Source organism: Brevundimonas sp. M20, from assembly GCF_006547065.1.
In the GTDB taxonomy this organism is placed as follows: domain Bacteria; phylum Pseudomonadota; class Alphaproteobacteria; order Caulobacterales; family Caulobacteraceae; genus Brevundimonas.
On the sequence record NZ_CP041243.1, the window covers coordinates 945001 to 1058170 of the forward strand.

Sequence of the window (113170 nt, forward strand, 5' to 3'; positions counted from 1 at the left end):
ACTGTCTCCAGCACAGGCTCAGTGAAATTGAATTCCCCGTGAAGATGCGGGGTTCCCGCGGTCAGACGGAAAGACCCTATGAACCTTTACTATAGCTTCGCCTTGGCGTTAGCGACCGTATGTGTAGGATAGGTGGGAGACTATGAAACCGGGGCGCCAGCACCGGTGGAGTCATCCTTGAAATACCACCCTTACTGTCGTTGACGTCTAACCGAGGGCCGTTATCCGGTCCCGGGACATGGCGTGGTGGGTAGTTTGACTGGGGCGGTCGCCTCCTAAAGTGTAACGGAGGCGCGCGATGGTGGGCTCAGACCGGTCGGAAATCGGTCGTCGAGTGCAATGGCATAAGCCCGCCTGACTGCGAGACTGACAAGTCGAGCAGAGACGAAAGTCGGCCATAGTGATCCGGTGGTCCCGCGTGGAAGGGCCATCGCTCAACGGATAAAAGGTACTCTAGGGATAACAGGCTGATTTTGCCCAAGAGTCCATATCGACGGCAAAGTTTGGCACCTCGATGTCGGCTCATCACATCCTGGGGCTGGAGCAGGTCCCAAGGGTATGGCTGTTCGCCATTTAAAGTGGTACGTGAGCTGGGTTCAGAACGTCGTGAGACAGTTTGGTCCCTATCTGCCGTGGGTGTTCGAAGCTTGAGAGGATCTGTCCCTAGTACGAGAGGACCGGGATGGACGTACCTCTGGTGGACCTGTCGTGGCGCCAGCTGCGCAGCAGGGTAGCTATGTACGGAATAGATAACCGCTGAAAGCATCTAAGCGGGAAACTAACCTCAAAACAAGGCTTCGCTGAGGATCGTGGAAGACTACCACGTTGATAGGCCAGGTGTGGAAGTGGGGCGACCCATGAAGCTTACTGGTACTAATAATCCGATCGGCTTGATCGTTTCTCAGCAAAACTCATTCGATTACCTTGCAACAACGCAAGGCTGACAATGTCTTCTTCGCAATCCTTCTATCCGCCTGGTTGACCTGGTGGCTATGTCGGAGGTTCCCCACCCGATCCCATTCCGAACTCGGTCGTTAAGCCCTCCAGAGCCGATGGTACTTCGTCTTAAGTCGCGGGAGAGTAGGTCGCCGCCGGGTCTACCAGTCGGATAGAAAGTATTGCACTCGATCCCAAAAGATCGCTCCTCGAACACCTTCCTTCACACACCACCCTGCCGCGGGATGGAGCAGCCCGGTAGCTCGTCAGGCTCATAACCTGAAGGTCGCAGGTTCAAATCCTGCTCCCGCACCCAAACTTGCAAAAAGCCCTGCATGCCAAACGCTGCGGGGCTTTTTGACGTTCAGATCCAGGCCGCCGCTAAGGGCGCCGATGCCGGCGCGGCCTCACGTCGTGCCTGATAGGCATGGCATTGCCGAAGTTGCCGGAGCAACCAGAGCGATGGCAAGGGCGCACAAGCCTCACGCCAGCGGCGCCGGCCTTCCGGAGCCATCTTTCCCGGAGTTCATCCGGCCGCCCTGATCCTGACGCAATTCGCTACAAATGTAGCGCTACAGATGTAGTGGACAGGGAATGCTGCAATGATCGAGACGCTGCCCAGGCGGGAGCGCGAAGTGTTCGAGACCCTGTGTCGCCTTGAACAGGGGACGACCGGCGCGGTCCGCGCCGCCCTGACCGATCCGCTCAGTGATTCCGCTGTTCGGACCCTGCTGGCCCGTCTGGAAGCCAAGGGGCTCGTCGGTCGGGAACCAGGCGAGGGCGGGGTGGTCTACCGCCCCGCGCCGGAGCCGGAGGCGCTGGCGACGGGGGCTCTGCGCCGAATGGTCGACACCTTCTTCGCGGGTTCGGCGGCCAGCGCGGCGACGGCATTGCTGGGCCTGACCCGTTCCCTGAAACCGGAAGAAATCCAGGCTCTTCGCCGGGCGATCGACGATGCCGGGGACCGGGACGCATGACCGTCACCCTGTTTATCGAACTCCTTCTCAAGTCCGGCCTGATCGCCGGTGTGGGGCTGCTGATCTCGGCGGCGTTGCGCGGGCGTCCCGCGACGGAGGCGGTGGATGTGCTGAGGGCTACCGTTTTGCTGCTGCTGGCCTTGCCGGTTCTGATGCTGGTGCTGCCCGCGCTGTCGGTGCCCCTGTTGCCCGCTTCGCTGTCGGTGCCCCTGTTGCCCGCTTCGGAGCCGGTGACGGCAATCGCCACGGCGCCGCTGTGGAGCGGGAACATCGGTCCGGTCGGCGGCGTCGCCTTTTCCGCCTCGGTGTTCGATCCGTCGCCGAGCCTTGTGGCGCCGGCTGTCTGGGCTGTGGGTGTGACGCTGGTGCTGGGCCGCTTTGCTCTGGGCCTTCTGACGCTTTTTCACTGGACCCGGGCCGGCAATCCCGTGACCGCATCCCGCTGGACGACCACTCTGGACGCCCTGTCCAGCGGACGGCGCCCCCGTTTGATCGCGTCGGCGTCCACGCCCGCACCTCTGAGCTGGGGGCTGCCGCCCGGGGTGGTGCTCATCAGCGAGGAACTCGCCGCCCGTCCGGAATGCGCTCAGGCTGTGCTGGCTCATGAGCTGGCTCACATCCGCCGCGGGGACTGGCTGTTCCTGCTGCTCTCCCGCGCGGCCGTGGCTCTCTTCTGGTTTAATCCGTTGGTCTGGTGGCTGCATTCCCGGCTGGCGGCCCGAACGGAAGACGCCGCAGACGCCGCGGCGCTCGAGCATCTCGAACCGGGCGCCTACGCCCGCACCCTCGTCGGTCTCGCCGCCGAGTTCGGCCAGCTCCCGGCCACCTCTTCCGCTCTGGGCATGACCGGCCCCGCCCGCTCTCTTTCCAAAAGGATCGCACGCATCATGAAAACGCCTCGCTCCCTGCCGTCCCGTCCGCTGTTCCTGGCCCTGACCGTTGGTGGTCTGGTGGCTGTGGCGACGCCTCTGGCCGCCGTTGAACTGACGGAGAACGTGCCGCCTGACAGCCCGGTATCCGCATCGTCGCAGGAGACCACGACCGTGATCGTGCGGGACGGGGAGACCCTGCGGCTGGTCGCGCCCCCGGCCCCGCCGGCTCCCCCGGCCCCGCCGGCTCCCCCTGCGCCGCTGGCGCGGACCGCTCCGCCAGAGCCACCGGCCCCTCCGGCTCCACCCGCCCTCCAAATGGGGGCCGCTGTCTTCGCGACACCGCCCGCGCCTCCGGCCCCTCCGGCGCCGGTCAGGGCCTATTGGCAGGACGGCCGTCAGGTGACACGAGAAGAAGCCACCCGTGAAGCGGCTCGTTCGGTGCGCGCCGACGCCGCTCGGGCGAGAGCTGAGGCTGACCGCGCTCGCGCCGAGGCCCGTGCACAACGCCCGGAAATCGCCGCTCAGGTCCGCCGGGCCGAGGAGGCCGCCAGCCGCGCCCGTGACGCCGCCGCCGTCGCCCGTGAACACGCCGCCGCCGCTCGCGTCGAGGCGGCCAACGCTCGAGCCGATGCGCGCGTGAACATGGCCCTGGGCGCGGATCAGATGGAACAGGGCGCTCGCGAGATGCGGCGGGAGGCCGAGCGTCTGCGCGATCCTGCCTATCGTCAGCGCGTCATTGCGCGTCAGCGGGCCGACGGAAACCCAGTGACGGACGCTGAACTGCAGGCCCTGTCGCCCACCCTGTTGCGGCGGGCGGACGAGATGACCGCCCGCGCCCGGGACCTGCGAGCCCGATCGCGCGAGGCCTGATCGGAAGGCCTGAAAGCAAGGCGGCCCCGCCCGGGTTCGGGCGGGGCCGTTTTGTTATGGGCGTTGTGCGTCCAGGAAGCGGACGGCGTCGGCGTCGCGGGCCGACAGATCCGGGTAGTCCGGATCGGAGCCGACGTCGGGCACCTTGCGCCAGGAGCGAGCGCACTTCGGATGGTCCGACTTCTTGAACTGGAACGAGATGCCGCCGTCGATCACAGAGTCGACGCGGATGGTCGCCATGCTGGTCCGGAAAACTTCTGCCGGATCAATCCCATCAAATGCTGCATAATCCTCGGCGGTCAGGCCGACTTCAGGCGCAGCATCCAACGCTGAACCAATGGTCTTGTCCCGGCGATACTCTTCAAGCGACCCGGTGACGAGGTCGAGCACCCGTACAACCTTGGCCCAGCGATCCGCTTCCGCCCCGTTCTCCCATTCCGCCGGAGTCTGCGGGATGACGCGGGCGCAGTTGGAGCCGGCGTCGGGGAAGCGGGTGGTCCAGGCTTCTTCCATCGTGAACGGCGTCAGCGGTGCCAGCCAGGCGGTGAGGCGGGCGAAGACCTCGTCCATCACCGTGCGGACGGCGCGACGGCGGATGCTGTCGGGGCGGTCGCAGTAGAGGCTGTCCTTGCGAACGTCGAAGTAGAGGGCGGACAGGTCGTTGGAGCAGAACTCCAGCACCGGCCGGACGACGTCCTGGAAGCGGTATTCGCCGTAGGCGGCGCGGACCTGACCATCCAGTTCGTGCAGACGATGCAGGACGAACTTCTCCAGGGGCGGCATCTGGTCGTAGGGCAGGCGCTCGGCCTCATGGAAACCGGCGAGGGCGCCCAGCAGGTAGCGGACGGTATTGCGCAGCTTGCGATAGGCGTCGACCGTGGTCTGCAGGATCTGTTTGCCGATCCGCTGGTCGTCCGAATAGTCGACCAGCGCCACCCACAGACGCAGGATGTCCGCGCCGGATTCCTTGATGACGGTCGCCGGGTCGACGGTGTTGCCCTTGGACTTCGACATCTTCTCCCCGTTCTCGTCGAGGGTGAAGCCGTGGGTCAGGACCGCCTTGAACGGGGCGCGACCACGGGTGCCGCAGCCTTCCAGCAGGGACGACTGGAACCAGCCGCGGTGCTGGTCCGAGCCTTCCAGATACAGGTCGGCGGGCCAGTGGGCCGGGCGGTCGCCGGTGTAGCCGTTCCCGGGCAGGCGCGGGTCGAGGGTGAAGGCATGGGTCGAGCCGGAGTCGAACCAGACGTCCAGAATGTCCTCGACCTTCTCGAAGCGCGAGGCGTCGTGGGCGCCCAGGAACTCGCTGTCCGGGGCGGTGAACCAGATGTCGGCGCCGTGCTCGGCGACGGCCGCGACGATGCGGGCGTCCACCTCGGGATCATGCAGCGGCTGGCCGGTCTGCTTGTCGATGAACATGGCCAGCGGGGTGCCCCAGGCGCGTTGACGGCTGACCAGCCAGTCCGGACGGCCTTCGACCATCGAGCGGATGCGGTTGCGCCCGGCAGCCGGGTGGAAGGCGGTGTCGTCAATGGCTTGCAGCGCGGTCTCGCGCAGGGTGTCGCCGGACTTCAGAGGCTGGTCCATGCGGATGAACCATTGCGGGGTGTTGCGGAAGATGACCGGCGCCTTGGAGCGCCAGCTGTGCGGGTAGGAGTGCTCCAGACGACCGCGCGCAAGCAGGTTGCCGGCCTCGATCAGCTTTTCCATCACCGCGCCGTTGGCGGGACCGAACTTGCCGGTCTTCTTGCCCTCGGTCTCCAGCACCTTCAGGCCCGCGAACAGCGGGACGGAGGGGTAGTAGGCGCCGTCCGGGTCGACGGTGTCCGGCACCTCGTGATGGCCGTGGGCCTTCCAGACCTCGAAGTCGTCCGCGCCGTGACCGGGGGCGGTGTGCACGAAGCCTGTACCCGCGTCGTCGGTGACGTGGTCGCCGGCGAGCAGGGGCACGGAGAAGCCGTAGCCGCTGTCCAGCGCGGCCAGCGGGTGGGCGCATTCCAGACCCGACGGGTTCAGGTCGTCCACACGCGTCCAGGCTGCGATCTTCGCGGCCTTGAAGACATCCTCGGCCAGCTTGTCGGCGACGATCAGGCGGTCACCCGGCTTGGCCCAGGGCTCGAACTCCAGCCCTTCTTCCATGGCCGTGACCTCGTAGAGGCCATAGGCGATCTCGGGGCCATAGCTGATGGCGCGGTTGGCCGGGATGGTCCACGGGGTCGTGGTCCAGATGACGATCGACGGCGTGCCGGCGCGGAAGCTCAGCAGGTCGTCTGGATGATCGTCCGAGGCGCCGGTGACCGGGAACTTCACCCAGATCGTGGGCGAGACGTGGTCGTGGTACTCGATCTCGGCGTCGGCCAGAGCCGTGCGCTCGACCGGCGACCACATCACCGGCTTGGAGCCGCGATAGAGCTGGCCAGAGTTCTTGAACTTGTGGAACTCGGCGACGATGGCGGCCTCGGAAGCGTAATCCATCGTGGCGTAGCGGTTCGCGAAGTCGCCGGTGATGCCCAGGCGTTTGAACTGGTCGCGCTGCAGGTCGATGTACTTGCCCGCATACTCGCGGCAGGCGGCGCGGAACTCGTCCTTGGAGACCTCGTCCTTGCGGCGGCCCTTGGCGCGGAACTGCTCCTCGATCTTCCACTCGATCGGCAGGCCGTGGCAGTCCCAGCCGGGGACGTAGTCGACATCGTAGCCCAGCAGGAAGCGGCTGCGGACCACGAAGTCCTTCAGCGTCTTGTTCAGCGCGTGGCCGATATGGATATCGCCGTTGGCGTAGGGCGGGCCGTCGTGCAGGACGTAGAGGGGTGCGCCCTCCGATTGCCGCTGCTTGCGCAGGGCGCCGTAGAGGTCGCCCCACTGTTCGAGGATCAGCGGTTCCTTCTGGGGCAGGCCGCCGCGCATGGGGAAGGGCGTCTCCGGCAGGAAGACGGTGTCGCGGTAGTCGCGGCCGGTGGGGGTGTCGTTGTCGGCGTCAGCCATGAAGTCGGTCTCGTCGTGTCGATCGTTCGCGTGGATTTCGATGGGATATCCCGACGTGCGCGGGGCCGACGGCCCTGCAGCGCTACGCCGGGCGGCTAATCGAAATCGGGAGACGGACGCGGACGGTCATGGTGCAGGCGGTCTAGCAGGGGCTTCGCCGCCGCGCCACTGATGAAGCGCCGCGCGGGCGTCGGCGGCGTCCTGATCGATCTGGACCTTGAGGGCGTCCAGGCCGTCGAACTTCAGCTCGCCGCGCAGGAAGGCGACCAGTTCGGTCTCGACCGTCTGGCCGTAGAGGTCCTCGTTGAAGTCGAACAGCCAGACCTCGAGCAGCGGGTCCTCGGTCGGATACATGGGACGGACACCGAGGTTGGCGACACCGTCGATCACACGGCCGTCCGGCAGGCGGGTGCGGGTCGCATAGACACCGTAGGCCGGGCGCATATAGCCGCCGAGGCTGACATTGGCGGTCGGCACGCCGATGGTGCGCCCGCGCTTGTCGCCGTGGATGACCTCGCCCTGCACCGCGAAGGGGCGGCCCAGAATGGCGGTGGCGCGGGTCATGTCCCCGGCCTTGAGCGCCTCGCGCACGGCGGAGGAAGAGAGCTTCAGCCCGTCGGCGTCGTCCAGCCGTTCAGCGACCGAGACGGTGAAGCCCGCGGTCTCGCCATAGCGACGCAGGGCTTCCGGAGACCCGGTCCGGCCCTTGCCGAAGGTGAAGTCGAAGCCGACGGCGGCGTGGGCGATGCCCAGACCATCGCCGAGCACATCGCGGGCGAACTGCTCGTCCGACATGGCGGCCATCTCGCCGTCGAACGGCAGGAGGTAGAGGCGGTCGACGCCGAGTGGCGCGAGGGCGCGGGCCATCTGGTCCGGTGTCATCAGGCGGAAGGGAGCGGCGTCGGGCTGGAACCAGCGGCGCGGGTGCGGGTCGAAGCTGACCACGGCGAGGGGCGCGCCCAGACGGGCCGCGGCCTCGCGCGCGCCGGCGATGACGGCCTGATGCCCGCGATGGACGCCGTCGAAGGCGCCGATGGCGACGGCCGCGCCCCGCTGTTCCGGGGGCAGGTCGCGCCAGCCTCGGACGATCCGGATCAACGGGCCGACGGTTTACGGCGACGCGGGACGCGGACGGTAGCTATGCCGTCCATGATCAGCTTGTCGTCGACGAAGCCTTCGCAGTTGAGCTCGACCCGGGCGCCTTCCTGATCGACCGACACGACCGTGATGCGGATGGTGACCACATCGTCGATCCGCACCGGCAGGTGGAAGGACAGGGTCTGCGAGATGTAGATCGAGCCGGCGCCCGGCAGGATGGTTCCGACCACGGCAGAGCCGAACGAGGCCGACAGCAGGCCGTGGGCGATGCGGCCGCGATAGGCGGTCCGGGAGGCGAAGGCTTCATCCAGATGGACCGGATTGAAGTCATCCGACGCCTCGGCGAACAGGCGGATTCGCTCCTCGGTCGCGTGGATCACCTTTTCGGCGATCATGCCGACGCGAAGCTCCTCGAGGATGTAGCCGCCCGAGGGATGTTTATGAACGAGATCAACCATGAATCGGTGTTAGCGCCCGTGCGACGGAATGACCATCCTCACCATGCGAGATCGAGCATGGCGTAGCGCGCATATGTCGTTTCAGCCTTCAAAAGCTCTGCCGCGCGGGCCGGATCGAGCTTTCCGTCGGCGCCGCGCGCCTTGTCGCCATGGATGCCCTGGGCGATGAAGAGGCAGTCCATCGCCTGTTTGTCCGCCCCCAGAACATCGGTGATGACCCCGTCGCCGATGCACAGGACGCGCGAACGGTTGACCGGTCCGCCGAGCAGGTCGGCGGCTTCCTTCAGCGCCCGGTCGTAGATGGGGCCGTAGGGCTTGCCCGCCATGGTGACGCGACCGCCGAGGTGTTCGTACAGGTCGGCCAGCGACCCGGCGCACCAGATCAGACGATCCCCGCGCTGAACGACGCGGTCCGGGTTGACGCAGATCATCTCCAGCCCGCGCGCGGCGGCGGCGGTGAGGCGTTCGCGGTAGTCTTCGGGGGTCTCGACCTCGTCGTCGTAGAGGCCGGTGACGGAGATGAAGGCGGCTTCGTCGCCGTTCGGAACGGTGGTCAGGCCCAGACCCTCGTACAGGGGGGCGTCGCGGTCGGGGCCGATCAGCCAGGCGGGGCCGGGCGCGCGTCTGGCCAGTTCGGCGCGGGTGGCGTCGCCGGAGGTGACCACGGCCTTCCAGCTTTCGCGCGGCACGCCCAGATCGTCCATCTGGGTGATGACGCCGGGGCCGGTGCGGGGGGAGTTGGAGATCAGGATGACGTGCCCGCCCTCGCGGTTGAAGCGCGCCAGCGCCTCGCACGCCTCGGGCCAGCTTTCGCGTCCGTTATGGATCACGCCCCAGACGTCGCAGAGCAGGATGTCATAGTCCCCGGCGACAGCGCCGAGACCGGTGAGGGCGTGGGGAGGGGTCATGTCGTCGGAGATAGCCGGTTGGGAGCCGCGGGTGAAGGGCGAGCGGCTACACGCGAAATTCCGGGTGTGAAGAGTGTAATCCGTGCAATCCGGAAACGCTGAAAAAGTGCACTCACAAAAAAAAGCAGTGCACATCGTGCACTTTTTCCCGCGGCGCGGGGGATGAGGCGAGGCGCTCAACCTGAGTGGTTTGATTGTCAAAGACCCGACTGCGCGCAGTGTAGCAGGGCCATGCGTCAAATTTGGTCGTAGGGTGCCGAAGAGGGCTCAGGCGCCGGGTCTTGCGCTCGTCTTTCTCACTCGGGGAGGGGGCTGGGCGCTCGGCTTCTCGCCGCCAGAAGACGGGCGGCGCGGTCCGGCTGGACTGCGCGAGGGAAGCGTCGGTCAGCCGAAGCGGCGGCGTTGTTCGGCGCTGCGGAGGGTGGAGCGCAGGAATTCGGCGGGCGGGTCGGTTTCGGCCAGCACCTGTTCCTTGATGGCGCGGGGTTCGCCGAAGAGGTGGCCCTGACCCATGGAGACGTCGAGCTCGAGGATGTCGACGATCTGACGCTCGCTCTCGCACTTCTCGGCGATGACCTCGATGCCGTAGCGGCGGGTCAACTGGGCGAAATCGGCGGCCTGGATATCGCGCAGCGACGGGATGGCCGGGCCGTTGTCGAGGTCGAGCAGTTGCTCGATCAGCAGGTCGGCAGAGACCTTGAGGAATTTGACGTCCGAGCGTTGCAGGTCGGCGAAATCGAGGTCGAGCGTCTGGACCTTGTCGATCGAGAAGCGGAAGCCGAGATCGGCCAGCTTGGCCATGTTGCGGGCCTCGACCGCGCCGCGCGCGTCGAAGACAGCCTGACCCAGTTCAAAGATCAGGGCCTGATTGAGGTCGCGGTTCTCGGACAGGAAGTCGAGGAACTGCGGGAAGAAGGTCTCGTCGCCCAGAGAGGACAGCGCCACGTTGCAGAACACGCCGACCTTGCGATCCTGACGGGCCAGACGGCGCACGATCTGGGCGCAGCGGAACAGCAGCAGGTTGTCGATGGCCGGAACCAGACCCTCGCCCTCGGCGACCGACAGATATTCGGCGGGCATCATCACCCGGTCGTCGGCGGCGCGCAGGCGGGTGAAGCTTTCGTAGAAGATGGTCCGGCGCTGGGGCAGGGAGACGACCGGCTGGAGGTAGAGGTCCACACGGTTCTCGGCGAGGGCCTCATGGATGGTGGCCAGCAGGACGTTCGATTGCTGCTGATGGCGGGCCTCGAAGGCGCTGGCGGGCGCAGGACGGCTCATCCGCTCGTCGAGAGAGAGGCTCATCTGCTGGATCAGGGTCTCCAGCATACGGACCTCGCCGGACAGCTGCTCGGTCGAGGTCAGGGCGCCGGCCTCGATGGCCTGGGCCAGTTCGGTCAGCGCGCCCTGGGTGGACTCCATCGCGTCGGCCAGCAGGCGGTGCGCCTCGCGGACCTGATCAATCTCTTTCTTGAGCGCGGCGCGCTGGGTCCGGCCGACCAGCATGACGTGGGCGGCCAGAAGCAGGCCCCCCGCGCCAAGGCCGCCGGCCACGCCCGCCCCGCCGCCGAGACCCGCGCGCCAAAGGAAGGCGCCGACGGTCATCGCCAGGAACAGGTAGCCGAAGAACAAAAAGCCGTTGGTAATGGCGCGCATGGGTTACGGAGTTTCCGCCTTCCCGGATGGAATCGCCCGAGTATCGGGGTATCACGACGATACGCATAGGGTCCGGACACGGATTCTCCCCACGCATTCGAGGTTAACGATGGAATTGTTCGATCTGACCGGCAAGGTCGCGGTGATTACCGGCTCCTCCAAGGGTATCGGCAAGGCGATCGCCGAGCGGATGGCCGAGCACGGCGCCAAGGTGGTGATCTCGTCGCGCAAGGCCGGGCCGTGCGATGAGGTCGCGCAGGCCCTGAACGCCAAGCACGGTGAGGGCACGGCGCTGGCGATCCCGGCCAACATCGCGTCCAAGGAAGAGCTGCAGCGTCTGGTCGATGAGACCAACGCCACCTTCGGCAAGATCGACATTCTGGTCTGCAACGCGGCGTCGAACCCCTATGCCGGGCCGATGGCGGGCATCTCGGACGACCAGTTCCAGAAGATCTTCCACAACAATGTGCTGGCCAATCACTGGCTGACCCAGATGGTCGCGCCGCAGATGCTGGAGCGTAGGGACGGCGCGATCCTGATCATTTCGTCGGTCGGTGGTCTGCGCGGCAACGCCCTGATCGGCGCCTATAACGTGTCCAAGGCGGCGGACATGCAGCTGGTCCGCAATCTGGCGGTCGAGTACGGCCCGTCGAATGTGCGGGTGAACTGTATCGCGCCGGGCCTGATCCAGACCGACTTCGCCCGCTATCTGTGGGAGAACGAGGAGGTGCTGAAGGTGACGGTCGAGCCGAACCCGATGAAGCGCATCGGTCAGCCGGACGAGATCGCGGGCACGGCGGTCTATCTGTGCTCGAAGGCCGCGGCCTATGTGACCGGCCAGACGCTGGTGGTGGACGGCGGGCTGACGATTGCCTGGTGAGGGCGACAAGGTCGGTTTCGGCCAGGATCTGATCTGGCGGCTGGAGGGGGCGGGCTTCGCCGCCTTCGTCGGCCTGATGCGGATGCTGGGCGTGGAGCGGGCGTCGAACGTCGGCGGCGCCCTGCTGCGCGCGCTGGGCCCGAAGGTCGGCACCCACAAGACGGTGACCCGCAACCTGCGCATCGCCTTCCCCGACATGTCGAAGACGGAGCGCGAGGCGCTGGCGCTGGAGGCATGGGAACGGATCGGCCGCAGCTTCGCGGAGACGGCGGTGATGGACCAACTGACCCCCGCGAGCGGTCGGCTGGAGATCGTCGGCAAGGAACGGCTGGAGGCGATCCGCGACAGCGGCAAGCCGGTGGTTTTCGTGTCGGGCCACCTGTCGAATTTCGAGGTGATGGCGGCCGTGCTGGTGGCGTCAGGGGCGCCGGTGCAGGTGACCTATCGCGCGGCCAACAACCCCTATGTGGACAGGCAGATCCGCGATGCGCGGGCCCGCTACGGCATCAAGCTGTTCGCGCCCAAGGGCGGGGACGGGGCGCGGGAGTTGCTGGCCGGGCTGGAGCGCGGCGAGTCCGTCGCCCTGCTGAACGACCAGAAATTCTCCGAAGGGCCGGAAGTGACCTTCTTCGGTCAGCCGGTGAACGCCGCGCCGGGACCGTCGCGGCTGGCGCTGCGGTTCGGGACGGTGATGCAGCCCATCTCGGTGGTCCGTCTGCCGGGCGTCCGTTTCCGTGTGACGGCGCATGAGCCGATCGAGGTGCCCTCGACCGGTGACAGACAGGCCGACATCGCGCGCGGCGTGCAGGCGATCACCACCTTCGTCGAGGATCGGGTTCGCGAAGTCCCCGAGGACTGGTTCTGGGTGCACAAGCGTTGGCCGCAGGCGGTTTATGACGCCCTGCCGCCGGAAGACTGAACCGGGTCAGATTTCGCGCGACTGATCCAGGGCGCGACGCCACGGACCGTTGAAGCCGGGAGACTGGACCCGGCGACGGTCGGGACCGAAATAGCCGTCGGTCTTCACGAACGGACGCGGGCGGAAAATGACGGCCTGAATACGGTCCAGAATGGCCTTGGCCGTGATCGGCTTGACCACGAACTCGGTGACGCCCGCGTCGCGGGCCTCATAGACGCGGCTCTTCTCCGAGTGGCCGGTCATCATGATGATCGGCATATAGGGATTGGCGCTGTCCGGGCTGTTGCGGACCAGACGGGTGAACTCGACCCCGTCCAGCGGGAACATGTTGAAGTCCACGATCACCAGATCGACAGGATGCTCGCGCAGGACGACGAGCGCGGCGGCGCCGTCGGTGGCCTCGCGCACCTTGCGGATGCCGGCAGACTGGAGAACGGCGGCGGTGATCGCCCGCATGTGCTGGTTGTCGTCAACCAGAAGAACCTGAAGGGCGGCGAGCGAAGACATCGGGACGGCAGCTTGGATCGGTGACGGTGAACGCGTCGGAGTCCGGCAGGTCTATGGACGGATTCGGCCCGCGTCCATCGACGAACGTCGTTTCAACTTCAGCGTAAATGGCCAAGCTTGTTCAGGTTTTCACCAGAAGCGACGGGTCGATGTTCCGGTCCCGCCATTTTCCGCGCCAGCAGAGATGGGGGCCGGTGGCGCGACCGGTCATCCCGACACGCCCGATCAGGTCGCCGCGCAGGACGTCCTGCCCCTGACGGACCTCGATGCGGGACTGGTGCAGATAGGCGGTGATCAGGCCCTGGCCGTGGTCGATCAGGACCAGCCCGCCCTCGAAATGCATGCCCGACCGGGCCAGGGTCACACGGCCGGGCGCCGGGGCGCGGATGGCCGAGCCCTGCGGCGCGGCCAGGTCGATGCCGTAGTGGGGCCGGGCCGGCGTGCCGTTCAGAACGCGCTGGGCGCCCCAGCGGCTGGTGACGCGGTAGGTCTCCAGCGGCCAGGCGAAGCCGTCCCGGAAGCCGTCGCCGTCAACACGGCTGGAGAAGGCCTCGGTCTTGACCAGCACCTCCTCCTGTATGCGGGCCAGAAGGGCGGGGTCGGACGGCGCGACCGTCGAGGGCGGCAGGCCGTTGACGGCGGTGGAGGGAAAGCGCCCGGGAGCGACGCTGAGGGTGCGTGAGGCGCTGCGCCCTTCGGAACGGGCCTCGATCTGGACGCTGCCGGGCGCGTCGCGGTCGAAGCCGACCAAGAACCAGCCGTCGGCGGAGGCGGCGGACAGGGCCTCGCCATCGACGAAGATCAGGGCGCGGGGCCAGGTGCGGCCGATGACGTGGCCGCCCTGAACGAAGCGGCCGTCGAGATCGAGGTCGGTGGTCGGGCCGCGGGTCTGGCTGCGGGCCTGTCCGGCGGCGAGCAGGGCCGCGCCTCCGGCGAGCAGACCGCGGCGGTCGAGCATCAGGGCTGCTGGCCCAGGCGCTGGAAGGCCTCGGCCGGACCGGCGTAGGCCTCCTGCAGGCTGGCGGACCAGTAGCGCAGGCTTTCCAGCGGGATCGCCTTGCCGGTGACGGCGCAGGTCACGAAGCGGCCCGGCTTGAGCACGACGAATTCGCCGTCGCCGTAGTGAAGCGTGGCCTGCGGATTGGCTGACTGGTCCATGGCCTTAACCTAGCTTGGCCGGTGGCGGGGCGCCAAGGGTTTCCCGTTTCAGAACAGGTCGCCCTGACCCGGCGCGGCGGGTTTCGGCTTCGGCGGAGGGGCAGGACGCGGCCTGGGAGCGGGCGGCGGCGTATCCTCGCCGCCGTCGATGCGGGCGCCCTTCGATCCATCCGAGAACACCAGCCGGACGGCCTGACCGTCGTGCAGCCCTGCGGCGGAGGCGATCATGGCTCCCGTCTCGTCCTCGATGCGGGCGAAGCCGGGCTTGGGCCGTTTGGGATCGAGGCTGGTCAGGGCGCGGGACAGGGCGGCGAGGCGGGTCTGGTCGCGATCCAGACGGCGGGGAATGACCGCGTCGAGCTTTTCACTCAAGGCTTCAAGACGAGCGGCGCGTTGATCCAGCCTGCGATGCAGGGGGGCCGGCGACAGGCGACCCGTGATCTGAAGCAATCGCCGCTCGCGTCCCGCGACAGTCGAGGACAGACCGCTGCCGAGACGAGCCGTCAGCGCGGCGATGCGATCAGACTCTCGCTGTACGCGCTGGCGTAGCAGGATTGGGCTGAGACGGCCCGACGCTCCGGCCAGCTGCCGCTCATGCACCGCGACGTTGCGGTGCAGGGCCGAGCCGAGACGGCTGCCGGCCAGGTCGAGCCGCTGCTGGGGCAGGGCCAGCAGGTCCTCGGGGCGGGCGGGAAGGCCGCGGGCGGCGGCGCGCAGGCGGGTGCGGCGATCCTCGAGCAGACGACCACCCGCGCGGGCCAGACGACGCTCGAAATCGGCGACCGCGTACTGAAGGTCGGCCAGCACGGGCGTGGCGATCTCGGCGGCGCCGGTGGGAGTGGGGGCGCGGCGGTCCGAGACGAAGTCGATCAGGGTGGTGTCCGTCTCGTGCCCCACGGCCGAGATGATCGGGATGGAGGCGGCGGCGACGGTGCGGGCCAGCGCCTCGTCATTGAAGGCCCAGAGATCCTCGACCGAACCGCCACCGCGCGCGACGATGACCACGTCGGGACGGGGGATGGGGCCGTCGGGAGCCATGCTGTCGAAGCCGCGCACGGCGTTGGCGACCTGACCGGCGGCGGCGTCGCCCTGGACCACGCAGGGCCAGACGATGACGCGGCAGGGCCAGCGCTCGGAAATGCGGTGCAGGATGTCGCGGATGACCGCGCCGGTGGGGCTGGTGACCACGCCGACGACGGCGGGGAAAGCGGGGATGGGCTTCTTGCGAGACCCCTCGAACAGGCCCTCGCCCGCCAGCCGGGCCTTCAGCCGCTCCAGCTGGGCCAGCAGGGCGCCGGCGCCGGCGGCCTCCATGCTTTCGATGACGATCTGGTACGACGAGCGGGCGGGGTAGGAGGTGATCTTGCCGGTGACGATGACTTCCAGCCCCGACTCGGGCCGGACGCCGAGGCCGCGCACCACGCCCTTCCAGACGACGCCGTCGATGGCCGACTTGTCGTCCTTGAGCGTCAGATAGACGTGGCCCGAGGCGTGGTGGTTCACCTTCGAGATTTCGCCGCGCAGGCGGACATGGCCGAAGCGATCCTCGAGCGTGCGCTTCAGGGCGAAGGACAGCTCGGAGATCGACAGCGGCGGATTGTTGTCGCGTGGCGCGGGCGGTTCGTCCGCCGGGGCCTCGAAGACGTAGTCGTCGGTCATGCGGTCAGGTTAGCGAGGTCGGATGCGCCGCGAAACTCAGAACCGCTTCCTGAGGCCGATGGTGAGGATGCGACCGCGCGGATCGGCGACGACCGGATCATAGCCGAGGGCGAACTGGGCCAGCGGCGGATCGGAGTCGGCGAGGTTCACCACCCCGAGCGACAGGTCCAGCGAGGGGGTGACGGCGCGGACGTAGTGAAGGTCCACGGTGGTCCAGCTGTCGATGGTGGTGTCGGTGACGCCGCTGCGGTCGTTACTGTAGCCGCCGGTGTAGTGGGCCAGCAGGGTGATGGTGTCGGTCGGACCGCTCCAGCCGACCGAGACCTCGCCCCGGTCCTGCGGCAGGGAGCGGGCGATGGTGTTCAGATTGGTCGAGCCGAGGCCCGAGGTCGCCGCCGCGCCGGGCGTCAGGCGGATGTCGTACCTGTCCACGTAGGTCCAGGTGGCGGCGGCGGAGAAGACGCCGCCGAACAGGTCACGGTCATAGCGGGCGGACAGGTCCAGCCCCTGCGTCTCGATGGACGAGGCGTTGATGAAGCGCAGGTCCACGAAGGTCAGGGCCCCGTTGCCCGCGCGGGTGACGCGTTGCTGCGCCGCCGTGTCGGTCAGTCCCGCCAGATCATCGGCGGCGGCCTGATTGATGATCGCCTGCGCCGACTCCTTCACGATCAGGTTGGTGTAGTCGATCCGCCAGGCGTCGAGGCCGAGGCGCAGGCCGGGCAGGGGCGTCCAGATCGCGCCGAGGGTAAGGGTTTCGGACTCCTCCGGCTTCAGGTCGGGATCGCCGGTGGTCAGGGTGTTGACGAAGACGAAGGCGCCCCGGTCCAGCACCGACGGCTGCGACGCCTGTGCGCCCGACAGGGTGAAGACCGATGGGGCGCGGAAGCCCTGACCCCACGAGGCGCGCAGGGCGAACGCATCAGTGGCGTCCCAGCGGACGGCGAGGCGCGGGCTGAGAGCGTCGGCGCCGCCGTCATAGATTTCCTCGCGCAGGGCCAGTTGGGCCTCGATGCGCTCGCCGAGATGCAGACGGGCTTCGGCGAAGGCGGCGAAGACCTCCTGGTCGCCGTCGAAGTCGGGCGAATAGCCGGCGGTCAGCAGGTCACCGGCATTGACCAGATCGCTCCAGTCATGACGCAGGGTGCTGAGGCGGTACTGGGCGCCGAAGGCGAGGTCCAGACGACCGCCTTCCCAGCTGAAGGCGCGCCCGTCGGTCTGGACATCAACGGTGGTCAGGGTCGAGGCGCCGCGCAGGCCCGTTGAGCCGATCAGGCTGGAGACCAGCGCCGGGCTGTTGGTCGTGCCGGTTCCCAGATAAGCGCTGCCGAAGGGATTGAACCACTGGCAGGGGCCGACGCCGGGCGTTCCCGTCGCCGGATCGCAGCCCGCCCCGCCCAGACCGTTCAGGGCGTTCTGCAGGGCCGTGCCGATGGTGTCCGGCTTGTCATAGGCGATGTGCTGGCGGCTGGAGGTCGCGGACAGGTCCCAGTCCCAGCCATTGGCGAACTGGCCGGACACGCCGCCCGCGATGCGCCAGGTTTCGTAGTCGAAGGTCGCCTCGGACGCGCCCGCCTCGGCGCCCAGAAGGCGGCCCCGGAACAGCACGGCCTCGCCGAACGGATTGTCCGGGTGGTTGGTCGGAACCGTCAGGGCGCGGGCGAGGATGGGCAGGGACGGGCTCTGGCGGGCGATGGTCCCGGTCGAGGACCATGCGGCCTGAAGCCGGACCTCGACAGAACCGACCGGTCGGCGCCAGTCGGCGAACAGCTGGGTCCGGGTCTCCTCCGGCGCGAGGTCGAAGAAGTCCGAGTAGTCCAGACGGCAGAAGGCGTCTGTCGGGCTGTTGCGGAAGGCATTGGGGAAGGCCGCGTTGGTGCAGTCGGGGTCGGGGGCGTAGCCGTTCGCGCTCGGGCGGAAGTAGGAACCCGGCTGGCCGTAGCTGGTCACGGCGGTCCAGCCCGCGCGCCCGTAGTTTTCGGCCTGGGTGAAGCCGCGCTCATTCGATCCCAGCGCCGAGCGGTGGGCCCAGGAGCCCGCCAGCGTCAGGTCGCCGCCCAGAACGGTGGCGCCGCCGATCGCCTCGATCAGGCTTTCCTCGGCGCCGTCCAAAAGGCCGTAGCGGGCGCGCAGCTCGGCGCCCTCGACCTCGGTGCGGGTGACGAAGTTGACCACCCCGGCCACGGCGTCGGAGCCATAGACGGCTGAGGCGCCGTCCTTGAACGCCTCGACCCGCTCCAGCGCGATCAGCGGGACCAGGCTGTTGATGTCGACATAGGCGGAGCCGTCGGTGGCGACCGCCGCGCTTGAGGTCCAGCGCAGACCGTCCACAAGAACGAGGGTCGAACCGAGCCCGAGATTGCGCAGGTTGAACTGGGCCGTGCCCGAACTCTGGGGCTGGTTCAGCTGGTCCACCTGGGCCTCGGAGCCCGAGTTGGCGGTCAGCAGCTGCAGCATCCGGGCCGGGTCCGTGACGGCGGCGGCTTCCAGATCGGTGCGGTCGATGACTTCGACCGGCGCCAGCCGATGGGCGCCGGACAGGCGCGAGCCGGTGACGACGACTTCATCGAGCGCGGTGGGCGACGGCGCTGTCTGGGCGTGCGCGGGACCGGCGAAGGCGCAAAGCGCGGCTCCGGCGAGGAGGGTGAAGCGGCGGTCGAGGGGGGAGAACTCAAACATGGTCGGGCGGTTTAAGCCGCCTTGCGTATGAGTGACAGAGTGAAGCTTGACCTTGCGCCAAGGGGAACATCGTTCAGGTGTGGGTCGTTTGCTCAGACATGGCCGCTGACCCGCCCAACACAGACCCTATTGATCAGGACCCCGGCGAGCGCGAACTGAGCCGCCGGACCGGCTCGCCGGAGGCCGGCCTGTGGCTGGTGATCGGCGGACTGCTGATGCTGGGCGGGGTGGCCTACATCGTCTTCGCCCTGATCTGACCAAGGAGTCCCTGATGATCCGGACCACTCTCGTCGCGGCCGCCGCCGCCAGCCTGTTCGCCGTCGGCGCCTGTTCCGACACCACTGACGATGTCGTGCAGGCCCCCGCGCCGGGCGCCGCCCCCGCCACCGTGACCGAACAAAGGGCGGAGGCCGTTCAGGACGCCGTCGCGCCGGCGTTCGGCATGACCCGCCAGCAACTCGAGGACGCTGATCTGGTGTCGTCCGCCTATACCGATCTCGGCGACGTCGAGAGCCTCGTTCTGGACGCCAACGGCATGCTGACCCACGTGATCATCGAACTGGAAGGGGCGGGCGACCGCAAGGTGTCGTTGCCTGTCAGCCAGGTCAGGGGCATTGCACATGATGACGGCAAGTTCACCGATCTGACCACGGATCTGGGCGCGGCGCAGCTGGCGGCCCTGCCGGAATGGACCCCGCCGCCCGCGCGTTGACGCGCTTTAACCGTCCTGACGACTTGACCGTCTTCGCAGGTGCGGTAGTTGCGCTGTCATGAACATCCTGCTGGTCGGATCGGGTGGGCGCGAGCACGCCCTGGCGTGGAAAATCGCCCAGTCGCCGCTCGTGAAGCGTCTCGTCATCGCGCCGGGCAATCCGGGAATGGAGACGCTGGGCGAGCTGGTGGCGGTCAAGGCGACGGACGCGGAACAACTGGCGGCGGTGGCGCGCGAGATTCGCGCCGATCTGGTGGTCGTCGGCCCCGAGACCGCTCTGGAGCAGGGACTGGCCGATCGGCTGGCCGCCGCGGGCATCCCCTGCTTCGGCCCGAGCGCCAAGGCGGCGCAGCTGGAAACCTCCAAGGCCTTTTCCAAGGCCTTCATGGAACGACACGAAATCCCGACCGCCGGTTTCGGCGTCTATGAGCGGCTGCACGAGGCGCGGCAGGCGCTGACCGTGTTCAAGCCGCCGTATGTGATCAAGGCGGACGGGCTGGCGGCGGGGAAGGGCGTGGCCATCTCGCCCACCAAGCGCGAGGCCGAGCGCGAGATCGAATGGATGCTGGGCGGCCGCTTCGGCCAGGCCGGCGCCCGTGTGGTGATCGAAGAGTTCATGGACGGTGAGGAAGGCTCGCTGTTCGCCCTCTCGGACGGCCGCAACTATGTCCTGCTGGGCGGGGCGCAGGATCACAAGCGCGCCTACGATGGCGATCTGGGCCCCAACACCGGCGGGATGGGTAGCTATTCGCCCGCGCCGGTGTTCACCCCCGAGTTGGTCGAGGCCGCCGAGCGCCAGGTGGTGAAGCCGGTGATCGACGGCATGGCCGCCGAGGGCATGCCCTATCGCGGCGTCCTGTACGCCGGGCTGATGTCGACCGCCGACGGCCCCAAGGTCGTGGAGTTCAACGCCCGCTTCGGTGATCCGGAGTGTCAGGTGCTGATGATGCGTCTGGGCGGCGACATCGTGCCGATGCTGCTGGCCTGTGCGCGGGGCGACCTGAGCCGGGCGACGCTGCCGGAGTTTCTGTCAGAGACCGTGATCTGCGTGGTCATGGCCGCGCAGGGCTATCCGGACAGCCCGGTCGAGGGCTCGATCATCCGCGGCGCCGAACAGGATTTCGGCCCGAACGTGCAGGTCTTCCACGCGGGCACCAAGCGCCGTGAGGACGGCCAGCTGGTCGCCGCCGGCGGTCGGGTGCTGAACATCTGCGCCCGTGGCGCGGACATCGCCGAGGCCCGCGAGCGGGCCTATTCCGCGATCAGGAAAATCGACTGGCCGGGCGGTTTCTACCGCACTGACATCGCCTGGCGGGCGCTGGAGCGGGAGTAGGCGCGAGCTGAGGCTTTGCGCGTCCAGATTGAGGGCAGGTGCGGCGGTCTGGCCGGTGTGTTAGCCTTTGGGCATGGACGAGGCCGACAAACAGTTCGCCGAAGAGCCGCCAGGCTTCGACGCCGAGGACGCGCTTGTTCAAGACGCGCGCGAGCGGCAAGCCATGGCGGATGTCGCGGCCGGGCGGTTCATCAGCAATGAGGCGATGATCCGGTGGCTTCTGACCTGGGGCGATGAAACGCCATCGCCGCCACCCGAATGCGGCGAGTAGTCTGGTCGCCGGGTGCTCGGTCAGAGCTGCTCGCCATTCGTGACTATGTGCGAGCCTTCAACGTGTCCGGGGCCCGGAAGCTGGCCGAGCGTTTGATTGAAGCTGCAGGAAACCTGACCGAACACGCCGATCGCGGACGCATTGTGCGAGGGAGCGTGCGAGAGTTGGTGACGGTTCGGCCTTATATCATCCGCTACGAGATCGCCGATGAAGAGGTTCGCATCCTCACGATCCGGCACTCCGCGCGGCACCCTGAACAAGAGCCGCCTCCCTCCACGCGAGCATCATAAGCAGCGTAGCTATACGGACTTATGCCTAACCGCTGATTAGTCAGGTTTTCAGAGAGCGATGGCATTTGGGATGTCTCCCCCTTTCTCTGCCCCGGATCGCCCCATGAAAGCCCTGACGATCGGCAAACGCATCAGCCTGCTGACCCTGCTCGCTGTGGCGGGGCTTTTGATCGTGCTGGGGCTGTCGTTGATGCAGCTGAACAGCACGCTGCGCGGCGAGGTCGCGGACCGAACCCGCAAGACGGTGGAGGTCGCCCACAGCGTGGTGGCTCACTATCATGCCCAGCAGACCGCCGGGTTGATGACCGAGGCCCAGGCCCAGGAGGCCGCCAAGGCCACCCTGAAGAGCCTTCGCTATGGCGGCGAGGACTATTTCTGGATCAACGACATGCATCCCAACATGGTGATGCACCCGACCAATCCGAAACTGGACGGCACGGACATCAGCGCCAACACCGACGCCGACGGCGTGCGGATGTTCCAGAAGATGGTCGAGGTGGTCCGCGCCGACGGCGAGGGCTTTGTCTCGTATCAGTGGAACAAGCCCGGCGAAGATCAGGCCTCGCCGAAGATTTCGTTCGTGAAGGGCTTCGCGCCGTGGGGCTGGGTGATCGGCTCGGGCGTCTATACCGACGAGATCATCGGTCTGGTGGCCAAGGCGGCGCTGGGACTGGGCGCTATGGCGCTGCTGGTGATCGCGGCCATGGGTGTGGGCGGCGTGCTGATCGGCCGTTCCGTCTCGCGCCCGGTCGTGGCCCTGTCGACGCGGATGCGGGCGTTGGCCGCCGGGGACAAGACCTCGGACATTCCGGGCCTGCAACGTCGTGATGAAGTGGGCCAGATGGCCGCGGCGCTGGAGGTCTTCCGCGAGGCCGCGATCACCGCGGATCGTCTGGAGGCCGAGGCCGTCGCCAACCGCAGCGCCACCGAGGCGGAGCGGGCGAAGAACCAGCAGATGACCGAAGCCGCCGCGCGCGAACAGGCGGTGGTCGTGGCGGCTCTGGGCGAAGGCCTGGACCACCTGATGCGGGGCGACCTGACCTACAGCCTGACCCAGACCTTCCCGCCGCACTACGCGAAGCTGCAGAACGACTTCAATGCCGCCATCGCCCAGTTGAAGACGGCCATGTCGGCGGTGGTGACCAATGTCTCGGCGATCCGTTCGGGCTCTGGCGAGATCAGCATCGCGGCGGACGACCTGTCGCGCCGTACTGAACAGCAGGCCGCCTCGCTGGAGGAGACCGCCGCCGCGCTGGACGAGATCACCGCCACGGTGAACCGCACCGCCGCCGGCGCCCGTCAGGCCTCGCAGACCGTGCAGGCGGCGAAGGATGACGCCGAGACCAGCGGCAATGTCGTGCGCGACGCGGTCGGCGCGATGGGCGCGATTGAAAAGTCCTCGCAGGAGATCAGCCAGATCATCGGCGTGATCGACGAAATCGCGTTCCAGACCAATCTGCTGGCCCTTAACGCAGGCGTTGAGGCGGCGCGGGCGGGCGACGCCGGGCGTGGTTTCGCGGTGGTGGCCTCGGAAGTCCGGGCTCTGGCCCAGCGGTCGGCGGACGCGGCCAAGGAGATCAAGACGCTGATCTCGGCCTCGACCCAGCAGGTGAATGCGGGCGTCAATCTGGTCGGCCAGACCGGCGAGGCCCTGCAAAGGATCGTCAGCCGAGTGGCCGAGATTGACGGACTGGTGTCCGAGATCGCCGCCTCGGCGCTGGAGCAGGCCACGGGTCTGCAACAGGTCAACACGGCCGTGAACCAGATGGATCAGGTGACTCAGCAAAATGCTGCGATGGTCGAGGAATCGACCGCCGCCAGCCATTCGTTGTCGCAGGAGGCCGAGGTGCTGGCCGGGTCCGTGTCACAGTTCAAGATCGGCGGACCGCAGGCCCCGTCACGCGCTCCGGCCGCTCGCCCGGCCCCCGCGCGTCACGCGCCGGTCCCGCAGATGCGGACCGTTGGACACGGCGGTGCGGCGCCGCAGTCTCACCCGGCCGAGGACGGCTGGGAGGAGTTTTGAAGTCCCACTACGGACTGAAGCGAAGTGAAGGGCCGGGTTGGACGATGTCCGACCCGGCCTTTTGCTGTCAGGCCCAGGCGAACAGCAGGCGGCCGTCGCCCATGCGCTCACGCAGGCGGGGCAGGTCGGTGTGGGCGACCGAGAAGCAGCCGTAGCTGCGGCCCAGCTTGCCCTCGCGGGCCAGGAAGTCCGGATCGGCGTAGTCGGCGCCGTGGACGATGATGGCGCGCTCGCGGGCGTTGTTGTTAGTGTACTCCAGCCCGTCCAGCAGGACGTTCGGGCCCTGCTGGGCGCCCCAGCCGGCGCCGGCGGTGGCGAAGGCGCCGACCGAGGACTTGTAGCTTTCCGGGGTGTTGGAGAAGGTCCGGGCGTAGCCGGAGTGGTCCGGGTCTGAGCCGCGGCCATGGCAGGTGCGCATCAGGGTGACGGCGCCGCCCTCGAGATCGACCTCATACAGGCGCTCGTCGCCCGAGAATTTGGTGAAGTCGACCAGATACATGCGGTCGCGCCTGGTGATCTTGTGGCCGTGGATGTCCATGGCGGCCAGGGCGCGTTCCATAAGTTCGGGGCGAACCTGACCGCGCGGATCGAGCAGACGGGTGGAGTTCAGCTGTGCCGTGATGGCCTCGGGCTCCGCGGCGCCGACGACGATCTGGGGCGCCGGGACCTGCGCGAGCTGCGCGGAGGTCTGGGGCAGGAGGGCAGCCGTCGGCCGGGTCGCCGCCGCCGAGGCGCAGCCCGAAAGGAGAGCAGCGCCGCCCAGAATGAATCCACGTCTTGCCAGCCGCATGCGACGCCCCTCGCACGTTTCACAGGAAGCGACAGTTTGTTTCAAAGCGGACAGGAATGGCAACCTCAGCCTTGGCGTCCGGTGGTGGACAGGTCGGGGGATCCGGGGACGGATCGGGAAATCGGGCGCCGGGGCGGTCGCGGACGGTCACACATGAGGCCTCAAGCCTTGCCGCTCAAAGCCCCACGACGAGGGTGGTTTCTCCTTGCGGGGGAACGACGTTCCCCTAACTGCGGCGGCTTTGCGCGATCAGATCACGCAAATTGTGCGCTGCGATAAAACTCTCGTGATCAGAGGGAACCGAGCAAGGACTGGAACCCCGTCTCGTCCTCGAAGGTCGCCTTGACCGGCCAACTGACCACGCGCGCGCGCCATTCGGGGGGCAGGCGGGACCAGTCCTTTTCGGTGGTGACGAGGGTGGCGCCGAAGGTTTCCGCCCGGTCGGCGAGGAAGCGCAGGTCTTCCTCCTTGAAGGCGGCGTGATCCGGGAAGGGGGCGAAGTCGGCCAGTTCGCCGCCCGCGGCCTTCAGCGAGCGTTCGACCTTCCACGGCTTGGCGATGCCGGCAAAACCGAGCAGCGGGCCGGAGGGAGGCGGACCGGCGGGCTCCAGCCGGGCGATGAAGACGGGCAGGGCGCCGAAGGTCTCCACCAGTTCCGGATCAGGCTCGGCCAGATCGGACGGCATCAGGATGACCACGGCGTCGGCGCGGGCCAGACCGGCCTTCAGCGGTTCGCGCATGGGGCCGGAGGGGAAGACGGAGCCGTCGCCGAAGGGCCATTCTTCATCGCGCGTCTCGCCGTCCACGACGATCAGGCTGAGGGTCTTCTTCAGGGCCGGATTCTGATGACCGTCGTCCAGCACCAGCGCCTGCGCGCCAGAGGCGGCGGCGGCCTTCGCTCCGGCCACACGGTCACGGGAAATCCACGCCGGGCTGTCCAGCGCCAGCATCAGGGGTTCGTCACCCACATCGGCGGCGGTGTGGGTGGTCAGGTCGACACGGACGGGGCCTTCCAGCTTGCCGCCGTAGCCGCGCGACAGGGCCTGGGCGTCGACGCCGGAGGCGCGCAGCAGACGCAGGACCTCGCGCGCGATGGGCGTCTTGCCCGATCCGCCCACGGTCAGATTGCCGATGGAGATGATCGGCACGCCGGGATCAACCGGCGTCGCCTTCGCGATCCGGTTGGCCGTGACGCCTGCCCAGATCCACGAGACGGGTTTGAGCAGCATCCGCGTCATGGCCGCGTGCTTGCGGTCGCGCAGGTACCACCATCTGGGGGTGCTGAGGCTCATCGGCGTTTCCGGGGCGCGGGCGGCAGCAGGGGATGCAGGCTGTCGATGAGCCGCTCCAGACCCGAGCCGGCCTCGGCGGCGGCCCGGCGGCCGCGTTCGCCCATGGCGCGGGCGGCCTTGTCATCGGCCAGCAGGGGCGTGAGAGCGCCCGGCAGGTCCCACGGGGCGGCGACGATCTGGAGACCGCCCGCCTCGACCAACGCCTCTGTGACAGCGGCCCAGTTGGTCATGTCCGGCCCGGTGATGGCGGGCTTGCCCAGACGCGCGGGCTCCAGCGGGTTGTGACCGCCGACCGGGGGCTTCTCCAGCGCCGCCGAGAAGCTGCCGCCCATGACGACGACGTCGGCCAGTCGCAGAAACAGACCCATCTCGCCAAGGGTGTCGGCGACGTAGAGGTCGGTGTCGTTGTCCGGCTGACGGCCCTGGGAGCGCAGGGCGAAGCGGTAGCCGTCCCGGGTCAGGGCGGCGGCGATGGCGGCGCTGCGTTCCGGGTGGCGGGGGATCAGGATCAGGCAGAGGCGGTCGGTCAGCTTGTCCAGCGCGCGGACGATGGCGATTTCCTCGCCGTCGTGGGTGCTGGCGGCCACGACCACGGGCCGGTCGCCGATGGCGGCGCTGAGCCTGGTGAAGGCCGCGCCGTCATGCGGCGGGGCCTCGCCCGCCAGCTTCAGGTTCACATGGCCGTCGATCCGGGCGCCGAGGCTTTCCAGCCGGTCGGCGGACACGCCGTCCTGCGGCAGGACCACGTCGAAGGCCGACAGGATTTCACGCGCCGCGCCGGGGAAGCGCCGCCAGCCGGCGACGGTCTTTTCGGTGATGCGGGCGCTGGCCAACACCAGCTTCACCCCGCGACGACGCGACTCCAGGATCAGGTTCGGCCACAGCTCGCTTTCGACGAAGATTCCGACGACAGGCTTCCATTTCGTCAGGAAGGCGTCGACGGCGCCGGGGGCGTCGACGGGAGCAAACTGGTGGATCACGCCCTCGGGCAGGCGGCGGGCCAGCAGGTTGGCGGACGTCAGCGTACCGGAGGTGACGAGGATGTTCAGGTCCGGGCGGACGGCGCGCAGCCGCTCGACCACGGGCAGCAGGGAGAGCGTCTCGCCGACGCTGACGCCGTGCAGCCAGACGACCTCTCCGTCCGGGCGCGGGACGCGGGTGATCCCCAGCCGTTCATCGACGCGAACGGGGTCTTCCTTGCCCTTCTTCGCCCGACCGTCGAGCAGGCGGGGGGCCAGAGGCTCCAGCATCCGGGTCAGGAGCCGGTAGAGGATCAGGGCGGGGCTCAAGGTCAGACCCGCTTCAGGCCGGTGATGGCGTCGGCCTCGGCCTCCACCGCATTGAGACGCTCGGTCCAGGCGGCGACGACGTCGGCCATTTCGGCGCCTTCGGGATAGTCAGCCGCGTCCCAGACAATGGCCCCCTTGCCGAAGGGCAGGGGCAGGACCGCCTTGTCCCAGCTGTTCAGACGGATGGCCGGATTGCAGCTCAGGCCGATGAACAGGGCGGGGGCGCCCGAAATCTTCGCCAGCATGGGCAGGCCCTCGGCCATCTGGCGGACGGGGCCGCGCGGGCCGTCAGGGGTGATGGCCAGACCGCCGACCTTCAGCTGCTTCAGCCCGTCGCGGAGGGCCTGTGTTCCGCCCTTGGCCGCCTTGGCCTTGTCCTTGTTGGTCGAGGAGCCGCGCACGGCGGGGAAGCCCTGACGGGCGACGGCCTTGGCGATGAACTCTCCATCCGCGCTGAGCGAGATCAGGGCCTTGGCCGGGGTGGCGCGATCCAGCGGCCAGCAGGCGGGGCTGAGGCCGATGCGCGAGTGCCAGAAGACGGCCAGCACGCCGCCGCCCTGTTTCCACACGGCTTCGGCCGCGCCCTCGTTCTGATGGGTCCAGCGGATGGTGGCGAAGCAGAAGCGCATCCATGCGGCGAGCACCCACGCCAAGGTGTTCTGGATGAAAGGAATGCGCAGGGGCCTCATGAAAGCCCTCCCCTCGAGCGGGAGGGTTGGGTGGGGTGGGGGCAGGTCATTGCAAGACGAGCCTTAAAGGCTCCGTCGCCTCGCGCGCCATACTCCGTGACAGTGTGCCGCCACCCCATCCCCCGGCCCCTTCCCCCTCGAGGGGAAGGGGAGATGTTCGACGGGACACTCACGACACCACCTCGACCGGATCACCGTCGAGGGACTGTTGTTTGGCCAGACGGGCGTAGAGGCCGCCTTTCTTCACGAGGGCCGAATGGGAGCCCTGTTCGACCACCTTGCCCGCCTCGATCACATAGATGCGGTCGGCGTTGCGGACCGTGGACAGCCGGTGGGCGATCATCAGGGTGGCGCGGCCCTCCATCAGACGCTCCAGCGCGGCCTGAACGAGGGTCTCGCTCTCGGTGTCGAGGGCGCTGGTGGCCTCGTCCAGCAGGAGGATCGGCGCGTCCTTCACGAAGGCGCGGGCGATGGCGATGCGCTGACGCTGGCCGCCGGACAGGCGCAGGCCCGCTTCGCCCGCGCGGGTCTGGTAGCCCTCGGGCAGGGCGGTGATGAAATCGTGGGCGGCGGCGCTGGCGGCGGCGGCCTCGATCTCGGCCTGGGTGGCGCCGGGGCGGCCATAGGCGATGTTGGCGGCGATGGTGTCGTCGAACAGGAAGGGCTCCTGCGTCACCAGCGCGATGCGGCTGCGCAGGTCGTGCAGCTTCAGCTCGCGGATGTCCCGACCGTTCAGGGTCACGGCGCCGGCGGTGACGTCGTAGAAGCGGGGCAGCAGGCTGAGGATGGTCGACTTGCCGCCGCCGGACGGTCCGACGAGGGCGATAGTCTCGCCCGGCTTCACGGTCAGGGAGACGTCCGACAGGGTCGGGGCGCCGCCCTCGGCCGCCGGGGCGTAGGCGAAGCTGACGTGGTCCAGCGCCACGGTGACCGGCCCGGCGGGCAGGTCGGCGGCGTCGGGCGCCTCGCGGATTTCCGGCTGGATGTCGAGCGAGCCGAACAGACGACGCGCGGCGGTCAGGCCCTCGGTCATCACGGTCTGGAGGTTGGTGACCTGACGCAGCGACTGGCCCGCCGACATCAGCAGGCCGATGTAGGCGGCGAAGGCGCCGACGCTCATCTGGCCCTGACGCGCCTGCCAGCCCGCATAGGCCATGACGGCGGCGACCACGATCATGGCGACCAGATTGGAGAAGGGACCGGCGAAGGCGCGGCTGTCGGCGGACTTGATGACGTGACGCTGGCGGCGGGCGACGACCTCGCCGACGCGGGCTTCCTCGGCCGCCTCCCGGTTCTCGATCTTGATCAGGCGGACGCCGTCGAGGTTCTCCATCAGGGCGGTCGACAGGTTGCCGGTCTCGACCATGGCGCCGGTGGTGGCCTTGCGCATCCGCTTGCCGAAGCGTTGAAGGACGTAAGCGATCAGGGGCGCGCCCAGCAGGACGATCAGGGTCAGCTTCCAGTCCGACCACGCCATGTAGGCGATGACCGCGATCAGGGTCAGGCTGTGCTGGGTGTAGTTGACCACGCCGTTGGTGAAGGCCTCGCGCACCAGATTGGCGTCGAACAGGACCGAGGCGACGAATCCGCCCGAATGCTGGCTGCGCAGGCGGGCCAGATCGGCGCGGATCATCGAGCCGAACAGCTTGACCTGAATGTCGCCGACGATGCCGTGGCCCAACCGGTTGACCAGCGCCGCCTGACCCAGCGCCGCGATGGTCCAGATCACCCCGGCCCCGACGATGATGGCGGGAATGCCGATCAGGGCATGCTCGGGCTGAATGGTGATGACGCGCCAGATGGTGACCGGCTTGCCCAGGAACAGGCCGTCGATGGCGGGTTGCAGCAGTTGCAGCACGGTCGCGGCCATGACGCCGACCACGGCGGCGCAGGCGATGGACAGGAACAGCGGCGTCCGGTGGTGCGAAAGATAGTCCCGCCAGATACGCCCCAGCAGCGGGCGCAGGGCTTCCTTCTCATCGTCGGCGGGGGCGGGCGTCGTCATCGCACCGAGGTCGGACGACGGGGGAAGGAAGTCAAGCCGCCTATGACTTGAGTGATGTCCGGGCGTCCTCGTCGGTGATCAGAATAACGCCTTCCGCGCCCTCGATGCGTTCGGCGGGCGCGACGGTGGGATTGGAAGGATAGCGTGAACCGTCGAACTTGAGCCGGGCTTCATAGCCGTTGATGAGTCCGCCGCCGCCGACACGCACACCGATGTCTGGCAAGCCGTTTGTTCGGGTTGAAAGCACCCGGACAGGGGCGCGAGTGACCGACGTGTCGCCCAGCACCGCATAGGTTCCGCCGGTCTTGCGCAGGATCAGCAGTTTGCAGCCTCCGCTGCCGCAGAATTCCGGTCCGACCAGATAGACCAGTGTCAGGGCCTGCTCGCCTTCGCCCACCTCGCGCGCGACGTACCCGAGCGGCGCCATCGCATCGGCCGTCCGCTCTTGCAGAAACGCCGTGAGAGCCGGGTCGGCGCCCGGTGCGGGCGTTGCGGCAGGCGCGGGGCGCTGCAGGTCAGCTGCGGAGCTTGCCTCGGTCGGCGTCCCCGTCCCGGCGCCGGGCCGGCAACCCACGATCAGAAGGGCCGTGGCGACAAGGGTGACAGCTTTCATGGCGGCTCTCCTGTGGTCGGTAGCGTAGACTCAAACCGCCAGATGACGATTGGCTCCAGACCCTCTATCTCCACACTCATGTCGTCCTACGATCTCTCCACCCGCGCCGGCCGCTTCAAGGCGCGCTGGGACTATGTCTGGAAGGACCACGCCTTCCTGCGGCGGTGGTTCATGAACGCCCACTGGCTGGGGCCGGATCTGGTGCGGACGAACCAGCCGTCACCGCGACAGCTGGCCTACTGGAAATCGCAGGGGATCAAGACGGTCATCAACCTGCGCGGGGCGCGGGATGAGGCCTATTATGCGCTGGAGAAGGATGCGTGCGAGCGGCTGGGCCTGACCCTGATCGACGCGCCGCTGGACAGCCGCGATCCGCCGCAGACGGATCGCATCCACCGGGCGAAGCGGCTGTTCGAGACGATCGAATATCCGGTGCTGATCCACTGCAAGTCGGGCGCGGACCGGGCGGGGATGATGGCGGTCTTCTATCGCCACTTCCATCTGGGCGAGCCGATCAGCGAGGCCATCGGCCAGCTGTCGAAGAAATACCTGCACCACCGCGAGGGGCTGACGGGGGTGCTGGACTATACGCTGGAGAAGTATCTGAAGGAGGTGGAGCCGACGGGCGTCAGCTTCCTCGATTGGGTCGACAGCCCGGCCTATGATCCGAAGGCGATACGAGCCGAGTTCAAGGGGCAGTGGTGGGGCACCCTGCTGACGGAAAAACTGCTGAAGCGGGAGTAGGGCTCAGCCCTCCGATCAGCCCCAAGGGCCGCGCGGGCCGTCCGGCGAGGTGGGATTGGATCCGCGCTCCTGCGCCAGTTCGGCCTCGCGGCGAGCCTTGCGCCGGGCTTCCCAGTTCCGGAACCAGCGGGTCCAGGCCATTTCATTGCGCAGGGCCATGACCCAGATCGCCAGAGACATCAGCAGGAAGACCAGCATGCTGATCTCCTCGACGCCGAGGGTGCGGCCAAACAGGGTCATGGCGCGGTCTCCGGTTCCTGAGGCAGGCACAATGCCTGCCCCGGCTTAGTGTTCCGCCGCGTCGCCGCGCGGGTCGATCAGGCGGTGGGCGTGCAGGATGAAGTAGCGCATGTGGGCATTGTCGACCGAAGCCTGGGCCTTGGCCTTCCAAGCCTTGCGCGCTTCCTCATAGTTGGGGAAGGCGCCGACGAACTCGATCTGGCTGACATCGCGGAAGACGGGCGCGTCCAGATGGCGCAGCTCGCCGCCGATGACGATGTGAAGAAGTTGGGCCGGATCGGCGTTCGTGGTCATGTTCTCGTTCCCGGGGGGAGGGCAGTCAGGGGTGTCACCGTCCCACGAGCAGGTTGAGATCACCTGAAGAGACGGATCAGCGGGGCGCGAGCGGAATAGGCCCTGTGCGCTTCAGGATCAACGGGTGGAGGCCCGGAGCGGCGCAGATCAGGCTGGTTTGTCGCGGATCGGGCTGGTTGAACCGCCACGGAAGACCGTGGTGGTCGCTGACCTTGGCGCCGGACTCCTCGGCGATCAGGGCGCCGGCGCAGACGTCCCAGTCCCATTTCGGCGTCAGAGCGATGGCGGCGTCGAAGGCGCCCGCGGCGACCAGGGCCATGCGGTAGGCGAGGGCGTTGCGCTTCTCATAGCGCATGGGCGGCCAGGGCTCGGGCCACAGCGGGCCCTCCATCAACCGGGCGTCGGCCAGCACCGAGGCGTCATCCAGATCGGTGGTGTCGGACGGGGTGATCGCGTGCTCATTCAGGCTGGCCCCGCCGCCGAGTGTGGCGACGAAGGTCTCGTTCAGCATCGGCGCATGAATGACGGCCGCGACCGGGCGGCCGTCCTCGACCACGGCGATAGGGATACACCACCACGGCTTGTCCTTCATGTAGGCAACGGTGCCGTCGATGGGGTCGACCACGAAGATGCGCCGCTTCGTCAGACGCTCGGCGGTGTCGGCGGTTTCCTCGGACAGCCAGCCGTAGTCGGGCCGGGCGGCCAGCAGCCGGTCGCGCAGCAAGGCGTCCACCGCCAGATCGGCGGAGGTGACGGGCGAGCCGCCGGACTTGGACCAGATCTTCAGACCGGCCTCGCGCTCGGACAGGGCCAGTTCGCCGGCGGCGAGGACCGCCTCGCGGATGAGTTCGAGATCGTCCGCGTAATCCGTCATTTGCCCGCGATGGCCACCGCGTCGAACAGCAGGGACGGGCTGTTGAAGCCGCCCCGGAACTCAAGGTCCGAGGCGGGGATCAGACGGGCCCACAAATCCTTCAGATTGCCCGCGACCGTGACTTCACTGACCGGATAGGCGCGCTCACCGTTCTCGAACCAGAAACCCGAGACCCCGGCGGACCAATCGCCCGTGTTGCCGTTCAGCGAGGGGCCGAACATGGAGGTGATCAGCAGGCCGGTCCCGGCGGCGCCCATCAGACCATTCAGGTCCTGCTCGCCGGCTTCGAGGTGCAGGTTGTGCGTTGAGACGCCGGGAGGACCGGCGAGGCCGCGCGAGGCGTGCCCGGTCGAGGCGAGACCCAACTGGGCCGCGCTGGAGCTGTTCATCAGCCAGGTGGTCAGAACGCCGTCCTCGACGATGGATTGCTTCCAGACCGCGACGCCTTCGTCATCGAACGGGGTGGAGCCGAGGCCGCGCGGACGGAAGGGATCGTCGATCAGGTTTACGCCCTTCGGCAGAACAGCCTGGCCGAGCCTGTCCTTCAGGAAGGAGGTGCCGCGGGCGATTGATGCGCCGGAGATGGCGCCCAGCAGGGGCGACAGGACCTGGGTGGCGATGCGGTTCTCGAAGATCACCGGTGCGGTGGTCGAGGCGATCTTGCGCGGGCCGGTGCGTTCGACGGCGCGCTTGCCCGCATAGGCGCCGATGGCTTCGGCGGAGGGCAGGTCGGAGAGGTGGCGCACGGCGCGGTGCTCGCCGCCGCGTTCCATGGCGCCGTCCTTCTCGGCGATGACGCCGACGCCCAGCGAGAAGGCCGAGCCCTGATAGGCGCCGTCGAAGCCGTGCGAGGTGACCAGACGCCAGCGGCTGGACGAGGTGGCGGCATGACCGCCCTCGGACTTGGCGACACCTTCCACGGACAGGGCGGCGGCCTCGGCGGCGGCGGCGGCGGCCTCCAGCTCGGCGGCGCTGCGCTCGGTCGGGTCATGAAGGTCGAGATCGGGGAAGGGGCCCTTGGCCAGACGATCCTGCGGCGCGAGACCGGCCCAGGGGTCTTCCGGGGCGAGGCGGGCCATGGCGACCGCGCGTTCGACCAGACGGGCGCGGGTCTTGTCCGACAGGTCCGAGGCCGAGACGGTGGCCTGACGCTTGCCGATGAAGACGCGCAGGCCGAGATCGCGGCTTTCCTCGCGTTCCACATCCTCCAGCGCGCCGTTGCGCACGCCGATGGAGAGGGAGGCGCGTTCGGAGGTCACCGCCTCGGCGGCGTCCGCGCCGGCCTTGAGGGCGGCGGCGATCAGATCGGGCAGGATGTCGGAGGCGGCGGCGTCACGCGGGGAGGTCATGCCCCGATATGGCCGGGCCTCCGTCCGCGCGCAACCGCCGTCAGAAGACGGCGGCGAAGATCAGCAGGCCCGCAGAGCCGATGAAGGTCAGATAGGTCAGGATCATGCCGAGCATCCGGCCGACGGCGGGCTGCTTCTCCTGACCCATGCCCCAGGCGTGCAGGACTCGGCCGATGAAAAAGGCGCCGCCCACGGCGTGAACGATGGCCGCGCTGTAGAAGACCGCGACCACGGCAAGGGCGACCAACGCCAGCGGGACATACTCAATGGCGTTGCCGAAGGCGCGGGTGGAGGCGGTCAGGGCAGGGTGGCCGCCGTCGCCGACCGAGACCTTCAACTTGCGCCGTCCGGCGCTGATCCGCATCGACAGCCACAGGATGAACAGCAGAGACAGGCCGGTCCAGAGGGCGACGGCGCGGAACGCCTCGGTATGAAAGGCCAGGGCCTGTTCGATGCTCATGGTGTCCCTCCCCGGGAATATGGTCAGTTTTCGCGCGCGACCGGATAGAGCCGGTAGTGATCATCATAGAACGGCGTGCGCTCGTAGAACCACTGCAGGCGGGCGTCGCCGTTGGCGGCGAAGTCGGGCTCGGCGGCCAGCTTGGCCTCGAACTCGGCCTTCAACGCCGGATCGGCGGCCATCATGCGCTCGGCCAGCGGGGCGATGGCGTAGCCTTCGATGTATTCCACACGGCTGAGGACCTCGGGGAACATGCCCCAGGCGAAGAAGCTTTCGGACGACTGCGGTTCCAGCAGCAGAACGACGATGTCGCCCAGCGGCTGGTCGGTCGGCACGCGGACCGAGCCGGCCGGGAAGGTCCAGTCGCGCTGGAGCGGCGTGACCTGCGTCACGGTCGTCTGGACGTGGCCCTCGTTGGCGCGCGTGGCGAGGCGCGGATCGTTCAGGCGCAGCATCTCGACGGGCACGGTGCGCGGAGCGGTCAGGGTCTCCATGGTCACGCCGTGGATGCGCAGGCGTTCGATGATGTCGGTGCGATAGGACGGCACCCAGTAGGCCTCGGGCCGGCGCAGGGTCAGCGTCGGGTGCGAGGCGTAGAAGGGCATCTGCCAGACCTGCGGGTCCGGTTGGCCCAGCCAGCGGATCTCCCGGCGGCCCGAGGCGGGGCTGTCGTAAGTCTCGTAGGTGATGCCCTTGAAGGCGCGCGTCGAGGACGGCTGTTCGTCAGACGCGAAGTTGGCCGGTATCTCGGCGGGACGCAGGGCGCTGTCGGCGGCGATGGCGGTGCGCAGGCCCGCCCCCTCGGTGGCCAGCAGTTTCAGGGTGCGCTCAAGGAAGACATAGGTTCCCAGAACGCGCTGTTCGTGCGGCTTGAGGCTGTGGTTCTCGATCAGGATGGTCGGGACGTGAGCCGCCGAGCCCCAGCCGTTGGAGAACCGCTCGCCCAGCCCGCCGTCGTTCAGGCCCGCGCGCGGGTTCTGGTCGTCGATGCCGAACACCAGTTCGCCGGGGATGTGGCCGCGGGCCTCGAGCGCCGCATTGATCGCGGGCTTGAAGGCGTCGTCCAGCCAGCGGGCCGTGGCGGGCGAGCGGGAATACAGGCCGTTCTCGCCATTGTAGCCGTAGGTGACGTCGTACTGGTAATCCATGCCGTCGGTGACGTGGATGTCGACGTAGAGGTCGGGCCGGTACTTCACGATCAGGCCGCGCACCGCCCGCATCTCGGGCTGGTCCAGCTTCAGGTAGTCGCGGTTGAGGTTCTGGTTGGTCGCCGTGTTGCGCCAGCCCTGAATACGGGGCCCGCGCTGGTTCGGGCGGCTGTAGGCGCTCGCGCGCTCGTGCCCGTCGACGGACAGGATCGGGATCAGGATCAGGTTGACCCGGTCCAGCAGGTCATCCTTGCCGTAGAAGGCGATGTCGCGCAGCAGCATCATGCCCGCGTCCTTGCCGTCGATCTCGCCGGGGTGGATGCCCGCCTGCGCCAGCAGCACCGACTTGGACGGATCGAAGGTCGCGCCGTCCTTCGAGGCGATGACGGCGTAGATCGGGCGGCCCTCGGGCGAGACGCCGAACTGTTCAATGCGGATCAGGTCCGAGGCGGCGTCCAGCCGGTCGAACCACGCGCGGGTGTCAGCATAATCGGGGCTGAAGTCGTGGTCGGGATCAGCCTCGAACGCGGTGACCCACGGGTCGGAGGCGTCGCGCAGCAGGTCGCGGCTGGCGCCGTTCCATTCCGGAGCCGGGGGCAGGAAGGGCTGATCCCACGGCGCTGTGTTGGAAACAGACTGGGCCATGGCGGGACTCGCGAACAGGAGGGCGGCTGCGATCAGAAGGGGCGTGCGCATGGCGCCCTTCCTCGACCAAATGACGGGTTGCCGCAAGCGGGTCAGGCTTAACCGGTGACCCCGAGCGCGGGCGACCAGGCGCCCGAGGCCATCAGGTGGATCGCGGCCTGAGACGCGCTCCACAGGCTGTAGGCGAGCACGATCAGAAGGGCGGCGATGACGACGGGGCGCCACGGCGCGAACGCCGCGACGGCGGTGGTGCTGAAGAATATGCCGAAGCCCACCCACAGGCGGACGGTGGACAGGGCGGCGAAGCCCGTGTTGACGCTCATCAGTCCGAGGAACAGCAGGCCGACGCAGAGGTTGGCTGTCATGATGCAGCCGAACACCAGCCTGCGGTGCTTCCAGAAATGCTGGTCGAGATCTATCCGGCCGTGTTGGCCCTCGGCCGTCAGGCGGGGGAAGGTCACGCTGGCGGCGACATAGAAGGTGGAGGCGATGATCAGCCCGACGATCAGCAAGGCCGAATTGAACGGCGCGCCGCGGAAGATCACCCAGGCCTGGTTCCAGAAAGTGACGACATCCAGCGCGACGAAGGCCGCCAGCACGGGGGTCAACCAGCCGAAGCGAACACGCTCCTTCTCATGCAGCACGCGGGCGAAACCGCCGACGAGTTCGGCGACGCACAGGCCCAGCAGAAGGCCGTAGAAGCTGAAGAAGAACTCGAACGCGCTCATGGCCCCACCCTTGTTCCGGGCAACCTATGCCTTGGGGCGCCGTCCGTCACCCTGTCCGCCCCCGCAAACGCAAACAGCCGGCGCCGCTCCCGGAGCAGGGGCGACGCCGGCTGTTGAAAGCCGGATGGGCCTTGCGGCGTCAGGCGCCGCGCTTGGCGACCAGGCGGTCGACGGTGGCCTGGGCCTCGTTGCGACGGGTGGTGTGCCCGGCGATCTCGGCGCGTTGGGCGGCGCTGAGACCACCGGCGGCGGCGCCCTGCTCCTGGATCGCTTCGATCTGGGCGTTCAGGTCGGCGACGGTGTCCTGGGCGTCCCAAAGCTGCTGTTGTTCAGCGGGGGTGAGGCGCGGCGGCTGCACGCGACGCGGACGCGAGGCGCCGCGGGCCGAATTGCGACCGGTCAGGACCTGCGCGTCGGAAATGGTCGGAATGCTGATCACCGGCATGGCGGTGGCGACGGCGAGAACGGCGATGAGTGCGCGCATGAGGGGCTCCGTGTCCAAGCGAAGCCCGGACGTTAGATTACAAGACTGTCATTTGGGAAGCGTTTTTCTGACACAGATGTTGCACTGCATCGTGAACAGCGGCGCCGGGAACACAACGGGCGCGACTACCTCCAGATCGGCGTCTTGTCGCCGGGCAGGCCGAGGCGGTCCCACATGTCTGAGACGCGGTCGATGACCTCGGTCTCCATGCGGATTTCCTCACCCCACTCGCGCTTGGTCTCCGGCTCCCACTTGTCGGTGGCGTCCAGACCGATCTTCGAGCCCAGCCCGCTCTCCGGGCTGGCGAAGTCGAGATAGTCGATCGGGGTGTTCTCGATCAGGGTGATGTCCCGCGCCGGGTCCATCTTGGTCGAGATGGCCCACATGACGTCCTTCCAGTCGCGGGCGTTGATGTCGTCGTCCACGACGATCACCCACTTGGTGTACATGAACTGGCGCAGGTAGCTCCACACGCCCAGCATCACGCGCTTGGCGTGGCCGGGATAGGCCTTCTTCATCGACACCACGGCGATGCGATAGCTGCAGCCCTCGGGCGGCAGCCAGAAGTCGGTGATCTCCGGGAACTGCTGACGCAGCAGGGGGATGAAGACCTCGTTCAGCGCTTCCCCCAGCACCGAGGGCTCATCCGGCGGGCGGCCGGTGAAGGTGGTGAGGTAGATCGGGTCCTTCCGCATGGTGATGGCGGTGACCTGGAAGACCGGGAAGGTCTCGACCGAGTTGTAGTAGCCGGTGTGGTCGCCGTAGGGTCCCTCGGCGTGGTGCTCGTCCAGCAGGACATGGCCTTCCAGCACGATCTCGGCCTGGGCCGGGACCATCAGCGGCACGGTTTTGCAGGGTACCAGCTCGGCCTTGGCGCCGCGCAGCAGGCCGGCGAACTGATACTCCGACAGGGTGTCCGGCACCGGGGTCACGGCGGCGAGGATGGTGCCCGGATCGGCGCCGAGCACGATGGCCGCGGGCAGGGGCTCGCGCGAGCCGGTCTTCTTGTGACGGGCGTAGTGCTGGGCGCCGCCGCGGTGGGCCAGCCAGCGCATGATCGCCTTGTCCTTGCCCAGCACCTGCATGCGGTAGATGCCGAGGTTGAAGTCGTCCTCGCGGGCGTCGGACGGCCCCTTGGTGACGACCAGACCCCAGGTGATCAGCGGCGCGGGCTCGCCGGGCCAGCAGCCCTGGATCGGCAGCGAGGTCAGGTCGATCTGGTCGCCCTTCAGCACCACCTGCTGCACGGGCGCGGTCTTCACCGTCCTGGGGCGCATGGCCATGACGGTCTGGGCCAGCGGCAGCATCTCCATCGCGTCGCCGAAACCGCGCGGCGGGGTCGGGTTGCGAAGGAAGGCCAGCAGTTCGCCGACCTCGCGCAGTTCGGCGGCGGTGGTGCGTTGCTTCTTCTCCAGCGTCACCCCCATGGCGACCCGCTTCACCGTCCCGAACAGATTGGCGAGGCAGGGGATGGGGCTGATCGTGCCGTCCGGCATGACCGGCTTTTCAAAGATCACCGCCGGGCCGCCGTTGCGCAGCAGCCGGGTCTGAATCTCGGTCATCTCGAGATGAGTGGAGACCGGCTCGCTTACCCGAACGAGCTCGCCCTCGGCTTCGAGGATTTCGATGAAGTCGCGCAGCGATTTGTAGGCCATGGGCGGAGGCTTAGGCGGACCGACTGGTTCTGTCACGCCGCCTTTGCCGTGTCGCGTCAGCGCAGACCCGACCTCAAGCCCATTCTTCGTCCCACTGGAAGGCCTTGTCGAGCCAGTCGCCGAGGCGGCCGTCGGGACGGGCGAGGGCGTGGATGCGGTCCATCTCTTCCGCCGACAGTTCGAAGTCGAAGATGTCGAAGCTTTCCTCGGCGCGGCTGACCTTGCTGGTGCGGGGGATGGCGATGATGTTCTGCTGGATCAGCCAGCGCAGGGTGACCTGACCGGCGGACTTGCCGTGCGCCTTGCCGATCTCGATCAGGGTCGGATCGGTGGCGATGTTGCCTTGGGCCAGCGGCGACCATGCGGTGATCGACGAGCCCAGTTCCTTCGCCGTGGCGATCAGCGACGTGAGTTTCAGGTAGGGGTGATACTCGACCTGGTTGGTGACCAGTTTCGCCTTCGACAGGGTCTGGGCGCGGGCGAAGTCGAACGACGGGAAGTTCGACAGGCCGATGCTCTTCGTGAAGCCCTGCTCCAGCGCCTCATTGAGGGCGCCCAGCGTCTCCTCGAACGACGGCTCGGGTTTGGGCCAGTGCAGCAGCAGCAGGTCGGGCGTGAAGCCCAGCGCCTCGGCGGACTCCTTCGCCTGCTTCAGCAGGTCGGCGCGGTGGAAGTGCGCGACCCAGATCTTGGTCGTCAGCCAGATGTCCTCGCGCTTCACATGGCCGGCGGCGATGGCGTCGCGGATGCCGTCGCCGACCGCCGCCTCGTTCTTGTAAATCCACGCCGTGTCGATGTGGCGGTAGCCGATACGCAGGGCCTCGGCGACCATCTTGCGGGCGTCGGCCGGCTCCAGATTCCAAGTCCCGAAGCCGAGCAGGGGGATGGTGTGGCCGTCGACGGTGATGGCGGGCTGGTCGGTCATGGGAAGGCTCCGGGCAGGGGAGGCGCTTACCTATGCTGTGACGCCGCCGGTTCAAGCAGCCAGTCCGCAATCTTGTCCCACAAAGGCTCCATCCCCTTCCGGAATGCGCCCTCGTGGCCGATGCGCTTCAGGCTGAAATCGGCGGGCGTGTGCACGGTAATGTCGCGCGGGGCGTTGGGATAGACCTGCATCAGGATCGGCCCGGTCGTGGGTGTGGCGATGGGATCGTCAGTGAATATCCACGAGTGGATCGGAGCGGTGACGGCGTCGAAGTGATGCGGCCTCAACTCATGCTTCAGCTCATCGAGGAAGTAGGGCTCCTTCAGGCACCAGCGTCGCCAGGTCTCGAAGACGCCGCGTGGCAGGTCGGTCCCGGCCCACAAGCCGCCGCCCTTGATATAGCCGTGCCGGACCAGGCTGAGCGGGCCGAAGCCGAGCCAGAAGAATAACTCCATGGGATTGTAGGACCGGTGGTGGCGGCCCCAGTAGCCGCTGCCAACCGAGACGAAGGCGTGCTTCGAAATCCGGTGCTGATTGGGCATGAAGCCGAGGAAATGGCCGCCGACGCTGTGGCCGACATGGACGACCGGCAGGTCCGGCGCGGCCTCGATCAGGGCGTCCAGCGCCGCGGGCATGTCGAGACGGCCCCAGTCGACATAGTCCATCTGCATCGCCGCCAGATCGTCTGGGCGCGAGCCCGCGATGCCGCGGAAGTCATAGGTCAGGACCGCCGCGCCCTTGCCCGCCAGATACCGGGCGAACCGGTCGTAGAACCCCTTGGGGAAGCCGGTGCCGGAACTGACCAGAACCGCCACGATCGGCTCGGAGGCGGAGACCAGCCGCATCGACAGCGGATAGCCGTCGGCGGCCGGGGCGGTGAAGTCGCGGATCGTCAGGTCGGTCACGATTGAGGTCCGTAGTGATTTGAAACGAACCTAGTGGATTGACCCGGCGTCAGGTCAAGAGCTTGGAGCCGGGCGACGGAACCGCTAAAGGCGGCGGCTGATTTGCCGAAGAGCCATTCCATGACCGACCTTCCTGACCGCCTGTCCGTCGATCCCGACAGCAAGTTCCACGATGCCGACCTGCTGGCGCAGGGCATCGGCGTCCGCTTCAAGGGCGAGGAAAAGACCAACGTCGAGGAATACTGCATCTCGGAAGGCTGGGTCCGTCTGGCCGTCGGCAACCGTGTCGACCGCCGCGGCAAGGCCCTGACCGTGAAGCTGCAGGGGCCTGTCGAGGTGTGGATCAAGGGCGACGCCTGAGCCCTGTGACGACCGTTGAGGGCGCTGCTGACACGCGGCGCCCCGACATGCTTCCCGGTGCGACAATGTGGGTCTAGGGTCCGGCTCCATCGTTGAGTCCCACCGGAGCCGCCATGCGTCTGTCCGTCCGTCTTCTCGCCGCCAGCGCCCTGGCGCTGGGCTTCGCCGCCCCGGCCTTCGCGCAGGACGCCGCGACCATCCAGCGGGCCGAGCGCATTCGGGACGCGGCGCTCGAGCAGAACATCGCGCTCGACTACGTCACCCGCCTGACCACCACCTTCGGCGCCCGTCCGGCGGGATCGCCCTCGGAGCAGGCCGCCGCCGAATGGGCGGCCGGCTACATGCGCCAGCACGGCTTCCAGAACGTCCGCATCGAAACCTTCCCGCTGATCGGCTGGGAGCGGGGCGAGGAGAGCGCCTCCATCGTCGGCGCGCATCCGCAGCGTCTGGTGGTCGCGGCGCTGGGCCATTCGCCCGGCACCAACGGCGTGATCGAGGCCGAGGTGGTGCGCTTTACCAGCCTTGAAGACCTGAACGCCGCCCCGGCCGGCTCGTTGACCGGCAAGATCGCCTATGTCGACGCGGGCCAGATGGTCCGCATGCAGGACGGCGCCGGCTATGGTCCGCTGACCCGCATCCGGGGCGCGGGGCCCGCCGCTGCGGCGTCCAAGGGGGCTGTGGCCTTCATCATGCGCTCGGTCGGCTCGGACGAGCACCGCATGCCGCACACCGGCACCACCCGCTATGTCGAGGGCCGCGTGCCCCTGCCGGGCTTCGCCCTGTCGGCGCCCGACGCCAGCCAGCTGTCGCGCCTGATCGCGAGCGGCGAGACGGTGCGTCTGCGTCTGTCCTCGACCGCCCATACCTATGAGACCGTGTCCCAGAACGTGGTCGGCGAGATCACCGGCGCCTCGCGTCCGAACGAGGTGATCGTGCTGGGCTCGCACATGGACAGCTGGGATCTGGGCACCGGCGCCATCGACGACGGCGCGGGCGGGGCGATCACCCTGGCCGCCGCCAAGGCCATCGCCGAAAGCGGTCGTCGTCCGGCCCGTACGGTGCGCGTGGTCCTGTACGGCTCGGAAGAAGTGGCCCAGCCGAACGACACCGGCAACGGTGGCGGCGCCTATCTGCGCGGCATCGGCGCGGCGGTGGAACAGCATATCATCGCGGGCGAAAGCGACTTCGGCGCCGACCGGGTCTATGCCCTGCAGCTGCCGCCCGGCGCCCAGAACAGCGCCTTCCAGCGCGCCGCGACGCAGGTGCTGTATCCCATCGGCGTGCTGGCCTCGGCCGAGCCGGAACTGCACGGCGGCGCCGACGTCGGGCCTCTGGCCGAGGCGGGGGTGCCGGTGTTCGGCCTGAGCCAGGACGGCACCCGCTATTTCGACCTGCACCACACCGCCGACGACACCCTGGACAAGATCGATCCGGAACAACTGAGCCAGAACGTGGCCGCGTGGGCCGGGCTGGTGTACCTGATCGCCGATTCCGACGTGGACTTCCGGGCCCTGCGCTCGGCGGCGAGTGCGCCTGCTCACTGACGGATCGCCGCGAGCGTGGCGAAATTGGTAGACGCAGGAGACTTAAAATCTCTCGGCTTCGGCTATGCGGGTTCGAGTCCCGCCGCTCGCACCATCTGTGGCCCATTGGCGTATGGCCCCGCATCGCTCTAGGTTCGGGCGAAGCAGTCAACGGGGCAGGGACGTGAACAAGGCCGTCAAGATCGACGACGTGGCGCGTCTTGCGGGCGTATCGCCCATGACCGTGTCGCGGGTGATGAACCGCGCGGCCGGTGTGCGGGAAAAGACCCGCGAGGTCGTACAGGCCGCGATCGAGGAGCTGGGCTATCGCCCCAACGCCGCCGCCCGCAATCTGGCGCGAGCCGGGGCCGGGCGACTGGGCATGCTCTATTCCAATCCCAGCGCCGGATACCTGACCCAATTCCTGCTGGGCGCGCTGGAAGGCGCGCATCAGGTCGGCGCACAGCTGGTGCTCGAGAAATGCGAAGCCGATCCTGACAGTGAAAGGGCGGCGGTGACGCGGCTGGCCGAAGGCGGGGTGACGGGCGTTGTCCTGCCGCCGCCACACGGCGAGAGCTGGGCGGCTCTGGCCGCGGTCAAGGCGAAGGGGCTGGCGGTGGTCGCCGTGGCGCCGGGCCGGTTCAAGTCGGCGGCTCCGGCGATCCGCATCGACGACCTCGCGGCCTCGGCCGAGATGACCCGCTATCTGCTGGAGCTGGGCCATCGCCGCATCGGCTTCATCAAGGGCGCCGCCAACCAGACGGCCAGCGCCGAGCGTCTGATCGGTTTCGAAACCGAGGTGGCGGCCTTCGCAGAGCCGGTGGAGGCGCTGATCGAGGCGGGCGAGTTCACCTATCGCTCGGGCTTCGACGCGGCGGAGCGACTTCTGGCGGCTGACCCGCCGCCGACAGCCATCTTCGCGTCGAACGACGATATGGCGGCTGCGGCCATCGCGGCGGCGCACCGGCGTGGGCTGGACGTGCCGCGTGACCTGACCGTGGTGGGCTTCGACGACATTCCGGTGGCGCAGGAAATCTGGCCCGCCCTGACCACCGTCCGTCAGCCGGTCGCCGAGATGGCGGAAACCGCCGTGCGCCTGTTGAGTGAGACGCAGGGCCCCGCCGACGAGGGTGAGAGCGGCGTCCAACATCTGATCCGGCACCAGCTCATTATTCGCGACTCCTCCGCGGCTCCGCGCGGCTAGAGCGCCGGCCGCCCGTCACGGGCCGCTTGACAGCTCATCTTTCTGGAAGAATGTTAGCGCTAACATCTGACGTCCCGCACGTATGGGGCGCGAGGGGGAAGCGTTGCGTATACAGGACTACCTTCCGGCCGATTGGCCCGAAGCCATACTGGCTGGGCGAGTGCAAACCGGGGATGGGCCGTCGCCCGTTCTGGTTCGCGAAGGTCGTCTGATCGACGTCAGCCTTACCGCCCCCACCATGGCCGACCTGCTGGCGCGTCCTGACGCGGCGACGGTCGAGGGCGTGGATATGGGGCCTATCGCGGATATGGACTTCCGCACGACCTGGAGCGGCGGCGACATCGAGCTGCTGTCACCGGTCGACCTGCAATGCATCAAGGCCTCGGGCGTGACCTTCGCGGTCTCTGCGATGGAGCGGGTGATCGAGGAGCGCGCGCGCGGTGATTCCACCGCCGCCGAAGGCATCCGCGCCGATCTGGGCCGTCGCATCGGCGGCGATCTGTCGGCGGTGAAGCCGGGCTCGGAGCAGGCGCAGGCCCTGAAGGCCGCCCTGATCGCAGACGGCATGTGGTCCCAGTATCTGGAAGTCGCCATCGGCCCAGACGCCGAGATTTTCACAAAGGCCCCGATCCTGTCGTCGGTCGGCTGGGGCGCCGAGGTCGGCGTCCATCCCGGCTCCGCCTGGAACAATCCTGAGCCTGAAGTGGTGCTGGTTTGCGACCCGTCGGGCCGGACGGTCGGCGCATCGCTGGGCAACGACGTCAACCTGCGCGACGTCGAGGGCCGTTCGGCTCTGCTGCTGGGCAAGGCCAAGGACAACAACGCCTCGGCCGCCATCGGCCCCTTCATCCGCCTGTTCGACGGTCGGTTCGGCATGGACGACGTCCGCAAGGCCGAGGTGCGCCTGGAGGTCATCGGACCGGACGGCTTCGTCATGGACGGGACCAGCAACATGGCCCTGATCAGCCGCGACCCGGAAGAGCTGGTGCGACAGGCGGCGGGCGCCAATCACCAGTATCCGGACGGCTTCGCCCTGTATCTCGGCACCATGTTCGCGCCGGTCGATGACCGTGGCCCGCCGGGGCTGGGCTTCACCCACAAGGTCGGGGACCGCGTGCGCGTGTCCTCGCCCAAGCTGGGCGTGCTGGAGAACATTGTGACCACGTCGGACAAGGCGCCGCCGTGGGTGTTTGGAGTGTCGGCCCTGATGCGCAACCTGGCGCAGCGCGGCCTGCTGGGGGCGAGCGTATGAGTGCCGCGATTTATCCGTCGCTGAAGGACAAGCTGGTCGTGGTGACCGGCGGCGGCTCGGGCATCGGCGCCGCCCTGACCGACGGGTTCGCCCGGCAGGGCGCCCGCGTGGTGTTTCTGGACATCGCGGTCGAGGACTCGAAGGCGCTGGAGGCGTCGCTGGCCGGCCTGTCGCCCGCGCCGGTCTTCCATCCCTGCAACCTGACCGACGTCGAGGCCCTGCAAGCCTGTCTGGCCGAGATCGCCGCAACGCACGGCCCGGTCGAGGTGCTGGTCAACAACGCCGCCAACGACGACCGCCACGCGCTGGCCGAGGTCACGCCCGCCTATTGGGAGGACCGGATCGCGGTGAACCTGCGCCATCTGTATTTCGCGACCCAGTCGGTGGCTCCGGCCATGCAGGCGGCGGGGCGGGGGGTGATCCTGAACCTCGGCTCGATCAGCTGGCATCTGGGGCTGCCCGAACTTTCGCTCTACGAAACCGCCAAGGCGGGGATCGAGGGGATGACGCGGGCGCTGGCGCGGGAACTGGGCGCCGACGGCGTGCGGGTCGCCTGCATCGTGCCGGGCAATGTGAAGACCCCGCGCCAGATGAAATGGTACACCCCGGAAGGGGAGGCGGAGATCGTCGCGGCGCAATGTCTCAAGGGCCGGATCGAGCCGCGCGACGTGGCCGCGCTGGCGATGTTCCTGGCGTCGGACGACGCCCGCTTCATCACGGGACATGAGTATTTCGTGGACGCCGGCTGGCGCTAGGCCGACGGTGATCTGAACGGGCCGATAGAGCCCTCTGGGAGGATTGAGAATGGCAGGACCGACGGGGGGCTCAGGCCCTGACATCGCGGGTGATGACAAGGTCAACATCGGCTTCATTATCGCCATCGTGGCCGTCGCCACGATCGGTGGTCTTCTTTTCGGCTATGACTCGGGTGCGGTGAACGGCACCCAGGCGGGGCTGCAGGCGCAGTTCAATCTGGACGCCAACGGGCTGGGCTTCACGGTCGGTTCGCTGCTGATCGGTTGCGCGTTCGGCGCCTTCTTCGCCGGTCGACTGGCGGATCTGGTCGGTCGTCGCACGGTGATGATCGTGTCGGCCGTGCTGTTCCTTGTCGGGGCCCTGATCCAGGGTGTCACCGACGTGCACGCCGTCTTCGTCGCCGCGCGGTTCGCGGGCGGCATGGCGGTCGGCGCGGCCAGCGTGCTGTCGCCGCTCTACATCTCCGAGGTCGCTCCGGCGAAAATCCGCGGACGGATGAGCACCGTGCAGCAGGTCATGATCATCAGCGGCCTGACCGCCGCCTTCCTGGTGAACTATTTCCTCGCCCAGAACGCCGGCAGCAGCTTGGGCGAGATCGCCGGGACGACGGCATGGCGCTGGATGTATCTGGCGCAGGCCGCGCCCGCCGCCGTCTTCCTGCTGGCCCTGTTCCTGATCCCGGAAAGCCCGCGCTATCTGGTCATGAAGGGCAAGGACCAGGCGGCCCGGGCCGTGCTGACCAAGTTGTTCGGCGCGGAGGCGGCTGCCCGCAAGATCGGCGAAATCCGCGCCAGCTTCACCGAAGGCCACCGCCCGAGCTTCAGGGACGTCACGGGCAAGTTCGGCTTCCGTCCGATCGTCTGGGCCGGTCTGGTTCTGGCGACCTTCCAGCAGTTCGTCGGCATCAACATCATCTTCTACTATGGCGAGACCCTGTGGCGGCTTGCCGGGGTGTCGGAGGAAGTCGCGCTGGAGCGCAACATCATCTCCGGCGCCGTCTCCATCGGCGCGGTGCTGCTGGCGCTGGCGGTGATCGACAAGATCGGCCGCAAGCCCCTGCTGCTGATCGGCTCGGTCGGCATGGCCCTGACGCTCGGCGCCATGACCTGGGCCTTCAGCGGCGCCGGCGCGGATGCGGCGGGGAACCTGACGCTGAGCGCCACCGCCGGCATGACCGCCCTGGTCGCCGCCAACCTGTACGTCATCTTCTTCAACTTCAGCTGGGGCCCGGTGATGTGGGTCATGCTGGGCGAGATGTTCCCGAACCAGATGCGCGGCTCGGCGCTGGCCATCTGCGGCCTGGCCCAGTGGGGCGCGAACTATCTGGTCGTCCAGAGCTTCCCGGGCATGGCCGAAGGTATCGGTCTGGTCGGCACCTACGCCCTGTACACGGCCGCCGCCGTGATCAGCGTCTTCCTGGTCCGCTCCTTCATCAAGGAGACCAAGGGCAAGGAACTGGAAGAAATGACCGGCTGACCATTCTCCCCGAACGGAGTACGGCGGGCGGCGCTTCGGATGCCTATCTGATGCGTCGCCCGTCGGGCTTCGACCTGTACGACTGACTTCTCCAAGGAATACCTCCCATGACCGACACCCTCGAGCTTTCGCACTGGATCAACGGCGAGCGCGTCGGGGGTGATCGCCCGGCCGAGAGCACCAACCCCTCTGACACGCGCGAGGTCGTGGCCCGCACGCCGGACGGCTCGGCGTCGGACGTCGATGATGCGGTGGCGGCGGCCAAGGCCGCCTTCCCATCGTGGTCGGAAGCCTCGCCGGAAGCGCGCTCGGATGTGCTGGACAAGGCCTCCAACCTGCTGATGGAGCGCAAGGAAGAGGTCGGCCGTCTGCTGTCGCGCGAGGAAGGCAAGACCCTGCCGGAAGGCATTGGCGAGACCGCTCGCGCCGCCCGCATCCTGAAATATTTCGCCGGTGAGGCCCTGCGCCTGCATGGCCAGAACCTGGCCTCGACCCGTCCGGGCGTGGAAGTCCAGACCTATCGCCAGCCGGTCGGCGTCTATGGCCTGATCACCCCTTGGAACTTCCCCATCGCCATCCCGGCCTGGAAAGCCGCGCCCGCGCTGGCGTTCGGCAATACGGTGGTGCTGAAGCCCGCCGGTCCGACCCCCGCGACGGCCGAGGCGCTGGTCGCCATCCTGCATGAGGCGGGCCTGCCCAAGGGCGTGCTGAACATGGTCATCGGTCGCGGCGGCGTCGGTCAGGCGATTGTCGATCACAAGGACGTCGCGGGTATCTCCTTCACGGGCTCACAGGGCGTCGGCGCCGGTGTGGCGGCGGGCGCGGTCAAGCGTCAGGCCCGCGTGCAGCTGGAGATGGGCGGCAAGAACCCGCTGATCGTGCTGGACGACGCCGATCTGGAGCGGGCGGTGAATATCGCGCTGGATGGCTCCTTCTTCGCCACGGGGCAGCGCTGCACCGCCTCCAGCCGCCTGATCATTCAGGACGGCATCCACGACAAATTCGTCGCCCTGCTGGCCGAGAAGGTCGCCGCGCTGCGCGTCGGCGATGCTCTGGACCCGAACACCCAGATGGGCCCGGCGGTCAGCGAGGCCCAGATGGAGACCTCCTACACCTACATCGACATCGCGCGCGGCGAGGGCGCCCGCATCGCCACCGGCGGCGATCGTCTGAAGCTGGACAAGCCCGGCTGGTACGTCCAGCCGACCCTGATCGCCGACACCGCCGCCGACATGCGGATCAACAACGAGGAAGTCTTCGGTCCCGTCGCCTCGACCATCCGCGTGAAGAGCTACGAAGAGGCTCTGGAGATCGCCAACGGCGTCGAGTTCGGCCTGTCGGCCGGTATCGTCACCAGCTCGCTGAAGCACGCGCGCGACTTCCAGCGCCGCGCCAAGGCGGGGATGACCATGGTCAACCTGCCGACCGCGGGCGTCGACTATCACGTGCCGTTCGGCGGGACGAAGTCGTCCAGCTATGGCGCGCGCGAGCAGGGCTTCGCCGCCGCGGAGTTCTTCACCACCATCAAGACCAGCTACAGCGCGGGCTGACCCCATGCAGATCGGAACCGAGCCCGTTCTGCTGTGGGACCTTCAGGCCGAGCTGGGCGAGGGGCCGGTCTGGGATGACCGCCGCCGCTGCGTCTGGTTCGTCGACATCAAGGGCCGTCGTCTGCACCGCTACGGCGTGGACGACGGCGCCCGGGACAGCTGGGATGCGCCGGAACAGATCGGCTTCGCGCTCCCTGCCGAGGACGGGTCGCTGATCTGCGGCGTGCGGGGCGGTCTGTACCGGTTCGATCCGGAAACGGGCGACTTCGCCCTGATCATCCGGGTGGAAGAGGATCGTCCGCAGAACCGCATCAACGACGGCTTTGTGGCTCCGGACGGGACACTGTGGTTCGGCACGATGGATGACAGCGAGGAGACCGTCTCGGGCGCTCTCTATCGCTGGCGGGACGGTGAGCTGACCCGCCACGACGACGACCATCGCGTCACCAACGGCCCGGCGCTGAGCCCCGATGGCCGGACCCTCTATCACCACGACACGACCGAGAAATGCATCTACGCCTTCGACCATGACGACGGCGAACTGAGCAACAAGCGCCTCTTCGCCGTGACCGAGGACGGCTATGCCGACGGGCCGAGCATGGACGAGGCGGGCGTGCTGCACGTCGGCCTGTTCAACGGCTGGGGCGTGGCGCGGTTCGCGCCCGACGGCACGCGGATCGGTAAGATCGAACTGCCGGTCCAGACGGTGACCAAGGCGGCCTTCGGCGGCGATGATCTGAAGAGCCTGTTCTGCACTACGGCCTGGCTGGGCAATGCCGACAAGCGCGCCGAGCAGCCGACGTTGGGCGGGCTGTATGCGCTGCGGGTCGAGACTCCGGGGCTTCCGCAGGCGCGGGTAAAACTGTGATTGAACTGCGTCACGGCAACTGGCGACTGGTCCTGCGGCCCGAGCTCGGGGGCTCCATCGGGGCGCTGAGCCGGGATGGCGTCGATATCCTGCGCAGGATGCCGGACGGCTCGACCGATGTGCTGGAGGCGGGCTGCTTTCCGCTGACGCCCTACGCCAACCGGATCGCCGGCGGGGTGTTTGCCTTCGAGGGACGGGAGATCGCCCTGCCGGTCCAGCCCGCGTTCGCGCCGCATGCCCTGCATGGGGACGGCTGGCTGAGCGCATGGGCGGTCGAGACGCGGGACGAGACTTCCGCGACACTGATCCATCGCCATGCGCCGGACGCCTGGCCTTGGGCCTATGAGGCGCGGCAGACGTTCGGGCTGACGGACGCGGGGCTATCGGTTGGCCTGTCGATGACCAATCTGTCGGATAGCCGGATGCCCGCCGGACTCGGCCTGCACCCCTATTTTCCGGTGACGGACAAGACCCGCCTGCGCTTCGATGCGGCGCGGGTCTGGGGCGGGGGCGTGGACGAGGTGCCGACGACCTTGCTGCCGGTGTCGGATGTCCATGACTGGTCGGGAGGAGCGCGCGTGATCGAGGCTCCGTTCGTGGACCACGCCTATGTCGGCGACGGCGCGGCGGTGTTGGCGGAGCCCGGTCGGACGACGACCGTCACGGCCTCCGCCAATGCGGGCTGGCGTCACATCTTCGTTCCCGGCGGCGACTTCTGCTGCATCGAGCCGGTGACGCACCGCCCGGACGCCGCCCACGCGCCCGACGGCGAGGCCAGCGGCTGGACCGTTCTGGCGCCGGGCGAAACCCTGACGATGCGGATGGACGTGACGGTTCAGGGCTGAGCCCCGTCCCGGATCGCGCTGCGCGCGTCCGGGATCACAAGAACTCAGGTCAGTGGTTGTCCCGGGCTTCGCCGAACTTGTCGATGATGCGGTGGTACTTCACCGCAGGCTCCAGCACCGCGCCGGTTTCCAGTTCGCCGACCATCCCGCGCTGGATCTCCTGCCAAGGGGTCTGGGACGCCGGATATTTGTAGCCCCCGGCGGCCTCGAAGGCGGCGCGGCGTTCGGCCAGTTCGGCGTCCGAAATCAGGATGTCGGCGCGCCCGGTGTTCAGGTCGATGCGCAGGCGGTCGCCGGTGCGCACCAGCGCGATATTGCCCCCCGTCGCCGCTTCCGGCGAGGCGTTCAGGATCGAGGGCGAGCCCGAGGTGCCGGACTGGCGCCCGTCACCGATGCAGGCCAGCGCCGAGACGCCCTTTTTGATCAGATAGGCGGGCGGTCGCATGTTCACGACCTCGGCCGCGCCCGGGTAGCCAACCGGACCCGCGCCGCGCATGACCAGCAGGGTCTGTTCGGTGATGCCCAGCGCCGGATCGTCGATGCGGTGGTGGTAGTCCTCGGGCCCGTCGAACACGACGACCGGGCCTTCGAAGGCGTTGAGGTCGTCCGGGTTGGACAGGTAGCGGTCGCGGAACTCGGGGCTGATGACGCTGAGCTTCATCACGGCGGTCGAGAACAGGCTGCCCGAGAGGACCATGAAGCCCGCGCGGGTCTTCATCGGGTTGTCGAACGGGCGGATGACGTCGGGCAGGTCCGAGACCTTGCCACGGCAGTTCTCGCCCATGGTCTTGCCGTTGGCGGTCATGGCGCCTTCGGCGATCAGGCCCTGTTCGATCAGCGCGCCGACCACGGCGGGCACGCCGCCTGCGTGGAAATAGTCCTCGCCCAGATACTCGCCGGCGGGCTGCAGGTTGACCAGCAGGGGGACGTCCAGCCCCTCGTCCTGCCAGGCCTTCAGAGGCACATCCACGCCCGCGTGGCGGGCCAGGGCGGTCAGGTGGATCGGGGCGTTGGTCGAGCCGCCGATGGCCGAGTTGACCACGATGGCGTTGTGGAAGGCCTCGCGCGTCAGGATGTCCGACGGCTTCAGGTCCTCGCGGACCATGTCCACGATCCGCTTGCCGGTCTCATAGGCGACCTGCGCCCGTTCGCGATAGGGCGCAGGGATGGCGGCCGAGCCGGGCAGGGACATGCCCAGGGCCTCGGCCAGCGAGTTCATCGTCGTGGCCGTGCCCATGGTGTTGCAGTAGCCGACCGACGGGGCCGACGAGGCCACCAGTTCGATGAAGCCGTCATAATCGATCTCGCCGGCGGCCATCATCTGGCGGGCCTTCCAGATGATCGTGCCGGAGCCGGTGCGCTCGCCCTTGTGCCAGCCGTTCAGCATCGGACCGACCGACAGGGCGATGGCCGGAATGTCGACGGTGGCCGCGGCCATCAGGCAGGCCGGGGTGGTCTTGTCGCAGCCGATGGTCAGGACCACGCCGTCCAGTGGATAGCCGTAAAGGCTCTCGACGAGACCGAGATAAGCCAGGTTGCGGTCCAGCCCCGCGGTCGGGCGCTTGCCGGTTTCCTGGATCGGGTGGACCGGGAACTCCATGGCGATGCCCCCGGCCTCGCGGATGCCTTCGCGCAGGCGCTCGGCCAGCACCAGGTGGTGGCGGTTGCAGGGGCTCAGGTCCGAGCCGGTCTGGGCGATGCCGATGATCGGCTTGTCCGACTGCAGCTCCTGACGGGTCAAGCCGTAGTTCAGGTAGCGCTCCAGATAGAGCGCGGTCATGTCGGGGTTGTCCGGGTTGTTGAACCAGGCGCGCGAGCGAAGCGGCTTTGTCATCTCAGTCAGTTCCAGCCGCCGTCGACGACGTAGTGTTGGTTGGTGATCGCCGAGGCATCATCCGAGGACAGGAAGACCACCACGCGGGCGATGTCGTCCGGGACCAGCGGGCGTTTGATGCACTGGTTGGCGTAGATTTCCTTCTCGGTCTCCGGGGTGACCCAGAGCTCGAGCTGGCGCTCCGTCATGATCCAGCCGGGAGCCACGGCGTTCACGCGCACGCCATGCTCGCCGAAGTCGCGGGCCAGCGAGCGGGTCAGGCCCAGCACGGCGGACTTTGAGGCGGTGTAGGCGGGCATGCCGCCCTGGCCGATGATCCACGAGCAGGAACCCAGGTTGACGATTGAGCCCTTCTTCGAGCCGATCATGTCGGGCAGCACGGCCTGGGAGGCGAAGAACTGGTGCTTCAGGTTCACGGCCACGCGGCCATCCCAGTACTCTTCCGTCACCTCGAGGGTGGCGTGGCGCTCGTCGTGGGCTGCGTTGTTGATCAGGATGCCGATGGGGCCGAAACGGGCGCGGACCTGTTCGATGGCGGCCCTGAGCGCCGGGATATCTGTCACGTCGCAGCGGACGAACTCGACCGAGGGAGACAGGGCCTTGGCCAACGACTCGCCGCGAGGGTTATCAAGGTCCAGAACGCCGACGCGCGCGCCCTGCGCCACGAAGGCGCGGGTGATCGCCTCGCCGATGCCGCCGGCGCCGCCGGTCACGATGACCGTCGCGCCTTCGAGGTCCGGATAGATCGCCATCTCGCTCCCGCCGCCCAAAGGGCCACATCCAAGGTTTTATTCTTGGCTTGATTTTTGTGCGTAAAAAATGACGCCGAGGGAGGCTTTCGTCAACGCCGGATCGGGCGTCAGCTCGCGGAATGTCCCATTTCACTCGAGATCGCCGCCGCCGCGCGTTGCAGTTGCTCGACCGAGTCGGTGATCGAGCCGACGGCGGGGGTCCGCTCGATGTAGGGCGTGATCAGGGTGGCCAGAATGCCTTCGGCGCCGATGATCGGGGCGACCAGATCGGTGACCCCCTTCACGAAGTCGCTCGGGCGCTCGGCGTGTCCCTCGGCTGCGGCGGCTTCGGCGGCGGCGATATAGTCGGCCACGCGTTTCTTGCCATACCGGGCGGACAGGGTCTCACGCATATGCGCCTGCATCCGCTCGCCGGCGAAGCCATAGAACAGCAGGCCTGAGGTGGCTTCCAGAATGCTGCGGCGATAGCCGATACGGACCGAGTAGCCGAGGTCGCCGGGCGCCTCGATGCGGGCGACGACGACGATCTGGTCATCCGAGCGGACCACGAGGTGGCAGGACTGCACGGTCGAATCGGCCAGCTCGCGCATGTGGGGCAGGGCGGCCTCGACCAGATCCTTGGCCGGGCCGTGGGCGATGCCGAGGGCAAACAGCCGGTTGGTCAGTCGATAACCGGACGTCGTCGGTTCGATATAGCCGCGGAACTCCAGCACCTGGATCATCCGGAACAGCTCGCTGACCGAACGGCCCAGCATGGCCGACATCTGCGACGGCGTCAGGGGCGCGCCGTGCTGGGACAGCAGCTCGAGAACGTCCAGCCCCTTTTCCAACGCCGGGGCGCGGTATTTGCGGCTTTCGTCGTCAACGCTGTCCAGCATGGAATCTCCCTCAGTCGCCAATGCCATATTGTTATCACCTGTAAAAGCGATTGCCGATTGTGAAAATTGAACCTAGCGTCGGACCTTCGAGCCGAAGACGGCCGGGGGAGACGATACCATGACGCTGGCGCCGATCGACCTGATCCTGCTCGCAATCTATGCGGTGTTCATTTTCGCTCTCGCCCAGTGGGTGTCCCGCGACAAGGGGGGCGCGCAGAAGAACTCGACCGACTACTTCCTGGCGTCCAAGGCTCTGCCCTGGTGGGCCATCGGCGCCTCGCTGATCGCCGCCAACATCTCGGCCGAGCAGATCATCGGCATGTCGGGTTCGGGCTACCTGATCGGTCTGGCTATCGCCTCCTATGAGTGGATGGCGGCCCTGACCCTGCTGATTGTCGGCAAGTGGTTCCTGCCGATCTTCCTCGCCAACAACATCTACACCATGCCGCAGTTCCTCGAGCAGCGGTACGGCACGACGATCCGCAACGTGATGGCCGGCTTCTGGCTGGTTCTCTACGTCTTCGTGAACGTGACCTCGATCCTGTGGCTGGGCTCGATCGCCGTGACCACGGTGACCGGCATGGACCAGATGTGGGCCATCGTCGCCATCGGCGTCTTCGCCCTGGCCTATCAACTGTGGGGCGGTCTGAAGGCCGTGGCCCTGACGGACATCGTGCAGGTGACCCTGTTGGTCGCCGGCGGCCTGATCATCGGCTTCATCGCACTGGGCCAGATCGGCGGCGACGCGGGCGTACTGGGCGGGTTCAGCCGTCTGACGACCGAGTTCCCCGAGAAGTTCGACATGATCCTCTCGCCTGACAGCCCCTACTTCAAGGACCTGCCGGGCCTCTCCGTCATCTTGGGCGGGATGTGGATCATGAATCTGAGCTACTGGGGCTTCAACCAATACATCATCCAGCGGGCGCTGGCGGCCAAGTCGGTGCAGGAGGCCCAGAAGGGCATCGCCTTCGCCGCCTATCTGAAGCTGCTGATGCCGGTGATCGTGGTGCTCCCGGGCATGGCGGCGCTGATCCTGGCGCCCGGCCTGCCCAAGCCGGATCAGGCCTATCCGACGATGATGAACCTGCTGCCCATCGGGCTGAAGGGCATCGTCTTCGCCGCCCTGATGGCCGCGGTGGTCGCCTCGCTGGCGTCCAAGATCAACTCCATCGCCACCATCTTCACGCTGGACCTCTACGCCAAGGCCAACAAGGGCGCGTCCGAGAAGCAACTGGTCACGGTCGGCCGGATCGCGGCGGTGGTGGCCATGGTCGTCGGCGTGATCGCCGCCCGTCCGCTGCTTGGCGGCTTCGAGCAGGGTTTCCAGTACATTCAGGAGTTCACCGGCTTCTTCACCCCGGGCATCGTGGTGATCTTCATGCTGGGCATGTTCTGGCCGAGGGCGTCGCAGGCCGGCGCCCTGACCGGGGCCATCCTGTCGGTGGTGCTGTCGGGCGTCTTCTGGTGGCTGCAATCGGCAGATATCTTCACCATGCCGTTCATGAACCGCGTGGGCGTGGTCTTCATCGCCTCGCTGCTGGCGGCGATCCTGGTGTCGTTCATCGCGCCGCAGAGGGAGACCACCCTGCCGATCAGCTTCGCGGGTGTCAGCTACAAGACGACCATGGGCTTCAACATCGCGGCGCTCGGCGTCATCGCGTTCCTGATCGCGGTCTATTCGATCTGGTGGTGACGAACCTCAGCGGGGCGCGGCCTGCACCGCGCCCCGAATGAAGTCATCATGGGTCGGCATGCGCTCGACACCGTCACGGATCAACGCCCGCATTCGGTGCAGGTGATCGCGGGTGGCCTCCAGCGGCATGACCTCGGTGATCGGGTCGTGACGCTCCGGCCTCACGCCCTGGCCCAGAAGCACCGCGATCCAGCTGGTGTCCTGGAACAGCTCATCCTCGAAACGGAAGACCCGCCCGCGGCTCCGGAACAGCTCCATCTTCCGGCGCAGACTGTCCGGTATCTCCATGGCGCCGACCTGACGCCACAGGGGCGTGTCGGTGCGCTCGGTGGCCTTGTAGTGAAGCACGACGAAATCACGGACCCGCTCGTACTCCAGCTGTGACAGGTGATTGTAGTTGTCGATGTCGGGCTGCGAAAACGCCGTGTCAGGGAAACTGAGCAACAGACGTGTGATGCCGGTCTGGATCAGGTGAATGCTGGTCGACTCCAGCGGCTCCAGGAAACCGGAGGACAGGCCGATCGCCAGACAGTTCCGGTTCCAGGCCTTCTTGCGTCGCCCGGTGTGGAAGCGCAGTAGGTTGGGATCGGCAAGACATTCGCCGTCGATGGACCCGCGAAGCCGGGCCAGCGCCTCGTCATCGCTGATGTGCTCGCTGCAATAGACATAGCCGTTGCCGGTGCGGTGCTGGAGGGGGATGCGCCAGCGCCAGCCGGCCTCCAGCGCTGTGGAGCGGGTGTAGGGCGTCGGCGGTTCGACCCGCGCGCAAGGCAGGGCGACGGCCCGGTCGCAGGGGAGCCAGTGAGTCCAGTCCTCGTAACCCGTCTTCAGCGCGCCTTCGATCAGAAGGCCGCGGAAGCCCGAACAGTCGATGAAGAAATCGGCGTCCAGAACACGCCCGTCCTCCAGCGCCACCGCGCCGATGTCGCCGTTGGGGGCCATCCGGACATCAGCGATACGGCCCTCATGCCTGACAACGCCGGCCCGCTCGGCGCGCCCCCGCAGAAAGCGCGCATACAGGGAGGCGTCAAAGTGGAAGGCGTAGGCCATCGCGGCGTTGATGGATCGCGGATCGCCCTGCGGGCGGGCGAAGCGGCCCAGACGGGCGGCCATCGCCGGCGCCGAGTAGGCGTCCAGATCGTCGTCCAGCCCGGCCGCTTGGAGACGGAGCCAGTACTGATGGAAGGACGCGGCCCCGACGCGGGAGCCATACTGGCCGAACGGATGGAAATAGGCGTGACCCTTTCGGAACCAGTCCTGGAACTGGATGCCAAGCTTGTAGGTCGCTTGGGTCTCGCGCAGGAATTCGTTCTCGTCGATTCCGAGCAAGGCGTTGAAAAGCAGGATCGGCGGAATGGTCGCCTCTCCGACGCCCACCGTGCCGATGGCTTCGGATTCGACCAGCTCGACCTGTACGGCTCCGCGCAGCACGTGAGACAGTGCGGCGGCGGTCATCCAGCCGGCGGTTCCCCCGCCGACAATCAGGACTTTCCGGATCGGCTCAGGAGGTGTGCTCATCTCGCCTCGGTCTTCATCTGGACGCCACGGAGAAATTCGAGCCGGTCAGGCAGGGTGGCGGTCGCCCGGGCGATAAGCTCGGAGATTTTCAAGGCCTGACGCTCCACGACGTCGAGGTCGAGCGCGGAGACCTGCGGCGCAACCTTGCGCGGCCAGACGTCCAGCCCGGTCAGGACCGAGGTCCAGCTGGCCTCGCGGAAGGAATCGTAGTGACTGGGGTCAATCTCGCCACGGGCCCGGAACAGCTCCAGCCGTTCCGCCAGACTGTCCGGAGGCGCGGTCTCGCGGCAGTGGGCCCAGAGCGCGCCTTCGGTTCGCCCCGCCAGATGGTAGTGCGCGATGATGAAGTCCCGCACCCCGATCCACTCCAGCTCGGTACGGCGGTTGTATTCGGCGATCAGCGCCGGATCGAACTCCCGATCAGGGAAGAGCTCCAGCAACCGCCCGATGCCGGTCTGGATCAGGTTGATGCTGGTCGACTCCAGCGGCTCGAGGAAGCCCGACGCCAGCCCCAGAGCGACCACATTGCCCTTCCACGCCGCGCGGCGGCGACCGGTTACGAAACGCAGCCGGTTCGGTTCAGCCTCGGCCGGGGCCTCAAGCCCGTTCACAAGTTCATCGAGCGCGTCGTCGTCATTGATGAAGGCGCTCGAATAGACGTAGCCGTTGCCCACCCGATGTTGCAGCGGAATGCGCCAGCACCAGCCCGCCGAGGCGGCGCGGGCGGTCGTGTAGAGGTCTGGCGGACGACTGGCGGAGGTCGGCAGGGCGATGGCCCGATCACACGGAAGCCAACGGCTCCAGTCCTCATAGCCTGCCTGCAACGCACCCTCGATCAGCAGGCCGCGGAAGCCAGAGCAGTCGATGAACAGATCGGCTTCTAGGCGCCGCCCGTCCTCCAGCCGGATCGCCTGCACCCGTCCGTCGGCGGCCTCGACATCGCTGATCCGTCCCTCCACCCGCGCGACACCAGCGGTCTGGGCCAAGGCGGACAGACGCTTGGCGAACAGTCCCGCGTCGAAATGATAGGCGTAGGAATAGGCGGACAGGATGGAGCGGGGATCGGAAACTGGCGGGCCGAATCGTCCGCTTTCGGCCATCACTGCGGGGACGGACCAGGGATCAAGACTGGACAGGCGGCCCTCCGCCTTCAGCCTGAACAGGTGCTGCCGGTAGGGCTGGCCCTGAACGTCCGGTCCATGGTCGCCGAAGCCGTGGAAATAGCGGGAGCCGCTCCCCATCCAATCGTGGAAGGCGATACCCAGTTTCGGCGTCGCCCCCGTGCTGGCCATGAAGTCGGCTTCGTCCAGACCAATGGAGCGGTTGAACTGCCGTATCGGGGGGATGGTGGCCTCGCCGACGCCGACGGTGCCGATCGCATCGGACTCGACCAGACGGATGACCGGCCTGCCCGGTTCAGGCAGGTCGCCGAAAGCGCGGGACAGGGCCGCCGCCGCCATCCAGCCTGCGGTGCCCCCACCGACGATGAGAACGCTCGTGATGCGGGGATCGGTATCGCCCATGTTTCCTCCGGCCAGTCTGACGCCAGCTTCGGGACACTGAACGCCATGGAGACCGCGTCACGCAAGCCGGAGAAATGGTAGCGCTAACAGAATTTACTTTTCAACGCGTGAAACTCCGTGCATCCTTGAAATGACGGCGGGGTGTTTCAGGCTCTGTTTCGTCTCGGGGAGGACCGCGCTCAAGACCGCTAAAGCGGCTGGCGCATGCAGGAAGGACGACAACCTTGTCCCATATCAAGCGTAACGGCCGCGCGGCCCTGCTGTGTGGCGCGTCACTGTTCAGTCTCGTGGCGCTGACGCCCATGAGCGCCCTGGCGCAAACCGCGCCCGCGGCCCAGGATCCGGATGAGGACGCGGCCCAGCTGGACGAGGTCGTGGTTACCGGCATTCGCGCGCAGCTGCAGAGCGCCCAGTCCATCAAGCAGGATTCCGAAGTGATCGTGGATTCGATCACCGCGGTGGACATCGGCGCGCTGCCGGACCGTTCCGTGTCCGAGGCGCTGCAACGCGTGTCCGGCGTGACCCTTCAGCGCACCAACGCCGCCCGTGACCCCGCCCGTCTGGCGGCCGAAGGCGGCGGCGTGTTCGTTCGCGGCCTGTCGTGGGTTCGGTCCGAAACCAACGGGCGCGACATCTTTTCGGCGTCCAACGGCCGTGGGCTGAGCTTCGAGGATGTCTCGGCCGACCTGCTCGCCGGCGTGGACGTCTACAAGAACGTGGCCGCCAACATGATTGAGGGCGGCATCGCCGGTACGATCAACCTGCGCACGCGGGTTCCGTTCGATAACCGCGGCCATCTGCTGGCGGTGAACACCGACTACAACTACGGCGACCTGTCGGAGCGCGGCTTCTGGTCGGGCAGCATGATCGGGTCGAACCGCTGGGACACCGGCATCGGCGAGATCGGCCTGCTGGCCAACATCAGTGTTTCGAACGTGGGCAACCGCACCGACTCGATCTCGGTGGACCGCTATGATCCGGTTGTGCTGGACGCCGGCAACGCTTCGGACGGACGGGTCGCGGGCGACACGGTCTATGTGCCCAAGTATCTGGGCTGGCGGACCATCGACTGGGAGCAGGAGCGCACCGCGGTCGCTCTGGCGGCGCAGTGGCGTCCGAATGCCGACCTGCTCTTCACCTTCCAGGCTCTCGGATCGCAGGCGGATGCCTACAATATCGAGCGCGCGCTCGGCACCGAGAGCATTCTCTCACCCAACTCCACCTACCGCTACAATGAAGACGACGTCTTCATTGGCGGTACTGTTCCCCAAGCCAACTACAACACCGATACGCGTGTCGGCGACGACACCAAGCGGACCGGCGAGGTCTCGGTCGGCTTCCAGTACACGCCGAACTCGCCATGGTCGGTCACCGGCGACCTGCAGTATGTGAAGTCGACGGCCGAAATCTACTCGATGACGGCCTTCACCCAGCTGGAGAACCGCCCCGATCTGACGATCACCATCGACGGCGACCTGCCGACGGTCACCTCCACGGGCGGCACGCCGACCGATCAGTCGACCTACTGGTGGGCGGCGGCGATGGATCACATCGAGGACAATGAGGCCGACGAACTCGCCGGTCGTCTGGACGCCACCTACACCTTCGAGAATCCGGATGGATTCTGGAAGTCGGTCGCGATGGGTGTGCGCGGCACCGAGAAGAACTACATCAACCGCCAGACCGGCTATAACTGGGGGCTTCTGTCCAACCAGTACTGGGGCAACGGTGGGGGAGCGGTCGTCTATCTGGACGACACCGGCTATCCGGGCGGCACGGTCGATCCGCGCCTGCCGGCTTCGTCCGAGCTGTTCTCGTTCACCAACTTCTTCCGTGGCGACGCGCCGGTTCCGGGCGTGGCCTGGTTCCCCACCGCGGCGCTGGTCAGCGGCGGCACGGCGAATGCCTATGATATCCTGCGCAACACCCAGAGCTCCGGCTGGGGCTGGACGCCGCTTTCGGACGACTATGAGAGCTATCGCCTGGGCGGCGGCAACGGCGGCATCACCGAGCTGACCGAGGAAACACAGGCCGGCTATATCTACGCCCGGTTCGGCGGAGACGAGTCGATGTTCGGTCGGCGCTTCGACGGTAACGTCGGCGTTCGTATCGTGCGGACCAATACGCAAACGAACACCATCACCACCCTGCCGGTGATCTCCGGGGCGTGCCCGCCCGTCGGTAACCCGACGGCCGATTGTACGGCCTTCAACCGCGCCGTCGCCTTCTCGACCGGCGGCTCGCTGGACGGCGCGAGCGTCGATCACAGCTATACGGACGTCCTTCCCAGCCTGAACCTGCGCGTCTTCCTGCGTGATGATCTGCAGGCGCGCTTCGCCGTGTCGCGCGCCATGGTGCGGCCTGAGATGTACCAGCTGCAGCCGTTCACCAACCTGTCGATCAATTTCGAGGCCGACGGCTACACCCTGGATGACGTCGCGCCCTTCACCGGCGTCGGCGGCAACCCGGCGCTCGATCCGATCAAGGCGACCAACTACGACCTCAGCCTTGAATGGTATTTCGCTCCGACCGGCAGTGTGACCCTGGCGGTGTTCCACAAGGACATCACCGACTACATCTTCACCGGGACCGAGACCCAGTCGTACACCAACGGCGGCGTCACCTACGACTTCCTGATGACGCGCTACGTCAACGGGGATGAAGGCACTGTCGACGGGTTCGAGCTGGCCTATCAGCAGTTCTTCGATTTCCTGCCGGGCTGGATGGGCGGCTTCGGGGTGCAGGGCAACTTCACCTTCATCGACAGCAATGGTGGTCGCAACACCAGCCAGAACGTGCTGGATCCCTTGCAGAACACGGCCTCCGCTGACGCCCTGCCGCTCGAAGGCATGTCGCGCACCAGCTACAACGCGGCCCTGTTGTACGAGCGGTACGGAATCTCCGCCCGACTGGCCTACAACTGGCGTGAAGAATATCTGCTGACCACCTCGGCCGCGAACGTGAACGCGCCGGTCTGGGCCAGCGACTATGGCCAGCTGGACGGCTCGATCTTCTACAACATCAATGATGATCTGAAGATCGGTCTGCAGTCGACCAATATCCTCAACGAACGGACCGTGCTGAAGGTGGGCAACGAGACCCGCAAGCCGCCCTACAACTGGGTGGATACGGATCGTCGCGTCGCGATCGTTCTGCGCGCCGCCTTCTAGGGCGACTGCGAGAGAGGGGGCTTCGCCCCCTCTCTCCTCCCTTCGATTGGTAGACCGGAGAGACTGGGGTGAGTTTTGTGAACGCCCGGCCGCGCGCGCTGGCCTTTCTCGCGGGATGCCTCGCACTGACGATCGGAGCCGCCGCCCAGGGGCAGACGTCGGCGCGGGGCGAGGCCGCGATCCCGCATGTGCTGAATCAGGACGGCCGCCATGCCCTGATCGTGGACGGCGCGCCGTTCACCATCCTGGGCGCGCAGGTCAACAACTCCTCCAACTATCCGGCTCCACTGGCCGAAGCCTGGCCCGCGGTGAATTTCATCGGAGCCAACACCGTTCAGGTGCCGATCGGCTGGGAGCAGATCGAACCGGTCGAGGGACAGTTTGACTTCAGCTTCGTCGATCACGTCGTGGCCGAGGCGCGCCGCAACAATGTGCGTCTGGTCCTGCTGTGGTTCGCCACCTGGAAGAACACCGCGCCGAAATACGCGCCGGCCTGGGTCAAGCTGAACCCCGAGCGCTTCCCGCTGCTGACCCGTCAGGACGGCACGGCGTCCTATGCGATGTCGCCGCACTCACGCACGACGCTTGAGGCCGACAAACGCGCTTTCGTCGCCCTGATGACCCACCTGCGTCGCATCGACGGCGACCGGCATACGGTGATCATGGTCCAGCCTGAGAACGAGACCGGCACCTATGGTTCGGTCCGCGACTACGGTCCCGAAGCGCAGGCGCTGTTCGACGGCCCTGTGCCGCAGGCCCTGCTGACGCGTCTTGGCAAGGCGCCCGGAACCTGGCGTCAGGTTTTCGGTGATGACGCCGACGAGTTCTTTCACGCCTGGGCTATCGGCTCCTACGTCGGCGAGATCGCCGCGGCCGGGAAGGCGGTCTATCCGCTGCCGATGTATGTCAACGCGGCACTGCGCAATCCCGTCGAGCATCAGGCCCCCGACAGCTATGCCTCCGGCGGGCCGACCTGGAATGTGATCGAGGTCTGGCAGGCCGCCGCGCCCGCCATCGACTTCCTGTCGCCCGATATCTACGACCGCCCCTCGCGGACCTACGAGGCTCACCTCGACCGCTATGGACGGGCCGACAATGCGCTGTTCGTGGCCGAGACCGGCAATGACGTGCAGTACGCCCGCTTCCTTTTTTCGGTGCTCGGACGTGGCGGCCTCGGCTACTCGCCGTTCGGCATCGACTACACCGGCTATGCCAACTATCCGCTCGGCGCTCAGGAAGTCACCGAGGAGACACTGACGCCGTTGCGCGACGTCTATCGGGTCATCGCCCCCTGGCAGCGGGTCTGGGCCCGCCTGTCGTGGGAAGGCAAGGTGCGCGGGGTGTCCGAGCCGGACGACCGCAGCTCGCAGACGGTCGATCTGGGTGCGTGGACCGCCACTGTCGGCTATCGCCGCTGGCAGTTCGGTCAGCCCGAATGGACCTGGCTCGGACCGCAGGACGTGGTGCCGGGCACCGAGACGCCCGGTGGCGGCGCCGTCTTCGCCGAAATCTCGCCCGGTGAGTTCATCGTCACCGGCTATCGCGTCCGCGTCGATTTCAACGCCAAGCCCTCGACCGACGGGAAGCGCCGAATGGTGCTGCGCATCGAGGAAGGCCATTTCGACGAGCGCCAGAACTGGGTGTTCGAACGCATCTGGAACGGCGACCAGACGGACTACGGCCTGAACTTCACCGACCGTCCGCGCCTGCTGCGCGTGGTCACCGCCACCTACTGACCGACGACGTTACGAGTGTTTGCCATGACCCACGCCCGTCTCCTGAAATCCGCCGCGATGGCGCTTGTTCTGGCCGCAGCGGCGCCGGTCTGGGCCGTCGCCTCGCCGATGGTGCAGTCGGTCTCGACCGAGCGCGTCCAGCGCCTGCCCGACGGCGTCATCGTCGTTCCGTCGAGCGGTGAGGCGAGAGCCGTGCGTCTTCAGGTCTATGGACCGCGCACCATCCGTGTCACCGCCTCGCCCGATGACAGCTTCGAGGCTCCGGCCAGCCTGATGGTCACGGCCACCCCGCAGACCACCGGCTTCACCGTCGAGCAGCGCGCGGACGTGGTGCTGGTGAAGGCCGCCGAAGTCACCGCCGAGGTGACGCTGACCACCGGCGCCGTGAGGTTCCTCGATCCTTCGGGGCAGGTGATCCTCGCCGAGCGCGTGAACGGCCGGGAAATCGCCCCGGTCACCATTGAGGATCAGACGGGTTCGCACCGCTACAACACCGTCCGTCAGGTGTTCGAACCGGGCGCCGATGACGCCTTCTACGGCCTGGGACAGCACCAGCAAGGCGTCGCCAACTATCGCGGCCATGACGTTGAACTGGCCCAGCACAACATCGACGTGGGCATTCCCTTCGTCGCCTCGACCGGCGGCTACGGCCTGCTGTGGGACAACAACTCGATCACCCGTTTCGGTGATCCCCGCGAGTACGGGATGCTGGATCAACGCCTGATCCTCCGCGACGCCACGGGCCGCTTCGGCGGTCTGACCGCCAGCTATTTCCAGAATGACGAACTGAAGGTTCAACGGCAGGAGCACGAGGTGAACTACGAGTTCATCCGTGACCAGCAGCGCTGGCCCGAAGGCTTCAAGGCCCAGCCTGCCCAGCCGGTGCAGGTCGGTGACATGGGGCGCTCGGGGCAGGAGGGCGTCCGCGTCACCTGGGAAGGCACCATCGAGACCCCGCATGCGGGGCTGCACAAATTCAAGCTCTACTCGTCCAACTACGCCCGCGTCTGGATCGACGGCGAGCTGCGTATTGACCGCTGGCGCCAGAACTGGAACCCGTGGTTCCACGATTTCGAGGTCGAGCTGCCGGCGAACCGTCAGGTGTCGATCAAGGTCGAATGGATCCCCGGCGACGGCTACATCGCCCTGCGCCACCTCGACCCGCAGGCCGAGCAGGACCAGCAGGCCCTGTCGCTGTGGTCGCAGGCCGGGACGGACCTGGACTACTATTTCATCCGTGGTGAGAACTTGGATCAGGTGCAGGCCGGCTATCGCGGCCTGACCGGCAAGGCCGTCATGCTGCCGCGCTGGGCCTATGGCTTCTGGCAGAGCCGCCAGCGCTACAACACCCAGGCCGAGGTTGTGGACACCGTCCGCCGCTATCGTGAACTGAACCTGCCGATCGATAACGTGGTGCAGGACTGGTTCTACTGGCCGGAGAACGCCTGGGGCTCGCACGAGTTCGACAGCGCCCGTTTCCCTGATCCGGCGCAGATGGTGCGCGACGTTCACGACATGAACGCCAACATCATCATCTCGGTCTGGCCGAAATTCTATCCGACGACCGAGCACTACAAGGAGCTTGAGGCCATCGGCGGCATGTACACGCGCAACGTGGACATGGGGGCGAGGGACTGGGTCGGGCCGGGCTATGCGAACAGCTTCTACGACCCCTATCTGCCTGCGGCGCGGGACCTGTACTGGCGTCAGATTTCCGACAGCTTCAAGGGTATGGGCTTCGACGGCTGGTGGCTGGATTCGGTCGAGCCGGACATGCACTCCAACCTCGATATCCCCGAGCGCACCCTGCGCATGGGACCGACCGCCGCCGGTCCGGGCGCGCTGGTCTTCAACTCCTATCCGCTGGTCAATGCCGAGGGCGTCTATCAGCGCTTCCGCGCCGAGCAGCCGGACACCCGCACCTACATCCTGACCCGCTCGGCCTGGGGCGGTCTGCAGCGCACCGGTTCGACCCTGTGGTCGGGCGACGTCGTGGCGCGCTGGGACGACCTGCGCGAGCAGGTGTCGGCGGGCGTCAACGCGGGTCTGTCGGGCCTGCCCAACTGGACCCACGACATCGGCGGCTTCGCGGTCGAGGCGCGCTACTCCAATCCGGCCGGGATGAAGCCCGAAGACAAGGCCGAATGGGAGGAGTTGAACCTGCGCTGGTTCCAGTTCGGCGCCTTCTCGCCGATCTTCCGTTCGCACGGCGAGTTCCCGCTGCGCGAGGTTTACAATCTGGCCGAGCCGGGCACCGATCTGTACGCCGCCTTCGGCGACCAGATGCGCCTGCGCTATCGCCTGATGCCCTACATCTACACCCTGGCGGGCGACAGCTGGCACCGCGACGGCACCATCATGCGCGGTCTGGCCATGGACTTCGCCGCTGACCACAAGGTGCTGGACATCAACGACCAGTACCTCCTTGGCCCGTCCCTGATGGTCGCGCCGGTGCACCAGTACCGGGCCCGCAGCCGCAGCGTCTATTTCCCGGCTGGGGCTGACTGGTATGACCTGTACACCGGCCGCAAGCAGACCGGCGGACGCGAGGTGACCGTCGAGGCGCCGCTGGACCGCATCCCGGTCTATGTCCGCGCCGGCTCGATCCTGCCAACCGGCCCGCAGGTGCAGCACACCGCCGAGAAGCTGGATGGCCCGATCACCCTGACCGTCTATCAGGGCGCCGACGGCAGCTTCGATCTGTATGACGACGCAGGCACGACCTACGGCTACGAGCGGGGCGAGTTCTCGCGAATCCCGCTGCGTTGGGACCAGCGTTCGGGCGTCCTGACCATCGGCGCGCGCGAGGGTTCGTACCCGGGCATGGCGGCGAACCGCACCTTCCGCGTTCGCTTCATCAACGGGACGAACCGTTCCGCTCTGGACTGGGACGCGGCCAATGCGCAGGTCGTCGAGTACACCGGCGCGGCCGTTCAGGTTCGCCGCCGCTAGTCCGAGGGAAGACAGGTCATGATGCTACGTTCGGGGTCGCTGGCTCTCGCTTTCATGCTGGCGGCGGGGGCGGCTCATGCCCAGACGCCGACGACCGCGCCCCTGATGGCTGATGTGTTTCAGGACCACGCCGTCCTGCAACGCGGCGGCCCGGTTCCGGTCTGGGGGCGTGCCCGGCCGGGGGCGACCGTCTCGGTCACGCTCGGACAGAACAGCACGCAGGCGACCGCTGGTGAAGACGGTCGCTGGCGCGCGAACGTCGCGCCCCCGGCGGCGGGCGGCCCCTACGTTCTGTCGGCGCAGTCCGGTGGACAGACCCAGACCCTGAACGACATCCTGATCGGCGATGTCTGGCTGTGCTCGGGTCAGTCGAACATGGAGTTCGGTCTGCGTCAGGTGACCAACGCCGAGACCGAGGTCGCCAACTCGACCGATCCCCAGATGCGCCTGCTGCTGGTCAACCGCCGTAGCGAGGCCCGCGTCGATGAAACCGGGCTGCCGGCGGGCAGTGTCTGGCAGGCCTCCGGCCCGGCCAGCACCCCGAACTTCGGCGCTGCCTGCTACTTCATGGGACAGGAACTTCGGCGCGCCCAACAGGTGCCGATCGGCCTGATCTCGGCCTCCTGGGGTGGCTCGATCATCGAGGATTGGTTGAGTGAAGCGTCCCTGCGTCAGGCGGGGGACTACGCCGAGACGCTGGACCTCCTGTCCGCCTATGCGACTTCGCCCGAGACCGGCACGGCGCACTGGAACCGGATTTCCGAACAGTGGTGGCGCGCCAACGATCCGGGGCTGAAGGAGACCGTCCCGTGGTCCGACGCCCGCTTTGACGACAGCGGCTGGAAACTGGCCAAGCCGGAAGGCTTCTGGGAGACCGACGGCCCGGCCCTCGGCAACTATGACGGCACCGGCTGGTATCGCACCTCGATCCAGCTGACCCGCGCGCAGGCGCGGGGCGAGGCGAAGATCAGCCTCGGGCCCGTTGACGACATGGACGTCGTCTTCGTCAACGGTCACCGCATCGGCGGCATGCAGGGCTGGGATACCCCGCGCGACTACGTCATTCCGGCGGGCGTCCTGCGTCCGGGCCGCAACGTCATCGCGGTCGGCGCGCTCGACCTCGGCGGCGGCGGCGGCATGTGGGGACCGGCGGAGACCAAGCGGATCGAGCTGGCCGACGGCTCGATCGTCTCGCTGGCGGCTCCGTGGCGCTTCCAGACCTCCGCGGCGCTGGGCAGCCTGCCCGGACCGCCGCGCGTGCCGTGGATCGGCGGCAGCGGCACGACCACCCTCTATAACGGCATGGTCGCCGGGATTGGTCCCTACGCCCTGACCGGCTTCGCCTGGTACCAAGGCGAGTCGAACGTCAACGATCCGGTCGGCTACAGCCGTCTGCTGACCGGTCTCATGGCGGACTGGCGCGCCCGGTTCGAGAATCCGGACGCCGCCTTCCTCGTCGTCCAGTTGGCCAATTTCGGCCCGGCGTGGAGTGAGCCGCACGCCTCGGCCTGGGCCGACCTGCGGGACGTCCAGCGTCAGGTGGTCGAGGCCGATCCACACGCGGGCCTCGCCGTCGCCATCGACATCGGCGACCGCTACGACATCCATCCGACCAACAAGCGCGAAGTCGGTCGCCGCCTCTCGCTCGAGGCCCGTCGCCTGGCGGGAGACATGACCGTCGCCCGCTCGCCTTCGCCGGTCAGCGCCGTGCGCGAGGGCGACCGCATCCGCATCGACTTCGCCCATGCGGGCACGGGGCTGGTGACGCTCAGTGCGACCGACGCGGTCGGTTTCGAGGTCTGTGATCAGGACAAGGCCTGCCGCTTCACGCCGGGGACGGTTCAGGGCTCAACGGTGTGGCTGAACGCGCCGCAAGCCAGCTTCGTGCGGTTCTGCTGGGCCGACAGCCCGGTCTGCAACCTGTACGGCCCGGACAATCTGCCGGCCGTCCCGTTCGAGCTGCCGGTTCGCTAAGCGGCGATCCCCATCAGACAGCGGGCCGGGCGGGAGAGATCCCGTCCGGCCCTTTTCGTTCAGACCAGCCCGGCCCCGCGAATGCGGAAGGCGGGGACGAAGGCCACGGGGCGGTCCGAGGGCAGGTCGATCACCAGTCCCTCCGCTGTCTGGCTGAAGGGCAGGGCGCCGCCGCCGACCAGCTCGACCCGTTCTACCGCACGGCCTTCCAGCGCCTGACGACCGAGAGCGCGGATGCGGACCTTGCCGTCCTCGGGCCAGTCCAGAGCGAGCGCGTAGAGGATGCCCGCGCGGGTGGTGAAGCGGATGTCCCCGGAGGTCCACGGCCGGGCGCCGCCCTCGCCGTGCATGCCCGCCGCCACCGCCGTGGGGCCTTCGCCGTACATGCGCCAGGGACGGCTTTCGAAGATAGCCTCGCCGTTGACCCGGACCCAGGCCGCCAGATCGCCGAGGATGGCGCGCTCATCGGCGTCTATTGAGCCGTCGCCGCGCATCGGGATGCTGAGCAGCAGGTTGCCGTTCTTGGACACCACGTCGCACAGCCGCTGCACCACGCTCTTCGCCGGAACATAGCTGTGATGCTCGAAGCGGCTGCGGTTGTAGTGCCAGTCACCGATGCAGGTGTCGGTCTGCCAGGGCTCGGGCATCAGGGCGTCGTTGAAACCGCGTTCGACGGTCTCGACGATGCCGCGCCGCTGTCGGGGTTCCAGCCGCTTGCCGTTCACGACCGGCAGTTCGCCACGCCACTCCAGCGAGGCGTTGTAGAGATAAGCGGTGGCGTCCAGCCCATGCTGACCCAGCGGCAGGCCGTAGTTGTCGAAATAGACGAGGTCCGGCTTGTACCGGTCGACGAGATCGCGCTGGCGGGCCACCCATGACCGGGTGAAGGCGGGGTTGTTCTCGGGCGGGGTCTCGATCCACTGGCCGTCCCGTTCGTCGTGCCAGGCGTTCATTTCGGCGATGGAGCTGATGCCGTTGGGCGGTGCGAACGTCGGGCCGGTGTAGAGCTCCTGCGGGTCCAGCCCGTACCACCATTTGCCGGCGCCGTCGGCGCGGGTCAGGGTGGCGGCGTCATAGCGGCGACCGGCGCGCGGCCCCTCGGCGTCGTAGCCGTAGGCCGTCTGCCACCAGTGCCAGGCATGGGCGCCGTGGTTGCTGACGCCGAAGCGCAGGCCGCGCTGACGCACCAGCCGCTCCCATGTTCCGACGATGTCCTTGCCCGGTCCGACCCGGGTGCTGTTCCAGGCGTGATGCTTCGAGTCGAAGAGATCGAGGTTATCGTGGTGCTGGGCCATCGCCACGACGTAGCGGGCGCCGGCGGCCTGGAAGAGATCCAGCAGTTCTTCCGGCTGCCAGGCGTCGGCCTTCCACTGGCCGATGATGTTCAGGAAGCCGGTCTCGCTGGGGTGGCCGTAGTGCCGAAGGTGATGTTCGTAGAAGGGATTGCCCTGGATATACATCTGGCGGCCGTACCAGTCGCCGAACTCGGGCACGCACTGCGGCCCCCAGTGCGCCCACAGGCCCAGCTTGGCGTCACGGAACCAGTCCGGCGTCGAATAGCCGGAGATCAGCGAGTCCCACGTCGGCCTGAACGGGCCGGAGCCCGCGGCGCCGCCGGTCGTCGCGCAGCCCGCCACCGGAAGGGCCGAGGCGGCGAGGCCGGCCTTCAGAAGATTGCGACGGGTGCTGCTCACGATTGCGCCTCCGGTTCCCCATAGACCACGCCGCGACCGTCCGTGGCGACATAGACCCGCCCGAAGACGCGTGGGTCGCCCGCGATGGCTCGGAAGCGGCGGGCGTACTCATGCCGGGCGTCATTGACCCGGATCCAGCTGACGCCCTCATCGTCCGAGCGCCACACGCCCCGGACGTCGCCGCGCGTGCCGATGGCGAACAGGGCCGGGTAGGTCTTTCCGGGGGGCGAGCGACCGAAGTCCATCATCTCGACCGACAGGTCCGTCGCGATCCGGTCGAAGGACTGTCCGGCGTTGCGGCTGCGGAACAGGCCACTTTGCGAAAGGAACCACAGATCCCCCTCGTGGCGTGGCGTGGCCTTCAGCGGCCAGGCCTGCTCCCGCCAGGTGGCGCGGTCGGGATTCAGATCAGCGGGCAGGCCCCGGCTGGCGATCTGCGCGAAGCTTCGCGCGCCGTCCGTGCTGACGAACCAGCCGCCGTTCGAGAAGTCGAGCGCATACAGCAGGCCCGGATCGACCCGGTCGGCGACCGGGCGCATCAGTGGGGGCAGCCCTTGCGATGGCCGCCAGCCGACGCCCCTGTCGGCGGACCACATCACCTGAGGCGTGGCCAGCACGAAGGTCGACCCGTCGGCCGTCACCGTGATCGGCGCATCCCGGTACAGGTCCATCCGGGGATGGCTGGAGACTTCTGCGGGCCCCGCCGGGCGGGGGCGCCCCAAAGGCTTCCAGCTGCGGCCGGCATCCTCCGACCAGGCGATGGTCGAGCCGTCATGCCCGTCCGATCCGACCCCCTCGTGTGGGGTGCCGCTGCGCACCACGATCTGCGGCGCGCGACCGGCGTAATCAATCTGGTTGGTGTTGGCGAAGACCGGGGTGGTGAATTGCAGGTCCGGTGATCGATCCAGATCTTCGTGAGCGAAGCCGGAGATGTCTCCGAACCCGGTCAGCAGGTGCGGTCCGGTCGGGGGGCTGACAAGGGTGATAACCGCCGTCTGCTCTATCCCCTCGACCCAGGGCGTCCAGTCGGTCGCGCGGCGATGGTCGGCCTCGGACAGATTGATGGTCGCGTAGACGGTGGCGCCGGTCGCATAGACGGCCCGGTCGCCGTTGAAGGGGTCTATGGCCAGGGCCGCCAGCCACCAGCCGAAATCCGGTTCGTCATTGCCCCAGTAGAGATAGGGGGTGGCGCTGACGTCGCGACGCGCCTGTTCGCGGAGGCTGTTCCAGCTGCGGCCGTCGTCGATCGAGCGCCACAGGGTGTCGCCGGGCTGCCAGCGGTTCATGGTCGAGACCATGACGACGCCCGGCTTGGTCCGATCAATCGCCACGCCCATGAAGCCGCCCAGTGGACGGGGCGGGGTGATGTCGCGCCATTGGTCGGTCTTCGTATCCAGCCGCCAGACCTGCCCGTCGCTGACGCCGTTGGGGCCGATGCCGAGGCAGCAGGTCAGGAACAGGACGCCACGATCATCGAGTTCCGCCTTGGCGGCGGACAGCTCGGGGCGAGGGCCGCCTTCGACCGCCGCCCAACTGGCGCCTGCGTCGGTTGATCGGAACAGTCGTGGCCCGCCGGGATCGGCTACCCCGACCAGAATGATGCGCGAGCCCGCGCCGGGGGTTCCGCTGGCAGGGTCGAAGATGACAAAGGACAGTCCGCCGTGCGTGGGGCCGTTCAGGTCCGGTCCAAGGCCGCGAACGGGAAAGCTGTTCACCCGTCGCCAGCTCAACCCGCCGTCGGTGCTGCGTTGCAAGCCGTCATGGCGCGAGCCGTAGTAGAGGATGCGGGTGTCGTTCGGGTCGATGGCCAGACGTTCGCCCAGGCCGCGTCCGTCTTCATTGCCGCCCATGCGGAAGTCGACAGGCGTGCGGCGCCAGGTCGTGCCGCGATCTTCCGAGCGCAGCATGGCCGCCGGGGCGTGGCGGCTGACGCCGACGGCGGCGTGAACCACATTCGCATCGACCGGATCGGGCGCGATGCTCTCGACGCCGTAGTCATTCGGGATCGGGGTGTCGTCCTGCAGCGGCAGCCAGCGCGACTGACCGGAGTCCCAGCGATAGGCGCCCCCCATGTCGGAGCGGGCATAGGCCAGATCGCGTTCGACGCGGCTGAAGACGATGCCGGGGATGAAGCCGCCCGCACCGACCTTCACGTTCCGCCAGCGATAGGCTGCGGGCGCCTCCGGCGGCGCCGCGCCCGCCAGCAGGGGTGTCGCCGCAGCGAACGCGGCCGCCTCTCTCCGTGTGAAACCGCGTTTCCCGTCCGTCATGTTCCCTCAAACCGCTTCTGTGTCGGAATGTTAGCGCTATCTAGAATGACCTTGACGGATTTGTCACCCATGAAGCATATTTGCATTGGTGAAAACGCGATCCCTGCTGAAAGGTCGACCGGCTGGAAAGCCTTCGGCCCTTCCCTCAGCGGCTTCGCGGCGGTCCGGCGGTCTCCCTATTGCTCCGGGCCGTGAACTTTAATCGGCGCGGCGGTCATCGCCGCGCCGTTCCTTTTCCGCTAGTCCGGATATCATGAGTACAGCGACAGCCCTGATCGGCGTGGACTGGGGGTCCAGCAATCTGCGGGTCTTCCGCATGGGCGCGGAGGGAACAGTTCTGGATCGCCGCGCGGACGGGCGAGGAGCCTCGACCTTGGCGTCCCATCAGTTCGCCGATGTCCTGACCGAAGTCGCCGCCGACTGGCTGGCGGAAGATTTGCCGGTCATCGTCTGCGGCATGGCGGGCGCGCGTGGCCGGTGGCTGGAGGCGCCCTATGCGCCCTGTCCCGCCGGTCTGGACGACATCGCCAGTTATGCGGTGACGCCCGCCGATGCACCCGAGGTCCGCATTCTGCCCGGGGTGGCGGTGTGGCGTGACGGCTGTCTGGACGACGTCATGCGCGGCGAAGAGACCCAGTTGTTCGGTCTGGACGCCGGGTTTGATCGCGTCATTGCACCGGGCACCCACAGCAAGTGGGCGCGGCTGGAAAGCGGACGCATCGTCGATTTCAGCACCCATATGACCGGCGAACTGTTCGCCGCGCTGAGCGTCAGTCCTTCGTTCGTCGGCGGGGTTGCCGGAACCGACGACGCGGCCTTCGAGGCAGGTGTTCTGGCAGGTCTGGAGGACGGTCCTCTGGGGCAAAGCCTGTTCGGGACCCGTGTCGGCATGCTGGCCGGGCGCGTTGCGCCGACGGGTTTGCAGGACTACCTGTCCGGCATGTTGATCGGCGCCGAGATCGCGGGCGAGGCGCGTGAGGGCCTGACCGGGCGGATCGCCCTGCTCGGCGCCCCGGCGCTGGTCACCCGGTATCGACAGGCGTTGGCGCTGGCCGGACTTGGGGATGTGGCGGTCGCGGACGTGGATGCGGCCACCGCCGCCGGTCTGTGGCGAACGTGGAAGGCGATGCGATGACTGCGAAAATTCTGGAGCGTCTCGACGCCCTGCCTCTGGTGGCCATCCTGCGCGGACTGACGCCGGAGGACGCTGTCGATGTCGGCGAGGCCCTGCTGGCGGCGGGCTTCACCTGCCTCGAGGTGCCGCTGAACTCGCCCCGTCCGCTGGAGAGCATCCGCCTGCTGCGCGAGGCGCTTGGCGATCGCGCGGTGGTCGGCGCGGGCACGGTCCTGACGCCCGGTGCGGTCCGGGATGTCGTCAAGGCGAGGGGCCAGATCATCATTTCCCCCAACGCCGACGCCGATGTGATCCGCGAGACCATCGCGGTCGACGCCCTGTCCATGCCCGGCGTCTTCACCGCCACCGAGGCGTTCGCCGCGCTGAAGGCCGGGGCGCAGGTGCTGAAGCTGTTTCCGTCCGAGATCGCCGGCCCGGCCGGGCTGAAGGCCTTGCGCGCGGTCTTGCCGGTGGATCAGCGACTCTATGCTGTCGGAGGTGTGACGCCGGACAATCTGGCGGGCTGGAAAGCGGCGGGCGCATCGGGCTTCGGCATCGGTGGGGCGCTGTTCAAACCGGGCATGACCGCATCGGATGTCGGAGAGCGGGCGCGCGCCTTCGTGAGCGCATGGAACGCGACGCAGGGCTAGCCTCGACCGTCCGGGGAGCGTAGCAGTCCGCGCCTGTCGCAGGGCTGTCGCGCTGAAGCGCTAGGCGGCTGCGACCGCAGGAGATGCTTCAGTGATCCGAGTCCCCACGACCTTTGTCGCCGCCGCCGCCCTGATGGCTCTGGGCGGGTGCGCCACAGTCCAGAGCTGGCTGCCGAAGGGAGAGGCGCAAGCGGCGTCCACCGTCGCCCCCGCACCGGCTGCTGTCACGGAATCGACCTCCCGCCCGACGGTGGTGGTGACTATCGTCATCGACCAGTTCAGCGCCAATCTTTTCAACCAGTATCGGGACAACTTCAGCGGCGGGCTGGCGACGCTGGCGCAGCAGGGGCGGGTCCATGCCAACGGCTTCCAGCAGCACGGCCTCACCGAGACCTGCCCCGGCCACTCCACGGTCCTGACCGGTATGAACCCGGCCCGCACCGGCATTCCGGCCAACGACTGGATAGATCCGGCGACGGGCAAGGAAGTCTACTGCCTGTTCGCGCCCCAGAACCATCTGGCCCATGGCGATGACACCACAGACAACGGCGTCGTCGGTCCGGAGCAACTTCAGGCCACGACCCTGGCGGACTGGCTGAAGACCGCCAGCCCGCAGAGCCGGGTCTATGCCGTGTCGGGCAAGGATCGCGGGGCGATCAATCTGAACGGCCATCTCGGCGACGGCGCCTTCTGGTATACGGACGGCTTTGGCTTCACGACCTATGTGGAGCCGGGCCAGATGGCGCAGGATCGCCTGCAGCCCGTCGCCGCCCTGAACAGCCGGATCGCCGAACGTCTGCGGGTCACGCCGCCGCACTGGACGATCCAGCACGACGCCTGCCGTGGCTTGGACGGTCAGTGGATGATCAACGGCCGGACCTTCAACTCGTCCCTGCCTCCGGAAAACCTGAAGCTGGACACCTCGCCCATGCTGGATGAGCTGACGCTGGAGGCCGCGACCGAGCTGCTGGAGACGAAGCAACTGGGCCGTCGCGGCGTGGTGGATATGCTGGGCGTCAGCCTGTCGGGCACGGACCGCATCGGACACACCTTCGGCACCCAGGGGCCGGAGATGTGTGAGCAGATGTATCGTCTGGACGCCGCTCTCGGGCAGTTCCTGCAGCGCCTGCCGCAGGGCGCGATCGTGGTGCTGACCGCCGATCATGGCGGCTCGGACTTCGTCGAGCGTCTGGCTGTGCGTGGCTATCCTCACGCCCACCGTTTCGACGTCCGCCGTCTGGCCGCGATCAATGAAACGCTGAAGGCGCAGTTCGGTCTGGCCGACAATCCGCTGGCGTCGGGCGGCAGTGGGCTGGTGGTCGGCGACAAGGATCTGAAGGGCCTGCCCGAGCCGCTGCGCACCCGCGTGGTCGAGGCCGCCCTGCCGCTGCTGCGCGCCAATCCGGATATCGCCTTCGCCGAAAGCCGTGAGGTCCTGCTGGCCGAGTCCACGCCGCCCGCCGACCTGACCCCGGACCTGATGACCGTGCGCCAGCGCATGCGTCTGTCGACCGTCGCGGGTCGTTCGCCGGACATCGTCATCGCTCTGAGCGAGAACGTCGTGACCGGCGGTCGTGTGGGCGCGACAATCGCCAACCACGGCACGCCCTGGGATTATGATCGCCGCGTGCCGATCATCTTCTGGTGGCCGGGCGCGGAGGGTCAGGAGCGGTTCCTGCCCATCCGCACCATCGACATCGCCCCGACCCTGGCGCCGATCATCGGCGTGCAGGCTCCGGCGGGGCTGGATGGCCGCTGCATCGACCTGCAGGCGCCCGGCGGCTCCACCTGTCCGACGGGCCGGTGAGGCGGGTTCATAAACTCGTGTTTCGAGGACACAGAGCGGCCTTACCCGCTTCGCCTTTCACAGGCACAAGGGGCTCGCACTCGTAAAAAGACCAGAGCCACACGATGAACAGAGCCCGGCGCGCCCGTATTGTCGCCACCCTTGGACCCGCCAGTCGGGCCCCCGGGACGGTGAAGGCGCTCGCCCAAGCGGGTGTGGACGTCTTTCGCCTGAACTTCAGCCACGGCTCGCATGAAGATCACGCCGCCGCCCTGAAGGCCGTGCGCGGTGCCGAGATGGCGCTGAAGCGTCCGCTGGGCGTTCTGGCTGACCTGCAGGGGCCCAAGCTGCGGCTGGGCCGCTTCGCTGACGTCGAGATCGACGTGGCGCCGGGGCACAAGATGCGCTTCGACCTCGACCCGACGCCGGGCGACGCGACGCGGGTGCAGATGCCGCACCCCGAAATCTTCCGGGCCCTGCGTACCGGCATGTTGCTGCTGCTGGATGACGGCCGGGTGCGGCTGCGCGTCGGCGAGCGCACGGATGAGTGGGCCGACGTCACGGTCGAGAGCGGCTCCAAGCTTTCGGACCGCAAGGGCGTGGCGGTGCCGGAGGCGGTGATCCCGGTCTCGGCCCTGACGCCCAAGGATCGCGAGGATCTGGCCTTCGCCCTGCGGATCGGGGTCGACTGGGTCGCCCTCAGCTTCGTTCAGAAGGCCGAGGACATGGCCGAGCTGAAGCAGCTGGTGAAGGGCAGGGCCGCCTGTCTGGCCAAGATCGAGAAGCCGCAGGCTCTGGAACAGCTGGAGAGCATTCTGGACTACTGCGACGGCGTCATGGTCGCCCGTGGCGATCTGGGCGTGGAGCTGGAGCCTGAAGAGGTGCCGGTCGCGCAGAAGCAGATCATCCGCGCCGCCCGCGACCGCGGCGTGCCGGTGATCGTCGCGACCCAGATGCTGGAATCGATGACCAGCGCCCCGGCGCCGACCCGGGCTGAAGCCTCCGACGTGGCCAACGCCGCCTATGAGGGCGCGGACGCCCTGATGCTTTCGGCCGAGACCGCCTCGGGCCAGTATCCGCTGGAGGCCGTCTCGGTGATGAGCCGGATCATCGAGCGGGTCGAGAGCGATCCCCTGTGGCCCAGCCTGATGGACGCTGAACATGCGGGCATGCACGACTTCGACGCCGACGCCCTCGTGGCCGCCGCGCGCAAGGCGGCGGAGGCCCAGTCGACGGCCTGTATCGTGGTCTTCACCACCCTTGGCGGGACGGCCCGGCGCATGGCCCGTGAGCGGCCGTTGCAGCCGGTGCTGGCTCTGACCCCGAACCCCGACACCGCCCGCCGTCTGGCTCTGGTCTGGGGGCTGGAGACGCGGCTGGGCAAGGAGCCGACCTCGCTGGAGGACGTCACCGAGGACGCCGTGAACAGCGCCATGACCTATGGTCTGGCCGAGCCCGGGCAGCGCATCCTGATCCTGGCGGGAACGCCCTTCGGCGCGCCGGGGGCTGCGAATCTGCTGCGTCTGGCCCATGCTCCGACGAAGAAGGGCGGCAAGGGGCGCGCCTGATCCCTCGCGAGGGGAGGCGACGTGATCAAGTACATCGGCTCCAAACGCGCCCTGCTGGGTCAGGTGTCGGCTGCGGTCGCCGCCCTGCTGCCGCAGGGGGGAGCTGTGTGCGACCTGTTCTCCGGCTCGGCCCGCGTGGGCCATGCGCTGAAGGGGCAGGGCTTCCGGGTCTGGTCCAATGACCACAATGCCTATGCGCATACCCTCGCCACCGCCTATGTGCAGGCGGATCGGCAGCGCTGGCTGGAACGGGCCGAGGCGGTTCTGACGGACCTGCGCGCGGTGAAGCCCGAGGCGGGCTGGTTCACCAAGGCCTTCTGCGAGGACGCCCGCTTCTTCCATCCCGACAACGGCGCCGTCATCGACGCCATGCGCGAGCGGATCGCGACGCTGGCGCTGGAGCCTGAGCTGGAGGCCATCGCGCTGGTGGCCCTGATGGAGGCGGCGGACCGGGTCGATTCCACGGCCGGTCTGCAGATGGCCTATATGAAGTCCTGGGCGCCGCGGGCGCTGAAGCCGCTGGAGCTGCGGATGCCCGACATCCTGCCGGGCGTGGCGGGCGGGCCGTGCAAGGCGACGCATGCGGATGCCGTCGCCATCGCGCCCGAGATCGAAGCCGATCTGGTCTATCTGGACCCGCCGTACAATCAGCATTCCTACCTCGGGAACTACCACTGCTGGGAAAGTCTGGTCCTGTGGGACAAGCCCGAGACCTATGGGGTGGCGAACAAGCGGATCGACGTGAAGACCCGCAAGAGCGCCTTCAACAGCCGCCCCGGTATCGGTCCGGCGCTGGAGAGCGTGATCGCCGATCTGAAGGCCCCCAATCTGGTCGTGTCCTTCAATGACGAGGGCTATCTGAGCCGGGAGCAACTGGTGGCCATGCTGTCCGCCCGGGGCGAGGTGCAGGTGATCGAGATCGCCCGGCCCCGCTACGTCGGCGCCCGCATCGGCATCCATAACCCCAAGGGGGAGAAGGTCGGGGCGGTCGGGCGACTGCGGAACGTCGAGTATCTGTTCGTGGTCGGCGAGCGCCGGATCGAGATCGCCGACGCCGCCTGAGGCGGGGGCGAAGGGAACGGCTTGAGTCCAGGACCGTTCAGTCGGGCATGGACACGCTGCACATGACCCCCTCGCGCCGCATGGAAGGCGTTCGCGCCTACGACCGGGCCGCCGATGCGTTCGGCGTCGTCAGCTGGAAGGCGCCTTCGGCCCCTCGCTTCGATCACCGTCCCGCCAACGATACGGCGCCGGTCCCCGAACCGACCCTCGGCGAGATGGCGCGGGCCATTCCCGGCTGGGCCGTCATCGTCGGCGGTGGCGTGGTCGCGGCCCTGATGGGCGCCATGCTGGGCGGGGCGCTTCATATCTAGCCCTCAAGCAGCGCCTTCACCGGTCCCCATGTCCGACGGTGTTCGGGGCAGGGGCCGTGCAGCCTGAGCGCCTCAGCGTGGATCGGGGCGTTGTAGCCCTTGTGCCGGGCGAAGCCGTAGGCGGGGTAGAGGGCGTCCATCTCGATCATCACTCGATCCCGCGCCGTCTTGGCCAAGATCGAGGCCGCGGCGATCGATAGGGACAGGCTGTCGCCCTTGACGACCGTCTGGATCGGGCAGGGCAGGGGGAACCGGTAGTTCCCGTCCACCAGCGCCGCGACCGGCTGGACCGCCATGGCCTCGATGGCCCGGCACATGGCGAGGCCCGTTGCGCCGATGATGTTCAGCTCCTCGATCTCGCGGGCCGAGGCGAAGCCGACGCCCCAGGCGATGGCGCGGGCCTTGATCTCGGGCTCCAGCGCGGCGCGGCGCTTCCCGGTCAGGGCCTTGGAGTCGTCGATGCCGGGCGGCAGGTCGTCGGGGTTCAGGATCACCGCACCGGCGGACACCGGCCCGGCCCAAGGCCCACGCCCGGCCTCGTCCACGCCACAGACCAGACCGCCGGCGGACTGGGCCAGCAGGGTCTCGAGGGCCAGGGTGGGGAAGGCGCGATCAGAACTCACGGGCGGGCCATATCGCGGACGGCCTTGTGACGGAAGCAGGTCGTCTGGTGGTCGTTGACCATGCCGACCGCCTGCATCGAGGTAACTACAGTTGGCATAACGAGTGACATCACATTTTGCCGAGAGCGGACCCGTTAGCGGTCAGAGATGGGTGGGAAGCGGACGGCACCTATCAACGGGGCGGCTGTGCAACGTCCATGCGCTGCCAAGATTCGAACGGCACGCCAAACTCCTCAAAGCACAGCTCTTTTGCCAGCTTCCATGTGTCTTGCAGGTAGTCGCGCGTCGATGAATGAGGCCGCTCTGCCTCATAAACAAGGACGTAAACGCCCTCTTGTTGCTCGAAGAGATCGATGCGTTGGAAGCCGGATGTGTTGACGACGGAGCGATATACGACAGGCATGGATCGAGCCTGACTGCTCGAAGCGATGTCCGCAACGGGTGGGAAGCGGACAGCTACAAAATACCGGAGGTCAGGCCTTGGCGGTGAACGTCCGCGAGGCTCCCATCGCACGGATTTCTTCATAGCGGAAGCATGAGCGCGGGTGATCGTTCACGAGACCTGTGGCCTGCATGAAGGCATAGACGATGACCGGGCCGCAGAAGTTGAAGCCGCGCTTCTTCAGCGCCCTGGCCATGGCCTCGCTCTCGGGCGTCTTCACCGGAGCCTCGCGGAAGTCGGACCAGTCGTTCTGGATCGGCGCGCCGCCGACGAAGGACCAGAGCCAGGCGGAGAAGTCCTCGCCGTTGTCGCGCATCTCCAGCCAGATTTGCGCCCCGCGGATGGCCGCGTTGATCTTGGCGCGTGAACGGATGATGCGCGGGTCGTTCAGCAGCCGCTCGATATCGGCCTCGCCATAGGCGGCGACCTTCTCCGGGTCGAAGTTGTCGAAGGCGTCGCGGATGCCCTCGCGCTTCCTCAGAATGGTGATCCACGCCAGCCCGGCCTGAAAGCCGTCGAGGATCAGCTTCTCCCACAGGGCGCGCGGATCGTACTCGGGCACGCCCCATTCCTCGTCGTGATAGGCGATGTAGAGGGCGTCGGTGGTCCCGCACCAGCCGCAGCGGCCGTCAGTCTGTGAGTCGGTCATGCGAGGAGGATAGCGTGATTGGCGGGGTGGGGGGCTCACCGGGGGGCGTTCGGAAGGCACGCAATTAAAAAATAGGTGCAGAAAAGTGTACTTTTTCCCGGGAGGCGGGGTGATTGAACGAGGGGTTCAACCTGCAGATTGTCAAAGACCCGAGCCGTCAAAGGTTAGCAGGCCGATGCGTCAAATTTGGACGTAGGGGGTGGCAGAGGGGCCGAGGCTTTGGACCGACTGCGTCGCTCCCTTCCCCCTCGAGGGGAGAAGGGTCGGGGATGGGGGTGAGGGCTGGAGATTGAAAGGCCGGGAGCGTTTGGAGAGGTCGACGCAGCCTTACGAGGTCGTTCTCAAAGCGCCTGCATCCACCCCCACCCAACCCTCCCCCCTCGAGGGGGAGGGCTTCTCAAGTGGGCGAATGGAGAGGTGAGGCTCAGGCCACCTCGTCCTTGGGCATGACCTCGCCCACGGTCAGGCGGGTGCGGTCGTGGATCAGCTGGATGTCACGCGGCTTCACGATCTCATTGCAATGGGCGCAGGCGATGCGGGGGTTCAGGTCGTGGCCGCAGTCCTTGTGCACCATCTTCAGCCCGGCGTTCTCCTCGCCATAGACATGCTTGGCGCCCCAGGCGTGCAGGGTCACCAGAACGCCGTACAGATCCTTGCCCTTGGCGGTCAGGACATACTCGTTGCGCGGCGGGCGCTCCGAATAAAGCCGGGGCTCAAGCACGCCGTGCTGGACAAGAGTTTTCAGCCGGGCGGCCAGCACGTTGCGGGCGACGCCCAGACGCTCCTGCCACTGCTCGAAGCGGCTGACGCCGTTGAAGGCGTCGCGAATGACCAGCATCGTCCACGGGTCGCCGATCACCTCAAGAGTGGCGGCCACCGTGCAGCTTTGGCGAGAGTAGTCGGCTGTGCGTCCCATGACCGTAAAAGTGACGCCACGTCAGGCTTTTTGCAAGAGGGTTGCCAATCTGAACCCACTAAGTCAGTCTTGTTTAGATACGGACGTGTCCGGGAGCTTCCCGGCACGGCGCCGATCCCTCGACTTCGGGCGGAGGACGCAGGTCTTCCGCCCGCTTCTTTCCGCCGATAGACCGACCCCATGACGCAACAGACCCTCGATGAAGCCCTGACCCTGACCCCGGACGGCGAGGGCGGTCTGATCGCCCCGATGAACGGCGCCTTCTCCAACGCCCCGCGCATGGCGCCGCCCGAGCGGGGCTCGCCCTTCGGCGGGCTGATGGCGGCGCTGGCGGCCAAGGCGGCGCGCGAGAGCCTGGGCATCACCACCCCGCTGCGGACGGTGGCGACCCAGTTCCTCATCGGCGCGAAGTTCGAGCCGATGAGCATCACCAGCGAGCTGCTGCGCGGGGGCCGTTCGGCCTCCTATGTCTCGATCCGCGCCGGTCAGCCCGAACGGCTGGCCATGACCGGACTGGTCACCTTCGGCGCGCCGGGAGACGGGCCGGAACTGCGCGCCGCCTCGATCATACCGCCGCCCTTGGGCGACCAGCCCCTGACCCCGCTGGACCCGCAGTTCGGCCCGCACTTCACGGACCATGTCGAGCATCGCTTCGTCGGCGGCATCCAGCTGTTCGGTCGTAATGAGACGGATCGGATGGGGGTGTGGATGCGCACTGTCGACGGCAAGCCGCTGGATGAGGCGCGGCTGGCCTTCCTGCTGGACGCCACCTTCCCGGTCTACTGGACCATGCTGCCCGCCCCGCCGGCGATCTCGGCCACGGCGGACCTGCGCTACGACTTCTTCGGGCCGATCCCCGAGGACGCCGCGCCGGACGGCTGGGCCTATTTCGAGTTCGTCTCACGCGACAGCCACGGCGGCTGGACGGTCGAGGACGCCACCGCCTGGGCCCCGGACGGCCGCCCGCTGGCGGTGGGACGCCAGCTCAGGAAGGTGCTGGCGCAACGCCCGCCGAAGGGATGATGCGAAACGACGAAAGCCGGCCGCGCTTGCGCACGACCGGCCTCCGTCATCCCTTTACGCACACCACCTGACGCAGGGTGTGCACGACCTCGATCAGCTCGGACTGGGCCGCGATGACCGCGTCGATGTCCTTGTAGGCCATCGGCGTTTCGTCGATCACGTCTGCGTCCTTCCGGCACTCGACGCCCTGGGTGGCGCGGACGTGGTCCTCCACCGTGAAGCGGCGCTTGGCCTCGGTCCGGCTCATGGCCCGACCGGCGCCGTGCGAGCAGGTGCAGAAGCTTTCCGCATTGCCCTTGCCGCGCACGATGAAGGATTTCGCCCCCATCGAGCCGGGGATGATGCCCAGTTCGTCCAGCTTGGCCGACACCGCGCCCTTCCGGGTCAGGAACACGTCCTTGCCGAAGTGGCGCTCCTTCGAGACGTAGTTGTGGTGACAGTTCACCGCCTCCTGCGTCGTCTCCAGATCCGGCCAGAACGCGCGCAGCACGTTCAGAACGCTGTCCATCATCACCTCGCGGTTGGCCCGGGCGTACTTCTGGGCCCAGGACACCGCGCGGACGTAGTCGATGAAGCCCTCCGATCCTTCCGGGAAGTAGGCCAGATCCTGATCCGGCAGGTTCAGGAACCAGCGACGCGCTTCATGCTTGGCCCGCTCGATGAAGTAGGAACCGAAACGGTTGCCCACGCCCCGCGAGCCGGAGTGCAGCATCACCCACACGTCGCCCGCCTCATCGAGGCACAGCTCGATGAAGTGGTTGCCCGTGCCCAGCGTGCCCAGATGGCCGAAGCCACGCGGGTGCGCCGCCTTGGGGTGCTTCTCCACCACGGCGTCATAGCCGGCCTTGAGGTCGGCCCAGCGGGTGACCGCCGAGGCCGGGGGCTCATCGGCCCAGGCGCCCTTGTCGTTGCGCCCGCCGTTGTCGGTCCGGCCGTGCGGAACGGCCGCCTCGATGGCGGAACGGATGCCCGACAGGTCGTCCGGCAGGTGCTCGGCGCGGATCGAGGTCCGCACCGCCATCATGCCGCAGCCGATGTCCACGCCCACGGCGGCCGGGATGATGGCCCCCACGGTCGGGATCACCGACCCCACCGTCGCGCCCATGCCCCAGTGCACGTCCGGCATGACCGCCACGTGCTTGTGGATGAACGGCAGCGAGGCCACGTTCTTCAGCTGCTTGAGCGCGGCGTCCTCGATCGGCACGCCACGGGTCCACGCCTTGATAGGCGCGCCCGGGCTGTCGATCACGTCATAGTCGCGCATGGGTCTCTCCTTTCTTTCGTCTGATCCTTCCGGACCGGCGGGAGAGATGTCTTGCGGATACAAGCAACCCCTCCGGCCGGTGGCGGGAGGGGTTGCTTGAAAACCGAAGCCGTTACGGCCCTGTCGTTCCCTTACACTCCCTCCGCGCACGCGCCATTGCCCTCGACCGCCTGGCGGTCGAGCTGCATGGGCAGCCGGGAGGTGGCGTAGGAGAAGGCGAACATGGGTCGTCTCGTTTTCGGGAGGGCGCTGATATCCGAAGCTTCAGCGGACGGCCAGCCCCGATTTTCGATCAGTGCTGGAAGCCGCGCAGCTGGATCAGGGGGATAACGATGTCTTCCTCGTCCTCCAGATGGCGCAGCAGGGGCTCGGCTCCGGCGTCGATGGCGTCGCCCAGCCGGGCGGCCCTGTCGGCGGCGTCCGGAGCGTTGGCCGAGATCGCCTGATGGAAGGCCATGCCGGACTGGAAGAGGGTCTCCAGCGTGTGGTGGATGGCGCCGTGGTCCCGGTCCAGCAGGTCGATGCCACGGGCGATCTTCGGCTCGATCTTGCGCATGGCCGGGAAATACTGGCCGCTCTCGATGCGGTGGTGACCGTCGAGGTGCTGGAGGAAGGACTGGAGCGCCGGGATCAGCTGACGGTGCAGGGCGCGGATGTCGCCGCCCGCGCGCCACTGGCTGACCAGTCCGTCCATATGCCCCTGATGCCCCCGGAAGGAGCCGTGCATCTGGAGCCAGAAGGCGGCGGTCTGGTCGAGGCCCGGCTCGGCCCAGCGCTCGCGCGGGTACGCGTCGCGCAGGTACAGCATCTCGACCGGCAGGCCGTGCCGGGCGGCGAGCGCCAGCGTCTCCGCTGAAACCTCAGGCAACAGCGGTCGTCGCGGTGATGAAACCGCCGCCCAGCAGGCGTTCGGTGTCGGCGGGGTCATAGAGGGCGCAGGCCTGACCGGGGGCCACGCCTTCCTCGCCCTTCTCGAACACCACGCTGACGTCGCCGTCCTCGATTTTAAGGCGGGCCGGGGAGGGCGGCCGGGTCGAGCGAACACGCGCCAGCACGGGCGCGCCTTCAGCGGCGGCCGCGGCGATGGTGGGCTGGTCGCCCAGCCAGTTGGTCTCGTCCAGCGTCAGGGACGCGGTCAGCAGGGCCTCGCGCGGGCCGACGATGACGTGGCGCTTCACCGGATCCAGCTTCGTCACGAACAGGGGCTCGCCCACGGCGACGTTAAGACCCCGGCGCTGACCGATGGTGTAGTCGGTGATGCCCGCGTGCCGGCCAAGGGTGCGGCCGTCCATGTGCACGATCTCGCCGGCCTCGCGGCCTTCCGGGCGCAGCTTGTCGATCAGCGAGCGGTAGTCGCCGCTGGGGACGAAGCAGATATCCTGGCTGTCCGGCTTGGCCGCGATGCGCAGGCCGAGTTCAAGCGCCACGCCGCGTACCTGCGGCTTCTCCAGATCGGCCAGCGGGAAGCGCAGGTAGTCCAGCTGCTCCGGCGTGGTGGCGAACAGGAAGTAGGACTGGTCGCGCGAGTGGTCGATGGCCTTGCGCATTTGCGCCCGACCGTCGGCGCCGACGGCGCGGCGGACGTAGTGGCCCGTGGCCATGGCCTCGGCGCCCAGATCGCGGGCGACGTCCAGCAGGTCGCGGAACTTCACAGTCTGGTTGCAGCGGATGCAGGGCACCGGCGTCTCGCCGCGCAGATAGCTGTCGGCGAACTGGTCGATGACCGCGTCACGGAAGCGGCTTTCGTAGTCCAGCACATAGTGCGGGATGCCGAGGGTCTCGGCCGCCAGCCGGGCGTCGTGAATGTCCTGACCGGCGCAGCAGGCGCCCTTCTTCTTGAGCGCCGCGCCGTGGTCGTAAAGCTGGAGGGTCACGCCGACGACGTCATAGCCCGCCTTGTGCAGCAGGCCGGCGACGACGGTGGAGTCCACGCCGCCCGACATGGCGGCGACCACGCGGCTGCCGACGGGCAGGCCGACGGCCCGGCGCGCGCTCTCGATCGCCGCGTCCATGTCCTGCGGCGAGGCCATGGGGGCGATATCGGGAACGGGGCAGATGTCCTCGGCGAAACTCATGGCGGCCATTTAGGATCAAAGGGGAGCGATTTCGAGGCCCCGCATCACATCAGGCTGAAACGACAACGGCCGCCCCGTTGCCGGGGCGGCCGCTGCAGGCGCTGCGCGGGGAGAGAAATCAGCCGCGATAGTGCTGGATACGCGTGGTCCGCAGACCCTGCATGCCCCATTTGTCGATCGCCTTCTGCCAGGCGATGAACTCTTCCGCCGTCAGGCGATACCGGGCCAGCGCGTCTTCAAGGCTGATCAAACCCCCGCGAACGGCAGCCACGACCTCGGCCTTGCGACGGATCACCCAGCGATCCGTATTGGCCGGCGGCAGGTCACGCAGCGTCAGCGGCGTGCCGGTCGGTCCGACCACATATTCTTCGCCTCGACTATTAAGGCGTCGCTCTTGCAACATGGGCTTATGCCTCATTCACCACCACCATTGAGCGTGCAAGGTAGCGCCCGGCCGCTAAGGGCCGTTTAAGCGTCGTGGTGAAGGAAAGGATAAAATCCCTTCCGTCCACACCCCCAATATCGAACGAAGTCTTCATCGAGACTAACCGTCAGTTACCTGAATATCAGCGTTTGATGTTGATCAGTTCAGCGAGCATTTCGTCGGCGGTGGTGATGATCTTGGACGAGGCGGAGTAGGCCCGCTGGGTGGTGATCAGACCGGTGAACTCCGCCGACAGGTCGACCGTCGAGGATTCCAGCTGCTGCGACGCCAGGGTGCCCGCACCGCCGGTTCCCGCCGCCTTCAGGTTGAAGGTGCCGGACTCCAGGCTGACGGAATATGCGTTGCCGCTGACTTCCTTGAGGCTGTCGGGGCTGGGGAAGGTGGCGACCGCGACCTGGGCGATGCGGCGCATGACGCCGTTGTCGAAGATGGCGGTGACGAAGCCGCCTTCATCAATGGTGATTTCGCTCAGATTGCCGAACGCCGTGCCGTTGGTGACGGTCGATTGCACCACCGAGGCGGTGTTCAGCTGGCTCAGACCGCCCGCCGAGGTGTTCAGGTCCAGCGTCACCGTCTGGGCGGCGATGCCCAGGCCGTCCGCCCATTTGACCTTGCCGTTGTCCAGCGGGTCAGCCGGGTCGATGGTGTTGCTCGGGTCGGATTCCAGGAAGGTCAGCGAAGCCTGGGTCGGGTCGTCGAACAGGCCCGTGCCCGCCGGCCAGCCCTGCATCGTCTCGATGTCCAGACGGCCCGAGGGGGTGAAGGCGATCAGGCCGGTCTTGATCTGGCCGTTCGAGTAGGGGGCGCCGGTCACGACGTCCTCAGCCGGAACGGCGACGATTTCGGCGTACCACTGGTTCGGCTCGGCGCTCTTCAGGAAGCGGATTTCCAGATTGCGCTGGCCGCCCTTGGAGTCCGAAACCGGGATGTTCATCTTGAAGTCGGGCTTCACGCCGACGGGGTTGTCGGCGTCGGCGTTGTACATGGCCATCGAGTTGACGGTCGGGTCGTACTTGGTCTCGGCGATGCCGTCCGTGCCCATGCCGATGTCGGCGAAGTTGATGGCGAAGGCGGTGCCGGCGACCGGCGGGGTGCCGCTGGTCGGGGTGATGGTCAGGGCCGTGGCCGTGGCGGTGGCCGAGCCGTTGGTCCCGCCCGACGGCACGAAGCCGGTCAGGGCGCCGGCGGCGTTGTAGGTCGCCGTACCGGTGATCGAGGTGATGCCGGTCTTGATCGTCACCTCATAGGTGCCCGTGCCCGTGCGCTTGTAGGCGACCGACATATTGTGGCCGACCGGCGGCACGGCGGCGTCCTGGACGTTGTTGTAGGTGTTCGGGGCGGCCGCCGACGACACGTCCTGGGTCGAGCGCAGGTTGGCGTTGATCTGGACGCGGGTGGTCGGTTCGGCGGTGCCGCCGACCGAGCCGATGTTGATCGAGCGCAGACGCGACAGGTCCGACGGGTCGGTGGCGATTTCACCGTTCGAGTCGACCGGCCAGCCCTGCAGGTACAGACCGGCGCTGTTCTTCAGATAGCCCATGTTGTCGACGCGGAAGGCGCCGGCGCGGGTGAACAGGCGGGTGTCGGTGGCGCCGACGTTTTCAGCCTGGGTCGTGGTGACGAAGAAGCCCTGACCGTTGATCGACAGGTCGGTGGCTTCGGTCGTGCGTTGCAGCTGACCTTCCTGACTGATGAACGAGCGGGCGTTGGCCATCACGCCACCGGCGGAATAGCTGCCGCCGGCGCGGGTCTGGCTGTTCACCAGCGTCTGGAACTCGGCGTTCGTCCGCTTGTAGCCGACGGTGTTCACGTTCGCGATGTTCTGGGAAATCGCGGCCAGGGCGGTGGAGTTGGCGGCGAGGCCGGACACGCCGGCCAGCATGGCGCTGTTCAGGCTCATGGATTACGCTCCTTGAAGGATAGGGTTCGGGAAGGCGGCGGAGCGCGTCATGCGGCCACCTCCTCGTCAGGGACGGGCGGATTCTCCGCATCGTCGTTGTCAGCTTGCTGTTCGCGGATCTCGTTGAGCGAGATCACGGTCGAAAGCGGAAGGATCGAGTCGCCGATCACCAGATACGGCGCGCCGTCGTACATCTCGACGCCAGTGACGCGGCCGCGGATCAGGGTCTGGCTGTCGACCTTGCCGCCGTTGGCGTTCGTGGCGGTGACCTTCAGCGTGTAGACGCCGCCGTTTTCGGCCGTGTCGCCGCCGGTCATCTTGCCGTCCCACGTGAAGTCGTGCACGCCGATGCCCTTCTCGGCGCCCTGGCCTTCCCAGACCACCTTGCCCGTGCCGTCCAGCACCTGCAGCTTCACGTCCGAGGCCGTGCCCCCCAGCTCGTAGGACCAGGTGGCCTTGCCGTCTTCCAGCGAGGTGGCGGACCAGGCGGCGGTCACCTGCTTGCCGATGTAGTTGGAGGCGTTGTCCAGTCCGCCCGCGGACTGGGCCGCCAGCAGACTGGTCAGCAGGTCGTTGGTAAGCAGTTGCTGCTCGACGCCGGCCATCTGGGTCAGCTGGGCGGTGAACTCGTTGGAGTCGACCGGTGACAGCGGGTCCTGATTGCGCAGCTGTGTGGTCAGCAGGGTCAGGAAGGTCTCGAAGTTCGAGGCCAGCGTCGCGCCGCCGCTGTTGATCCGGCCCGCGGCGTTCGAGGTGGTGACGGCATCAACCATCGATCAGACCTTCATATCCACGCCCGTGGGCGCGAGGGACAGCGACTGCCAGCGGGGAGGCTGGGCGACGATGTCGGCTTCGGTGTTCAGGCGCGAGGCGGCGGAGAAGGCGCGGGATTGGCTCCCGTCCTGGCCCTGTCGGCTGTCCTGTCCGCGATCAAAGGCGCTGGAGCCGCTGTCGCGCTGGGTGAACTCAAGGGCGTCATCCGACAGCTGGAAGCCCTGCTGCTCCAGCTGACGGCGCAGCTCGTCGACACGGCCCTTCAGGTCGGTCGCGGCGGCGGGGTTATCGAAGGCCAGACGGGCGGCCAGACGGCCTTCGGCGTCGATCTCCAGCTTCACGTCCACGCGGCCCAGCTCGTCCGGGGTCAGGGACATCTCGAAGCGGGTCGAGCGACCTTCCAGCTTTTTCAGGATCTGGGCGGCGATCTGGGCGGTGGCGTCGATCGCGGCGCGCGACAGGGTCGAACCCAGCGCCTCGCGGGTGGTGTGGGCGGTCTGGGCCGACGGCGGCGCTTCCGGGCTGGCCGCATCGACCGGCGCGTCGGAGACGGCGGCCTCGTCGGAGGCGTCGGCGCTCACGGCGGTCTCAATCGCGGATGCGGCGGGCGCAGCGACGGTGTTCACGGCGGGAGCCTGGGCCAGGGTGGTCGGGGCCTGCGGCGTCGTCGTCACCGGGGTCGAGGGGGCGCCGGTGTCCACGGCGGCGTTGGTCTCGAGCGTCCGCGACGCGCGATCCGCCAGGGCGCGCAGGTTCGGCGCCTCAACCGGGCGCGACGTATCGGCGGCCTTGCCTTCGGCTTCCGGGACCGACGGCAGGACGACGTCGGTCAGATCCGGCGTCTCAGCGGTCTCGAGCGTTTCAGCGGTTCCGATGGAGGCGGTGGCGTCATCCTCGAGCGGCGCGCCCGTGGGGACGGCGGCGGAGACCGGCGGCTGCACCAGCGGCCGGGCGGTTGTCTTGTCCAGGACCACCGGCGCCGGCGGCAGGGTCTCCGGCGTCGGAGCCACAGGATCGGCTTCCAATCCGCCTTCGGTCAGCGAGCGGGCGACCTCGATCATGGCGCTGTCGTCCCGGCGGCCGTAGGCCAGGCCGCCGACAGACCGCCGTTGCGGGGTGGCGAAGACGGCGTTCACGGTCTCGGGCGGTTGCGTCAGCGGTTGAGCCACTGCGCCCTTGAGGTTCGGCTCGACGGGTTCGGTCGGGCGGATCTCAGGCGTTTCGGGCACGTCGGCCTTCACGTCGGGCCGGACCTGCGGGCCGGTGTCGACGGTCGTGGAGGTCTTGCTCTTTTCGACAGGCAGGGGCGTGGTGGCGACCGGCGCGATGGGCTGAGCCGGGGTCTGGGCCTGCGCAGGTGTCGGTTGGGCTGCGGGGACGGTTTCGACGACCGTCTCAACCGTCGAGGTCGGAGCCGTGACGACGGGGGCGACCGGTTCCGACGGCGCAGCGGCGGCCGGGATCGCTTCCGGAGCGGCAGCGATCGGTGTCGGGGCGGAGGTCTCGCCAGTCACGGCCGGTTCCGCCGCCGAAACGACAGGCGCCGAGACAACCGGGGGCGTAATGACCGGCGCGATGACCGGGGTGTTCGGGGCGGCCGCGTCAGCGGTCGGCTGAACAGGCTCGGCGTCCACAGGCGCCGGCGCGATGTCGGTATCGGCGACTGTCGCGACGGCGGGGGTGGGGGCGGGCGTGGCGGCGGCATCGCCACTCTCGCCGTCGACCAGGGGCGCCGAAGCCTCGTCCGCAACAACCGACAGATCCGCGCCGCTCATCAGAAGGAGCGACCGCAGGGCGGGGCTCGGGGTGGTGAGCGCCAGGCCGGTCTGGATCAGCGACGCGGCGCCGCTCGAGAGCAGGCCCTTCCCGGCGTCGCCCGTCGCGCCGGCGCCCAGCATCGAAGCCAGCAGGCCCTCGAACGCCGACGCGTCAGCCGTCGCCGACCCTTGCGAGGTCGTCGGTGCGGAAGGCGCGATCAGTGACAGCAGTGCTGATGCGGTCGACATGGGGTCCGTGGCGGATTTCGCCGGGGCGGGTGACGGGGGCGCCTGCTGCGCCGGACATTCGAAAGCCGCGGCGCAAGTCGCGGGCCACTCGTGAAAACCGCCTCAAACCCCTGATTTTGCTGGGTTGAGGGGCTGTGCCTTCGCCGGTCAGGCTCTGCCCTGACGGTCCAAACTTGCCGCGTGCCGACGAATCTTGCCCGGCGCCGTTGACCGCCCGGCCATGTCCCGGCGTTTGGCCCGCCGTTTGCGCCCCTTGCCGGTCATGACACAGGCGCGAAACGCGATCTTGCGTGAAATCAAGGACTTGCCCGGCGGGCTTGAACGGCCTGCCGGGCAAAAAGCGCGTGGCGGCTGGCAGACCTTGCCGGGCGCCCGTTCGATGGAGGTCCGCGCATGTCGGTGACCAGCATCCTGAACAACGCCAATACCGGCCTGATCGCGGCGCAGACTCAATTGCGCGTCGTCTCGGACAACGTCGCGAACGTCAACACGCCCGGCTATGTCCGCAAGGTCGCCGATCAGGTGTCGCTGTCCAGCCAGGGTGTCGGCAGCGGCGTTGAAGTCACGCGCATCCGGCTGGCCACCGACCGCTTTCTTCAGGCCGCCAGCTTCAACGCCGGCGCCGAGGCGGCCCGTCAGGGCGTGAAGTACGAGCTGTATGATCGCATCCAGTCGCTGTTCGGCGATCCGGGCGGCACGACCGGTTTCTTCTCGCAGGTGGACGGCGTCTTCTCCGCCTTCGCCTCCAGCGCCGAGGACCCGACGTCCTCGCCCCGTCGTCAGGACGCCCTGTTCAAGACACAGGCGCTGTTCGACGAAGCCGCGCGGATCGCCACCCAGATTCAGGCTGTGCGCGAGGACGCCGACGGGCGCATCCAGAGCGCGGTTGAAAAGGCCAACGACCTGCTGGGCCAGATCGAGGCTCTGAACGTCGAGATTTCGCGGGCCAAGGTCGTCAACGCCGATGCCTCCGGAGCCGAGACGGCGCAGGCGGCTCTGGTCAGTCAGCTGGCCGAGCTGATGGACATCAAGGTCACGGCGCGCAGCATCGGCGGCATCTCGATCCGCACCGGCAACGGCGCCTCGCTGGCGGGGGAGGGCGCGGCGACGCTGTCCTACCAACGCGCGGGCACGGTGACCGGCCAGACCGCCTTCAACGACATCTGGATCAATGAGCCGGGCGGCTCGAAAATGTCGCTGCTCGACAGCGTAAACTCGGGCGAGATCAAGGGGCTGGTCGAGCTGCGCGATGTCGAGGCGCCCGCCGCCTCCGCCCGTCTGGCGGAACTGATCACCCATGTCGCCGACGAGCTGAACCGCGCCCACAACGCCAACGCCTCGGTGCCGGCGCCGAACCGGTTGGACGGTCGCAATGTCGGACAGTCGCTCGAGAGCGCCATAGCGGGCTTCACCGGCCAGACCACCATCGCGGTGACCAACAGCGCGGGCGTAATCCAGCAGCGGGTCGACATCGTCTTCAGCGGCGCGACGATGACGGTGAACGGCGTCGCCGCCGACCCGACCACCTTCCTGGCGACGCTGAACACCCAGCTGGGCGGGGCGGCCACGGCGCAGTTCGTGGATGGCAAGCTGTCGATCGTGGCAAGCAACAGCGCCAACGGCATCGCCATCGCCGATGACGCGACGACACCGTCGAACAAGGCGGGGCGCGGCTTCTCCCACTACTTCGGCCTGAACGACCTGATCTCGACGGATCGTCCGGCGCTGTATGACACCGGCCTGACCCTGGCCTCGCCGCACGGCTTCACCGCCGGCGAGACCATGACGTTCCGCTTCAGCAGCGAGACCGGCTCGCGGATCCGGGACATCGAGGTGGCGGTGCCGCCGGGCGGGACGGTGGGCGATCTGCTGAACGCCCTGAACAGTCCATCGACCGGGGTAGGAGCCTACGGCGCCTTCTCGCTGGCCGCGGACGGTTCGCTGAGCTTCAGCGCCTTCAACAGCTCCGCGCCGAAGATGACGGTGTTGAACGACAACACGGTCCAGATCCCGTCCGGCGTGTCCGCCAGCGAGATGTTCGGTATCGGCGCCGGGGTTCGCGCCTCGCGGGCGGACGGCTTCTCGCTGCGAACGGACATCCGTCAGAACCCGTCGAAGCTGGCGCTGGCCCAACTGAACCTTGCCGCCGCGGCAGGCACGCCGGCGCTCAGTTCCGGTGACGGTCGCGGCGCCCTGCTGCTGGCGGACGCCGGTGAGCGCAGCGCCAATTTTCAGGCTGCGGGCGGTTCGTCCGGCGGCTCCATTTCGGTCTCGCGCTACGCGTCCGAACTGGCCGGCGAGATCGGCGGCAAGGCGACGGCGGCGAAGAATACCAAGGAATCCTCCGCCGCGCTCTACAGCGAGGCGACCGCCCGCCGCAGCGCCTATGAGGGCGTCAATCTGGATGAGGAGCTGGTGCTGATGACCACCTACCAGCAGGCCTTCAACGCCTCGGCCCGCCTCATTCAGGCGGCCAGGGATATGTACGATACGCTTCTGGGGATGGTCTGATGAACCGCGTCGCGACCTTCGGTAACTACCAGTCGGCCCTGCTCGACCTCATGTCCGCCCAGACCCGGGCGGCGGAGGCGCAGGAACGGGTATCCACCCAGAAGAACGCCACCGACCTGACCGGCTTCGGCCGCCAGTCCGAGACCCTGACCGCCCTGAAGGGCGCGCAGAGCCGGCTGCAGGGCTTTCTGGATACGTCCGATGCGGTCACCGCGCGGCTGACCACCCAGGATCTGGCGCTGACCCAGATCAGCGACGGGGTCGAGGCCGCGCGCGCGACCATCGGCAACGCCTTGGCCTCGGACTCGGCGACCTCGCTGATGCTGGAGCTGGAAGGCCAGTTCCAGACCATCCGCGGCGGCCTGAATATGCGCCATCAGGGCGGCTATCTGTTCGCGGGCACGCAGGTGAACACCCAGCCGGTGGACGTCACCAACCTGACTGAACTGGCCGCGGCGCCCAGCGTCGCCTCCATCTTCAACAACGACAGCCTGAAGACGGCCAGCCGCGTCGCCGAGGGTACGACGCTGGAGACGGGCTTCCTCGCCAATGACGTCGGTACGGATGTGATGGAGGTCCTGCGGGACATCCAGAACTACAGCACGGGCCCCAACGGTCCCCTGACCGGCAAGCTGAACGAGACGCAGAAGGCCTTTCTGGCGGCCCAGCTGACCCGGCTGGAAACGGCGGGGCAGGGGGTGATCGACAAGGGCGCCACGACCGGCTCGCTGGCCAATCAGGTCGAGAACATCACCAAGGGGCACAAGGCCCAGATCGAGTCATTGTCGGAGCTGGTCTCGAACCGCACCGACGCGGACATGGCCAAGGCGGTGACGGACCTTCAGCTGTCCCAGATCGCCATCGAGGCCTCGGCGCAGGTGATCAACCAGCTCAGACAGGTCTCGCTGCTCAACTTCCTGAGTTAAATCCGGAAAATCAGCAACGGCCACGCTGGACAGGCATTCTCGCTATGGAACATAGTGAGAACAAATGGCGCAACTCGATCTCCGGCAAAAGCTCTCGGTCCTCGCTGACGCGGCCAAGTATGACGCCAGTTGCGCGTCGTCCGGGACGTCGAAGCGGGACTCGTCGGACAGCAAGGGGCTGGGCTCGACCGAAGGCATGGGCATCTGCCACGCCTACACACCGGACGGCCGATGCGTTTCCCTGCTGAAGATCCTGCTGACCAACTTCTGCATCTACGACTGCGCCTACTGCATCAATCGGGCGAGTTCGAATGTGCCTAGGGCGCGGTTCAATGTGCAGGAGGTCGTGGACCTGACGCTGAACTTCTATCGCCGGAACTACATCGAGGGCCTGTTCCTGTCGTCGGGGATCATCCGGTCCGGCGACTATACGATGGAGCAGCTGGTCCTGGTGGCGAAGACGCTGAGGGAGGTGCACGGCTTTCGCGGCTACATCCATCTGAAGCTGATCCCGGAGGCGGACCCGAAGCTGGTGGAGATGGCGGGGCTTTATGCTGATCGGCTGTCGGCCAATATCGAACTGCCGCGCGACGAGGCCTTGCAACGACTGGCCCCGCAGAAGGACGTCGGAGTCATCAAGAAGGCGATGGGGCAGGTGCGTCTGGGCGTCGAAGCCGCGAAGCCGGAGAAGCGCGACCGGATCAAGCCGCCGAAATTCGCGCCGGCGGGCCAGTCGACCCAGTTGATCGTCGGCGCGGACGGCGCTCCGGACACGGAGATCATCGACCGTTCGGCCTCGCTGTACGGCGGCTATGGCCTGCGCCGGGTCTATTATTCCGCCTTCAGCCCGATCCCTGACGCCTCGTCCAGCCTGCCGCTGCAAAAGCCGCCGTTGATGCGCGAGCATCGGCTGTATCAGGCGGACTGGCTGATGCGGTTTTACGGCTTCAGTCCGCCCGAGATCGGCGAGGCGACGGTCGGCGGCATGCTTGATCTGGCCATCGACCCCAAGCTGGCCTGGGCGCTGAACCGCCGGGAGCATTTCCCGGTCGATGTGAACACGGCCTCGCGCGAGATGCTGTTGCGCGTGCCCGGGTTGGGGGTGAAGTCGGTGGACCGGATGATTTCTGTTCGCCGCTATCGCACCCTGCGGCTGGAGGACATCGCCCGTCTGTGCCGGGGGATCGACAAGGTGCGGCCCTTCATCAGCGCGCTGGACTGGACGCCGGGCGGATTGACGGATGCGGCGGACCTTCGGGCCCGCATCTCGCCGGACCCGGCGCCGAAACAGCTGAGCCTGTTCTGATGCGCGTCGCGACGCTGGACAGCGAGACTGACTTCGATGGTTGGCGCAAGGCGGCGCGGGCGTTCCGGTCGGCGGGCGTGCGGCCGGGTGAGGCCGCGTTTCGGGTCGGGCGTGACGACGGCGGGCTGTTTGACGAGCTGGAGCCGCAGGATGGAGGGCAGGGCGCGCAGTTTCCGGTCCCTCGCGCCTTCGTCGAACTGGCGCAGGCGGTGATCCTGCATCGGTCCGAGGACCGGTTCGATCTGCTCTATCGCCTCCTGTGGCGGCTGGAGCGGGAGCCGGACCTGATCAGGGTGGTCTCTGACCGCGACGTCGCCGACGCCTTTGAAAGAGCGAAGAACGTCAGCCGGGCCAGCCACAAGATGAAGGCCTTTGTCCGCTTCCGGTTGGCGGAAGAGGAGGGGGATGAGCACTGGATCAGCTGGTTCGAGCCCGCGCATCGGGTGCTGGAGCGGACGGCGCCTTTCTTCGCCCGCCGGTTCACCACGATGCGCTGGTCAATCCTGACACCCGACGGGCAGGCGCACTGGGATACGCGGCACATGACCTTCGGTCCGCCCGCCACGCGCGACATGGCGCCCGCCGAGGATGAAATCGAGGACTTCTGGAAGACCTATTACGCCTCGACCTTCAATCCTGCCCGGCTCAAGACGAAGACCATGCAGGGCGAGATGCCCAAGCGATACTGGGCCAACCTGCCCGAGGCGGCGCTGATCCCGGACCTGATCGCATCCGCGGCGGCGCGGGAGGCGGCGATGGTGGCCGCGCCTGCACCCGAACCCAACCCGCGTCTGGCCAAGACCTTGTCGCGCCTGAACCGGGATCGGGCGTTCGAGGAAGGTTTTACGCCGTCCAGTCTGGAGGAGCTGGGGCAGGCGGTGCAGGCCTGCCGTCGTTGCCCGTTGTGGCGCGATGCGACGCAGGGCGTGTGCGGGCAGGGGGCGAGGCCGGCGCGGCTGATGATCGTCGGCGAGCAGCCCGGCGATCAGGAGGATCTGGCGGGCAAACCCTTCGTCGGCCCGGCTGGGCAGGTCCTGGACGCGGCGCTGGCCGAGGCGGGGATCGACCGCGACGACGCCTTCGTCACCAACGCCGTTCGCCACTTCAAGCATACGCCGCGCGGCAAGCGGCGCATTCACCAGACCCCGACGACCAGCGAGATCACCGCCTGCCGCTGGTGGCTGGACGCGGAGCGGTCGCTGGTGAAGCCGAAGGTGATCCTGATGCTGGGCGGGACGGCCGCGCAGGGCGTGATGGGCCGCAAGCCGGAGGTGATGAAGGCGCGGGGGCGGGCGATCCCGCTGCCCGACGCGACGGCCTTGCTGACTGTTCATCCTTCGTATCTGCTGCGTCTTCCGGATCGCGAGGCGGCGGCGGTGGCGCGAGAGCGCTTCGTCGCGGACCTGAAGATGGTCCAACGACTGCTTTGAAGCGTAAACGTTTGAAACCGTGGCTGAACGAATACGGCTGCGTTGCGTTGTGATATGTAGAGCAGCTTTGCCGTGGACGGCGATAGGCATCCGGGACGGGGCGTTTTAGGTAGGGGCATGGCTGCAGCGGACTTCCAGATTGATGACGGCGGGCCGGGCCTGACCCTGCGTCTGACCGGCGACTGGACCGCGACCGAGCTGGGTCGTGTGTCGCGCCGCCTTGATGATCAACTGCATGGACGTGACATCGCCGCGGTCGACCTGTCTGGACTGGGGCGGTTCGACACCGCGGGCGCGTTGGCGATCATTCAGGCCGGACACGTCAAACTGCCCGATGGAGCCTGGACCGCGCGGCCCGAAGCCGGTCGCACCTATGCGATGATCGAGAAGCTGGAGCGCGAAAGCGCCGGGCCGCCGAAGCAGTCGGCAGGCTGGATCCGCGGCTTCGCCAAGGTCGGGCGCGGGGTTCATGACGTCGGCGCCGAGACCACCCTGTCGATGGCCTTCCTCGGACGACTGGTCGTGGCGACCGGTTCGACCGTCAAGCATTGGAACCAGATCCGCTGGCCGGCCTGGTTCAGTCAGGGCGAGCGCGCTGGCCTGGACGCCATTCCGATCGTGGCCGTCACCAACTTCTTCATCGGCGCGGTCATCGCCTTCCTGGGGGCCAATCTGCTGACCCAGTTCGGGGCCGGGGTGTTCACCGTGCAACTGGTCGCGGTGGCGACCCTGCGCGAACTGGCGGTGCTGATCACGGCCATCCTGCTGGCTGGCCGTTCGGCCTCGTCGTTCGCCGCCGAGATCGGCTCGATGCGAATGAACCAGGAAGTCGACGCCATGCAGGTGATGGGGGTCAACCCGTTCCAGGCGCTGGTCATTCCGCGTCTGGCGGCCATGCTGGCGATGATGCCGATCCTGACCTTCATCGGCATCATTTCGGGCCTGTTCGGCGGCCTGCTGGTGACGTGGAGTCAGCTCAGCTACGGCCCCACCTTCTTCATCCAGCGCATCAGCGAAGACCCGATGATGGGCAACCATCTGATGGTCGGGATGATCAAGGCGCCGGTGTTCGCCATCGTCATCGCCGCCATCGGCTGCCGCCAGGGCATGGCGGTGGCCGGCGACGTCGAGAGCCTGGGGCGTCGCGTCACGGCGGCGGTGGTGCAGGCCATCTTCGCCATCATCTCGCTGGACGCCGTCTTCGCGCTCATCTTCCTGGAGCTGAACATATGACGGCTCCGCATATCCCGACCTTCCCCAAGGCGCCCGAGAAGCTGATCGAGGTGCGCGGCCTGCTGAGCCAGTTCGGCGAGCGTGTGATCCATGAGGACCTGAACCTCGATGTCGAGCGGGGCGAGGTGCTGGGGGTCGTGGGCGGTTCGGGCACCGGCAAGACGGTGCTGCTGAACACCATCATCGGCCTCAAGGAGCCCGAGGGCGGGACCATCAGCCTTCTGGGCCACGACCGTTCGGCCATGACCAAGGCGCAGGAGGCGGACGTCGAACGCCGGACCGGCATCCTGTTCCAGCAGGGCGCCCTGTTCTCGTCCCTGAGCGTGATCGACAATGTCGCTTCGCCGCTGGTGGAGCACACCCGGCTGCCACGCGACGTGATCCGCGAACTGGCGGAGATGAAGATCGCCATGGTCGGGCTGAAGCCGGAGTCGCACCACCTGAAGCCGGCGGAACTTTCGGGCGGCATGCGCAAGCGGGTCGGGCTGGCCCGGGCCCTGGCGCTGGACCCGGAGCTGCTGTTCCTCGACGAGCCGACGGCGGGGCTGGACCCCATCGGCGCAGCGGCCTTTGACGATCTGATCCGACAGCTGTCCGACGATCTGGGCCTGACGGTTTTCATGATCACCCACGACCTCGACAGCCTCTACGCCATCACCGACAAGGTGGCGGTGCTGGCGGACAAGCATGTGGTGGCCAAGGCCTCCGTGCAGGAGCTTGAGACATCCGACCATCCCTGGATCAGGGAATACTTCCTCGGACCGCGCGGTCGCGCCGTCCACAAGGCGGCTTGAGGAGAGCCGGACAATGGAAAGAGACGCCCACTACGCCGCCGTCGGCATCGCCACCGTCGCCCTACTGGCGGCGCTGGCCGTGTTCACGATCTGGCTGGCCCGCCTCCAGTTCAACAACGAGTACGACATCTATGACATCGTCTTCTACGGGCCTGTGCGCGGGCTGTCGGAAGGCGGGGAGGTGCATTTCAACGGCATCCGCGTCGGCGAGGTCACGGACCTGAACCTGGACCCGAACAAGGGCGACCAGGTCATCGCGCGCATCCGCGTGGACGCCAACACGCCGGTGCGGGTGACCAGTCGCGCCCAGCTGGAGCCGCAGGGCATCACGGGTCTGAACTATATCCAGATCACGGCGGGCGATCCGAACAGCGCCATCCTCAAGGATCAGTATCCGGACAACGTCTATCCGGTGATCCAGAGCCAGCCGTCGCCGATCGCGGAACTGCTGTCCGGCTCCGGCACGGTGCTGGCCCAGACGGTGGATGCGTTGAACCGGATCAACCGGGTGCTGTCCGACGACAACGTCCGCAGCTTCTCGACCAGCCTGAAGAACATCGAGTCCCTGACCAGCGAGCTGGAAGCCCGCAAGAGCATGTTCGAACAGCTGGAGCAGGCCCTGACCCGCGCCAACTCGGCCGTCGCGGAGTACGAGCGGCTGGCCACCAGCACCCGACTGCTGGTCGAGGGTGACGGCGCGCGCGCGGTCGCCAACGTCAACAGCGCGGCGGAGGAAGCCAAGGCGGCGGCGGCGTCGATCAACCGGTCCGCGACCAACCTCGAACAGCCGCTGGGCGAGTTCGCCGCGACAGGCCTGCCGCAACTGCAGCAGACCATCAACGAGCTGGACGACGCCATTCGCTCGCTGCAGTCCCTGATCGACGATGTGCGCTCGAGCCCGCGCGACTTCATCGCCCGTCCCGAAAGCCGTGAAATGGAGGTCCAGCCGTGACGCGTATTCTGAAGGTCGCCGCCGCGGTCGCCGCCGTGGCCCTGCTGGGCGGATGCTCGCTGCTGTCGACGCCCGAGCCGGTCCAGCTGTACCGCTTCGGCAACCTGCCCATGGGGCAGAATGAGCGATCGGTGGCCGGGGTGCAGGTCGTCATGCGCCGCGCCGAGTTCGCCCAGGCGGTGCGCGGGGATCGCATCCTCGGCGTCACCGGGACGGAGGCGGCCTATATCAAGGGCGCGCGCTGGGTCAGTTCGGCGGACGTCCTGTTCAGTGATGCGCTGGAGAGCGCCTTCGCCGCCCAGGCCGAACGGGTGCGTCTGGTCGGGCCGCGTGAGCTGACCCGCTCGGGACAGGCGCTGGACATCGATGTGCGGACCTTCGAGGCGCGCTACGCCTCGCCGGGCGCGGCGCCGGTGGCGACCATCATCACCCGCGTCAGGCTGCTGAACGCCGAGGACCGGTCGGTGACGGCCGAGCAGGTCTTCCTGGTCGAGAAGCCCGCCGCCGAGAACCGCGTCGGCGCCATCATCAGCGCCTTCGACGAGGCCAGCCGCGATCTGAACACCCAGATCGTGGAGTGGACGGACCGGAACGCCCGGAACGTCCCGGCGGGCTAACGGACGATCAGCCAGGTCAGCGACCCCAGCGGGGCGCTGGTGCGGATCGGCAGGATCGTCACCTAAAGCCCGTTCCGGACGCCCGCCAGTCGGGCCTCGATGTCGGCGCGGCGGTCGCGGGCGGCGGTGATGCCTTTCAGGGCGCGGTCGATGCGGGCGAGGAGGTCGTCGCGCAGGCGCAGCAGGCGCTCGCGGTCCGGGCGGACCTTTCTGGGCTTGCGCCCTGAAAGACCCAGCGCCTCCTTCCAGTCGTCGCGCCAGGCGACGGCGCCCTCGGCGCAGGGCTTGAGCAGGTCGGCGAAGCGGACGTCGGTGTTCTGGGTGTTGCGGATCAGGGGCAGGGCGGCGACGGCGGCGTCGCGGCAGGCGTCGAGCGTGGCCTTGCGCGCCGCCAGCGGGTGGGGCGGCTCGTCCTGCGCGGGCAAATGGCCGGTCAGACGACGGGCGGCGGCGGCGAGGTGCGCGTCGAGCTCGACCACGGCGTCGCGCGCCTCGGCCCAGATGGTGTCCAGCGCGGTCGAGCGGCGGCCGACGCCCTCGATCCAGCCCGCCAGTTCGCGCCCTACCTCGTCCACCGTGGCGGCGGCGCGGGTGTAGGCGGCGCGGAAGGTCTTGAGGCGGCGGCCCCGGCTGTCGAACAGGCCCGCCAGACCCCGGCGGGGCTCCAGAGCCTCCGGCCGCAGGCCCTCCAGCACGGAGCGGGCGTGGGTCAGCTGGGCGTGGGCCTCGGTCAGGTCGCCGGTGCGGGCGGCGGCCAGGGCGCGCTCGATCTTCTCGACCGCAGAGGCGCGAGCGGGCTCGGCGAAGGCGTGGGCCTGATCGTCCTGCCAGGCGTCATGGACCGCCTCAACCTGTGCGGCGTCCGGCGCAGGCGCATTGCCCTGTCGGCGATAAGACCCGTCAGCCATCTCGATACTCCCACCCCGCGGGTTCTTTGATTGCGCTACGCCGCAAAGGCTGATTGAGCGCGGGCGACCCGCCGGGTGAAAGGTTAACTACGCCTTCAGGCTGTCGGCAACGGTGTAGGTGGCCTCGGTCTTCGCGGCGACCTCGTCGAGGGTGACGCCGTCGGCCAGTTCGATCAGTTCCAGACCGGCGCCGTTCGGCTTGACGTCGAAGACGCACAGGTCGGTGATGATGCGGCTGACCACGCCCGTGCCGGTCAGGGGAAGGGTGCAGGATTTCAGCACCTTGGACTGGCCGTGCTTGTTGGCGTGATCCATGACCACGACCACGCGCTTGACCCCGGCGACGAGGTCCATGGCGCCGCCCATGCCCTTCACCAGCTTGCCCGGGATCATCCAGTTGGCGATGTCGCCGTTCTCGGCCACTTCCATGGCGCCCAGGATGGACAGGTTGATGTGGCCGCCGCGGATCATGGCGAAGCTGTCCGAGGAGCTGAAATAGCTGCTCTCGGGGATGGCGGTGATGGTCTGCTTGCCCGCATTGATCAGGTCCGGATCGACCTCGTCCTCATAAGGGAAGGGACCCATGCCGAGCATGCCGTTCTCGGACTGGAGGGTGACCTCCATGCCGTGCGGGATGTAGTTGGCGACCAGCGTCGGGATGCCGATGCCCAGGTTCACGTAAAAGCCGTCCTGAAGTTCGCGGGCGGCGCGGGCGGCGAGTTGTTCGCGAGTGCGGGCCATTGGGTTATCCGGGTTGTGGGGAATGGGGGTGTCGGGTGTCGGGTGTCGGGCGTCGGGGTGTCAGTCGTCTTTTGCTCGAAGCGAGCGGATAAGGGCGCCGAGGCCGCGACCCAGTTGGTCGCAACGTGTCAGGATCGGCTCGATGTCTGTCTTTGGGCCGCAATCCACTTCGGCGGCGATGATGGGATGTGTCTCCAGCTCTTTCAGCGAACCCTGAGCGATCATCAGGTGTCTGACGTAGTCCCTGCGGCTCCCCCGACCGTATCCTTCGGCGATATTCGCGGGAACAGACACTGCGGACCGCCTGATTTGCGATGTCAGACCGAACAGTTCGTCCTTTGGGAAGCGTTGGGTGATCAGGTAGCAGGCCTTCACAAGGGCGATCCCATCTCGCCAGACGCCCAGCTCGCGGTAGGATGAGAGTGGCTTATTCATTTCATACACCCCACACCCCACACCCCACACCCGACACCCTACCCCCTGCTAGACGGCTTCGCGCTGTCGCACTGTCCTCTGTTCGATGCGCTTCTCGGACTCGGTGAGGACGATGCGGTCGACGTAGATGCCCGGGGTGTGGATGTGGTCGGGGTCCAGCGAGCCGGTGGGGACGATATGCTCGACCTCCACAACCGTCACCTTGCCCGCCGTGGCCATCATCGGATTGAAGTTGCGGGCCGTCTTGCGGAACTGGAGATTGCCGCGGCCATCGGCCTTCCACGCCTTGACGATGGCGAGGTCGGCGACGAGGCCGGTCTCCATGACGTAGTCGCGGCCGTTGAAGTTGCGCACTTCCTTGCCCTCGGCGACGAGGGTGCCGACGCCGGTGGCGGTGAAGAAGGCGGGGATGCCCGCGCCGCCCGCGCGTATGCGCTCGGCCAGGGTGCCCTGCGGGTTGAACTCCAGCTGGAGCTCGCCGGCCAGGTACTGGCGCTCGAACTCCTTGTTCTCGCCGACGTAGGACGAGATCATCCTGGCGATCTGCCTGGTCTCCAGCAGTTGGCCGAGACCGAAGCCGTCGACGCCGGCGTTGTTGGAGATGACGGTGATCCCCTTCACGCCCGAGTCGCGCAGGCCCGCGATCAGCTTCTCGGGAATGCCGCACAGGCCGAAACCGCCGGACATGACGGTCATGCCGTCAAAGGTCAGGCCGTCCAGCGCGGACGCTACGTCGGGAAAGATCTTCCGCATCGCTTCCTCATATTTTCATCGCCTGATGAATATCGGCGACCTTGGTTCGTCCCTAACGCGAGGGGGCGGGCGGGGCAAGTGTGGCCGATCAGCCTTTTCGGTGATCAGCGGAGCGGGGGCCGAAAACCGGGACGGGTGAGACGGTGGAGACGATGCAAATACACCGTCTATGCCGTCTATCCCGTCTATGTCGTCTATGGGGCTGATCGGGCGGAAATCCAGTGGTGGCGGGGGTTTGAGGGAATTGGGGGTTGGAGGAGGGCGGAATATTATCCGGGTGATCGTCTATCAGTTGAGCCGGGGCGTCCGAGCTTAATCTAGCAGGCCGATGCGTCAGAATTGGTCGTGTCGCCGTTGGTCGCGGAAGCGAAGGGCGTGGCGCATCCGATGAGCGGTCTTGTGCGTATGCAGGGCATGAACATCGCCAATGTCGCCATTCGCCATCTGCAGGACGCGCCGTTCCCGGATTTCGTCACACGGCCCGCCATCGACAGTCTGGTCAATGAGGCGCGCAGACGTCTGGACCGGGAGGGGCCGCACGATCAGGCCGCCTTCGCCCGACAGATGGCCGAGCGGGCCATCGCCGAGCACACGGACGCGGCCAACGACCAGCACTATGAACTGCCGCCCGAGTTTTTCCGGATCTGTCTGGGCAAGCGGCTGAAGTATTCCTGCTGCCTTTATCCCAATCCTACGACGACGCTGGATCAGGCGGAGGAGGTGGCGCTGGCCACCACCTGTCTGAACGCCGGTCTGGCGGATGGGCAGTCGGTGCTGGAGCTGGGTTGCGGCTGGGGTTCGCTGAGCCTGTGGATGGCCGAGCGCTATCCGGACAGCCGGATCACGGCGGTGTCGAACAGCCACGGCCAGCGCGGTCATATAGAGGCCGAGGCGAAGGCGCGGGGGCTGACCAATCTGACGGTCATCACCTGTGACATGAACGACTTCCAGACGGACGCGGTGTTCGACCGGATCGTCTCGGTCGAGATGTTCGAGCACATGGCCAATTGGCGGGCGCTGCTGACCCGGGCGAAGGGCTGGCTGAAGGCGGACGGCCGGATGTTCGTGCACATCTTCACCCACCGGGACGCGCCCTACCGGTTCGACCACACCGACAGCGGCGATTTCATCGCCCAGCATTTCTTCACCGGCGGGGTGATGCCCAGCCGGGGGCTGATGCGGGAGTTCCCGGACCTGTTCGAGGTGGAGCAGCAGTGGACCTGGAACGGGGTGAACTACAAACGCACCGCCGATGACTGGCTGAAGAACATGGACGCGCAGTCCGACCGGGTGATGGAGCTGATGCGCGAGACCTATGGCGCGGACGCCGAACTGTGGCGGCGGCGCTGGCGGCGGTTCTACATGGCGACGGCGGGCCTGTTCGGGAACGACGGCGGCAAGACCTGGGACGTGACCCACTACCGGCTGAAGCCGGCCTGAGGAGAGAGCGATGCTGAAGTATCTGTTCGCCTATCTGGGCGCGGGGCTGACCTTCGCGGCGATAGACGCGGTGTGGCTGACGACGATGACGGAGCGGCTGTACAAGCCGGTGCTGGGGCCGATCCTCGCCGACAAGCCGAACATGGTCGCGGCGGTGGCCTTCTATCTGATCTCCATCGGCGCGACGGTGTTTCTGGCCATCGCCCCGGCGCTGAAGGAGGGGAACTGGACAAGGGCGCTGATCAACGGCGCCGCGCTGGGGTTCGTCTGCTACGCCACCTACGACCTGACCAACCAGGCGACGCTGGCCAACTGGTCGATGAAGCTGACGCTGATCGATCTGGCCTGGGGGACCGTGCTGACCGGGACCTGCGCCACCGTCGGCTATTTCGTGGCGTCGTGGGCGCAGGCGAAGTGGGGCTGAGGTTCAGCGGCGCGACGATCTAGACGCTCAAGGTCCGGGGCTGTCCAAGGGGTGGCTGATACGCTCATCCAACAATGCAACGAGGCGAAGTCGCGTGGTCGGATCGCCCCTGCTTCTGGCGATGGCGATCGTTGAGGTCGCGATCCTGCGGAGCTCCGGCAGATCATAGTGGTACCCACGTTCAAGCAATTCGATCGCTCGATCATAGTGGGTGGCCCGGACCGCCTTCATCGCCGTCGTCTGGCGACTTTGGGTGGGCAGGTTTACGTCCACGCCCGAACGCAGCAGCAAGTCCCAGTGGTCCCAGCCGCGTCCGTTGATGCCATGCAACAACGCCACGTCCAGCAGAGACGACCACGTCGCATCGTACGAGGTATTGGGGTTCGCTCCATGTTCCAGGAAGGCAGACAGGAACTCAACGTTCTCCAATCGTGTAGCGAAAATCACTGTCGGGATTCCGTTGATCACCATGTCCGGGTCCGCTCCGGCGTCTAGAAGTGCACGGACGCCTTCGATGGATCGACAGCGCAAAGCCCAAAGGAGCGGGGTAATCCCGGCCTCGCCCTCACCGTCCACGGCGGCTCCGTCGGCAAGACTACGGCGAATCGCATCGCTCTCGCCTGCACAGGCTGCATTGCCCAGAGCGATCATCGCCGGTGAGCGAAAAGGGGGCGGGCCCGCGCCGTTAACGGTCTCCACAGCGGCTTGTGCTCGACCGTCTCCACCCACGCCGATGAGGCCCGCGACGAGCAGGGTGAGAAGTGTCGTTTTCATCCTGTGGCGGGTCCTGTCAGTGATCATCCCAACAAGCTTTGGCGTGTCGTGCGCCATTTATCCAGCCGCCACGTACCAACCGGAGCTCCTCAAAGGCGCGGACTTTCGTGACAGGGGTTAACCTTTTTCTTCGCTTCACACGGGCGTGCGGTGGCGGGAGACCGCCGATAGGGTAAAAGGCGTCTGGTAGGCGTTCCGGGGGACGAAGCGTTGAAGTTCGGCATCAATGCATTGACGGGTGTGTTTCTGGTCGGCGTGGTCGCGGGGCTGGCGCTGACGCCTGACGGGCGCGAATGGATGCGCCGTCCGACCCTCCTGCTGGGCGGACAGGCCTCGGCCGAGGCGCCGCCGTCCGCCGAAGGGGAGGCCGCGCCGGTCGTGGCTGCCGCTGTTTCCGCCCCCGTCGCCGCTGTGACGCCGCTGAGCGAGCGTCTGGCCAAGGGGCAGCTGCGCATCGGCGTGTTCGGGGACTCGATGGCCGACGGCCTGTACGCGGGCCTGTACCGCGACCTGCACGGCCAGCCGAACGTCAGTGTGACCAAGTTCTCGCAGGTCTCCACCGGCCTGAGCCGCTACGACTATGTGGACATCCAAGCCAGGACGCGCGGCCAGCTGGACGAGCAGCCGGTGGACGTGGCCGTGGTGCTGTTCGGGACCAATGACGCGCAGGGGATCGAGCTGGACGGCACGGTCCACGCCTTCGGCACCGAGGGCTGGAAGGCCGCCTATGCGAAGCGGGTGGATGATCTGGTCGCGCTGCTGCGTAGCCGCGACGTGGCGGTGTACTGGGTCGGCCTGCCGCGCATGAAGCGTGAGAGCTTTGACGGGCGGATGGCCCTGATCAATGAGGTGGTGTCGGCGCGGATGCGGGCGCTGGGCGTGCCCTATATCGAAACAACGGCCCTGACCTCGAACGCCGACGGCGGGTACGAAGCCTATCTGCCGAACGACGCGGGACGGCGGACGCTGATGCGGGCCAACGACGGCATCCATATGTCGATGGCCGGGTATCTGCGGATGAGCGCGCCGGTGGCCGAGCGGCTGAAACGCGATGCGGGCTTGACCGCGCCAGCGAACTGACCATGAAAGCGGCGCAGGGCGCGCTGATCGCGGTGCTGATGGCGGTTGCGGCTCCGGTCGTGGCGCAGACGCCGTATGTGGCGCAGACGACGCCTGAGCCCGGTGTGGGGGTCTGTCCGGGCGGGCTGTGCCGGCCGGACGCGCTGGATGGCGTGTTCGAGGCGCTGGCGGCGACGGAGGCGGGCACGCGGGACCGGCCTGTCCACATCCTGCAGATCGGTGACAGTCACACGGCGGGCGACCGGATCACGGGCAAGCTGCGGGTCGACCTGCAACGGCGGTTCGGACGGGCGGGGCGGGGCGTGCTGCCGCCGGGCGTCCCGTATGAGGGCTATGCGCCCTATCAGGTGACGGTGGGCCAGCGCGGCTGGGTGATGGAGAACGCGCCGTTGCAGCCTCCGGCCGGGACGCCGACGCCGCGCACCGGTCTGGCGGGGACGCGGGCGACGGGCACGCGGGACGCGGTGATGGGCTTCGATCTGGAGCCGGGCGTCGAGGCGACGGTGCTGGGCGTCTGCGGGCGCGGAGCGGCCAACGGATCGGTGCTGTCGGTCGAGGCGGGCGGCGTGGGCCGCGAACTGGACCTTGGCCGGGGCGGTGACGCGGTCTGTCGCGAGATGATCCTGCCCGCGCCGACGCGGTCGGTGCGGCTGGTGGCGGGCGGCGACGGGGCGGTGATCGACTCGGTGCGTCTGACCGGCGCGGCGCGGGGCGTGACGGTGTCCAATCTGGGACGGGTCGGGGCCAGCCTGCGCGATCTGGCGGCGCGGGACGAGGCGACCGTGGCGGCGGAACTGGGCGCCTGGCGGCCAGACCTGATCGTGCTGGCTTACGGCGTCAATGATGGATTCGACGACGGGCTGGACGGCGCGGCGTATGAGGCGCTGCTGCGCGGGCAGATCGCGCGGATGCGGCGGCTGGCGCCGGGGGCGGCGCTGATGCTGCTGGGCGCGCCGGACGGGCTGCGCGGCGGCGTGACGGGCGGTTGCAGCGCCGACGGGATGCGGGCGCCGCCGCCGAAGCTGGCGGTGGTCCGGGATGTGCAACGCCGGGTCGCCGCCGATCTGGGCGTTGCGTTCTGGGACTGGCACGGACGGATGGGGGGAGACTGTTCGGCGGATCGTCTGGCGCTGGGGGCCGAGCCCCTGATGCGCGGCGACCGGGTGCATTTCACGAGCGCGGGGGCCGACTGGATCGGCGGCATCCTGTCGGGCGACCTGATGGCCGCCTATGACCGCTGGAAGGCAGGACAGTCCCTTGGGCAGGGGGGCGTGGAGTAGTGCTGTTTCCCACGCTCGCCTTCGGCGTCTTCTTCCTGTTCGTCTATTTCACCACCTGGTCTCTGGATCGCGAGAACGGGCGGCGCAAGCTGTTCCTGCTGCTGGCCAGCTGGTTCTTCTACGCCCAGTGGGACTGGCGGTTCGTCGGCCTGCTGATCCTGTCGGCGGTCCTGAACTGGGCCATAGCGGCGCTGATCGCGCGCAAGATGGAGCGGGACGGCGTCGAGGCGAAACGCGGCTGGCTGGTCGGGCTGGGCGTGGCGGTGAACCTGCTGATCCTCGGCTTCTTCAAATACTACGGCTTCTTCGTGGAGCAGGCGGGCGATCTGCTGGCGCAGTTCGGCTGGGAGCGGGACCTGCCGCTGCTGGAGATCGTGCTGCCGGTGGGGATCTCGTTCTTCACCTTCCAGGGCATCAGCTATGTCGTGGACGTGCATCGCGGGAAGACGCCGCCGGCGAAGAGCCTGCTGGATGTCATGCTGCTGATGAGCTTCTTCCCGCATCTGGTGGCCGGACCCATCGTGCGGGCGTCGGACCTGCTGCCCCAGTTCGAGCGGTCGCCGCGGCTGACGCGGGAGATGGCGACGCATGGCCTGCTGCTGATCTGCTGGGGTCTGTTCAAGAAGACGGTGATCGCGTCCGAGCTGTCGGTGAATCTGGTCGATCCGGTCTTCTTCGATCCGTCGGCGCATTCGGGGATCGACATCGCGGCGGCGGTCTATGGCTATGCGGTGCAGATCTACTGCGACTTCTCGGCCTATTCGGACATGGCGATCGGGATCGCGGCCCTGCTGGGCTATTCGTTCCCGCGCAATTTCGACCAGCCGTACCGGGCCAGTTCGATGCAGGACTTCTGGCGGCGGTGGCACATCAGCCTGTCCAGCTGGCTGCGCGACTATCTGTATGTGCCGCTGGGCGGGGGTCGCAAGGGGCTGATCCGGTCATGCCTGAACGTCTTCATCACCATGCTGCTGGGCGGCCTGTGGCACGGGGCGGCGTGGACTTTCCTGGCGTGGGGCGCGCTGCACGGCGGGGTGCAGGTGGTCGAGCGTCTGGGCCGTTCGGTGTTCGGGGACCGCAAGATGATGCCGACGGCGGTCGGGGTTCTGATCACCTTCCACATCGTCTGTCTGGGCTGGATCCTGTTCCGGGCCGAGACCTTCGATCTGGCGATGGGGATGCTGGCCGGGCTGGGCCGGATCGGGCCGGTGACGATGCTGACGCCGCTGTTGCTGGTGCTGATCATGGGCGGGCTGGCGATGCACTGGCTGCCGCCGCGCGCGGTCGAGGGCGTGGCCGAGCGGCTGAAGGCGGCGCCGTCGATCACGCTGGGCGTGCTGGTCGGGATCGCCATCCTGCTGGTCGAGGCCGTGCGGCCCGAGGGCGTGGCGCCCTTCATCTATTTCCAGTTCTGAGGCGTTGGGAACGAGCATGACCGACGAGAAGGATCAGAACGGGCAGGGCGGAGTTCCGCTGGAGCCCTTCCCGACGCATCGACCGGAGTCGCCGTTCCCGCCGCTGTATGAAAGCCTGCCGGTTCCGCAGGACCCGCCGAGCGACTGGATACAGTCGGCCGACGCCCACGACCTGCCGACCGCGCCGGAGCCGCTGGTCGAGCGGGCCAATCCGCTGGTCGCGCTGGGGCGGTTCGCCTTCCCGCCGGGACCGCCCATTGATGATGAGGGGCTGGCCGCGCGGGACCTGCGCTGGACGACCCAGACGCTGGTGATCGCCGGGCTGTTCCTGCTGGTCTTCAACGCCGTCTCGCCGCTGAACTGGTCGCACCAGCAGGCGCCGGGCTGGGTGTCGGAGACGGTGGAGCGCGTGTCGGAAGCCTGGGTCGGGCAGCTGGCGCAGGTGGGGACCGACATGCCGAGGCAGGGGCTGCGCGAGGCGTGGTTCGGGGCCAAGGACGCGCGCTTCCCGGGGCAGCAGCCCGCACCGCCGCGTACTGATACACCATAACAGCGGCTTGACCGGACTCGGAGACGACCTCTAGCGTGCCGCCGCCCGTGAGTGAGCGGGCGCTCAAGGGGCTGTTTCATGCGTCATCGTCTGCTCGCCCGGGCTCTGCCCGCCTTTGTCCTGCTGGCCGCCGTCGCCGGTCCCGCCATGGCGCAGGAGGCCCTGACCTATCAGCAGCCCCCGTCGCCCATCGCTGACATTCTGGACACCAAGCCGACCCCGAGCTCGAGCCTGAGCCCGAACCGGACGACGCTGGCGCTGTTCGACCGGTCGAACCTGCCGCCCATCGCCGAGCTGGCCGAGCCGATGCTTCGGCTGGGCGGTTATCGCATCAATCCGCGCAACAATGGTCAGGCCAACAGCCGGGTCAGCTGGCTGACCGGGCTGAGCTTCCAGCCGGTCGCGGGCGGCGAGGCGCGGGCGGTGCAACTGCCGGCCAATGCGCGCTTCCTGTCGCCCAGCTGGTCGCCGGACGGATCGAAGGTGGCCCTGCTGATGGACGCCCCGACGGGGCTGGAGCTGTGGGTGGTGGACGTCGCCACGGCGCGGGCGAGCAAGCTGACGGAGGCGCGGGTCAACGCGGCCACCGGAAGCGCCTTTGACTGGACGCCGGACAGCGCCGGTCTGGTGGTGCGCCTGACTCCGCAGGGCCGGGGCGCGGCGCCGGACGTCAGCCGTCCGCCCGCCGGTCCGATCGTGGCCGAGAGCATGGGCCGGGTGGCCCCGGCGCGGACCTATCAGGACCTGCTGAGCGACGCGGGCGACGAGGCCCTGTTCGACCACTACTTCACCTCGCAGCTGACCTATGTGCCGATCAACGGCCGGGGCGCGCGCGATCTCGGCGCGCCTGCGGTCTATCTGGGCGCCAGTGTCTCGCCGGACGGGCGCCATGTGCTGACCACGACGGTCAAGCGGCCCTACAGCTATGTGGTGCCCGCCGGTCTGTTCCCGTCCGAGACGCGGGTGATCGACCTGCAGGGGCGCGCGGTCCATCAGGTCGCTGACCTGCCGCTGCGGGATAATGTGCCGACGCCGTTCGACGCCGTGGCGCCCGGCCCGCGCTCGATCCAGTGGCGCGCCGATGCGCCCGCCACCCTGGTCTGGACCGAGGCGCAGGACGGCGGCGATCCGCGCACGCCGTCGGAAGTGCGCGACCGCGTCTTCATGCTGGCCGCGCCGTTCAACGCGCAGCCGACGACCCTGATCGACCTGAACGAGCGCTACGGCGGGATCACCTGGGGCGATGCGGACACCGCGCTGGTGACCAGCCGCTGGTTCAACACCCGTCACGAGACCCGCTACGTCATCGACCCGTCGAACCCGGGAACGGGCCGGGTGCTGCTGGAGCGGAACTATCAGGACCAGTACAACAATCCGGGTTCGCCCCTGACCGAGCCGAACGCGCAGGGCTTCAATGTGGCGCGCTTCGCCGCCGACGGTCGCCTGCTGATGACCGGACCGGGCGCGACGCGGGAAGGGGAGTATCCCTTCCTCGCCGCCATGGACCTGAACACCGGCCAGTCGGAGCGTCTGTGGACCTCGGCCACCGGCGAATACGAGAGCATCGTCGGGGTGCTGGATGACGGCGCGCGCCGTCTGGTGACTCGGCGCGAGACGAAGAACGATCCGGCCAACCTGTTCGTGCGCGATCTGAACGCCGCGACGACCACGCCGCTGACGCACTTCACCGATCCGGCGCCGCAGCTGGCGGGCGTGTCGCGTCAGCTGATCACCTACACCCGCGCCGACGGGGTGCAGCTGTCCGGCACGCTGTATCTGCCCGCAGGGTACGACAAGGACCGCGACGGTCCGCTGCCGCTGGTGATGTGGGCCTATCCGGCCGAGTTCACCGACGCCGCCGTGGCCGGGCAGGTGGTGGACACCGCCAACCGCTTCGTGCGGCCGGGCGGATCGAGCCATCTGTTCCTGCTGACGCAGGGCTATGCGGTGCTGGACGACCCGTCGATGCCGATCATCGGCAAGGACGGCGCCGAGCCGAACGACACCTACATCGAGCAACTGACGGCCAGCGCCGAGGCGGCGGTCAATGCGGTGGTCGAGCTGGGCGTGGCGGACCGCGACCGGATCGCCGTCGGCGGGCACAGCTACGGCGCCTTCATGACCGCCAACCTGCTGGCCCACACCGACCTGTTCCGCACCGGCATCGCGCGGTCGGGCGCCTATAACCGGACCCTGACGCCGTTCGGTTTCCAGGCGGAGCAGCGGACCTATTGGGAGGCGCCGGAGACGTACAACGAGATGTCGCCCTTCGCCTTCGCCAACCGGGTCAATGAGCCGATCCTGCTGATCCACGGCGAGGCGGACGACAACTCGGGCACCTTCCCGGTGCAGTCGGAACGCTTCTATGCGGCGCTGAAGGGCAATGGGGCGCAGGTGCGTTACGTGGTCCTGCCGCTGGAAGCCCACGGCTATCGCGCGCGGGAGTCGGTCGGGCACACGCTGTGGGAAACGGTGCGCTGGCTGGACCAGTATGTGAAGAACGCACCGCCGCGGGCGGCGGAGTAAGGCCCGGCGGGATCATCGGGGCGGACGCCCGAAAGGGCGCCGCCCCCTCTGGTCTCCCTATCGGGCGAGGTCCTGGGGGAGATAGATGAAGCGGGGGCCGTCGGGGGCGATGACGAGGCTCCGGCAGTTGTCCAGCGGGGTTTCCAGCGAAACACTCGTACAGACCCTGTTGCCGCGGACCTCGTAACGACCGCTCAGCGTGACCCCGCCGGTCCGATCATAGTGCCCTTCAGAGGTGAACCACTCGGAGCGGCCGTCGTCCAGATCACTCTCGAACAGTGTCCGTGGTCCCTCAAGCAGGACCCGCCGGGTTTCATATTCCGTCGCG

General features: G+C 67.6%; 99 protein-coding genes, 2 tRNA genes and 2 rRNA genes (2 of these 103 running past the window's edge). 51 read left to right on the forward strand and 52 right to left on the reverse strand.

Annotation, left to right across the window (positions count from 1 at the left end; genetic code table 11):
• The 5 genes from FKQ52_RS04545 to FKQ52_RS16820 all read left to right on the forward strand — a co-directional run.
• Positions 1-898, forward strand: a 23S ribosomal RNA gene (locus FKQ52_RS04545); it begins 1890 nt to the left of the window's first position.
• Between the two features lie 84 nt (positions 899-982).
• A 5S ribosomal RNA gene (gene rrf, locus FKQ52_RS04550) occupies positions 983-1097 on the forward strand.
• A gap of 78 nt (positions 1098-1175) precedes the next feature.
• Positions 1176-1252, forward strand: a tRNA-Met gene (locus FKQ52_RS04555).
• Between the two features lie 286 nt (positions 1253-1538).
• Entirely contained in the window at positions 1539-1913 is a 375-nt protein-coding gene (locus FKQ52_RS04560) for a BlaI/MecI/CopY family transcriptional regulator (RefSeq protein WP_141626086.1), read from the forward strand.
• Positions 1910-3655 carry a M56 family metallopeptidase gene (locus FKQ52_RS16820; protein WP_141626087.1) on the forward strand — a complete coding sequence of 582 codons (1746 nt, stop codon included), beginning with the start codon at positions 1910-1912 and terminating at the stop codon, positions 3653-3655. The genes FKQ52_RS04560 and FKQ52_RS16820 overlap by 4 nt, the downstream gene beginning before the upstream one ends.
• Positions 3656-3709: 54 nt before the next feature.
• Here FKQ52_RS16820 and ileS read toward each other — a convergent pair whose 3' ends face one another.
• The 5 genes from ileS to FKQ52_RS04590 all read right to left on the reverse strand — a co-directional run bounded on the left by ileS (position 3710) and on the right by FKQ52_RS04590 (position 10754).
• Positions 3710-6637, reverse strand: a complete 2928-nt coding sequence (ileS, locus tag FKQ52_RS04570) for an isoleucine--tRNA ligase (protein WP_141626088.1) — start codon at positions 6635-6637, stop codon at positions 3710-3712.
• Positions 6638-6763: 126 nt separating this feature from the next.
• Positions 6764-7732: a bifunctional riboflavin kinase/FAD synthetase gene (locus FKQ52_RS04575; RefSeq protein WP_141628231.1), complete on the reverse strand. Its 969-nt coding sequence runs from the start codon at positions 7730-7732 to the stop codon at positions 6764-6766.
• On the reverse strand, positions 7732-8193 hold the full coding sequence (locus FKQ52_RS04580) for a MaoC family dehydratase (RefSeq protein WP_141626089.1): 462 nt from the start codon (positions 8191-8193) through the stop codon (positions 7732-7734). Before FKQ52_RS04580 ends, FKQ52_RS04575 begins: the two co-directional genes overlap by 1 nt.
• A gap of 38 nt (positions 8194-8231) precedes the next feature.
• Positions 8232-9101: a TIGR01459 family HAD-type hydrolase gene (locus tag FKQ52_RS04585; protein ID WP_141626090.1), complete on the reverse strand. Its 870-nt coding sequence runs from the start codon at positions 9099-9101 to the stop codon at positions 8232-8234.
• Positions 9102-9485: 384 nt separating this feature from the next.
• Complete coding sequence (locus FKQ52_RS04590; protein ID WP_141626091.1) at positions 9486-10754, reverse strand: EAL domain-containing protein; 1269 nt, start codon at positions 10752-10754, stop codon at positions 9486-9488.
• 109 nt (positions 10755-10863) lie between these two features.
• On the opposite strand from FKQ52_RS04590, the gene FKQ52_RS04595 reads away from it, so the two are divergent.
• Positions 10864-11634 (forward strand): SDR family NAD(P)-dependent oxidoreductase, encoded by a 771-nt coding sequence (locus FKQ52_RS04595; protein WP_141626092.1) that lies wholly within the window; start codon positions 10864-10866, stop codon positions 11632-11634.
• 76 nt (positions 11635-11710) lie between these two features.
• Positions 11711-12553 (forward strand): lysophospholipid acyltransferase family protein, encoded by an 843-nt coding sequence (locus FKQ52_RS04600; protein WP_141628232.1) that lies wholly within the window; start codon positions 11711-11713, stop codon positions 12551-12553.
• A 6-nt stretch (positions 12554-12559) separates the two neighbouring features.
• Here FKQ52_RS04600 and FKQ52_RS04605 read toward each other — a convergent pair whose 3' ends face one another.
• The 5 genes from FKQ52_RS04605 to FKQ52_RS04625 all read right to left on the reverse strand — a co-directional run bounded on the left by FKQ52_RS04605 (position 12560) and on the right by FKQ52_RS04625 (position 18553).
• Positions 12560-13060 carry a response regulator gene (locus FKQ52_RS04605; RefSeq protein WP_141626093.1) on the reverse strand — a complete coding sequence of 167 codons (501 nt, stop codon included), beginning with the start codon at positions 13058-13060 and terminating at the stop codon, positions 12560-12562.
• A 121-nt stretch (positions 13061-13181) separates the two neighbouring features.
• Positions 13182-14018, reverse strand: coding sequence for a M23 family metallopeptidase (locus tag FKQ52_RS04610; protein WP_141626094.1), 837 nt, complete (start codon positions 14016-14018; stop codon positions 13182-13184).
• A complete protein-coding gene (locus tag FKQ52_RS04615) occupies positions 14018-14218 on the reverse strand; it encodes a DUF2093 domain-containing protein (RefSeq protein ID WP_141626095.1) in 201 nt (66 codons plus the stop codon). The genes FKQ52_RS04610 and FKQ52_RS04615 overlap by 1 nt, the downstream gene beginning before the upstream one ends.
• 48 nt (positions 14219-14266) lie before the next feature.
• Positions 14267-15877: an exodeoxyribonuclease VII large subunit gene (xseA, locus tag FKQ52_RS04620; RefSeq protein ID WP_141626096.1), complete on the reverse strand. Its 1611-nt coding sequence runs from the start codon at positions 15875-15877 to the stop codon at positions 14267-14269.
• Between the two features lie 36 nt (positions 15878-15913).
• Positions 15914-18553, reverse strand: coding sequence for a TonB-dependent siderophore receptor (locus FKQ52_RS04625; RefSeq protein ID WP_141626097.1), 2640 nt, complete (start codon positions 18551-18553; stop codon positions 15914-15916).
• Positions 18554-18651: 98 nt separating this feature from the next.
• Here FKQ52_RS04625 and FKQ52_RS16380 point away from each other — a divergent pair, with 98 nt between their 5' ends.
• From FKQ52_RS16380 to FKQ52_RS04650, 6 genes are all read left to right on the forward strand, one after another.
• Positions 18652-18810 carry a hypothetical protein gene (locus FKQ52_RS16380; RefSeq protein ID WP_168196792.1) on the forward strand — a complete coding sequence of 53 codons (159 nt, stop codon included), beginning with the start codon at positions 18652-18654 and terminating at the stop codon, positions 18808-18810.
• A 14-nt stretch (positions 18811-18824) separates the two neighbouring features.
• Positions 18825-19265: a hypothetical protein gene (locus FKQ52_RS04630; protein ID WP_141626098.1), complete on the forward strand. Its 441-nt coding sequence runs from the start codon at positions 18825-18827 to the stop codon at positions 19263-19265.
• A 58-nt stretch (positions 19266-19323) separates the two neighbouring features.
• On the forward strand, positions 19324-20598 hold the full coding sequence (gene purD / locus FKQ52_RS04635; protein ID WP_141626099.1) for a phosphoribosylamine--glycine ligase: 1275 nt from the start codon (positions 19324-19326) through the stop codon (positions 20596-20598).
• 73 nt (positions 20599-20671) lie between these two features.
• Positions 20672-20869, forward strand: coding sequence for a CopG family transcriptional regulator (locus FKQ52_RS04640; protein WP_205750857.1), 198 nt, complete (start codon positions 20672-20674; stop codon positions 20867-20869).
• Positions 20857-21159 carry a type II toxin-antitoxin system RelE/ParE family toxin gene (locus FKQ52_RS04645; RefSeq protein WP_141626100.1) on the forward strand — a complete coding sequence of 101 codons (303 nt, stop codon included), beginning with the start codon at positions 20857-20859 and terminating at the stop codon, positions 21157-21159. The genes FKQ52_RS04640 and FKQ52_RS04645 overlap by 13 nt, the downstream gene beginning before the upstream one ends.
• A 103-nt stretch (positions 21160-21262) precedes the next feature.
• Entirely contained in the window at positions 21263-23182 is a 1920-nt protein-coding gene (locus FKQ52_RS04650; RefSeq protein ID WP_141626101.1) for a methyl-accepting chemotaxis protein, read from the forward strand.
• 67 nt (positions 23183-23249) lie between these two features.
• Here FKQ52_RS04650 and FKQ52_RS04655 read toward each other — a convergent pair whose 3' ends face one another.
• The 6 genes from FKQ52_RS04655 to FKQ52_RS04680 form a co-directional block, all read right to left on the reverse strand.
• Positions 23250-23972 carry a murein L,D-transpeptidase catalytic domain family protein gene (locus FKQ52_RS04655; RefSeq protein ID WP_141626102.1) on the reverse strand — a complete coding sequence of 241 codons (723 nt, stop codon included), beginning with the start codon at positions 23970-23972 and terminating at the stop codon, positions 23250-23252.
• Positions 23973-24262: 290 nt separating this feature from the next.
• Positions 24263-25264, reverse strand: coding sequence for a tetraacyldisaccharide 4'-kinase (gene lpxK, locus FKQ52_RS04660; protein WP_141626103.1), 1002 nt, complete (start codon positions 25262-25264; stop codon positions 24263-24265).
• Positions 25261-26553, reverse strand: coding sequence for a 3-deoxy-D-manno-octulosonic acid transferase (locus tag FKQ52_RS04665; protein ID WP_141626104.1), 1293 nt, complete (start codon positions 26551-26553; stop codon positions 25261-25263). The genes lpxK and FKQ52_RS04665 overlap by 4 nt, the downstream gene beginning before the upstream one ends.
• 2 nt (positions 26554-26555) lie before the next feature.
• Positions 26556-27242, reverse strand: a complete 687-nt coding sequence (locus FKQ52_RS04670) for a lysophospholipid acyltransferase family protein (protein WP_141626105.1) — start codon at positions 27240-27242, stop codon at positions 26556-26558.
• Between the two features lie 169 nt (positions 27243-27411).
• On the reverse strand, positions 27412-29247 hold the full coding sequence (locus FKQ52_RS04675; protein ID WP_141626106.1) for an ABC transporter ATP-binding protein: 1836 nt from the start codon (positions 29245-29247) through the stop codon (positions 27412-27414).
• A gap of 40 nt (positions 29248-29287) precedes the next feature.
• Positions 29288-29860, reverse strand: a complete 573-nt coding sequence (locus FKQ52_RS04680; protein WP_141626107.1) for a hypothetical protein — start codon at positions 29858-29860, stop codon at positions 29288-29290.
• A 78-nt stretch (positions 29861-29938) separates the two neighbouring features.
• Between FKQ52_RS04680 and FKQ52_RS04685 the strand changes: the two genes are divergently transcribed.
• The gene (locus tag FKQ52_RS04685; RefSeq protein ID WP_141626108.1) at positions 29939-30604 is read left to right on the forward strand and encodes a beta-lactamase hydrolase domain-containing protein; all 666 of its coding nucleotides are present in this window, start codon (positions 29939-29941) and stop codon (positions 30602-30604) included.
• Between the two features lie 15 nt (positions 30605-30619).
• Here FKQ52_RS04685 and FKQ52_RS04690 read toward each other — a convergent pair whose 3' ends face one another.
• The 11 genes from FKQ52_RS04690 to FKQ52_RS04740 all read right to left on the reverse strand — a co-directional run bounded on the left by FKQ52_RS04690 (position 30620) and on the right by FKQ52_RS04740 (position 40311).
• Complete coding sequence (locus FKQ52_RS04690) at positions 30620-30844, reverse strand: hypothetical protein (protein ID WP_141626109.1); 225 nt, start codon at positions 30842-30844, stop codon at positions 30620-30622.
• A 45-nt stretch (positions 30845-30889) separates the two neighbouring features.
• Positions 30890-31138, reverse strand: a complete 249-nt coding sequence (locus FKQ52_RS04695) for a DUF4170 domain-containing protein (RefSeq protein WP_141626110.1) — start codon at positions 31136-31138, stop codon at positions 30890-30892.
• A gap of 76 nt (positions 31139-31214) precedes the next feature.
• Positions 31215-32012, reverse strand: a complete 798-nt coding sequence (locus FKQ52_RS04700) for a 3'(2'),5'-bisphosphate nucleotidase CysQ (RefSeq protein ID WP_141626111.1) — start codon at positions 32010-32012, stop codon at positions 31215-31217.
• On the reverse strand, positions 32009-33361 hold the full coding sequence (locus FKQ52_RS04705; protein WP_141626112.1) for a TldD/PmbA family protein: 1353 nt from the start codon (positions 33359-33361) through the stop codon (positions 32009-32011). The genes FKQ52_RS04700 and FKQ52_RS04705 overlap by 4 nt, the downstream gene beginning before the upstream one ends.
• A 40-nt stretch (positions 33362-33401) precedes the next feature.
• The gene (locus FKQ52_RS04710; protein WP_141626113.1) at positions 33402-33821 is read right to left on the reverse strand and encodes an MAPEG family protein; all 420 of its coding nucleotides are present in this window, start codon (positions 33819-33821) and stop codon (positions 33402-33404) included.
• Between the two features lie 23 nt (positions 33822-33844).
• Positions 33845-35665, reverse strand: a complete 1821-nt coding sequence (locus FKQ52_RS04715) for a M14 family metallopeptidase (RefSeq protein WP_141626114.1) — start codon at positions 35663-35665, stop codon at positions 33845-33847.
• A gap of 47 nt (positions 35666-35712) precedes the next feature.
• Positions 35713-36342: a hypothetical protein gene (locus FKQ52_RS04720; RefSeq protein WP_141626115.1), complete on the reverse strand. Its 630-nt coding sequence runs from the start codon at positions 36340-36342 to the stop codon at positions 35713-35715.
• A 139-nt stretch (positions 36343-36481) separates the two neighbouring features.
• Positions 36482-36826, reverse strand: coding sequence for a hypothetical protein (locus FKQ52_RS04725; protein ID WP_141626116.1), 345 nt, complete (start codon positions 36824-36826; stop codon positions 36482-36484).
• 125 nt (positions 36827-36951) lie between these two features.
• Positions 36952-38481 carry a UbiD family decarboxylase gene (locus FKQ52_RS04730; RefSeq protein WP_141626117.1) on the reverse strand — a complete coding sequence of 510 codons (1530 nt, stop codon included), beginning with the start codon at positions 38479-38481 and terminating at the stop codon, positions 36952-36954.
• Between the two features lie 73 nt (positions 38482-38554).
• Positions 38555-39406, reverse strand: a complete 852-nt coding sequence (locus FKQ52_RS04735) for an aldo/keto reductase (RefSeq protein WP_141626118.1) — start codon at positions 39404-39406, stop codon at positions 38555-38557.
• A 26-nt stretch (positions 39407-39432) separates the two neighbouring features.
• Positions 39433-40311 carry a serine aminopeptidase domain-containing protein gene (locus FKQ52_RS04740; RefSeq protein WP_141626119.1) on the reverse strand — a complete coding sequence of 293 codons (879 nt, stop codon included), beginning with the start codon at positions 40309-40311 and terminating at the stop codon, positions 39433-39435.
• Positions 40312-40431: 120 nt separating this feature from the next.
• Here FKQ52_RS04740 and FKQ52_RS04745 point away from each other — a divergent pair, with 120 nt between their 5' ends.
• The 10 genes from FKQ52_RS04745 (at position 40432) to FKQ52_RS04790 (ending at position 50145) form a co-directional block, all read left to right on the forward strand.
• Entirely contained in the window at positions 40432-40671 is a 240-nt protein-coding gene (locus FKQ52_RS04745) for a DUF3297 family protein (protein ID WP_141626120.1), read from the forward strand.
• 113 nt (positions 40672-40784) lie between these two features.
• Entirely contained in the window at positions 40785-42215 is a 1431-nt protein-coding gene (locus tag FKQ52_RS04750) for a M20/M25/M40 family metallo-hydrolase (protein WP_141626121.1), read from the forward strand.
• 9 nt (positions 42216-42224) lie between these two features.
• Positions 42225-42309: transfer RNA gene (locus FKQ52_RS04755), tRNA-Leu, on the forward strand.
• A gap of 69 nt (positions 42310-42378) precedes the next feature.
• Positions 42379-43398: a LacI family DNA-binding transcriptional regulator gene (locus FKQ52_RS04760; protein ID WP_240811740.1), complete on the forward strand. Its 1020-nt coding sequence runs from the start codon at positions 42379-42381 to the stop codon at positions 43396-43398.
• A gap of 82 nt (positions 43399-43480) precedes the next feature.
• Positions 43481-44650 (forward strand): fumarylacetoacetate hydrolase family protein, encoded by a 1170-nt coding sequence (locus tag FKQ52_RS04765; protein ID WP_370451040.1) that lies wholly within the window; start codon positions 43481-43483, stop codon positions 44648-44650.
• Complete coding sequence (locus FKQ52_RS04770) at positions 44647-45405, forward strand: SDR family NAD(P)-dependent oxidoreductase (protein ID WP_141626124.1); 759 nt, start codon at positions 44647-44649, stop codon at positions 45403-45405. Before FKQ52_RS04765 ends, FKQ52_RS04770 begins: the two co-directional genes overlap by 4 nt.
• A gap of 49 nt (positions 45406-45454) precedes the next feature.
• A complete protein-coding gene (locus FKQ52_RS04775; protein WP_141626125.1) occupies positions 45455-46882 on the forward strand; it encodes a sugar porter family MFS transporter in 1428 nt (475 codons plus the stop codon).
• 107 nt (positions 46883-46989) lie between these two features.
• Positions 46990-48432: an aldehyde dehydrogenase family protein gene (locus FKQ52_RS04780; protein WP_141626126.1), complete on the forward strand. Its 1443-nt coding sequence runs from the start codon at positions 46990-46992 to the stop codon at positions 48430-48432.
• A 4-nt stretch (positions 48433-48436) separates the two neighbouring features.
• Positions 48437-49300, forward strand: coding sequence for an SMP-30/gluconolactonase/LRE family protein (locus FKQ52_RS04785; protein ID WP_141626127.1), 864 nt, complete (start codon positions 48437-48439; stop codon positions 49298-49300).
• On the forward strand, positions 49297-50145 hold the full coding sequence (locus tag FKQ52_RS04790; RefSeq protein ID WP_240811741.1) for an aldose 1-epimerase: 849 nt from the start codon (positions 49297-49299) through the stop codon (positions 50143-50145). Before FKQ52_RS04785 ends, FKQ52_RS04790 begins: the two co-directional genes overlap by 4 nt.
• Positions 50146-50194: 49 nt before the next feature.
• On the opposite strand, the gene FKQ52_RS04795 is transcribed toward FKQ52_RS04790, so the two are convergent.
• The 3 genes from FKQ52_RS04795 to FKQ52_RS04805 all read right to left on the reverse strand — a co-directional run bounded on the left by FKQ52_RS04795 (position 50195) and on the right by FKQ52_RS04805 (position 53609).
• Complete coding sequence (locus tag FKQ52_RS04795; RefSeq protein ID WP_205750859.1) at positions 50195-51979, reverse strand: IlvD/Edd family dehydratase; 1785 nt, start codon at positions 51977-51979, stop codon at positions 50195-50197.
• Positions 51980-51984: 5 nt separating this feature from the next.
• Positions 51985-52731, reverse strand: coding sequence for an SDR family NAD(P)-dependent oxidoreductase (locus tag FKQ52_RS04800; protein WP_141626129.1), 747 nt, complete (start codon positions 52729-52731; stop codon positions 51985-51987).
• Between the two features lie 107 nt (positions 52732-52838).
• A complete protein-coding gene (locus tag FKQ52_RS04805) occupies positions 52839-53609 on the reverse strand; it encodes an IclR family transcriptional regulator (RefSeq protein WP_141626130.1) in 771 nt (256 codons plus the stop codon).
• Positions 53610-53727: 118 nt separating this feature from the next.
• Between FKQ52_RS04805 and FKQ52_RS04810 the strand changes: the two genes are divergently transcribed.
• Positions 53728-55302, forward strand: a complete 1575-nt coding sequence (locus FKQ52_RS04810; protein ID WP_141626131.1) for a sodium/sugar symporter — start codon at positions 53728-53730, stop codon at positions 55300-55302.
• A 6-nt stretch (positions 55303-55308) separates the two neighbouring features.
• Here the strand turns inward: FKQ52_RS04810 and FKQ52_RS04815 are convergent, their stop codons facing one another.
• Positions 55309-56820 carry a tryptophan halogenase family protein gene (locus FKQ52_RS04815; protein ID WP_141626132.1) on the reverse strand — a complete coding sequence of 504 codons (1512 nt, stop codon included), beginning with the start codon at positions 56818-56820 and terminating at the stop codon, positions 55309-55311.
• A complete protein-coding gene (locus FKQ52_RS04820; protein WP_141626133.1) occupies positions 56817-58343 on the reverse strand; it encodes a tryptophan halogenase family protein in 1527 nt (508 codons plus the stop codon). Before FKQ52_RS04820 ends, FKQ52_RS04815 begins: the two co-directional genes overlap by 4 nt.
• A 224-nt stretch (positions 58344-58567) precedes the next feature.
• Here FKQ52_RS04820 and FKQ52_RS04825 point away from each other — a divergent pair, with 224 nt between their 5' ends.
• The 4 genes from FKQ52_RS04825 to FKQ52_RS04840 all read left to right on the forward strand — a co-directional run bounded on the left by FKQ52_RS04825 (position 58568) and on the right by FKQ52_RS04840 (position 68175).
• Positions 58568-61513: a TonB-dependent receptor gene (locus tag FKQ52_RS04825; RefSeq protein WP_240811742.1), complete on the forward strand. Its 2946-nt coding sequence runs from the start codon at positions 58568-58570 to the stop codon at positions 61511-61513.
• A gap of 68 nt (positions 61514-61581) precedes the next feature.
• Positions 61582-63249, forward strand: coding sequence for a DUF5597 domain-containing protein (locus FKQ52_RS04830; protein WP_141626134.1), 1668 nt, complete (start codon positions 61582-61584; stop codon positions 63247-63249).
• A gap of 24 nt (positions 63250-63273) precedes the next feature.
• Positions 63274-66201 carry a TIM-barrel domain-containing protein gene (locus FKQ52_RS04835; protein WP_141626135.1) on the forward strand — a complete coding sequence of 976 codons (2928 nt, stop codon included), beginning with the start codon at positions 63274-63276 and terminating at the stop codon, positions 66199-66201.
• A gap of 18 nt (positions 66202-66219) precedes the next feature.
• A complete protein-coding gene (locus FKQ52_RS04840) occupies positions 66220-68175 on the forward strand; it encodes a sialate O-acetylesterase (RefSeq protein WP_141626136.1) in 1956 nt (651 codons plus the stop codon).
• A gap of 59 nt (positions 68176-68234) precedes the next feature.
• Here FKQ52_RS04840 and FKQ52_RS04845 read toward each other — a convergent pair whose 3' ends face one another.
• Together FKQ52_RS04845 and FKQ52_RS04850 are read right to left on the reverse strand one after the other, a co-directional pair.
• Entirely contained in the window at positions 68235-69869 is a 1635-nt protein-coding gene (locus FKQ52_RS04845) for an alpha-L-fucosidase (RefSeq protein ID WP_141626137.1), read from the reverse strand.
• Positions 69866-72139 carry a sialidase family protein gene (locus tag FKQ52_RS04850; RefSeq protein ID WP_141626138.1) on the reverse strand — a complete coding sequence of 758 codons (2274 nt, stop codon included), beginning with the start codon at positions 72137-72139 and terminating at the stop codon, positions 69866-69868. The genes FKQ52_RS04845 and FKQ52_RS04850 overlap by 4 nt, the downstream gene beginning before the upstream one ends.
• A 253-nt stretch (positions 72140-72392) precedes the next feature.
• On the opposite strand from FKQ52_RS04850, the gene FKQ52_RS04855 reads away from it, so the two are divergent.
• From FKQ52_RS04855 to FKQ52_RS04880, 6 genes are all read left to right on the forward strand, one after another.
• Entirely contained in the window at positions 72393-73274 is an 882-nt protein-coding gene (locus FKQ52_RS04855; RefSeq protein WP_141626139.1) for a 2-dehydro-3-deoxygalactonokinase, read from the forward strand.
• Entirely contained in the window at positions 73271-73903 is a 633-nt protein-coding gene (locus FKQ52_RS04860; RefSeq protein WP_141626140.1) for a 2-dehydro-3-deoxy-6-phosphogalactonate aldolase, read from the forward strand. The genes FKQ52_RS04855 and FKQ52_RS04860 overlap by 4 nt, the downstream gene beginning before the upstream one ends.
• A gap of 91 nt (positions 73904-73994) precedes the next feature.
• Positions 73995-75710 carry an alkaline phosphatase family protein gene (locus tag FKQ52_RS04865; RefSeq protein ID WP_240811743.1) on the forward strand — a complete coding sequence of 572 codons (1716 nt, stop codon included), beginning with the start codon at positions 73995-73997 and terminating at the stop codon, positions 75708-75710.
• Positions 75711-75814: 104 nt separating this feature from the next.
• Positions 75815-77257 carry a pyruvate kinase gene (gene pyk / locus FKQ52_RS04870; protein ID WP_141626141.1) on the forward strand — a complete coding sequence of 481 codons (1443 nt, stop codon included), beginning with the start codon at positions 75815-75817 and terminating at the stop codon, positions 77255-77257.
• Between the two features lie 21 nt (positions 77258-77278).
• Positions 77279-78319: a DNA adenine methylase gene (locus FKQ52_RS04875; protein WP_141626142.1), complete on the forward strand. Its 1041-nt coding sequence runs from the start codon at positions 77279-77281 to the stop codon at positions 78317-78319.
• 47 nt (positions 78320-78366) lie between these two features.
• Positions 78367-78630: a hypothetical protein gene (locus FKQ52_RS04880; RefSeq protein WP_141626143.1), complete on the forward strand. Its 264-nt coding sequence runs from the start codon at positions 78367-78369 to the stop codon at positions 78628-78630.
• Here the strand turns inward: FKQ52_RS04880 and FKQ52_RS04885 are convergent.
• The 5 genes from FKQ52_RS04885 to FKQ52_RS04905 form a co-directional block, all read right to left on the reverse strand.
• Complete coding sequence (locus FKQ52_RS04885) at positions 78627-79253, reverse strand: ribonuclease HII (protein WP_141626144.1); 627 nt, start codon at positions 79251-79253, stop codon at positions 78627-78629. The two genes, FKQ52_RS04880 and FKQ52_RS04885, sit on opposite strands and share 4 nt — an antisense overlap.
• On the reverse strand, positions 79250-79363 hold the full coding sequence (locus tag FKQ52_RS04890; protein ID WP_141626145.1) for a DNA-3-methyladenine glycosylase I: 114 nt from the start codon (positions 79361-79363) through the stop codon (positions 79250-79252). Before FKQ52_RS04890 ends, FKQ52_RS04885 begins: the two co-directional genes overlap by 4 nt.
• 62 nt (positions 79364-79425) lie before the next feature.
• Positions 79426-79656 (reverse strand): hypothetical protein, encoded by a 231-nt coding sequence (locus FKQ52_RS04895; RefSeq protein WP_141626146.1) that lies wholly within the window; start codon positions 79654-79656, stop codon positions 79426-79428.
• A 70-nt stretch (positions 79657-79726) separates the two neighbouring features.
• Positions 79727-80344 carry a DNA-3-methyladenine glycosylase I gene (locus tag FKQ52_RS04900; RefSeq protein WP_141626147.1) on the reverse strand — a complete coding sequence of 206 codons (618 nt, stop codon included), beginning with the start codon at positions 80342-80344 and terminating at the stop codon, positions 79727-79729.
• Between the two features lie 424 nt (positions 80345-80768).
• Entirely contained in the window at positions 80769-81260 is a 492-nt protein-coding gene (locus tag FKQ52_RS04905) for a helix-turn-helix domain-containing protein (RefSeq protein WP_141626148.1), read from the reverse strand.
• A 180-nt stretch (positions 81261-81440) separates the two neighbouring features.
• Between FKQ52_RS04905 and FKQ52_RS04910 the strand changes: the two genes are divergently transcribed.
• Positions 81441-82283, forward strand: a complete 843-nt coding sequence (locus tag FKQ52_RS04910) for an acyl-CoA thioesterase II (RefSeq protein ID WP_141626149.1) — start codon at positions 81441-81443, stop codon at positions 82281-82283.
• Positions 82284-82329: 46 nt separating this feature from the next.
• Here FKQ52_RS04910 and FKQ52_RS04915 read toward each other — a convergent pair whose 3' ends face one another.
• From FKQ52_RS04915 to FKQ52_RS16610, 7 genes are all read right to left on the reverse strand, one after another.
• A complete protein-coding gene (locus FKQ52_RS04915) occupies positions 82330-83547 on the reverse strand; it encodes an RtcB family protein (RefSeq protein ID WP_141626150.1) in 1218 nt (405 codons plus the stop codon).
• Positions 83548-83839: 292 nt separating this feature from the next.
• Positions 83840-84415: a hemerythrin domain-containing protein gene (locus FKQ52_RS04920; protein WP_168196793.1), complete on the reverse strand. Its 576-nt coding sequence runs from the start codon at positions 84413-84415 to the stop codon at positions 83840-83842.
• Complete coding sequence (gene mnmA / locus FKQ52_RS04925; protein WP_370451041.1) at positions 84408-85622, reverse strand: tRNA 2-thiouridine(34) synthase MnmA; 1215 nt, start codon at positions 85620-85622, stop codon at positions 84408-84410. The genes FKQ52_RS04920 and mnmA overlap by 8 nt, the downstream gene beginning before the upstream one ends.
• 118 nt (positions 85623-85740) lie before the next feature.
• Positions 85741-86025: a DUF1153 domain-containing protein gene (locus FKQ52_RS04930; RefSeq protein WP_141626153.1), complete on the reverse strand. Its 285-nt coding sequence runs from the start codon at positions 86023-86025 to the stop codon at positions 85741-85743.
• Positions 86026-86188: 163 nt separating this feature from the next.
• On the reverse strand, positions 86189-87967 hold the full coding sequence (gene flgE / locus FKQ52_RS04935; RefSeq protein WP_168196794.1) for a flagellar hook protein FlgE: 1779 nt from the start codon (positions 87965-87967) through the stop codon (positions 86189-86191).
• 47 nt (positions 87968-88014) lie between these two features.
• Positions 88015-88740, reverse strand: a complete 726-nt coding sequence (locus FKQ52_RS04940) for a flagellar hook assembly protein FlgD (RefSeq protein ID WP_141626154.1) — start codon at positions 88738-88740, stop codon at positions 88015-88017.
• A gap of 3 nt (positions 88741-88743) precedes the next feature.
• A complete protein-coding gene (locus tag FKQ52_RS16610) occupies positions 88744-90747 on the reverse strand; it encodes a flagellar hook-length control protein FliK (RefSeq protein ID WP_240811744.1) in 2004 nt (667 codons plus the stop codon).
• Positions 90748-91140: 393 nt separating this feature from the next.
• Between FKQ52_RS16610 and flgK the strand changes: the two genes are divergently transcribed.
• The 8 genes from flgK (at position 91141) to FKQ52_RS04985 (ending at position 100516) form a co-directional block, all read left to right on the forward strand.
• Positions 91141-93258, forward strand: a complete 2118-nt coding sequence (gene flgK / locus FKQ52_RS04950; RefSeq protein ID WP_141626155.1) for a flagellar hook-associated protein FlgK — start codon at positions 91141-91143, stop codon at positions 93256-93258.
• Positions 93258-94184 (forward strand): flagellin, encoded by a 927-nt coding sequence (locus FKQ52_RS04955; protein WP_141626156.1) that lies wholly within the window; start codon positions 93258-93260, stop codon positions 94182-94184. The genes flgK and FKQ52_RS04955 overlap by 1 nt, the downstream gene beginning before the upstream one ends.
• 64 nt (positions 94185-94248) lie before the next feature.
• Entirely contained in the window at positions 94249-95490 is a 1242-nt protein-coding gene (locus FKQ52_RS04960; RefSeq protein WP_141626157.1) for a putative DNA modification/repair radical SAM protein, read from the forward strand.
• The gene (locus tag FKQ52_RS04965; RefSeq protein WP_141626158.1) at positions 95490-96920 is read left to right on the forward strand and encodes a UdgX family uracil-DNA binding protein; all 1431 of its coding nucleotides are present in this window, start codon (positions 95490-95492) and stop codon (positions 96918-96920) included. The genes FKQ52_RS04960 and FKQ52_RS04965 overlap by 1 nt, the downstream gene beginning before the upstream one ends.
• 117 nt (positions 96921-97037) lie before the next feature.
• The gene (locus tag FKQ52_RS04970; protein WP_141626159.1) at positions 97038-98153 is read left to right on the forward strand and encodes an MlaE family lipid ABC transporter permease subunit; all 1116 of its coding nucleotides are present in this window, start codon (positions 97038-97040) and stop codon (positions 98151-98153) included.
• Positions 98150-98947 (forward strand): ABC transporter ATP-binding protein, encoded by a 798-nt coding sequence (locus FKQ52_RS04975; RefSeq protein WP_141626160.1) that lies wholly within the window; start codon positions 98150-98152, stop codon positions 98945-98947. Before FKQ52_RS04970 ends, FKQ52_RS04975 begins: the two co-directional genes overlap by 4 nt.
• A gap of 13 nt (positions 98948-98960) precedes the next feature.
• The gene (locus FKQ52_RS04980; protein ID WP_141626161.1) at positions 98961-99899 is read left to right on the forward strand and encodes an MlaD family protein; all 939 of its coding nucleotides are present in this window, start codon (positions 98961-98963) and stop codon (positions 99897-99899) included.
• Positions 99896-100516 (forward strand): ABC-type transport auxiliary lipoprotein family protein, encoded by a 621-nt coding sequence (locus FKQ52_RS04985; RefSeq protein ID WP_240811745.1) that lies wholly within the window; start codon positions 99896-99898, stop codon positions 100514-100516. Before FKQ52_RS04980 ends, FKQ52_RS04985 begins: the two co-directional genes overlap by 4 nt.
• 62 nt (positions 100517-100578) lie before the next feature.
• Here the strand turns inward: FKQ52_RS04985 and FKQ52_RS16385 are convergent, their stop codons facing one another.
• The 4 genes from FKQ52_RS16385 to FKQ52_RS05010 form a co-directional block, all read right to left on the reverse strand.
• Positions 100579-101424 carry a toxic anion resistance protein gene (locus FKQ52_RS16385; RefSeq protein ID WP_168196795.1) on the reverse strand — a complete coding sequence of 282 codons (846 nt, stop codon included), beginning with the start codon at positions 101422-101424 and terminating at the stop codon, positions 100579-100581.
• An 87-nt stretch (positions 101425-101511) separates the two neighbouring features.
• On the reverse strand, positions 101512-102165 hold the full coding sequence (locus FKQ52_RS05000; protein ID WP_141626162.1) for a 3-oxoacid CoA-transferase subunit B: 654 nt from the start codon (positions 102163-102165) through the stop codon (positions 101512-101514).
• A gap of 60 nt (positions 102166-102225) precedes the next feature.
• Entirely contained in the window at positions 102226-102600 is a 375-nt protein-coding gene (locus tag FKQ52_RS05005; RefSeq protein ID WP_141626163.1) for a four helix bundle protein, read from the reverse strand.
• Positions 102601-102648: 48 nt separating this feature from the next.
• Positions 102649-103353: a CoA transferase subunit A gene (locus FKQ52_RS05010; protein WP_141626164.1), complete on the reverse strand. Its 705-nt coding sequence runs from the start codon at positions 103351-103353 to the stop codon at positions 102649-102651.
• 414 nt (positions 103354-103767) lie between these two features.
• Here FKQ52_RS05010 and FKQ52_RS05015 point away from each other — a divergent pair, with 414 nt between their 5' ends.
• Together FKQ52_RS05015 and FKQ52_RS05020 are read left to right on the forward strand one after the other, a co-directional pair.
• The gene (locus tag FKQ52_RS05015; RefSeq protein WP_141628239.1) at positions 103768-104793 is read left to right on the forward strand and encodes a cyclopropane-fatty-acyl-phospholipid synthase family protein; all 1026 of its coding nucleotides are present in this window, start codon (positions 103768-103770) and stop codon (positions 104791-104793) included.
• Positions 104794-104803: 10 nt separating this feature from the next.
• The gene (locus FKQ52_RS05020; protein ID WP_141626165.1) at positions 104804-105217 is read left to right on the forward strand and encodes a DUF2177 family protein; all 414 of its coding nucleotides are present in this window, start codon (positions 104804-104806) and stop codon (positions 105215-105217) included.
• 27 nt (positions 105218-105244) lie between these two features.
• Here FKQ52_RS05020 and FKQ52_RS05025 read toward each other — a convergent pair whose 3' ends face one another.
• The gene (locus FKQ52_RS05025; protein ID WP_168196796.1) at positions 105245-105991 is read right to left on the reverse strand and encodes an ankyrin repeat domain-containing protein; all 747 of its coding nucleotides are present in this window, start codon (positions 105989-105991) and stop codon (positions 105245-105247) included.
• A gap of 210 nt (positions 105992-106201) precedes the next feature.
• Here FKQ52_RS05025 and FKQ52_RS05030 point away from each other — a divergent pair, with 210 nt between their 5' ends.
• The 5 genes from FKQ52_RS05030 to FKQ52_RS05050 all read left to right on the forward strand — a co-directional run bounded on the left by FKQ52_RS05030 (position 106202) and on the right by FKQ52_RS05050 (position 112842).
• Positions 106202-107071, forward strand: a complete 870-nt coding sequence (locus FKQ52_RS05030) for a DUF459 domain-containing protein (protein ID WP_141626167.1) — start codon at positions 106202-106204, stop codon at positions 107069-107071.
• Between the two features lie 2 nt (positions 107072-107073).
• Positions 107074-108351: a GDSL-type esterase/lipase family protein gene (locus FKQ52_RS05035; RefSeq protein ID WP_141626168.1), complete on the forward strand. Its 1278-nt coding sequence runs from the start codon at positions 107074-107076 to the stop codon at positions 108349-108351.
• Complete coding sequence (locus tag FKQ52_RS05040; protein ID WP_141626169.1) at positions 108351-109766, forward strand: MBOAT family protein; 1416 nt, start codon at positions 108351-108353, stop codon at positions 109764-109766. The genes FKQ52_RS05035 and FKQ52_RS05040 overlap by 1 nt, the downstream gene beginning before the upstream one ends.
• Positions 109767-109782: 16 nt before the next feature.
• Positions 109783-110316: a hypothetical protein gene (locus FKQ52_RS05045; protein WP_141626170.1), complete on the forward strand. Its 534-nt coding sequence runs from the start codon at positions 109783-109785 to the stop codon at positions 110314-110316.
• 78 nt (positions 110317-110394) lie between these two features.
• Positions 110395-112842, forward strand: a complete 2448-nt coding sequence (locus FKQ52_RS05050; protein WP_141626171.1) for a prolyl oligopeptidase family serine peptidase — start codon at positions 110395-110397, stop codon at positions 112840-112842.
• 57 nt (positions 112843-112899) lie between these two features.
• Here the strand turns inward: FKQ52_RS05050 and FKQ52_RS05055 are convergent, their stop codons facing one another.
• Positions 112900-113170, reverse strand: the 3' portion of a protein-coding gene (locus FKQ52_RS05055) for a hypothetical protein (protein ID WP_141626172.1). Its footprint extends 125 nt past the window's final position; the window shows 271 of its 396 coding nt (coding positions 126-396); its start codon lies beyond the right edge, outside the window; it ends in the stop codon at positions 112900-112902.

Excerpts from the sequence above, each read along its gene's own strand:
- FKQ52_RS04560 (WP_141626086.1), top strand. The coding sequence starts at position 1,539 with ATGATCGAGACGCTGCCCAGGCGGGAGCGCGAAGTGTTCGAGACCCTG.
- FKQ52_RS16820 (WP_141626087.1), top strand. The coding sequence starts at position 1,910 with ATGACCGTCACCCTGTTTATCGAACTCCTTCTCAAGTCCGGCCTGATC.
- ileS (WP_141626088.1), bottom strand. The coding sequence starts at position 6,637 with ATGGCTGACGCCGACAACGACACCCCCACCGGCCGCGACTACCGCGAC.
- FKQ52_RS04580 (WP_141626089.1), bottom strand. The coding sequence starts at position 8,193 with ATGGTTGATCTCGTTCATAAACATCCCTCGGGCGGCTACATCCTCGAG.
- FKQ52_RS04585 (WP_141626090.1), bottom strand. The coding sequence starts at position 9,101 with ATGACCCCTCCCCACGCCCTCACCGGTCTCGGCGCTGTCGCCGGGGAC.
- FKQ52_RS04590 (WP_141626091.1), bottom strand. The coding sequence starts at position 10,754 with ATGCGCGCCATTACCAACGGCTTTTTGTTCTTCGGCTACCTGTTCCTG.
- FKQ52_RS04595 (WP_141626092.1), top strand. The coding sequence starts at position 10,864 with ATGGAATTGTTCGATCTGACCGGCAAGGTCGCGGTGATTACCGGCTCC.
- FKQ52_RS04600 (WP_141628232.1), top strand. The coding sequence starts at position 11,711 with ATGCGGATGCTGGGCGTGGAGCGGGCGTCGAACGTCGGCGGCGCCCTG.
- FKQ52_RS04605 (WP_141626093.1), bottom strand. The coding sequence starts at position 13,060 with ATGTCTTCGCTCGCCGCCCTTCAGGTTCTTCTGGTTGACGACAACCAG.
- FKQ52_RS04610 (WP_141626094.1), bottom strand. The coding sequence starts at position 14,018 with ATGCTCGACCGCCGCGGTCTGCTCGCCGGAGGCGCGGCCCTGCTCGCC.
- FKQ52_RS04615 (WP_141626095.1), bottom strand. The coding sequence starts at position 14,218 with ATGGACCAGTCAGCCAATCCGCAGGCCACGCTTCACTACGGCGACGGC.
- xseA (WP_141626096.1), bottom strand. The coding sequence starts at position 15,877 with ATGACCGACGACTACGTCTTCGAGGCCCCGGCGGACGAACCGCCCGCG.
- FKQ52_RS04625 (WP_141626097.1), bottom strand. The coding sequence starts at position 18,553 with ATGTTTGAGTTCTCCCCCCTCGACCGCCGCTTCACCCTCCTCGCCGGA.
- FKQ52_RS16380 (WP_168196792.1), top strand. The coding sequence starts at position 18,652 with ATGGCCGCTGACCCGCCCAACACAGACCCTATTGATCAGGACCCCGGC.
- FKQ52_RS04630 (WP_141626098.1), top strand. The coding sequence starts at position 18,825 with ATGATCCGGACCACTCTCGTCGCGGCCGCCGCCGCCAGCCTGTTCGCC.
- purD (WP_141626099.1), top strand. The coding sequence starts at position 19,324 with ATGAACATCCTGCTGGTCGGATCGGGTGGGCGCGAGCACGCCCTGGCG.
- FKQ52_RS04640 (WP_205750857.1), top strand. The coding sequence starts at position 20,672 with ATGGACGAGGCCGACAAACAGTTCGCCGAAGAGCCGCCAGGCTTCGAC.
- FKQ52_RS04645 (WP_141626100.1), top strand. The coding sequence starts at position 20,857 with ATGCGGCGAGTAGTCTGGTCGCCGGGTGCTCGGTCAGAGCTGCTCGCC.
- FKQ52_RS04650 (WP_141626101.1), top strand. The coding sequence starts at position 21,263 with ATGAAAGCCCTGACGATCGGCAAACGCATCAGCCTGCTGACCCTGCTC.
- FKQ52_RS04655 (WP_141626102.1), bottom strand. The coding sequence starts at position 23,972 with ATGCGGCTGGCAAGACGTGGATTCATTCTGGGCGGCGCTGCTCTCCTT.
- lpxK (WP_141626103.1), bottom strand. The coding sequence starts at position 25,264 with ATGAGCCTCAGCACCCCCAGATGGTGGTACCTGCGCGACCGCAAGCAC.
- FKQ52_RS04670 (WP_141626105.1), bottom strand. The coding sequence starts at position 27,242 with ATGAGGCCCCTGCGCATTCCTTTCATCCAGAACACCTTGGCGTGGGTG.
- FKQ52_RS04675 (WP_141626106.1), bottom strand. The coding sequence starts at position 29,247 with ATGACGACGCCCGCCCCCGCCGACGATGAGAAGGAAGCCCTGCGCCCG.
- FKQ52_RS04680 (WP_141626107.1), bottom strand. The coding sequence starts at position 29,860 with ATGAAAGCTGTCACCCTTGTCGCCACGGCCCTTCTGATCGTGGGTTGC.
- FKQ52_RS04685 (WP_141626108.1), top strand. The coding sequence starts at position 29,939 with ATGTCGTCCTACGATCTCTCCACCCGCGCCGGCCGCTTCAAGGCGCGC.
- FKQ52_RS04690 (WP_141626109.1), bottom strand. The coding sequence starts at position 30,844 with ATGACCCTGTTTGGCCGCACCCTCGGCGTCGAGGAGATCAGCATGCTG.
- FKQ52_RS04695 (WP_141626110.1), bottom strand. The coding sequence starts at position 31,138 with ATGACCACGAACGCCGATCCGGCCCAACTTCTTCACATCGTCATCGGC.
- FKQ52_RS04700 (WP_141626111.1), bottom strand. The coding sequence starts at position 32,012 with ATGACGGATTACGCGGACGATCTCGAACTCATCCGCGAGGCGGTCCTC.
- FKQ52_RS04705 (WP_141626112.1), bottom strand. The coding sequence starts at position 33,361 with ATGACCTCCCCGCGTGACGCCGCCGCCTCCGACATCCTGCCCGATCTG.
- FKQ52_RS04710 (WP_141626113.1), bottom strand. The coding sequence starts at position 33,821 with ATGAGCATCGAACAGGCCCTGGCCTTTCATACCGAGGCGTTCCGCGCC.
- FKQ52_RS04715 (WP_141626114.1), bottom strand. The coding sequence starts at position 35,665 with ATGCGCACGCCCCTTCTGATCGCAGCCGCCCTCCTGTTCGCGAGTCCC.
- FKQ52_RS04720 (WP_141626115.1), bottom strand. The coding sequence starts at position 36,342 with ATGAGCGCGTTCGAGTTCTTCTTCAGCTTCTACGGCCTTCTGCTGGGC.
- FKQ52_RS04725 (WP_141626116.1), bottom strand. The coding sequence starts at position 36,826 with ATGCGCGCACTCATCGCCGTTCTCGCCGTCGCCACCGCCATGCCGGTG.
- FKQ52_RS04730 (WP_141626117.1), bottom strand. The coding sequence starts at position 38,481 with ATGGCCTACAAATCGCTGCGCGACTTCATCGAAATCCTCGAAGCCGAG.
- FKQ52_RS04735 (WP_141626118.1), bottom strand. The coding sequence starts at position 39,406 with ATGACCGACCAGCCCGCCATCACCGTCGACGGCCACACCATCCCCCTG.
- FKQ52_RS04745 (WP_141626120.1), top strand. The coding sequence starts at position 40,432 with ATGACCGACCTTCCTGACCGCCTGTCCGTCGATCCCGACAGCAAGTTC.
- FKQ52_RS04750 (WP_141626121.1), top strand. The coding sequence starts at position 40,785 with ATGCGTCTGTCCGTCCGTCTTCTCGCCGCCAGCGCCCTGGCGCTGGGC.
- FKQ52_RS04765 (WP_370451040.1), top strand. The coding sequence starts at position 43,481 with ATGGGGCGCGAGGGGGAAGCGTTGCGTATACAGGACTACCTTCCGGCC.
- FKQ52_RS04770 (WP_141626124.1), top strand. The coding sequence starts at position 44,647 with ATGAGTGCCGCGATTTATCCGTCGCTGAAGGACAAGCTGGTCGTGGTG.
- FKQ52_RS04775 (WP_141626125.1), top strand. The coding sequence starts at position 45,455 with ATGGCAGGACCGACGGGGGGCTCAGGCCCTGACATCGCGGGTGATGAC.
- FKQ52_RS04780 (WP_141626126.1), top strand. The coding sequence starts at position 46,990 with ATGACCGACACCCTCGAGCTTTCGCACTGGATCAACGGCGAGCGCGTC.
- FKQ52_RS04785 (WP_141626127.1), top strand. The coding sequence starts at position 48,437 with ATGCAGATCGGAACCGAGCCCGTTCTGCTGTGGGACCTTCAGGCCGAG.
- FKQ52_RS04795 (WP_205750859.1), bottom strand. The coding sequence starts at position 51,979 with ATGACAAAGCCGCTTCGCTCGCGCGCCTGGTTCAACAACCCGGACAAC.
- FKQ52_RS04800 (WP_141626129.1), bottom strand. The coding sequence starts at position 52,731 with ATGGCGATCTATCCGGACCTCGAAGGCGCGACGGTCATCGTGACCGGC.
- FKQ52_RS04805 (WP_141626130.1), bottom strand. The coding sequence starts at position 53,609 with ATGCTGGACAGCGTTGACGACGAAAGCCGCAAATACCGCGCCCCGGCG.
- FKQ52_RS04810 (WP_141626131.1), top strand. The coding sequence starts at position 53,728 with ATGACGCTGGCGCCGATCGACCTGATCCTGCTCGCAATCTATGCGGTG.
- FKQ52_RS04815 (WP_141626132.1), bottom strand. The coding sequence starts at position 56,820 with ATGAGCACACCTCCTGAGCCGATCCGGAAAGTCCTGATTGTCGGCGGG.
- FKQ52_RS04820 (WP_141626133.1), bottom strand. The coding sequence starts at position 58,343 with ATGGGCGATACCGATCCCCGCATCACGAGCGTTCTCATCGTCGGTGGG.
- FKQ52_RS04835 (WP_141626135.1), top strand. The coding sequence starts at position 63,274 with ATGACCCACGCCCGTCTCCTGAAATCCGCCGCGATGGCGCTTGTTCTG.
- FKQ52_RS04840 (WP_141626136.1), top strand. The coding sequence starts at position 66,220 with ATGATGCTACGTTCGGGGTCGCTGGCTCTCGCTTTCATGCTGGCGGCG.
- FKQ52_RS04850 (WP_141626138.1), bottom strand. The coding sequence starts at position 72,139 with ATGACGGACGGGAAACGCGGTTTCACACGGAGAGAGGCGGCCGCGTTC.
- FKQ52_RS04855 (WP_141626139.1), top strand. The coding sequence starts at position 72,393 with ATGAGTACAGCGACAGCCCTGATCGGCGTGGACTGGGGGTCCAGCAAT.
- FKQ52_RS04860 (WP_141626140.1), top strand. The coding sequence starts at position 73,271 with ATGACTGCGAAAATTCTGGAGCGTCTCGACGCCCTGCCTCTGGTGGCC.
- pyk (WP_141626141.1), top strand. The coding sequence starts at position 75,815 with ATGAACAGAGCCCGGCGCGCCCGTATTGTCGCCACCCTTGGACCCGCC.
- FKQ52_RS04880 (WP_141626143.1), top strand. The coding sequence starts at position 78,367 with ATGGACACGCTGCACATGACCCCCTCGCGCCGCATGGAAGGCGTTCGC.
- FKQ52_RS04890 (WP_141626145.1), bottom strand. The coding sequence starts at position 79,363 with ATGTCACTCGTTATGCCAACTGTAGTTACCTCGATGCAGGCGGTCGGC.
- FKQ52_RS04895 (WP_141626146.1), bottom strand. The coding sequence starts at position 79,656 with ATGCCTGTCGTATATCGCTCCGTCGTCAACACATCCGGCTTCCAACGC.
- FKQ52_RS04900 (WP_141626147.1), bottom strand. The coding sequence starts at position 80,344 with ATGACCGACTCACAGACTGACGGCCGCTGCGGCTGGTGCGGGACCACC.
- FKQ52_RS04905 (WP_141626148.1), bottom strand. The coding sequence starts at position 81,260 with ATGGGACGCACAGCCGACTACTCTCGCCAAAGCTGCACGGTGGCCGCC.
- FKQ52_RS04910 (WP_141626149.1), top strand. The coding sequence starts at position 81,441 with ATGACGCAACAGACCCTCGATGAAGCCCTGACCCTGACCCCGGACGGC.
- FKQ52_RS04915 (WP_141626150.1), bottom strand. The coding sequence starts at position 83,547 with ATGCGCGACTATGACGTGATCGACAGCCCGGGCGCGCCTATCAAGGCG.
- mnmA (WP_370451041.1), bottom strand. The coding sequence starts at position 85,622 with ATGAGTTTCGCCGAGGACATCTGCCCCGTTCCCGATATCGCCCCCATG.
- FKQ52_RS04930 (WP_141626153.1), bottom strand. The coding sequence starts at position 86,025 with ATGTTGCAAGAGCGACGCCTTAATAGTCGAGGCGAAGAATATGTGGTC.
- flgE (WP_168196794.1), bottom strand. The coding sequence starts at position 87,967 with ATGAGCCTGAACAGCGCCATGCTGGCCGGCGTGTCCGGCCTCGCCGCC.
- FKQ52_RS04940 (WP_141626154.1), bottom strand. The coding sequence starts at position 88,740 with ATGGTTGATGCCGTCACCACCTCGAACGCCGCGGGCCGGATCAACAGC.
- FKQ52_RS16610 (WP_240811744.1), bottom strand. The coding sequence starts at position 90,747 with ATGTCGACCGCATCAGCACTGCTGTCACTGATCGCGCCTTCCGCACCG.
- flgK (WP_141626155.1), top strand. The coding sequence starts at position 91,141 with ATGTCGGTGACCAGCATCCTGAACAACGCCAATACCGGCCTGATCGCG.
- FKQ52_RS04955 (WP_141626156.1), top strand. The coding sequence starts at position 93,258 with ATGAACCGCGTCGCGACCTTCGGTAACTACCAGTCGGCCCTGCTCGAC.
- FKQ52_RS04960 (WP_141626157.1), top strand. The coding sequence starts at position 94,249 with ATGGCGCAACTCGATCTCCGGCAAAAGCTCTCGGTCCTCGCTGACGCG.
- FKQ52_RS04965 (WP_141626158.1), top strand. The coding sequence starts at position 95,490 with ATGCGCGTCGCGACGCTGGACAGCGAGACTGACTTCGATGGTTGGCGC.
- FKQ52_RS04970 (WP_141626159.1), top strand. The coding sequence starts at position 97,038 with ATGGCTGCAGCGGACTTCCAGATTGATGACGGCGGGCCGGGCCTGACC.
- FKQ52_RS04975 (WP_141626160.1), top strand. The coding sequence starts at position 98,150 with ATGACGGCTCCGCATATCCCGACCTTCCCCAAGGCGCCCGAGAAGCTG.
- FKQ52_RS04980 (WP_141626161.1), top strand. The coding sequence starts at position 98,961 with ATGGAAAGAGACGCCCACTACGCCGCCGTCGGCATCGCCACCGTCGCC.
- FKQ52_RS16385 (WP_168196795.1), bottom strand. The coding sequence starts at position 101,424 with ATGGCTGACGGGTCTTATCGCCGACAGGGCAATGCGCCTGCGCCGGAC.
- FKQ52_RS05000 (WP_141626162.1), bottom strand. The coding sequence starts at position 102,165 with ATGGCCCGCACTCGCGAACAACTCGCCGCCCGCGCCGCCCGCGAACTT.
- FKQ52_RS05005 (WP_141626163.1), bottom strand. The coding sequence starts at position 102,600 with ATGAATAAGCCACTCTCATCCTACCGCGAGCTGGGCGTCTGGCGAGAT.
- FKQ52_RS05010 (WP_141626164.1), bottom strand. The coding sequence starts at position 103,353 with ATGCGGAAGATCTTTCCCGACGTAGCGTCCGCGCTGGACGGCCTGACC.
- FKQ52_RS05015 (WP_141628239.1), top strand. The coding sequence starts at position 103,768 with ATGAACATCGCCAATGTCGCCATTCGCCATCTGCAGGACGCGCCGTTC.
- FKQ52_RS05020 (WP_141626165.1), top strand. The coding sequence starts at position 104,804 with ATGCTGAAGTATCTGTTCGCCTATCTGGGCGCGGGGCTGACCTTCGCG.
- FKQ52_RS05025 (WP_168196796.1), bottom strand. The coding sequence starts at position 105,991 with ATGAAAACGACACTTCTCACCCTGCTCGTCGCGGGCCTCATCGGCGTG.
- FKQ52_RS05035 (WP_141626168.1), top strand. The coding sequence starts at position 107,074 with ATGAAAGCGGCGCAGGGCGCGCTGATCGCGGTGCTGATGGCGGTTGCG.
- FKQ52_RS05045 (WP_141626170.1), top strand. The coding sequence starts at position 109,783 with ATGACCGACGAGAAGGATCAGAACGGGCAGGGCGGAGTTCCGCTGGAG.
- FKQ52_RS05050 (WP_141626171.1), top strand. The coding sequence starts at position 110,395 with ATGCGTCATCGTCTGCTCGCCCGGGCTCTGCCCGCCTTTGTCCTGCTG.